This is a genomic window from uncultured Brevundimonas sp., assembly GCF_963974615.1.
Classification (GTDB): Bacteria; Pseudomonadota; Alphaproteobacteria; order Caulobacterales; family Caulobacteraceae; genus Brevundimonas.
On the sequence record NZ_CAXBDH010000001.1, the window covers coordinates 1 to 112,739 of the forward strand.

Annotated in this window: 110 protein-coding genes and 1 riboswitch (1 of these 111 running past the window's edge); of the genes, 50 read left to right on the plus strand and 60 right to left on the minus strand. The window is 67.4% G+C overall.

Features of this window, described 5'->3' with window-relative positions; all coding sequences use genetic code 11:
- Positions 1-199 precede the first annotated feature (199 nt).
- From lpxK to AAC050_RS00020, 4 genes are read right to left on the minus strand one after another with little or no spacing between them, the layout of a single operon-like run.
- Entirely contained in the window at positions 200-1,234 is a 1,035-nt protein-coding gene (lpxK, locus tag AAC050_RS00005) for a tetraacyldisaccharide 4'-kinase (protein ID WP_339913002.1), read from the minus strand.
- The gene (locus tag AAC050_RS00010) at positions 1,231-2,526 is read right to left on the minus strand and encodes a 3-deoxy-D-manno-octulosonic acid transferase (RefSeq protein ID WP_339913003.1); all 1,296 of its coding nucleotides are present in this window, start codon (positions 2,524-2,526) and stop codon (positions 1,231-1,233) included. Before AAC050_RS00010 ends, lpxK begins: the two co-directional genes overlap by 4 nt.
- A 1-nt stretch (position 2,527) precedes the next feature.
- On the minus strand, positions 2,528-3,214 hold the full coding sequence (locus tag AAC050_RS00015) for a lysophospholipid acyltransferase family protein (RefSeq protein WP_339913004.1): 687 nt from the start codon (positions 3,212-3,214) through the stop codon (positions 2,528-2,530).
- Positions 3,211-5,058 (minus strand): ABC transporter ATP-binding protein, encoded by a 1,848-nt coding sequence (locus tag AAC050_RS00020; protein WP_339913005.1) that lies wholly within the window; start codon positions 5,056-5,058, stop codon positions 3,211-3,213. Before AAC050_RS00020 ends, AAC050_RS00015 begins: the two co-directional genes overlap by 4 nt.
- A 78-nt stretch (positions 5,059-5,136) precedes the next feature.
- On the opposite strand from AAC050_RS00020, the gene AAC050_RS00025 reads away from it, so the two are divergent.
- On the plus strand, positions 5,137-5,805 hold the full coding sequence (locus tag AAC050_RS00025) for a sulfur transferase domain-containing protein (protein ID WP_339913235.1): 669 nt from the start codon (positions 5,137-5,139) through the stop codon (positions 5,803-5,805).
- Positions 5,806-5,808: 3 nt separating this feature from the next.
- Here the strand turns inward: AAC050_RS00025 and AAC050_RS00030 are convergent, their stop codons facing one another.
- The 12 genes from AAC050_RS00030 to folE form a co-directional block, all read right to left on the minus strand.
- Positions 5,809-6,021 (minus strand): hypothetical protein, encoded by a 213-nt coding sequence (locus AAC050_RS00030; protein WP_339913006.1) that lies wholly within the window; start codon positions 6,019-6,021, stop codon positions 5,809-5,811.
- Positions 6,022-6,103: 82 nt separating this feature from the next.
- Positions 6,104-6,358 (minus strand): DUF4170 domain-containing protein, encoded by a 255-nt coding sequence (locus AAC050_RS00035; protein WP_339913007.1) that lies wholly within the window; start codon positions 6,356-6,358, stop codon positions 6,104-6,106.
- A 23-nt stretch (positions 6,359-6,381) separates the two neighbouring features.
- The gene (locus AAC050_RS00040) at positions 6,382-7,185 is read right to left on the minus strand and encodes a 3'(2'),5'-bisphosphate nucleotidase CysQ (protein WP_339913008.1); all 804 of its coding nucleotides are present in this window, start codon (positions 7,183-7,185) and stop codon (positions 6,382-6,384) included.
- Positions 7,185-8,516 (minus strand): TldD/PmbA family protein, encoded by a 1,332-nt coding sequence (locus tag AAC050_RS00045; protein WP_339913236.1) that lies wholly within the window; start codon positions 8,514-8,516, stop codon positions 7,185-7,187. Before AAC050_RS00045 ends, AAC050_RS00040 begins: the two co-directional genes overlap by 1 nt.
- A gap of 154 nt (positions 8,517-8,670) precedes the next feature.
- Complete coding sequence (locus AAC050_RS00050; protein ID WP_339913009.1) at positions 8,671-9,777, minus strand: aspartyl protease family protein; 1,107 nt, start codon at positions 9,775-9,777, stop codon at positions 8,671-8,673.
- A 22-nt stretch (positions 9,778-9,799) separates the two neighbouring features.
- On the minus strand, positions 9,800-10,219 hold the full coding sequence (locus AAC050_RS00055; protein WP_339913010.1) for an MAPEG family protein: 420 nt from the start codon (positions 10,217-10,219) through the stop codon (positions 9,800-9,802).
- A gap of 2 nt (positions 10,220-10,221) precedes the next feature.
- Complete coding sequence (locus tag AAC050_RS00060; RefSeq protein ID WP_339913011.1) at positions 10,222-12,060, minus strand: M14 family metallopeptidase; 1,839 nt, start codon at positions 12,058-12,060, stop codon at positions 10,222-10,224.
- A gap of 52 nt (positions 12,061-12,112) precedes the next feature.
- Positions 12,113-13,642 (minus strand): UbiD family decarboxylase, encoded by a 1,530-nt coding sequence (locus tag AAC050_RS00065; protein ID WP_339913012.1) that lies wholly within the window; start codon positions 13,640-13,642, stop codon positions 12,113-12,115.
- Positions 13,643-13,718: 76 nt separating this feature from the next.
- Entirely contained in the window at positions 13,719-13,967 is a 249-nt protein-coding gene (locus AAC050_RS00070) for an XRE family transcriptional regulator (protein ID WP_339913013.1), read from the minus strand.
- 48 nt (positions 13,968-14,015) lie between these two features.
- Positions 14,016-14,852, minus strand: a complete 837-nt coding sequence (locus AAC050_RS00075) for an aldo/keto reductase (protein WP_339913014.1) — start codon at positions 14,850-14,852, stop codon at positions 14,016-14,018.
- A gap of 136 nt (positions 14,853-14,988) precedes the next feature.
- Complete coding sequence (locus tag AAC050_RS00080) at positions 14,989-15,432, minus strand: biopolymer transporter ExbD (protein WP_339913015.1); 444 nt, start codon at positions 15,430-15,432, stop codon at positions 14,989-14,991.
- A gap of 148 nt (positions 15,433-15,580) precedes the next feature.
- The gene (gene folE / locus AAC050_RS00085) at positions 15,581-16,198 is read right to left on the minus strand and encodes a GTP cyclohydrolase I FolE (protein ID WP_339913016.1); all 618 of its coding nucleotides are present in this window, start codon (positions 16,196-16,198) and stop codon (positions 15,581-15,583) included.
- A 161-nt stretch (positions 16,199-16,359) separates the two neighbouring features.
- Between folE and cysS the strand changes: the two genes are divergently transcribed.
- Positions 16,360-17,814 (plus strand): cysteine--tRNA ligase, encoded by a 1,455-nt coding sequence (cysS, locus tag AAC050_RS00090; RefSeq protein ID WP_339913017.1) that lies wholly within the window; start codon positions 16,360-16,362, stop codon positions 17,812-17,814.
- Between the two features lie 151 nt (positions 17,815-17,965).
- Positions 17,966-18,619, plus strand: coding sequence for a hypothetical protein (locus AAC050_RS00095; protein WP_339913018.1), 654 nt, complete (start codon positions 17,966-17,968; stop codon positions 18,617-18,619).
- A 41-nt stretch (positions 18,620-18,660) separates the two neighbouring features.
- Here the strand turns inward: AAC050_RS00095 and AAC050_RS00100 are convergent, their stop codons facing one another.
- The gene (locus tag AAC050_RS00100) at positions 18,661-19,950 is read right to left on the minus strand and encodes a lytic murein transglycosylase (RefSeq protein WP_339913019.1); all 1,290 of its coding nucleotides are present in this window, start codon (positions 19,948-19,950) and stop codon (positions 18,661-18,663) included.
- A 238-nt stretch (positions 19,951-20,188) separates the two neighbouring features.
- Between AAC050_RS00100 and ykgO the strand changes: the two genes are divergently transcribed.
- The 3 genes from ykgO to AAC050_RS00115 all read left to right on the plus strand — a co-directional run bounded on the left by ykgO (position 20,189) and on the right by AAC050_RS00115 (position 21,117).
- Positions 20,189-20,314 (plus strand): type B 50S ribosomal protein L36, encoded by a 126-nt coding sequence (ykgO, locus tag AAC050_RS00105; RefSeq protein ID WP_006274063.1) that lies wholly within the window; start codon positions 20,189-20,191, stop codon positions 20,312-20,314.
- A gap of 174 nt (positions 20,315-20,488) precedes the next feature.
- The gene (locus AAC050_RS00110) at positions 20,489-20,764 is read left to right on the plus strand and encodes a DUF2312 domain-containing protein (RefSeq protein WP_339913020.1); all 276 of its coding nucleotides are present in this window, start codon (positions 20,489-20,491) and stop codon (positions 20,762-20,764) included.
- Between the two features lie 83 nt (positions 20,765-20,847).
- Entirely contained in the window at positions 20,848-21,117 is a 270-nt protein-coding gene (locus AAC050_RS00115) for a hypothetical protein (protein ID WP_339913021.1), read from the plus strand.
- Positions 21,118-21,131: 14 nt separating this feature from the next.
- Here the strand turns inward: AAC050_RS00115 and AAC050_RS00120 are convergent, their stop codons facing one another.
- The 3 genes from AAC050_RS00120 to AAC050_RS00130 form a co-directional block, all read right to left on the minus strand.
- The gene (locus tag AAC050_RS00120; protein WP_339913022.1) at positions 21,132-21,848 is read right to left on the minus strand and encodes a CPBP family intramembrane glutamic endopeptidase; all 717 of its coding nucleotides are present in this window, start codon (positions 21,846-21,848) and stop codon (positions 21,132-21,134) included.
- 82 nt (positions 21,849-21,930) lie between these two features.
- Positions 21,931-23,046: an AraC family transcriptional regulator gene (locus AAC050_RS00125; RefSeq protein ID WP_339913023.1), complete on the minus strand. Its 1,116-nt coding sequence runs from the start codon at positions 23,044-23,046 to the stop codon at positions 21,931-21,933.
- Positions 23,047-23,224: 178 nt separating this feature from the next.
- Positions 23,225-24,682: a sigma-54 dependent transcriptional regulator gene (locus AAC050_RS00130; protein ID WP_339913024.1), complete on the minus strand. Its 1,458-nt coding sequence runs from the start codon at positions 24,680-24,682 to the stop codon at positions 23,225-23,227.
- A gap of 213 nt (positions 24,683-24,895) precedes the next feature.
- Here AAC050_RS00130 and AAC050_RS00135 point away from each other — a divergent pair, with 213 nt between their 5' ends.
- Entirely contained in the window at positions 24,896-25,135 is a 240-nt protein-coding gene (locus tag AAC050_RS00135) for a type II toxin-antitoxin system VapB family antitoxin (RefSeq protein ID WP_339913025.1), read from the plus strand.
- Positions 25,135-25,527: a type II toxin-antitoxin system VapC family toxin gene (locus AAC050_RS00140; protein WP_339913026.1), complete on the plus strand. Its 393-nt coding sequence runs from the start codon at positions 25,135-25,137 to the stop codon at positions 25,525-25,527. Before AAC050_RS00135 ends, AAC050_RS00140 begins: the two co-directional genes overlap by 1 nt.
- 291 nt (positions 25,528-25,818) lie before the next feature.
- Here the strand turns inward: AAC050_RS00140 and AAC050_RS00145 are convergent, their stop codons facing one another.
- Entirely contained in the window at positions 25,819-27,657 is a 1,839-nt protein-coding gene (locus AAC050_RS00145; protein ID WP_339913027.1) for a DUF4153 domain-containing protein, read from the minus strand.
- Positions 27,658-27,721: 64 nt separating this feature from the next.
- Positions 27,722-28,195, minus strand: coding sequence for a DUF1203 domain-containing protein (locus AAC050_RS00150; protein WP_339913028.1), 474 nt, complete (start codon positions 28,193-28,195; stop codon positions 27,722-27,724).
- 115 nt (positions 28,196-28,310) lie between these two features.
- Between AAC050_RS00150 and AAC050_RS00155 the strand changes: the two genes are divergently transcribed.
- From AAC050_RS00155 to AAC050_RS00200, 10 genes are all read left to right on the plus strand, one after another.
- A complete protein-coding gene (locus AAC050_RS00155) occupies positions 28,311-30,107 on the plus strand; it encodes a M3 family oligoendopeptidase (protein WP_339913029.1) in 1,797 nt (598 codons plus the stop codon).
- A gap of 45 nt (positions 30,108-30,152) precedes the next feature.
- Positions 30,153-31,505 carry a serine hydrolase gene (locus AAC050_RS00160; RefSeq protein ID WP_339913030.1) on the plus strand — a complete coding sequence of 451 codons (1,353 nt, stop codon included), beginning with the start codon at positions 30,153-30,155 and terminating at the stop codon, positions 31,503-31,505.
- Positions 31,506-31,581: 76 nt separating this feature from the next.
- On the plus strand, positions 31,582-31,839 hold the full coding sequence (locus AAC050_RS00165; protein WP_339913031.1) for an aa3-type cytochrome c oxidase subunit IV: 258 nt from the start codon (positions 31,582-31,584) through the stop codon (positions 31,837-31,839).
- A gap of 97 nt (positions 31,840-31,936) precedes the next feature.
- Positions 31,937-33,070, plus strand: a complete 1,134-nt coding sequence (locus AAC050_RS00170; RefSeq protein WP_339913032.1) for a Re/Si-specific NAD(P)(+) transhydrogenase subunit alpha — start codon at positions 31,937-31,939, stop codon at positions 33,068-33,070.
- Positions 33,067-33,315, plus strand: coding sequence for a hypothetical protein (locus AAC050_RS00175; RefSeq protein ID WP_339913033.1), 249 nt, complete (start codon positions 33,067-33,069; stop codon positions 33,313-33,315). Before AAC050_RS00170 ends, AAC050_RS00175 begins: the two co-directional genes overlap by 4 nt.
- An 82-nt stretch (positions 33,316-33,397) precedes the next feature.
- Positions 33,398-33,724, plus strand: a complete 327-nt coding sequence (locus AAC050_RS00180; RefSeq protein WP_339913034.1) for an NAD(P) transhydrogenase subunit alpha — start codon at positions 33,398-33,400, stop codon at positions 33,722-33,724.
- Positions 33,721-34,014: a hypothetical protein gene (locus tag AAC050_RS00185; RefSeq protein ID WP_339913035.1), complete on the plus strand. Its 294-nt coding sequence runs from the start codon at positions 33,721-33,723 to the stop codon at positions 34,012-34,014. Before AAC050_RS00180 ends, AAC050_RS00185 begins: the two co-directional genes overlap by 4 nt.
- A complete protein-coding gene (locus AAC050_RS00190; protein ID WP_339913036.1) occupies positions 34,011-34,415 on the plus strand; it encodes a hypothetical protein in 405 nt (134 codons plus the stop codon). The genes AAC050_RS00185 and AAC050_RS00190 overlap by 4 nt, the downstream gene beginning before the upstream one ends.
- A 26-nt stretch (positions 34,416-34,441) precedes the next feature.
- Positions 34,442-35,860 carry an NAD(P)(+) transhydrogenase (Re/Si-specific) subunit beta gene (locus AAC050_RS00195; RefSeq protein WP_339913037.1) on the plus strand — a complete coding sequence of 473 codons (1,419 nt, stop codon included), beginning with the start codon at positions 34,442-34,444 and terminating at the stop codon, positions 35,858-35,860.
- Positions 35,861-35,889: 29 nt separating this feature from the next.
- Positions 35,890-36,945: an alpha/beta hydrolase gene (locus AAC050_RS00200; protein ID WP_339913038.1), complete on the plus strand. Its 1,056-nt coding sequence runs from the start codon at positions 35,890-35,892 to the stop codon at positions 36,943-36,945.
- A gap of 72 nt (positions 36,946-37,017) precedes the next feature.
- Here AAC050_RS00200 and AAC050_RS00205 read toward each other — a convergent pair whose 3' ends face one another.
- Entirely contained in the window at positions 37,018-37,296 is a 279-nt protein-coding gene (locus AAC050_RS00205) for a DUF2442 domain-containing protein (RefSeq protein ID WP_339913039.1), read from the minus strand.
- Entirely contained in the window at positions 37,296-37,568 is a 273-nt protein-coding gene (locus AAC050_RS00210) for a DUF4160 domain-containing protein (RefSeq protein ID WP_339913040.1), read from the minus strand. The genes AAC050_RS00205 and AAC050_RS00210 overlap by 1 nt, the downstream gene beginning before the upstream one ends.
- Before the next feature lie 27 nt (positions 37,569-37,595).
- Here AAC050_RS00210 and AAC050_RS00215 point away from each other — a divergent pair, with 27 nt between their 5' ends.
- The 3 genes from AAC050_RS00215 (at position 37,596) to AAC050_RS00225 (ending at position 39,630) form a co-directional block, all read left to right on the plus strand.
- The gene (locus AAC050_RS00215) at positions 37,596-38,144 is read left to right on the plus strand and encodes a hypothetical protein (protein ID WP_339913041.1); all 549 of its coding nucleotides are present in this window, start codon (positions 37,596-37,598) and stop codon (positions 38,142-38,144) included.
- 122 nt (positions 38,145-38,266) lie between these two features.
- A complete protein-coding gene (locus tag AAC050_RS00220; protein WP_339913042.1) occupies positions 38,267-38,992 on the plus strand; it encodes an alternative oxidase in 726 nt (241 codons plus the stop codon).
- Between the two features lie 218 nt (positions 38,993-39,210).
- Positions 39,211-39,630 (plus strand): cupin domain-containing protein, encoded by a 420-nt coding sequence (locus AAC050_RS00225; RefSeq protein ID WP_339913043.1) that lies wholly within the window; start codon positions 39,211-39,213, stop codon positions 39,628-39,630.
- Between the two features lie 39 nt (positions 39,631-39,669).
- On the opposite strand, the gene AAC050_RS00230 is transcribed toward AAC050_RS00225, so the two are convergent.
- A complete protein-coding gene (locus AAC050_RS00230; protein ID WP_339913044.1) occupies positions 39,670-41,934 on the minus strand; it encodes a DEAD/DEAH box helicase in 2,265 nt (754 codons plus the stop codon).
- A gap of 196 nt (positions 41,935-42,130) precedes the next feature.
- Between AAC050_RS00230 and AAC050_RS00235 the strand changes: the two genes are divergently transcribed.
- Positions 42,131-44,431: a pre-peptidase C-terminal domain-containing protein gene (locus AAC050_RS00235; RefSeq protein ID WP_339913045.1), complete on the plus strand. Its 2,301-nt coding sequence runs from the start codon at positions 42,131-42,133 to the stop codon at positions 44,429-44,431.
- Positions 44,432-44,473: 42 nt separating this feature from the next.
- Here AAC050_RS00235 and AAC050_RS00240 read toward each other — a convergent pair whose 3' ends face one another.
- On the minus strand, positions 44,474-46,999 hold the full coding sequence (locus tag AAC050_RS00240; protein ID WP_339913046.1) for an ATP-binding protein: 2,526 nt from the start codon (positions 46,997-46,999) through the stop codon (positions 44,474-44,476).
- A gap of 242 nt (positions 47,000-47,241) precedes the next feature.
- Between AAC050_RS00240 and AAC050_RS00245 the strand changes: the two genes are divergently transcribed.
- Positions 47,242-47,808: a DUF1003 domain-containing protein gene (locus tag AAC050_RS00245; RefSeq protein WP_339913047.1), complete on the plus strand. Its 567-nt coding sequence runs from the start codon at positions 47,242-47,244 to the stop codon at positions 47,806-47,808.
- 2 nt (positions 47,809-47,810) lie between these two features.
- Here AAC050_RS00245 and mprF read toward each other — a convergent pair whose 3' ends face one another.
- The gene (gene mprF, locus AAC050_RS00250) at positions 47,811-50,390 is read right to left on the minus strand and encodes a bifunctional lysylphosphatidylglycerol flippase/synthetase MprF (RefSeq protein WP_339913048.1); all 2,580 of its coding nucleotides are present in this window, start codon (positions 50,388-50,390) and stop codon (positions 47,811-47,813) included.
- A 130-nt stretch (positions 50,391-50,520) separates the two neighbouring features.
- Entirely contained in the window at positions 50,521-50,916 is a 396-nt protein-coding gene (locus AAC050_RS00255) for a ribonucleotide reductase subunit alpha (RefSeq protein ID WP_339913049.1), read from the minus strand.
- A gap of 359 nt (positions 50,917-51,275) precedes the next feature.
- Between AAC050_RS00255 and AAC050_RS00260 the strand changes: the two genes are divergently transcribed.
- A complete protein-coding gene (locus AAC050_RS00260) occupies positions 51,276-52,799 on the plus strand; it encodes a site-specific integrase (protein WP_298744113.1) in 1,524 nt (507 codons plus the stop codon).
- Between the two features lie 58 nt (positions 52,800-52,857).
- Here AAC050_RS00260 and AAC050_RS00265 read toward each other — a convergent pair whose 3' ends face one another.
- The 11 genes from AAC050_RS00265 to AAC050_RS00315 all read right to left on the minus strand — a co-directional run bounded on the left by AAC050_RS00265 (position 52,858) and on the right by AAC050_RS00315 (position 64,592).
- A complete protein-coding gene (locus tag AAC050_RS00265) occupies positions 52,858-53,097 on the minus strand; it encodes a hypothetical protein (protein WP_339913050.1) in 240 nt (79 codons plus the stop codon).
- 3 nt (positions 53,098-53,100) lie between these two features.
- Positions 53,101-54,072: an MFS transporter gene (locus tag AAC050_RS00270; protein WP_339913051.1), complete on the minus strand. Its 972-nt coding sequence runs from the start codon at positions 54,070-54,072 to the stop codon at positions 53,101-53,103.
- Between the two features lie 50 nt (positions 54,073-54,122).
- Entirely contained in the window at positions 54,123-54,749 is a 627-nt protein-coding gene (locus AAC050_RS00275) for an isoprenylcysteine carboxylmethyltransferase family protein (RefSeq protein WP_339913052.1), read from the minus strand.
- A 163-nt stretch (positions 54,750-54,912) separates the two neighbouring features.
- The gene (locus AAC050_RS00280) at positions 54,913-57,960 is read right to left on the minus strand and encodes an efflux RND transporter permease subunit (protein WP_339913053.1); all 3,048 of its coding nucleotides are present in this window, start codon (positions 57,958-57,960) and stop codon (positions 54,913-54,915) included.
- Entirely contained in the window at positions 57,957-59,018 is a 1,062-nt protein-coding gene (locus tag AAC050_RS00285; RefSeq protein ID WP_339913054.1) for an efflux RND transporter periplasmic adaptor subunit, read from the minus strand. Before AAC050_RS00285 ends, AAC050_RS00280 begins: the two co-directional genes overlap by 4 nt.
- Positions 59,015-60,421 carry a TolC family protein gene (locus AAC050_RS00290; protein ID WP_339913055.1) on the minus strand — a complete coding sequence of 469 codons (1,407 nt, stop codon included), beginning with the start codon at positions 60,419-60,421 and terminating at the stop codon, positions 59,015-59,017. Before AAC050_RS00290 ends, AAC050_RS00285 begins: the two co-directional genes overlap by 4 nt.
- Before the next feature lie 112 nt (positions 60,422-60,533).
- A complete protein-coding gene (locus tag AAC050_RS00295; RefSeq protein ID WP_339913056.1) occupies positions 60,534-61,934 on the minus strand; it encodes a HAMP domain-containing sensor histidine kinase in 1,401 nt (466 codons plus the stop codon).
- Complete coding sequence (locus tag AAC050_RS00300; protein WP_298745472.1) at positions 61,921-62,598, minus strand: winged helix-turn-helix domain-containing protein; 678 nt, start codon at positions 62,596-62,598, stop codon at positions 61,921-61,923. The genes AAC050_RS00295 and AAC050_RS00300 overlap by 14 nt, the downstream gene beginning before the upstream one ends.
- Positions 62,599-62,661: 63 nt before the next feature.
- Positions 62,662-63,021 (minus strand): PepSY domain-containing protein, encoded by a 360-nt coding sequence (locus tag AAC050_RS00305; protein WP_298745473.1) that lies wholly within the window; start codon positions 63,019-63,021, stop codon positions 62,662-62,664.
- A gap of 133 nt (positions 63,022-63,154) precedes the next feature.
- Complete coding sequence (locus AAC050_RS00310; protein WP_339913057.1) at positions 63,155-63,721, minus strand: cytochrome b/b6 domain-containing protein; 567 nt, start codon at positions 63,719-63,721, stop codon at positions 63,155-63,157.
- A 595-nt stretch (positions 63,722-64,316) separates the two neighbouring features.
- Positions 64,317-64,592: a metal/formaldehyde-sensitive transcriptional repressor gene (locus AAC050_RS00315; RefSeq protein WP_339913058.1), complete on the minus strand. Its 276-nt coding sequence runs from the start codon at positions 64,590-64,592 to the stop codon at positions 64,317-64,319.
- A 105-nt stretch (positions 64,593-64,697) separates the two neighbouring features.
- Here AAC050_RS00315 and AAC050_RS00320 point away from each other — a divergent pair, with 105 nt between their 5' ends.
- A complete protein-coding gene (locus AAC050_RS00320; protein WP_339913059.1) occupies positions 64,698-66,026 on the plus strand; it encodes an MFS transporter in 1,329 nt (442 codons plus the stop codon).
- Between the two features lie 12 nt (positions 66,027-66,038).
- Here AAC050_RS00320 and AAC050_RS00325 read toward each other — a convergent pair whose 3' ends face one another.
- From AAC050_RS00325 to lspA, 11 genes are all read right to left on the minus strand, one after another.
- Complete coding sequence (locus tag AAC050_RS00325; protein WP_339913060.1) at positions 66,039-66,656, minus strand: transmembrane anchor protein; 618 nt, start codon at positions 66,654-66,656, stop codon at positions 66,039-66,041.
- Positions 66,657-66,669: 13 nt separating this feature from the next.
- Positions 66,670-67,401: a HupE/UreJ family protein gene (locus AAC050_RS00330; protein ID WP_304929947.1), complete on the minus strand. Its 732-nt coding sequence runs from the start codon at positions 67,399-67,401 to the stop codon at positions 66,670-66,672.
- A 44-nt stretch (positions 67,402-67,445) separates the two neighbouring features.
- Positions 67,446-70,634: a CusA/CzcA family heavy metal efflux RND transporter gene (locus AAC050_RS00335; RefSeq protein ID WP_339913061.1), complete on the minus strand. Its 3,189-nt coding sequence runs from the start codon at positions 70,632-70,634 to the stop codon at positions 67,446-67,448.
- A 14-nt stretch (positions 70,635-70,648) separates the two neighbouring features.
- Complete coding sequence (locus AAC050_RS00340; protein WP_339913062.1) at positions 70,649-71,905, minus strand: HlyD family efflux transporter periplasmic adaptor subunit; 1,257 nt, start codon at positions 71,903-71,905, stop codon at positions 70,649-70,651.
- A complete protein-coding gene (locus AAC050_RS00345) occupies positions 71,902-73,083 on the minus strand; it encodes a TolC family protein (protein WP_339913063.1) in 1,182 nt (393 codons plus the stop codon). Before AAC050_RS00345 ends, AAC050_RS00340 begins: the two co-directional genes overlap by 4 nt.
- A gap of 182 nt (positions 73,084-73,265) precedes the next feature.
- The gene (locus AAC050_RS00350; protein WP_339913064.1) at positions 73,266-73,694 is read right to left on the minus strand and encodes a hypothetical protein; all 429 of its coding nucleotides are present in this window, start codon (positions 73,692-73,694) and stop codon (positions 73,266-73,268) included.
- A 152-nt stretch (positions 73,695-73,846) separates the two neighbouring features.
- The gene (locus AAC050_RS00355) at positions 73,847-75,148 is read right to left on the minus strand and encodes a HipA domain-containing protein (protein WP_339913065.1); all 1,302 of its coding nucleotides are present in this window, start codon (positions 75,146-75,148) and stop codon (positions 73,847-73,849) included.
- Positions 75,145-75,498, minus strand: a complete 354-nt coding sequence (locus AAC050_RS00360) for a helix-turn-helix transcriptional regulator (protein WP_300443846.1) — start codon at positions 75,496-75,498, stop codon at positions 75,145-75,147. The genes AAC050_RS00355 and AAC050_RS00360 overlap by 4 nt, the downstream gene beginning before the upstream one ends.
- Before the next feature lie 217 nt (positions 75,499-75,715).
- The gene (locus AAC050_RS00365; RefSeq protein WP_339913066.1) at positions 75,716-77,647 is read right to left on the minus strand and encodes an FTR1 family protein; all 1,932 of its coding nucleotides are present in this window, start codon (positions 77,645-77,647) and stop codon (positions 75,716-75,718) included.
- A 56-nt stretch (positions 77,648-77,703) separates the two neighbouring features.
- On the minus strand, positions 77,704-78,138 hold the full coding sequence (locus AAC050_RS00370) for a helix-turn-helix domain-containing protein (RefSeq protein WP_339913067.1): 435 nt from the start codon (positions 78,136-78,138) through the stop codon (positions 77,704-77,706).
- Positions 78,135-78,659 (minus strand): signal peptidase II, encoded by a 525-nt coding sequence (gene lspA, locus AAC050_RS00375; RefSeq protein ID WP_339913068.1) that lies wholly within the window; start codon positions 78,657-78,659, stop codon positions 78,135-78,137. Before lspA ends, AAC050_RS00370 begins: the two co-directional genes overlap by 4 nt.
- Before the next feature lie 157 nt (positions 78,660-78,816).
- On the opposite strand from lspA, the gene AAC050_RS00380 reads away from it, so the two are divergent.
- The 10 genes from AAC050_RS00380 (at position 78,817) to AAC050_RS00425 (ending at position 89,454) form a co-directional block, all read left to right on the plus strand.
- On the plus strand, positions 78,817-79,467 hold the full coding sequence (locus AAC050_RS00380; protein WP_339913069.1) for a cation transporter: 651 nt from the start codon (positions 78,817-78,819) through the stop codon (positions 79,465-79,467).
- Complete coding sequence (locus tag AAC050_RS00385; protein ID WP_339913070.1) at positions 79,464-79,964, plus strand: hypothetical protein; 501 nt, start codon at positions 79,464-79,466, stop codon at positions 79,962-79,964. Before AAC050_RS00380 ends, AAC050_RS00385 begins: the two co-directional genes overlap by 4 nt.
- An 86-nt stretch (positions 79,965-80,050) precedes the next feature.
- Positions 80,051-80,374 carry a hypothetical protein gene (locus tag AAC050_RS00390; protein ID WP_339913071.1) on the plus strand — a complete coding sequence of 108 codons (324 nt, stop codon included), beginning with the start codon at positions 80,051-80,053 and terminating at the stop codon, positions 80,372-80,374.
- Between the two features lie 54 nt (positions 80,375-80,428).
- Entirely contained in the window at positions 80,429-81,688 is a 1,260-nt protein-coding gene (locus tag AAC050_RS00395; protein WP_339913072.1) for a TolC family protein, read from the plus strand.
- Positions 81,685-82,845: an efflux RND transporter periplasmic adaptor subunit gene (locus AAC050_RS00400; RefSeq protein ID WP_339913073.1), complete on the plus strand. Its 1,161-nt coding sequence runs from the start codon at positions 81,685-81,687 to the stop codon at positions 82,843-82,845. The genes AAC050_RS00395 and AAC050_RS00400 overlap by 4 nt, the downstream gene beginning before the upstream one ends.
- A 3-nt stretch (positions 82,846-82,848) precedes the next feature.
- Positions 82,849-86,094 (plus strand): CusA/CzcA family heavy metal efflux RND transporter, encoded by a 3,246-nt coding sequence (locus AAC050_RS00405; RefSeq protein WP_339913074.1) that lies wholly within the window; start codon positions 82,849-82,851, stop codon positions 86,092-86,094.
- 55 nt (positions 86,095-86,149) lie between these two features.
- On the plus strand, positions 86,150-86,503 hold the full coding sequence (locus tag AAC050_RS00410) for a DUF190 domain-containing protein (RefSeq protein WP_339913075.1): 354 nt from the start codon (positions 86,150-86,152) through the stop codon (positions 86,501-86,503).
- Positions 86,500-88,587 (plus strand): heavy metal translocating P-type ATPase, encoded by a 2,088-nt coding sequence (locus AAC050_RS00415; RefSeq protein ID WP_339913076.1) that lies wholly within the window; start codon positions 86,500-86,502, stop codon positions 88,585-88,587. Before AAC050_RS00410 ends, AAC050_RS00415 begins: the two co-directional genes overlap by 4 nt.
- Complete coding sequence (locus tag AAC050_RS00420) at positions 88,584-89,027, plus strand: DUF305 domain-containing protein (protein WP_339913077.1); 444 nt, start codon at positions 88,584-88,586, stop codon at positions 89,025-89,027. The genes AAC050_RS00415 and AAC050_RS00420 overlap by 4 nt, the downstream gene beginning before the upstream one ends.
- Before the next feature lie 115 nt (positions 89,028-89,142).
- Complete coding sequence (locus AAC050_RS00425) at positions 89,143-89,454, plus strand: hypothetical protein (RefSeq protein ID WP_339913078.1); 312 nt, start codon at positions 89,143-89,145, stop codon at positions 89,452-89,454.
- Between the two features lie 170 nt (positions 89,455-89,624).
- Here AAC050_RS00425 and dmeF read toward each other — a convergent pair whose 3' ends face one another.
- Positions 89,625-90,593: a CDF family Co(II)/Ni(II) efflux transporter DmeF gene (gene dmeF, locus AAC050_RS00430; protein WP_339913079.1), complete on the minus strand. Its 969-nt coding sequence runs from the start codon at positions 90,591-90,593 to the stop codon at positions 89,625-89,627.
- Positions 90,594-90,603: 10 nt separating this feature from the next.
- Entirely contained in the window at positions 90,604-90,879 is a 276-nt protein-coding gene (locus AAC050_RS00435) for a metal/formaldehyde-sensitive transcriptional repressor (protein ID WP_339913080.1), read from the minus strand.
- A gap of 52 nt (positions 90,880-90,931) precedes the next feature.
- A riboswitch (yybP-ykoY riboswitch) is annotated at positions 90,932-91,094 on the plus strand.
- 7 nt (positions 91,095-91,101) lie between these two features.
- Here AAC050_RS00435 and AAC050_RS00440 point away from each other — a divergent pair.
- Positions 91,102-91,674, plus strand: coding sequence for a manganese efflux pump MntP family protein (locus AAC050_RS00440; protein WP_339913081.1), 573 nt, complete (start codon positions 91,102-91,104; stop codon positions 91,672-91,674).
- A 669-nt stretch (positions 91,675-92,343) separates the two neighbouring features.
- On the opposite strand, the gene AAC050_RS00445 is transcribed toward AAC050_RS00440, so the two are convergent.
- Together AAC050_RS00445 and AAC050_RS00450 are read right to left on the minus strand one after the other, a co-directional pair.
- A complete protein-coding gene (locus AAC050_RS00445; RefSeq protein WP_298747043.1) occupies positions 92,344-92,844 on the minus strand; it encodes a DUF305 domain-containing protein in 501 nt (166 codons plus the stop codon).
- A 207-nt stretch (positions 92,845-93,051) separates the two neighbouring features.
- Positions 93,052-94,176 (minus strand): acyltransferase, encoded by a 1,125-nt coding sequence (locus AAC050_RS00450; RefSeq protein ID WP_339913082.1) that lies wholly within the window; start codon positions 94,174-94,176, stop codon positions 93,052-93,054.
- 283 nt (positions 94,177-94,459) lie between these two features.
- Between AAC050_RS00450 and AAC050_RS00455 the strand changes: the two genes are divergently transcribed.
- Both AAC050_RS00455 and AAC050_RS00460 read left to right on the plus strand, forming a co-directional pair.
- Positions 94,460-95,167 carry a helix-turn-helix transcriptional regulator gene (locus tag AAC050_RS00455; RefSeq protein ID WP_339913083.1) on the plus strand — a complete coding sequence of 236 codons (708 nt, stop codon included), beginning with the start codon at positions 94,460-94,462 and terminating at the stop codon, positions 95,165-95,167.
- Between the two features lie 46 nt (positions 95,168-95,213).
- On the plus strand, positions 95,214-96,065 hold the full coding sequence (locus AAC050_RS00460; protein ID WP_339913084.1) for a sterol desaturase family protein: 852 nt from the start codon (positions 95,214-95,216) through the stop codon (positions 96,063-96,065).
- A 17-nt stretch (positions 96,066-96,082) separates the two neighbouring features.
- Here AAC050_RS00460 and AAC050_RS00465 read toward each other — a convergent pair whose 3' ends face one another.
- Positions 96,083-96,358, minus strand: coding sequence for a metal-sensitive transcriptional regulator (locus AAC050_RS00465; RefSeq protein ID WP_339913085.1), 276 nt, complete (start codon positions 96,356-96,358; stop codon positions 96,083-96,085).
- A gap of 100 nt (positions 96,359-96,458) precedes the next feature.
- Between AAC050_RS00465 and AAC050_RS00470 the strand changes: the two genes are divergently transcribed.
- From AAC050_RS00470 to AAC050_RS00485, 4 genes are all read left to right on the plus strand, one after another.
- Positions 96,459-98,813: a heavy metal translocating P-type ATPase gene (locus AAC050_RS00470; protein ID WP_339913086.1), complete on the plus strand. Its 2,355-nt coding sequence runs from the start codon at positions 96,459-96,461 to the stop codon at positions 98,811-98,813.
- A gap of 206 nt (positions 98,814-99,019) precedes the next feature.
- Positions 99,020-100,807 (plus strand): copper resistance system multicopper oxidase, encoded by a 1,788-nt coding sequence (locus AAC050_RS00475; protein WP_298747061.1) that lies wholly within the window; start codon positions 99,020-99,022, stop codon positions 100,805-100,807.
- 254 nt (positions 100,808-101,061) lie between these two features.
- On the plus strand, positions 101,062-102,165 hold the full coding sequence (locus AAC050_RS00480) for a copper resistance protein B (protein WP_339913087.1): 1,104 nt from the start codon (positions 101,062-101,064) through the stop codon (positions 102,163-102,165).
- 44 nt (positions 102,166-102,209) lie between these two features.
- Positions 102,210-102,983, plus strand: a complete 774-nt coding sequence (locus AAC050_RS00485) for an HAD family hydrolase (protein WP_298747067.1) — start codon at positions 102,210-102,212, stop codon at positions 102,981-102,983.
- Between the two features lie 167 nt (positions 102,984-103,150).
- Here the strand turns inward: AAC050_RS00485 and AAC050_RS00490 are convergent, their stop codons facing one another.
- The 5 genes from AAC050_RS00490 to AAC050_RS00510 all read right to left on the minus strand — a co-directional run bounded on the left by AAC050_RS00490 (position 103,151) and on the right by AAC050_RS00510 (position 105,440).
- Positions 103,151-103,558, minus strand: a complete 408-nt coding sequence (locus AAC050_RS00490) for a copper resistance CopC family protein (protein WP_298747070.1) — start codon at positions 103,556-103,558, stop codon at positions 103,151-103,153.
- Between the two features lie 23 nt (positions 103,559-103,581).
- Positions 103,582-103,908 (minus strand): hypothetical protein, encoded by a 327-nt coding sequence (locus AAC050_RS00495; RefSeq protein ID WP_339913088.1) that lies wholly within the window; start codon positions 103,906-103,908, stop codon positions 103,582-103,584.
- A gap of 217 nt (positions 103,909-104,125) precedes the next feature.
- The gene (locus AAC050_RS00500) at positions 104,126-104,713 is read right to left on the minus strand and encodes an RNA polymerase sigma factor (protein ID WP_339913089.1); all 588 of its coding nucleotides are present in this window, start codon (positions 104,711-104,713) and stop codon (positions 104,126-104,128) included.
- 8 nt (positions 104,714-104,721) lie between these two features.
- Positions 104,722-105,162 carry a periplasmic heavy metal sensor gene (locus AAC050_RS00505; protein ID WP_339913090.1) on the minus strand — a complete coding sequence of 147 codons (441 nt, stop codon included), beginning with the start codon at positions 105,160-105,162 and terminating at the stop codon, positions 104,722-104,724.
- A complete protein-coding gene (locus tag AAC050_RS00510; RefSeq protein ID WP_339913091.1) occupies positions 105,159-105,440 on the minus strand; it encodes a hypothetical protein in 282 nt (93 codons plus the stop codon). The genes AAC050_RS00505 and AAC050_RS00510 overlap by 4 nt, the downstream gene beginning before the upstream one ends.
- 117 nt (positions 105,441-105,557) lie before the next feature.
- On the opposite strand from AAC050_RS00510, the gene AAC050_RS00515 reads away from it, so the two are divergent.
- The 8 genes from AAC050_RS00515 to AAC050_RS00550 all read left to right on the plus strand — a co-directional run.
- On the plus strand, positions 105,558-106,232 hold the full coding sequence (locus AAC050_RS00515; protein ID WP_339913092.1) for a DUF2231 domain-containing protein: 675 nt from the start codon (positions 105,558-105,560) through the stop codon (positions 106,230-106,232).
- A gap of 135 nt (positions 106,233-106,367) precedes the next feature.
- On the plus strand, positions 106,368-106,838 hold the full coding sequence (locus tag AAC050_RS00520) for a nuclear transport factor 2 family protein (RefSeq protein WP_339913093.1): 471 nt from the start codon (positions 106,368-106,370) through the stop codon (positions 106,836-106,838).
- A gap of 50 nt (positions 106,839-106,888) precedes the next feature.
- A complete protein-coding gene (locus AAC050_RS00525) occupies positions 106,889-107,362 on the plus strand; it encodes a DUF411 domain-containing protein (protein ID WP_339913094.1) in 474 nt (157 codons plus the stop codon).
- A gap of 12 nt (positions 107,363-107,374) precedes the next feature.
- On the plus strand, positions 107,375-108,103 hold the full coding sequence (locus AAC050_RS00530; RefSeq protein WP_339913095.1) for a PepSY domain-containing protein: 729 nt from the start codon (positions 107,375-107,377) through the stop codon (positions 108,101-108,103).
- Between the two features lie 282 nt (positions 108,104-108,385).
- On the plus strand, positions 108,386-108,745 hold the full coding sequence (locus tag AAC050_RS00535; RefSeq protein ID WP_339913096.1) for a hypothetical protein: 360 nt from the start codon (positions 108,386-108,388) through the stop codon (positions 108,743-108,745).
- A gap of 98 nt (positions 108,746-108,843) precedes the next feature.
- Positions 108,844-110,115, plus strand: a complete 1,272-nt coding sequence (locus AAC050_RS00540) for a TolC family protein (protein WP_339913097.1) — start codon at positions 108,844-108,846, stop codon at positions 110,113-110,115.
- Positions 110,112-111,605: an efflux RND transporter periplasmic adaptor subunit gene (locus tag AAC050_RS00545; RefSeq protein WP_339913098.1), complete on the plus strand. Its 1,494-nt coding sequence runs from the start codon at positions 110,112-110,114 to the stop codon at positions 111,603-111,605. Before AAC050_RS00540 ends, AAC050_RS00545 begins: the two co-directional genes overlap by 4 nt.
- A protein-coding gene (locus tag AAC050_RS00550) for an efflux RND transporter permease subunit (protein WP_339913099.1) crosses the window boundary here: on the plus strand, positions 111,602-112,739 show its start. Its footprint extends 2,012 nt past the window's final position; the window shows 1,138 of its 3,150 coding nt (coding positions 1-1,138); it begins with the start codon at positions 111,602-111,604; its stop codon lies beyond the right edge, outside the window. Before AAC050_RS00545 ends, AAC050_RS00550 begins: the two co-directional genes overlap by 4 nt.

Genomic DNA, 112,739 nt, shown 5'->3' on the forward strand with positions numbered 1-112,739 from the left:
GGCCCCTATCCGTCAGGCTTCGCCTGCCACCTTCCCCCGAAATGGGGGAAGGGATATCTGCGCCGTGTGCCGACGGACGTGACCGGGCTGGCTGTGATGAAGGGCAACGCGTCCTTCCTCCCTCGCGGGGGAAGGTGGGCCGTGGAACGGCTCGGATGGGGGCGCTTTCCTTTAATGACCGGCGGCAGGCCCCCATCCGTCAGGCTTCGCCTGCCACCTTCCCCCGAAATGGGGGAAGGGACTGCAGCATCTCCCCGAACCCCGCCTCGTCCTCGAATACCGCCTTCACCGGCCATGAGATGACGCGGTCGCGCCACGACGGCGGCAGGCGGGACCAGTCCTTTTCGGTGGTGATCAGCCGGGCGTCGAAGACCCCGGCCCGGTCAGCCAGAAAGCGCAGGTCGGACTCGCGGAAGGCGGCGTGATCGGGGAAGGCGACGAATTCGGCCAGATCGGCCCCGGCGGCCTTCAGCGCGCGCTCGACCTTCCACGGCTTGGCGATACCGGCGAAGCCCAGCAGCGGCCCGGGCGGCGGCGGCGCGGCGGGCAACAGCCGGGCGATGAAGACCGGCAGGGGGGCGAAGGTCGCGACCAGGTCGGGATCGGCAGCCTCGAGATCGGCGGGCAGCAGGATGACAACGGCGTCGGCGCGGGCCAGTCCGGCCTTCAGCGGTTCGCGCATCGGCCCGGATGGAAACACCGAGCCATCCCCGAACGGCCATTCGTCGCCCCGGGTCTCGCCGTCGACGACGATCAGGCTGAGAGTCTTGTGCAGGGCCGGGTTCTGATGGGCGTCGTCCAGGACCAGCGTTCCGGCTCCGGCGTCGACGGCGGCCCGGGCCCCGGCGACGCGGTCGCGAGCGATCCAGACCGGACTGTCCAGCGCCAGCATCAGCGGCTCGTCACCGACCTCGGCGGCCGTGTGGCTCGCGGGATCGACGCGGATCGGTCCCTCGAGCCGGCCGCCATAGCCACGCGACAGGGCCTGGGCCTCGACCCCGGCCTGACGCAACAGGCGCAGCACCTCGCGCGCCACCGGAGTCTTGCCCGAGCCGCCGACGGTCAGATTGCCGATCGAGATCACCGGCACCCCGACGTTGACTGGATGGGAACGGGCGATGCGCCGGGCGGTGACCGCAGCCCACAGCCAGGACAGGGGTAGCAGGGCCATGCGCGTCACCGGCGCATGGCGGCGGTCGCGGCTGTACCACCAGCGCGGTGTCGACAGCTTCATCCCGGCCTCCGGGACCGGATCGGCGGGAGCAAGGGCTGCAGCGTATCCCACAGGCGGTCGAGGCCGGAGCCGGCGTCGGCGGCGGCGCGACGGGCGCGCTCACCCATGGCCCGGGCGGCTTCGGCATCGGCCAGCAGCGGGGCGATGACGGCGGGCAGGTCGGCGGGGGCCTCGACCATGACCAGCCCCCCGGACTCGACCAGGGTGCGGGTGATCCCGGCCCAGTTCGACACGTCGGGACCGGTGACGGCGGGCTTGCCCAGCCGGGCCGGTTCCAGCGGATTGTGACCGCCGACGGGCGGGGTCCCCAGCGCCGCCGAGAACGAGCCGCCCATCACCACCACATCGGCCAGCCGCAGGAACAGTCCCATCTCGCCGAGGGTGTCGGCCAGATAGATGTCGGTGGAGGCGTCGAGGGCGTGGCCGGCGGCGCGACCGGCGACCGAATGGCCGTCGCGGGTCAGGGCCGTGGCGATGGCCGGGCTGCGCTCGGGATGGCGCGGCACCAGGATCAGGCACAGCCGGTCGGTCAGGCGGCTGAGGGTCCGCGCCAGAGCCAATTCCTCGCCGTCATGGGTGCTGGCGGCGACGACCACGGGCCGGTCGCCGATGGCGGCGCTGAGGGCGGTGAAGGCAGCCGTGTCGTGGGGCAGGGCGTCCCCCGACAGCTTCAGGTTCACATGGCCGTCGATGCGGGCCCCCAGCGTCCGCAGCCGCGTGGCGGATTGTTCGTCCTGGGGCAGGATGCGGTCGAAGGTCGACAGCAGCTGCCGCGCCGCCCCCGGAAACCGCGTCCAGCCGGCGGTGGTCTTTTCGGTGATCCGGGCGCTGACCAGGGCCAGGCTCACGCCCCGGTCGCGCGCCGCCAGCAGCAGGTTGGGCCACAACTCGCTCTCGACGAAGACGCCCAGCGACGGTCGCCAGTGATCGAGGAAGGCCGCGACCGCGCCCGGGGTGTCGACGGGGGCGAACTGGTGGATCACCCCGTCGGGCAGGCGTCGGGCCAGCAGGGTGGCCGAGGTCAGGGTGCCGGAGGTGACCAGAACGGTCAGGTCCGGTCGCTCATGCCGGAAGCGTTCGACCACAGGCAGCAGGGACAGGGTCTCGCCGACGCTGACACCATGCAGCCAGACCAGATCGCCGTCGGGACGCGGTCGCCCGGCCTGACCCAGCCGTTCATCGACCCGGGCGGGGTCCTCCTTACCCCGTTTGACCCGGGCATCGAGCAGGCGCGGGACCAGGGGTTCCAGCACCCGGGTCAGCAGACGATAGGCGGCGAGGGCGAGGCTCACGTCAGATCCGCTCCAGTCCGACGAGGGCGTCCGCCTCGGCTTCCACGGCGGTCAGACGCGCGGCCCACAGCCGGGCGACCTCGGCGGGGTCGGTTCCCTCGGGATAGTCGGCCAGGTCCCAGACGATCGCGCCGCGTCCGAACGGCAGGGGCACCAGGGCGCGATCCCAGCTGTTCAGGCGAATGGCCGGCTTGCAGGACAGGCCGATGAACAGCACCGGAGCCCCGGACAATCTGGCCAGCAGCGGCAGGCCTTCGCCCATGGTCCGGGCTGGTCCGCGCGGACCGTCCGGCGTGAGAGCCAGGGCCCCGACCCTGAGCTGGCGCAGGCCGTCGCGCAGGGCCTGTGAGCCCCCCTTGGCCGCGCCGCCCTTGTCCTTGTTGGCTGAGGACCCGCGAACGGCAGGAAAGCCGAGCAGGGCCATGGCCCGGGCAATGAACTGGCCGTCGGGGCTGAGCGAGATCAGTCCCTTGACGGGCTGGGCGCGCGCCAGCGGCCAGCTGGCCGGAGACAGGGCGATGCGTGAATGCCAGAAGGCGCAGACGACGCCGCCGCCCTTGCTCCAGACCGACTCCGGCAAGTCCGTATTGACGTGGGTCCAGCGGATGGTGGCGATGCAGAAGCGCATCCACCCGGCCAGCAGTCGGGCCAGAACGGCCTGGATCACCGGATTGCGCAGCGGCCTCACGAGACTGCCGCCACGCTGACGGGCTCGCCGTCCATGGACTGCTGTTTGGCCAGCCGGGCATAGAGGTCACCGGCCTTGACCAGGGTGTCATGGGTGCCGGTCTCGACCACCCGGCCACCGGCGATGACATGGATGCGGTCGGCGTTGCGCACCGTCGACAGGCGGTGGGCGATCATCAGGGTGGCGCGCCCCTGCATCAGCCGCACCAGTGCCGCCTGGACCAGGGCCTCGCTCTCGGTGTCCAGCGCCGAGGTGGCCTCGTCCAGCAGCAGGATCGGCGCGTCCTTGATGAAGGCGCGGGCGATGGCGATGCGCTGACGCTGGCCGCCGGACAGACGCAGGCCGGCCTCGCCGGCACGGGTGGCATAGCCCTGGGGCAGGGCCATGATGAACTCATGCGCGGCGGCGGACCGGGCCGCTTCGACGATATCCTCGGCCGTGGCCCCGGGGCGGCCGTAGGCGATGTTGGCGGCGATGGTGTCGTCGAACAGGAAGGGCTCCTGGGTGACCAGGGCGATTTTGGCGCGCAGATCGTGGATCTTCAGTTCGCGGATGTCCTCGCCATTGATGGTCACGGCCCCGGCGGTCACGTCATAGAAGCGCGGCAGCAGCGACAGCAGGGTGCTCTTGCCGCCACCGGAGGGACCGACCAGGGCCACGGTCTCGCCCGGGGCGACGCTCAGCGACACGTCGGCCAGGGTCGGGGCTCCGCCGTCGGCGGCGGGCGCATAGGCGAAGGAGACGTGGTCGAAGGCGACGGTGGCGGTGCCGTCCGTCAGGCCCCGGGCGTCCGCAGCCTCGCGGATCTCGGGCTGGATATCGAGGGCGCGGAACAGGCGTCGGGCCGCGGTCAGACCCTCGGCCATCACCGTCTGCAGATTGGTCACCTGACGCAGCGACTGGCCCGCCGCCATCAGCAGGGCGATGAAGGCGGCGAAGGCCCCGACGGTGATGCCGCCGTCCCGGGCGCGCCAGCCGGCATAGGCCATCACCGCCGCGACCACGATCATCGACACCAGATTGCTGGCCGGACCGGCGAAGGCGCGGGCGTCGGCGCTCTTGATCACGTGACGCTGACGTCGGCCGACGACTTCGGCCACGCGAGCTTCCTCGGCGGTCTCGCGATTCTCGATCTTGATCAGCCGGACCCCGTCCAGATTCTCCATCAGCGCGGTCGACAGGTTTTCGGTCTCGGTCATGGCCCCGCGCGTGGCCTTGCGCGTGCGTTTGGAAAAGCGCCGCATGACCAGACTGACCAGCGGCACGGCCAGCAGGACGATCAGCGTCAGGTTCCAGTCGATGAAGGCCATGGAGACAATCACCGCCACCAGCATCAGGGCGTTCTGGGTGTAGGCGACGACGCCGTTGGTGAAGGCCTCGCGCACCAGATTGGCGTCGAACAGCACCGAGGAGACGAAACTGCCGGAATGCTGGCTGCGCAGCCGGGCCAGGTCGGCGCGGATCATGGCCGCGAACAGCCGCACCTGGATGTCGCCGACGATGCCGTGACCCAGCCGGTTGACGAGGGCGGCCTGACACAGGGCGGCGACGGTCCAGACCAGGGCGACGGCGATGATGGTCACCGGAATGGCGATCACCGCCTGATGCGGCGGGATGGTGATGAAACCCCACAGCAGGATCGGCGCGTCCTGCTGGACGAACAGGCCGTTGATGGCCGGCTCGAGCAGTTTCAGCGTCAGGGCCGACAGGCCACCGGCGAGACCGGCGCACAGCATCGAGGTGAACAGCGCCGCCTTGTGATGGGCGAGGTAGTCGCGCCAGATCCGCGCCAGCAGCGGGCGCAGGCGGTCGTCCTCTGGCGTGGCGGCGGCTGGGGTGGTCATGGCTCTCGGTCGGACGTGATGGGCGGCAAGTCAAGCCGGATGGATGACGGACGCAGTCTGAGCCGCTATGGCCGTGACATGGCACGTTACGACCTGAGCACCCGGATAGGCCGTTTCAAGGCGGGCTGGGACTATATCTGGCACGATCATGCCTTCCTGCGGGTGTGGTTCATGAACGCCCACTGGCTGGGCCCGGACCTGGTGCGCACCAACCAGCCGTCGCCACGCCAGCTGGCCCACTGGAAGCGGCAGGGAATCAGGACGGTCATCAATCTGCGCGGCAGCGACCGCGACGAGGCCTGGTTCGCGCTGGAAAAGGCCGCCTGCGCGCGGCTGGGTTTGACCCTGATCAGCGCGCCGCTCGATTCGCGCGACCCGCCGCAGCGCGAGCGCATCCATCGGGCCCGCGAGCTGTTCCGGACGATCGAGTATCCGGCCCTGATCCATTGCAAGTCGGGGGCCGACCGGGCCGGGATGATGGCGGTCTTCTATCGCCATTTCCATCTGGGCGAGCCGATGTCCGAGGCGATCGGCCAGCTGTCGAAGACATACCTGCATCACCGCGAGGGTCTGACCGGGGTGCTGGACCATACGCTGGAGAAATATCTGAACGAGGTCGAACCGACGGGGGTCAGCTTCATCGACTGGATCGACAGTGACGCCTACGACCCGAAGGCGATCCGGGCCGAGTTCAAGGCCGGCTGGTGGGGCACACTGCTGACCGAGAAATTGCTGCGGCGCGAATAGAACTCAGCCCCAGGGACCACGCGGCCGGTCGGAAGTGGTCGTATCGCCGTCGTCCCCGCCCGGTCGACGGGCGCGACGTTCCGCTTCCCACTGCCGGAACCAGCGGACGTAATTCCTCTGACGCTGGAAGACGAACAGCCAGAACACCAGCACCGTCAACAGTGAGATGAGGGCGAACAATTCCTGTCCGCCGAGGGTGGTTCCGAACAGGGTCATGCCGTCTCTCCTGTAACAGGCCGTCGCCGGTCACGGGGAACAAGCGCACCGGGGCGCGAACCGTTCCCGCCCGGTGACGGGGTCAACCGTGGGCGGCGTCGCCGCGCGGGTCGATCATCCGGTGCGCATGCAGGATGAAGAACCGCATATGGGCATTGTCGACCGTGGCCTGGGCCCGGGCCTTCCACGCCTTGCGGGCTTCCTCATAGCTGGGATAGGCCCCGACGAATTCGACCCTGGACAGGTCGCGGAACACCGGGGCGTCGAGGTGACGCAATTCGCCCCCGATCACCAGATGCAGCAGTTGGGGAGTCTCGACTTCGGTGGGCGCGGTCATGGTCGGGTATCCGGCAAGGGAAGTTATTCTGCGAGCGGGATAGGCGCACAGCGCCGCACGATCAACGGGTGAAGCGCCGGGGCGGCGCAGATCAGACTGCTTTGTCGCGGATCGGGGCGATTAAATTGCCACGGCCGCCCGTGATGGTCGCTGACCACGGCCCCGGCCTCTTCGGCGATCAGGGCCCCGGCGGCGATGTCCCAGTCCCATTTCGGCGACAGGGCGATGGCGGCGTCGAAGGCCCCGGCCGCGACCAGGGCCATGCGATAGGCGATGGCGTTGCGCTTCTCGAAACGCATGGCCGGCCACGGTTCGGTCCAGTGCGGCCCTTCCAGCAGCCGGGCGTCGGCGAGGATGGCGGCGTCGTCCAGGGTGGTGACGTCCGAGGCCGAGATCGGCTGATCATTCAGACGCGCGCCGCCGCCGAGGGTGGCCTCGAAGGTCTCGTTCAGGGTCGGGGCGTGGATCACTGCGGCGACCGGACGACCGTCCTCGACCACGGCGATGGGGATGCACCACCACGGGGTGTTCTTCATATAGGCGACGGTGCCGTCGATCGGATCGACGATGAAGATGCGCCGCCGCGACAGCCGCTCGGGGCCATCCGCGGTCTCTTCCGACAGCCAGCCATAGTCGGGGCGGGCCCCCAGCAATGTGTCCTTCAGCAGGGCGTCGACGGCCATGTCGGCGCTGGTCACCGGCGAGCCGCCGAACTTGGACCAGGTCTTCAGGCCCCGCTCGCGTTCGGCCAGCGCCAGCTGTCCCGCCGCCTGCGCCGCCGCGCGGATCAGCTTAAGGTCCTGAGTTAAGTCGTCGTCGTAAGGCATTATTTTCCGGCGATGGAAACGGCGTCAAAGGCCAGGGACGGGACGTTGAACGATCCGCGGAATTCGAGATCCGAGCCGTGCTGCAGGCGGGCGTAGAGATCGATCAGCTTGCCGGCCACGGTGACCTCGCTGACCGGATAGGCCAGTTCGCCGTCCTCGAACCAGAAGCCCGAGACCCCGGCTGACCAGTCGCCGGTATTGCCGTTCAGCGACGGGCCGAACATCGAGGTGACCAGCAGGCCCGAACCGGCGTCGGCCATCAGTCCGGCCAGGTCGCGCCGGCCCGGCTCCATGTGCAGATTGTGGGTCGAGACCCCCGGCGGCCCGGCCAGGCCGCGCGCGGCGTGGCCGGTCGAGGCCAGACCCAGCTGGGCCCCGGCCGAATTGTTCAGCAGCCAGGTCGTCAACACGCCGTCGTCAATGATTGATTGCCGCGTCACCGCCACGCCCTCGTCGTCGAACGGGGTCGAGCCGAGGCCGCGCGGGCGGAACGGATCGTCGATCAGATGGACCCCGGCCGGCAGGACAGCCTGACCCAGCCGGTCCTTGAGGAAGGAGGTGCCGCGCGCGATCGACGGCCCGGCGATGGCCGAGAGCAACGGCGAGACGACCTGTCCGGCGATGCGATTCTCGAACAGGACCGGGGCGGTCATCGAGGCGATCTTGCGCGGGCCGGTGCGGGCCACGGCGCGGCGACCGGCTTCGGCTCCGATCGAGTCGGCCCCGGGCAGATCGGACAGGTGGCGGGTGTGACGACTCTCGCCGCCACGTTCCATGGCGCCGTCCTTTTCGGCGATGACCCCGACGCCGAGGCCGAAGCCCGAGCCGTGATAGGCCCCGTCGAATCCGTGCGAGGTGACCAGCCGCCAGCGACTGGCCGAGGCCGAGGCGTGGCCGCCTTCCGACCGGACGACGCCCGCGACCGCCAGGGCCGCGTCCTCGGCGGCGACGGCGGCGGCTTCCAGCTCGGCGGCCGAACGTTCACTGCCGTCGAACAGGTCCAGATCGGGGAAGGGACCACGGGCCAGCCGGTCCTGCGGGGCCAGGCCGCAGTACGGATCCTCGGGGGCCAGCCGGGCCATGGCCACGGCGCGTTCGACCAGACGGCTGCGGGTGGCGTCGGACAGATCGGAGGCCGAGACGGTGGCCTGGCGTTTGCCGATGAAGACCCGCAGGCCCAGATCGCGCGACTCCTCGCGCTCGACGTCTTCCAGCCTGCCGTTGCGGACCCCGACCGACAGGGCCGCGCGTTCGGCCGAGACGGCCTCGGCGGCGTCGGCCCCGGCCCTCAGGGCGGCGGCGACCAGATCAGGCAGCAGATCAGCGGGGATGGTGGCGGTCGACGGGGAAGCACTGGACATACCCCGATATGGCCGACCCCCTGCTGCACCGCAACCATGGGAGCGGGGACGATCTCCGATCACTGCGGAGACATGGCGGACTCGCTACTCCAGCTCGACCTCGGCGAACCGGTCCCAACCATGGCTAGATGATCGGTGCCGTGGTGATCGACAGGCTGAGAAGGCGGTTGTCGCGTTCGACCGTGATCTGGATCCGCTCTGAACATCCACACGTCGCAATCGCGTCTATGGCCGACTGGTTCTGCGGGAGCGGAGCCACGTCGCCCAGGGTCACGATACGGTCACCGAGTTGCACGCCGGCGGCCACGGCGGGACCGTGGTCGGCAAGGCCCACGACCCGACCCGGGTCCGTGCCATCGGTTCTGAAGTCTATGCCCATGCCGATCCAGGTGGGGGCTCCTCCGGACCAGGAGGTCAGGGAAACCCGTGCTCCTTTTGGCGAGAAGACCCAGTCATAATGCTGGATCAGGTCCAGACCGATCAAACCGGACACCAATCGCCCGCTCACCCGCAGGGTGGATGAGCCTGGCCGCACGCGCAGCAGGGCATTGTGGATCACGGCGTCTCCGGATGTGAGCCGGGGAATGCGGAGCGCTCTGAGCGCTGACCCGCCTGTGGTGGTGAAACGGGCGGTTCCGACCCCGGCGATCGAGGCCAGCCGGGTTGCTTCGCTGTCGAAAATCGAAGACGCGGTCGCTCCCGTGTCGATGACCATCACGAAGCGTTGGCCTTCCAGCTCAAACTCGGCCAGCGGGACTCGGGCACGATGAATCCGCAAGGCCGTGCCGTCCGGGATCGTCCCGTTCACCATCAGGCTGGAGCGGGAAAAGCGTAGCGCAAATCGGTCAAGCGACGTCGTGCCCAGAACACAATCTATGTCTGGCTGCAGGGAATCCGGCATTATGGCCCAGCGTCGGGGGCTGAAAGCCAGCCCCGGAATATGAAGACCGACGTCGCGGATCGTCGGTGCGCGCCGCGGGCCCCCTATCGTGTTGATCCGCAGGCTGCCATCGCCGGTGAGGCCGAGTCTCCCGGCGAGCCCTTCCGAGATCGTTGAAATTCCCGCTGCCGTATCCAGAACCGCCCGTACGGCGGAGCCTGCGATCATGGCTCCGGGCAGAACAAGACGATTGCGCTGAACGACGATGGTGGTCGCGCCTTCGTCAGCCCGGGCTGCAGACATGGGTGCCGCAAGCGCCAGGCCGGAAACCACGAATGCCCGTCTGTCCATAGGGCCCAAACCTTGACCTCTCTCAGATCACCGCGAAGGCGATCAGGGTCACGGCCCCGACCAGCAGGGCGATCCAGGTCAGCAACATGCCCAGCACCCGGCCCAGCGACGTGCCCCTCTGCAAGGTCAGGCCGAGGGCGTGGATGATCCGGCCCAGGGCCAGGGTCGCGCCGACGCCGTGGATCAGCAGGACCGGCGCGCCGATCAGGGCCATCAGGATCAGGGCGACCAGTCCGGCGGGCACATATTCGCTGGCATTGCCGAAGGCGCGGGCGGCGACGGTCATCTCGGGATTGCCGGCGTCACCCAGCGAGATCTGATGACGAAACCGCCGTCGCACGACCAGGCCGGACAGGCCGATCAGCAGCAGGATCAATATGCCGGACCACAGGGCCGCGGCCTGGACGGCGGTCAGCATCTCGACGGGGTGGGCGCTGGACATGGTCAGGTCTCCCGACCGACCGGATAGAGCCGGTAGTGGTCGTCGTGGAAGGGGGTGCGTTCGTAGAACCATTCCAGGCGGGCATTGCCGTCGGCGGCGAAGGCCGGATCGGCGGCCAGTTTCGCCTCGAACGCGGCCTTCAGGGCCGGGTCGGCGGCCATCATGGCCTCGGCCAGCGGGGCGATGGCATAGGGTTCGATATATTCAACCCGGCTCAGCACTTCGGTGATCATGCCCCAGGCGAAGAAGCTCTCGCTGGACTGGGGCTCCAGCAGCAGGACGACGATATCGCCCAGCGGCTGGTCGGTCGGCACCCGCACCGAACCGGCGGGCCAGGTCCGCTCGCGGCGTTCGGCGGTGACGTCGGTGACGCTGGCCTGGACGTGACCCTCATTGGCCCGGGTCGCCAGCCTGGGATCCTTGAGACGCAGCATGTCCAGCGACACGGTGCGCGGTGCGGTCAGGGTCTCCATCTCGACGCCCTGCAGCCGCAGCCGCTCGATCAGGTCGGCGCGGTAGGCCGGGATCCAGTAGGCCACCGGCCGCTTCAGGATCAGCGACGGCTTCGAGCCATAGAAGGGCAGGGACCACAGCTCGGGGTCCGGCTGACCCAGCCAGCGCACGACCGGCTGGCCCAGCGCCGGGCTGTCGTACATCTCATAGGTGATGCCCTTGAAGGCGCGGGTCGCCGAGGGCTGGTCCTCGGGCACGAAATTGGCCGGGATCCCGGCCGGGCGCAGGGCGCGGTCGGTGGCGATGGCGGCGCGCAGGGCGGGGCCGTTATCGGCCAGCAGCTTCATCGATTCCTCGAGGAAGACATAGGTGCCCAGTACGCGCTGCTCATAGGGTTTCAGGCTGTGGTTCTCGATCAGGACGGCGGGGACGTGGGCGGCCGAGCCCCAGCCGTTGGAGAAGCGCTCGCCCAGACCGCCGTCGGACAGGCCGGCGCGGGGATTGGCCTCATCGATGCCGAATACCAGCTCGCCGGGGATATGGCCCTCGGCCTCCAGCGCCGCATTGATGCCGGGCTTGAAGGTGGCGTCCAGCCAGCCGGCGATGGCCGGGCTGCGCGACCAGACCCCGTTCTCGCCGTTGAAGCCGTAGGTGATGTCGTACTGGTAATCCATGCCGTCGGTGACGTGGATGTCGACATAGAGGTCGGGCCGGTATTTCAGCACCAGACCGCGCACGGCCTGCATCTCGACCTGATCCAGCTTGACGTAGTCGCGGTTCAGATTCTGGTTGGTGGCGGTGTTGCGCCAGCCCTGGATACGCGGCCCGCGCTGGTTGGGGCGGCTGTAGGCCCCGGCCCGCTCATGGCCGTCGACCGACAGGATCGGGATCAGGATCAGATTGACCTTGTCCAGCAGGCCGCCCTTGTCGCCGAACGCCATGTCGCGCAGCAGCATCATGCCCGCGTCCTTGCCGTCGATCTCGCCCGGATGGATGCCGGCCTGGGCCAGCAACACCGGTTTGGCCGGGTCGAATTCAGCCCCGTCCTTCGAGGCGATCACCGCATAGATGGGCCGCCCCTCGGGCGAGACGCCGAACTGTTCGATGCGGATCAGGTCCGAGGCGGCGTCCAGCCGGTCGAACCAGGCGCGGGTGGCGGCATAGTCGGGGCTGAAATCATGGGCCGGATCAAGCTCGAAATCGGTGACCCAGGGGTTGGACGCATCGACCATCAACGCCCGGCTGGCCCCGTCCCAGGCCGGAGCCGGCGGCAGGAAGGCCCGATCCCACGGCGCGGTGTTGGACACGGACGACGCGGGCGGACTCTGGGACATGGCGGGACTCACAAACAGGACTGAAAAAACGGCCAGCAGGGCGAGACGACGCATGAAGACTCCTCGGGCTGGCCGGAACGACCCCGGACCATAGGCCGCTTCGCCGTTATTTCCAGATTTGTGTGCCGTCACCGGGCAATCCCAGCCGGTCCCACATGTCGGAGACCTTTTCGATCACCGCGTCGTCCATGCGGATTTCCTCGCCCCATTCGCGCTTCGTCTCGGGCGGCCATTTGTCGGTGGCGTCGAGGCCGATCTTGGAGCCGAGGCCGCTCTCGGGGCTGGCGAAGTCCAGATAGTCGATCGGGGTGTTCTCGATCAGGGTGATGTCGCGGGCCGGGTCCATCTTGGTGGCCATGGCCCACATGACCTGTTTCCAGTCGCGGGCGTCGATGTCGTCATCCACGACGATGACCCATTTTGTGTACATGAACTGGCGCAGATAGCTCCACACGCCCAGCATCACCCGCTTGGCGTGGCCGGGATAGGCCTTCTTCATGCTGACCACGGCGATGCGGTAGCTGCAGCCCTCGGGCGGGAGCCAGAAGTCGGTGATCTCGGGGAACTGGGCCCGCAGCAGGGGGATGAAGACCTCGTTCAGGGCCTCGCCCAACACGCTGGGCTCGTCCGGCGGCCGGCCGGTGAAGGTGGTCAGATAGATCGGGTCCTTGCGCCTGGTGATGGCGCTGATCTGGAAGACCGGGAATTTCTCGACCGAATTATAGTAGCCGGTGTGGTCGCCATAGGGGCCCTCGTCCTCATGCTCGTCCAGCAGGACGTGGCCCTCCAGCACGATCTCGGCCTGGGCCGGCACCATCAGCGGCACGGTCTTGCAGGCGACCAGCTCGGCCCTGGCCCCGCGTAGCAGGCCGGCGAACTGGTATTCGCTCAGGGTGTCCGGCACCGGAGTCACGGCCGCGAGGATGGTGCCCGGATCGGCCCCCAGCACCACGGCGCAGGGCAGGGGATCGCGCTTGCCGGCCTTACGGTGCCGGGCATAGTGCTGGGCCCCGCCGCGGTGGGCCAGCCAGCGCATGATGCAGCGGTCCTTGCCCAGCACCTGCATGCGGTAGATGCCGAGGTTGAAGTCGTCTTCGGCGCTGTCCGACGGTCCCTTGGTCACCACCAGCCCCCAGGTGATCAGCGGCGCGGGCTCGCCGGGCCAGCAGGTCTGGATCGGCAGGGCCCCGAGGTCGATCTGGTCGCCCTTCAGCACCACCGACTGCACCGGGGCGGTTTTCACCACCTTGGGCCGCATCGACATCACCGTCTGCGCCAGCGGCAGCATCTCCATCGCGTCGCCCAGACCGCGCGGCGGCGTCGGGTTCTTGAGGAAGGCCAGCAGCTCGCCGACCTCGCGCAGTTCAGCGGCGGTGGTGCGGGCCTTCTTGTCGAGAGTCACGCCCATGGCCACGCGCTTCACCGTGCCGAACAGATTGGCCAGGGCCGGGATCGGGCTGATCGTGCCGTCGGCCATCACCGGCTTTTCGAACAGCACCGCCGGACCGCCGTTGCGCAGCAGCCGGGTCTGGATCTCGGTCATCTCCAGCACGGTCGAGACCGGCTCGGCGACCCGCACCAGCTCGCCCTCGGCCTCAAGCATGGCAATGAAGTCGCGCAGGGATTTATAGGCCATTCGTCGCTCCGTCCGGAGCGCATGGATTAGGCGGCGCGGCCGTCCGTGTCACGGGGGGCGTTAGGGGATCTGCCGACTAATAGGTCGGGGTGTCCGACATCAGGGCCCAGACCGGCAGGTGCAGGCAGGCGGTAGCGGCGGCGATCTGCAGGCTGTTCAGATGGGCCCGCCCGGCCTCGGCCAGCCGAATCTGTTCGGGCGACAGGGACAGGGCCTTGGCGAGGGCGTCGGTGCCGACCCCGCGCTCACGTCGCCACTGTTTCAGCCGTGTGCCGACGGCCACATCGTCCGGATCGAGTCCGGGAAACCGGTGGATCGAGCCCATGGGCCTGCCGCCTTCGCGTTTCTCCGGCGGATGGGGGCCGCCTGGCCGTCAATCCTGATCCCATTTGAAGGCCGGATCAATCCAGTCGCCGATGCGGCCGTCGGGACGGGCCAGGGCGTGGATACGCAACATCTCCTCGTCGGACAGGACGAAGTCGAAGATGTCGAAATTCTCGGCCGCGCGGCTTTCCTTCGACGTGCGCGGGATGGCGATGACGTCCTGCTGGATCAGCCAGCGCAGGGTGACCTGGCCGGGGGTCTTGCCGTGGGCGCGGCCGATGTCGGCGATAACGGGATCGTCGGCGATCCTGCCCTGGGCCAGCGGTGACCAGGCCGTGATCGACGAACCGAGGTCGGCGGCCGTGGCCAGCAGCGGCCGCAGTGACAGATAGGGGTGATACTCGACCTGGTTGGTGAGCAGCCAGGCGTCCGACACCGACTGGGCCTCGCGGAACTGGGCCGAGGGGAAGTTGGACAGGCCGATCGACCGGGTCAGGCCGCGGGCCCTGGCGTCGTTCAGCGCCCCCAGGGTCTCGACGAAGCTCGGGGTTGGCCGCGGCCAGTGCAGCAGCAGCAGGTCGGGGGTCAGGCCCAGCCGCTCGACCGAACCGGCGGCGGCGCGCTGCAGGTCACCGTCGGCGAAATCCTCGACCCAGATCTTGGTGGTCAGGAAGATGTCGGCGCGATCGACGCCCGAATCGCGGATGCCCTGACCGACCCCTTCCTCATTGTTGTAGATGCGCGCCGTGTCGATGTGGCGATAGCCGATGCGCAGGGCCTCGGCGACCATGCGCCGGGCGTCGGCCGGTTCCAGCTGCCAGGTGCCGAAGCCGAGCAGGGGAATGGAGACGTCATCGACGGTGACGGCGGGCTGGGACTGCGACATGGCGGACTCCGGGACACGGGGGCCCCCACATCTGGGGGGCGGGCGGCTGCGATCAACCGTCGGCCCGCCGTCGCCCACGAAAAAGGCCGCCTCCCGGAGGAGACGGCCCTGTTTCGGTCGCCCGGGCGCGGTGGCCTCAGGTGATGTCTTCGTTCAGCAGGCCGACCTTGAGGAAGCCCTTTTCCTGCAGCTTGTTCATGACTTCCATGAAGGAATTGTATTTCACTTCCGGTTCGGCACGAACGAAGACGCGTTCCTCGCGGCAGGCGGGGTATCCACCGCCGAGGGCGGCGCAGACGTCGGCGTCGAGGGTCTCGATCGTGGTCTGATTGTCGGCGATGAAGACCGAGCCGGATTCCTGGATGCTGATATAGACCGGCTCTTTCACCTCTTCGCTGGGGTCCGGCGGGGTCGCCGGCGGCAGGTCGAGTTTGATCGACACGGTGGCCATGGGGGCGGCGACCATGAAGATGATCAGCAGCACCAGCATGATATCCACGAACGGCGTGACATTGATGTCCGCGTTCTGCGTGATCGTTTTGCCGCCCTGTCCGGCGGGGCCTGCAAGTTTGGAGCCCATGCGCTGAAAATCTCCTTCAGGCCCGACGCGACTGCGGCGGGTTGCGCTTACGATTTATCGTCTCTTGGCGGGATGTGCCCGCCTTGTAAAGCGAACTCGAACCCAAGTCGGTTCCTTCGGCGCAGAATACACCTGCGACGCGAGTAAATCAGCCCCTGGACAGCTTGAGGAAGCGATCCATCAGGGCCGGGTCCGTTTTGAACACCCCGGTGAACCGGGTCGTCAGGGTCGAGACGTGACGGTGATGAACCCCACGGGTGGTCATGCACTGGTGTTCGGCGTCGATCAGCACCGCCACGCCTGCGGGTGACAGGTGCGAATCAAGGGCGGCGGCGATCTCCTGGGTCAGGGTTTCCTGGGTCTGGAGACGTTTGGAGAAGATTTCGACGACCCGGGCGATCTTGGAGATGCCGACGACCTTGTCGGTCGGGATATAGGCGACATAGGCCTTGCCCAGGAACGGAGCCATATGGTGCTCGCAGTGGCTTTCGACCTCGATGTCGCGCAGCAGCACCATGTCGTCATAGCCCTGGACCTCCTCGAAGGTGCGCGACAGTTCGCGGGCCACATCGGCGTCATAGCCCTGGAACCAGTCGCCATAGGCGTCGACCACGCGGCGCGGCGTGTCGATCAGACCCTCACGGTCGGGATTGTCGCCGGTCCAGGCGATCAGCGTGCGCACAGCCTCCAGCGCCTGCTCACGCGTCGGCTTGCCGGGAAGGGTGTCGTCACTGACCAGGACGGGTTTGACGGGGGTCACGCTCATGTTCAATCTCGAAGCGACGAAGTAGCGCCGGGACGATGGTCCCGGATGGACGCGCGTCGCTCTCCCTTAAATACACCGGCCCGCTGTTCGCGAGTGCGGTAGACCGGCTATATGGGAGACACACTCCGTCCTGCAAGAAAACTGAAGGCCAACGCCGCAATATGACGCTGACGCTCCACGACACCCTGCACCGTGAAAAGCGCGTGTTTGTGCCCCGCGATCCGGAACGGGTGACCCTCTATGTCTGCGGCCCCACGGTCTGGGACTTCGCCCATATCGGCAATGCGCGCCCGCCGGTGGTGTTTGATGTGCTGGTGCGGCTGCTGCGGCGGGAATACGGGGCCGACAGCGTCGTCTATGCCCGCAACGTCACCGACGTCGACGACAAGATCAATGCGAAGGCGGCGAAGGAAGGCACGCCGATCGGCGAGGTCACGGCCCGCTTTGAGGCCGCCTATCTGGCCGACATGGCGCGCCTCAACGTGTCGCCGCCCGATATCGCCCCGCACGTCACCGACCATATGGACGCCATCGTCGCCCAGATCGCCGCGATCCTGGAACAGGGCTGCGCCTACGCCGCCGAGGGTCATGTGCTGTTCGACGTCTCGTCCTATGAGAACTACGGCCGGCTGTCGGGGCGCAATCTGGACGACATGATCGCCGGGGCCCGGGTCGAGGTCGCGCCCTACAAGAAGAATCCGCATGATTTCGTGCTGTGGAAGCCGTCGAAAGAGGGCGAGCCCGGCTGGCCGTCCCCCTGGGGCGTGGGGCGGCCGGGCTGGCATATCGAATGCTCGGCCATGATCGAGGAGACCCTGGGTCTGCCGATCGACATCCACGGCGGCGGCATCGATCTGGTGTTTCCGCACCATGAGAACGAGATCGCCCAGGGCGTCTGCGCCCATGGCCACGCCCACGAGGCCGATGCCCACGCCGAATACAGCCGCTACTGGATGCACAACGGCTTCCTGACGATGGACGCCGAGAAGATGTCCAAGTCGGTCGGCAATGTCCTGCTGCTGCACGATCTGGTGCAGGCGATCCCCGGCGAGGTGGTGCGCTGGGCCCTGCTGAGCGCCCATTACCGTCAGCCGCTGGACTGGAATCAGGCCCTGCTGGACCAGTCGCGCAAAAATCTGGACCGACTGTACGGGGCGTTGGCCGACGTCGACCGATTAGCCGTTCAAGCCGGGACGACCCTTCCCTCACCGAGGTCGCATATCGTTGATGGTCATCTGAAGACGAGTGGGTTCCTCGGAGCAATTGAGGATGACCTCAATACTCCGGGCGCAATTGCGGCGCTGTTCGCCCTTTCGAACGGTATTCGGGCGGCCCTGATGGGTGAGGTGGACTGGCAAATCGTTTCTGATACCCGTGCCGCGCTTCAAGCGTCTGCCAACCTGCTGGGCGTCCTTCAGGTTGATCACGCGATGTGGTTCGACGCCGGTGTCGACGACTCCTTTAAGGCTGAGGTCGAGGCGCTGCTGGCCGAACGAGTCACCGCCCGGACGGCGAAGGACTGGCCTGAAGCCGACCGCATCCGCGACCGGCTCAATGCCCTGAATGTCGTGGTGATGGACAGTCCGGCCGGCGCGACCTGGCGACTGAAGGGCTGAGGCCCGGGCTGACCCGGACTGCGGCATGCGGCCGCAGTCCCGGGTAAGCCGGGGGGAGGATGGTCGTCCGCGCGTAGATACTGCAGGAGCTGACCGGTCGAGGCTGTGCCTGACGGCATGGCCATCCGGCAGTGTTCACTGGAGACCACCCATGACCAGAACCCATATGACGTCGCTCGCCATCGCCGGCCTGCTGGCCGCGCTCGCCTCCGGCCCCGCGGCGGCCCAGACCGCGCCGCAGCCGGCCGGTGCCCATGCCGGCCACGCCGCCCACGCCGCAGCGGCCCAGGCGGCTCCTGAAGCTCCGGCGGCGGAAACCCCGGCCTGCCCCGGCATGTCCGGCATGTCCGGCATGGACCATTCAGCCATGTCGCCCGAGCAACGTGCGGCGATGATGGAGCGGCATCAGACCATGATGGCCGCCCATGGCACCGCCACGGCGGATGCAGCCGGTCACGCCGGCATGGCGGGCATGGATCATTCAGCCATGACGCCCGAGCAACGTGCGGCGATGATGGAGCGGCATCAGACCATGATGGCCGCCCATGGCACCGCCACGGCGGATGCAGCCGGTCACGCCGGCATGGCGGGCATGGATCATTCAGCCATGACGCCCGAGCAACGTGCGGCGATGATGGAGCGGCATCAGACCATGATGGCCGGGATGGACCATTCGACCATGTCGAGTGAGGAGCATGCCGAGATGAAGGCGAAACACGAGGCCATGATGGCCTCCTGTTCCGGCATGTCGGGCATGGAACACCCTGCCCCCGACGCCGCGGCTGAATCCGCCCACCAGCACTGAGACCAGCGCCTGCCGTCGGTCAGAGGGCCGGCGGCAGGCGGCTAGCGGGCGCTCATCAGTTCGTTGGCGATTTCGGCGGTCAGATAGCCGTCGGCGATCCGGCCGTTGGCCAGCTGCCAGCGGCGCAGGGCAGCGCGGGTGTTTGAGCCGATAACGCCGTCGATGCCCTGGGTGTCATAGCCGCGCCGGGTCAGGGCGGCCTGGGTGCCGATGCGCTGCTCGCGCGACAGGGGGGCGTCGTCGGGCCAGGTCGCGACCAGTCCCGGCTTGCCCGAGATGCCGTCCGCCGTCAGGCCGATGGCCAGCGCATAGCTGACCGAGTTGTTGTAGCGACGAATCACATAGTGGTTGGGCAGAGCCAGGAAGGCCGGGCCACGGGCCCCCTGCGGCAGCAGGATGGTCGCATTTTCCAGCGCTTCGGCCTCGGTCGGGGTGCCGCCGCGGGCCACGGTCACGCCGCGCGCGGCCCAGAAACGCCACGGATGCTGCGGTCCCTCGGCTTCGGCATAGTCAAAACCGGACGGCAGGGTGACCTCATAGCCCCACGCCTGGCCACGCTTCCAGCCGGCCTGGGCCAGCAGGTTGGCGGCCGAGGCCAGGGCGTCGGCTTCCGAGCCCCAGATGTCGACCTTGCCGTCGCCGTTCTGGTCGACACCGAGGCGCAGATAATTGTCGGGCATGAACTGGGTCTGGCCCATGGCCCCGGCCCAGCTGCCTTTGAGTCCCGCCCGGTCGCGGCGGCCGTCGATGACGATATCCAGCGCGTCCTTCAGCTGGGCCTCGGCCCAGTCGCGACGGCGGCCGTCATAGGCCAGGGTGGCCAGCGAGCGGATCACGTCCATGTCGCCCTGGACCTGACCGAAGCTGCTCTCATTGCCCCAGATCGAGATCAGGATCTCGGCCGGGACGCCGAATCGCTGGGTCACCTCCCACGGCACCCGGTCATACCGCTGGCGCGCCTGGGCGATTCGCGCCGGGCTGGCGGCGTTCTGGATATAGGCCCCGGCGGGGCGGCTGAACTCGGGCTGGTTGCGGTCGAGACGCAGGACACTGGCGTCCGGCGTCAGTCCGGCCAGTTCGCGCTCATAGGCGGCGCGGCGACTGCCGCCGTGGCGGCTGAGGAAGCCCTGTTTCCAGCCTTCGAACCCGGCCTGATCGGCGGCATCGGCGGGGGGCGGCGCGGGGGTCGGCACCGGGGCCGGGGTCGGAGCCTCACCAACCGGCGTGGCCGGGGCATGCAGGCTCGGCAGGGTCTCCGGGATCATCGGCGCGCAGGCCGTGACGCAACCGATCAGGAGAAGACGAGAGCTGAACCGCATGACCTTGGACATAAGTTTCCTGTGACGACCTGCTACGCTAGCGCGTGAGTGATGAATTTGTTGCCCTTCAAGGGCGCGGCAAAAGATGAAATAGCCGCTAACCACGCCAGTTTGGCGGGGCGACGGAGACACAGTCGCCGTCTGACTATGGCGAGGCGTTGACGGAACCGCCGCGTCTCTCTATACGCACCGCTCCGCCGCAGGGTTCGCCTTGCGGCTTTCCCGTTTGTTTCGCCTACAGGACAAGACCATGAAGGTCCGCAGCTCGCTCAAGTCGCTCAAGGGTCGCCATCGCGACTGCAAGATCGTGCGGCGCAAAGGCGTCGTTTACGTGATCAACAAGACCGACCCGCGCTTCAAGGCGAAGCAGGGCTAGGGACTGCGCTCAAGCAGCCCGTCGCCGTGCGACGGGCGTTAGCGCACCGAGGTCTGAACTACCCACAGGGTCGCGGGCGTTGTCCGCGGCCTTTTTCGTGCCTGCCGTTGAGCGTTTCGCCCCGGCATGGTTAGCGTCCGCGCTTGAGTTTTTTACTGACCCGAGGAGATCCCCATGGCCGACGACGGCACCTTTGACGCCAGCCCGGACATCCTCAACGCCACGGCCCAGGGCCGTCTGCGCACCATCATCGAGCGCCTTGAGCGGCTCGAAGAGGACAAGGCCGCCATCATGGCGGACATGAAGGAGGTCTTCCTCGAGGCCAAGGGCGAGGGCTACGACGTCAAGATCCTGCGCAAGGTCATCCGCATCCGCAAACAGGACAAGGCCAAGCGCCAGGAAGAGGACGCGATCCTCGACCTCTATATGTCGGCGCTCGGGGAGATCTGACCCTGAAGCGAACCGGTTTCGGTGGCGGCAAGGGCGGTTCGAAGAAACCGCCCGCCAGTCCGTTCGAGGCCGAACGCAAGGCGGTGCAGCGCGCCGCCCTCAATGCCCTGAAACGCGCCCGCCGCTCGGCCGAGAAGGCGGGCGTTTCGCTGTCTGAATGGGAGGGCGAGTTCCTCGAGTCGGTCGGCGACCGCATCAAGACCTACGGCCGCGCCTTCGGTGACCCCGAAAAGGGCGCGCCCGGCCAGGCCCTGTCGTCGATGCAGGGCCGCAAGCTCAAGGAAATCACGAAGAAGGCCAAGGGCGAGGCGCCGAAGCGGCGCTGGGGGCGGAAGAAGTCGGCGGAGGAGTAGGTAGCCTTCGCCCCCTAGATCAGCAGCATGATGGCGTTGCCGAAATTGTGCATCAGCACCGGCAACAGCAGGCTGCGGGTACGCAGGACCATCCATACCGCCAGGAAGGACGGCAGGGCCGTCAGCGCCATCGTCAGCGGATCGAATGAGAAATGCCCGTCGCTGTAGCCGAACGCATGACCCAGCCCGAACAGGGCGCAGGACAGAACCGCCCCCCAGCCCCACTCGACGCCCAGCAGGCGCACGCGCCCGAGGAAGGCGTGACTGAGGGCGACCAGCAGGATGCCGCGATAGAAGGGCTCTTCCTCGAAACCGGGCATGGTCAGCTGAAAGGCGATCGTCTCGCCCGACGCCGGCTCGTTCGGAAACACCCAGGCCAGGAGGGCGAAGAAGCCCATATAGACAAGGGCGACCGGCAGGGCTGTTTTCAGGCTGCCGGCGGCCTGCACCAGCGTCAGGCCCGACCGTCGCCAGCCGAACCCCGGCAGGGCGGCGATGGCCAGCGTCGCCAGCAGGGCTAGCCCCTTGCCCTGCCAGTTCCAGTCGCTCACCGGCAGAAGATCGGGCAGATGGCCGTAGCCGCGCGTCAGCAACACGTCATTGAGCAACACGAGCGCGGCGGCGACCAGCAACCAGCGAACGGACAGCTGCCCGGGCCGGACAAGGCCGATCACGACCCCCGCAAGCAGCAGGAGCCCGATTACGCCCGATATTCCGATCAGACCGTCCATACGATTGTCTCCGCTGGTTTGACGCGACGAGACCTAGCGGTGCCGCTTCCGGCGGTCTGCTCAAAAGCCGGCGGAACGTATCTCAAAAGTCGACCTGCACAGGGCGGCTGGCGTCCGGAAAGGTCGCCGCCGACGGTGGGGTCGCTGCGGGCGGGGGCAGGGCGGCCAGACGAAAGGCCCCGGGCGTACAGTCTTCAAATTCCCGGAAAACCCGATTGAAGGACGGCAGGGAGGCGAAGCCGCTGTCCAGCGCGATCGCGATCAGCTTGTCCTGCCTGCGCCCGGGATCGGACAGCAGGCGGCGCGCTTCCACCATGCGGTTGGCGTTCAGAAAGGTACGGAAATGATCATGGCCCAGCTCGCGATTGATCAGATGGCGGACGGTGCGCTCGGACGCGCCCATCATGGCGACGAAGCGATCAAGGCTGAGGTCGCCGTCCAGATGGACGCGCTCGACCTCGATCAGCCGGTGCAGTCTCGCGACCAGGCCGGACGCGGCCGGGGCCGGTGACGCGACGGGATCGGCGGGGGCGGGTTGGCGACCGGCGTCAGGTGCAGCGTCGGCGTGGAGGCGCGCATCCAGCTGCAGCAGCCAGCCGGTGAACACGAGCAGGGCGGTGTTCTGTACGATGGTGAAGCCCCGCGGGCCCCAGTCCAGGCCGAGCACCACATCGACGACCAGGTCCGCGAGCAGCTGGGCGGCCAGCAGGACCACGACAATCACGCGCGATCGACGGCGGATGTCGATCAGATCACCCCGGAAGTCCCGGGCCAGCCGCCAGCCCAGATGGCCGATCATGGCAAATCCGATGGCGACCAGCCCCCACGACAGGCCCCGGTCGGCGAGGGCGGGCCCGAACAGGCCGCGATCGGCGCTGGCGATCAGGATCCACGCGACCCCGGTGGCCAGCACCAGACCCCGGGGCCGGAAGCTGTGATCGAAGACCGTCAGGCAGTACCACCAGAGGAAGACGGCGGCGTAACCGCTCAGCAGTCCGGCGACCTGTCCGGCCGGTCCCGACAGGCGCAACGCAGCATCCGGCGTATTGCCGGCCAGGAATCCGCACAAACAGACGGCGAGGGCGATGAAGACATAGGCACCGCGGCGGTCGCTGCGGCGTGCAGCCATGATGGCTGCAAGGATCAGAAGGGTCGCGCCGGCGACACGGACGATGACGTCGACTTCCTGGGGGGTCATGGGCGGAGCGTGGCGCTGTCAGGGCGGTGTGGCAAGCGCGCACGGCAGCGCAAGCCGTCGTTCTGGCGCGGCCGGGTGAGGGACGATCGGTGAGAGGGAGCCCCTCACCCTTTCGCCTTGCCGGTCGCCTTGCTCCCGGAGGCTCAAGCCCTCTCCCGCCGGGAGAGGGAGGCGGAGGTTAGCCCGCCTCTTTCAGCACGCCTTCCAGCCCCTGTTCGCGGACCTTGCGGTACAGGGTGGAGCGGCCGATGCCGAGGCGGCGGGCGATTTCGGACATGTGGCCGGCATAGACCTCGATGGCGTGCTGGATCAGGTCGCGTTCGATGTCTTCCAGCGTGCGCAGATGACCGCGGTCGTCGAGGATGCGGATCGGGGTGTCCGGCAGCGGCGGCAGGCCTGTGGATCGTTCTGTGGATGAAGCGTCGTTGGCGCTGGTCGCGGCCGGTTCGTCGGGAACCTGGGCGATGCCGGAGATGGCCGGGAAGTCGTGCGGCTGCAGGAAGGGGGCGTCGGCCAGGACGATGGCGCGATAGACGCTGTTCTCCAGCTGGCGAACGTTGCCGGGCCAGTCGAAGGCGCTGAGCAGGGCCACGGTCTCGGGGGCGCAGCCGGCGATACGGCGGCCTTCCTCGACGTTGAAGCGGGCGACGAAATGATCGATCAGGGCCGGGATGTCCTCGCGCCGTTCGCGCAGGGACGGGGCCTCGATCGGAAAGACGTTGAGGCGATAGAACAGGTCCTCGCGGAAGGCGCCTTCCTTGACCTGCTGGGCCGGGTCGCGATTGGTGGCCGAGACGATGCGGACGTCGACCTTGACGGCACGCTTGGCCCCGACCGGGTCGACCTCGCCCTCCTGCAGCACGCGCAGCAGCTTGACCTGCATGTCCAGCGGCAGTTCGCCGATCTCGTCGAGGAACAGGGTGCCGCCGTTGGCCTCCATGAATTTGCCGAGGTGTTTGTCGCTGGCCCCGGTGAAACTGCCCTTCTCATGGCCGAACAGGATCGACTCGACCAGATTGGCCGGCAGGGCCCCGCAGTTGACGGCGACGAACGGCTTGCCGGCGCGGTCGCTGACGCCGTGCAGGGCGCGGGCGATGACTTCCTTGCCGACGCCGCTTTCGCCGGTGATCAGCACCGGGATGGTCGATTTGGCGGCGCGGGTGCCCAGCGACTTGACCATACGCATGGCCGGGCTGGTGCCGACCAGATCGTCGAAGGTGGTGCGACCGGCGACGTGCTTCTTCAGCCGACCGACCTCGGCCGTCAGCTGGGTCATCTGCAGGGCGTTGCGCACGCCGATCAGCAGGCGCTCGGCCGAAACCGGCTTGACGAAGAAGTCCTGGGCCCCGGCCTGCATGGCCTTGACCACGGTCTCGATACCGCCGCTGGCGGTCAGGACGATGACCGGGGTGGTGACCCCGGCGGTGCGGATCTCGGCCAGGCATTCGAGGCCGGACATGTGCGGCATGACCATGTCCAGCAGCACGACATCGGCCCCGCCGCCCCTGGTCAGGCGGTCGATGGCCTCGCCGCCGTTTTCGGCATGGACCACGGCATAGCCCTCGCGATCCAGCACCGCCTGAACGAGGCGACGCTGGGTCGGGTCGTCGTCGACCACGAGAACGGTCTTGGCCATGGCAGAAACACCCTTTTCATCACCGGTTACGGCCGATCCTCGTTCAAGCGGGACTGGCTCGTTTCGGGACGGTTTTACCCCCGACAAGGTGAAGATCGGGTTGGAAGGGGTGGTGAGTCGGGGGTTAACGGGCGGGGTCGGTCTACGCCCGTGGTCTTCAGATTGCCCGATCGGCTAGCCGATGATAATCTACGGCTAGCCGAGGAGAAGCCCATGGCCTTTCATGTTCGCGATGCCGAAACCGACGCCCTCGTGCGCGCGCTGGCGCGGCAGCGGGGCGTGGGTCTGACCGAGGCCGTCCGTCTGGCGGTTCAGGCCGAGCTGGAACAGGGCGAGGCCGGTCTGCAGGACAAGCTGCGGCGGATGCAGGGCGTGTCCGAGACCGTCGCCCGCTGGGAGCCGACGGGACTGACGGCCGACAAGGCCTTTTTCGACGCCGAGTCGGGCGACTGATGTTCGTCGACGCCTCGGCCCTGTGCGCCATATTGCTGGGCGAGCCCGAACAGGCGGACCTGCGGCTGAGGATCGCCACGGCGGCAGCGGTTGAGACCTCGCCCGTCGCGGTATGGGAGACGGTGCGGGCCCTGGTGCGCGAGCGGGTGGTCGATGTGCCGATCGCCTATGCTGCGGTTCAGGCCTTTCTGGATGTGGCCGATATCACGGTGACGCCGATCGGCCCCGAGGAGCAGGGACTGGCGATCGAGGCCTTCGACCGGTTCGGCAAGGGCCGCCACCCGGCGGCACTGAACATGGGCGACTGTTTCGCCTATGCCTGCGCCCGCAGCCGGGGCGTGCCGCTGCTGTACAAGGGCGACGACTTCAGCCGGACGGATATCGACGGCTAGGGTCCGACCCCACTTGGCGCTCAGAACAACCGAGACCGAAGGGGCTGTCCTTATATGCCGTCATCCTCGGGCTTGGCCCGGGGAGCCATCGATCAGCAGTTTCGATCTTTCGATCAGGGGAACTTCCTTGATGACCACGCGAGGTTCCGAGCGCTCGCACGGCGGATAAATGGGGCCTCGGGACAAGCCCGAGGATGACGGGGGCGGGAATCTATTGACGACGGATCTTAGCGGACGGTGTCCGGCGAGACCGGGTGAGCGTGTGCCTCGTCACTGATCTCGTGCGGCTTTCTACCGTGGATCGGGTGCCGCCGGGCATTCCGGCGTACCCTCCTGGTGGCGGAGGCGGATGCCATTGACGATCAGGTCGGGGAAGACCGGCGCGGCGGTCTCGAAACGGCCGGTGGCAAAGGCCTCCCGAATATCTACGGATTCGTTGTCACATACCGGCGGCATGTATTCGGCCCATACGAACCAGCGGCCGTCCGGTTCCAGCTTGAAGACGGACACTGTGGTGCGGTGAGCCAGGAGCACGTCCTCGCTGCCGTCACGGTCGAGGTCGAGCATCCGTGCCTCGCAGACCGACGCTTCCCGACAGTCTCTGAGGATCTCCCTCAGCCGGGGGTATTGAGCGATGAAAGACGCGGGCAGGGCTGCCCCCTCGGGAATGGCGCGGATGCGGATGTCTTCGGCCCGCACGTCGGAGCCGCGAGCTGATTGGATGACATAGCGATCCGCCGCCTGCGCCGCCTTGGCCCGCGTAGCGATGTCGGCATTGGTCGAGGCGGCCAGACGGGTCAGGGCCGCCTCGCCGGCGCGGCCGCTTTCGAAGCGCAGGAAGCGATAGTCGAACTTGTCCGGCGTCACGGCCCCGCGCGCCAGCCGGGCGGTCTGATCCGCCACCGACAGCCGGGCCGGGTCGGCCAGCGGGCTGAACAGGGCGAGGATGACGGCGACACTGAGGATGGCAGTGGCGATATTGGTCGGCTCCAGCGGGCGCATCCAGTCGCCGCGCCGCCAGAACGGTTGCAGGGCGGCGAAGCCATAGCCGACAGCATAGGCGAAGCCGACCACGGTACAGGCGGCGGCGATGATCCGGTCCGGCGTCAGGCCGTGCTGGCCGATGCGCAGGGTCAGGCCCCAGACGGCGATGATCATCAGCGGGCTCAGCAGCACGGCGGCGACCCGCACGGCCACGCGCAGCACTGCCGGCGGCAGGTTGTCGGCCAGACCGTCCTGATAGGCGGTGTTGATCAGGATGATCAGGGCCGCCGCCGCCGCGAGTACAAGGGCGGTGGCGCTGCCGGTGTCCCACAGGCCGTCGAGGCCGGTGAAGGGCAGGGCGGCGAGGAAGCCCGCCACCAGCACGGTGATCACCAGCAGCAGCCACGACAGCAGCATCAACGCGACCGAGCGCACGCCGCGGATCAGGGCATCGCGCACATCGGTCAGCTGAACGGCGATGGAAAAGGCCACGGTGGTGACCGGGATGGCGAACCATTCCTGCCGGAGCAGGTTCTCGAGAAATTTCAGCCCGATGATGTTGAACAGGGCGGCCCCGAGGATCAGCAGCAGCCAGAAGGCCCCGGTGAAGCCGATCGACAGGGCCAGCTGGACGCCGGCCTTCCAGGCGGTGTCGAAATAGGCGGGGAAGGGGGCGAAACGCCGCCGGACCTGATCCGCCGGCACCACCAGATGGTGGGCGATGAACAGGGCCGCGGCGGTGAAGGCCAGCATCGGAAAGCTGAGGAAGGGCGGGTGGTTGAGGGTGCTCAGCGACTGACGCGCCACGTCATGCCAGGCCAGCAGGGCCAGGGACACGCCGGCCACGATGGTCCAGATCGCCAGGGTGCGCAGGCGCAGCCGCCCGACCCCGGCCAGCAGCACCACGGGCAGGAAGGCGCTGACCAGCAGCAGGGGCGCGAACAGGGTCGGGACAGTGGCCGGCCAGGCCCGGATGGCGTCGTCGCCGTAGCCGGTGCCGACCGAGCGCCACAGCAGATACAGGACCAGACCCTGGGCCAGACCGATGCTGATGCGGATCAGGGCCAGGCCGCGCCGGTCGCCGCTGGTCAGGCTGGAGCGGCCAGTCCCGCCGTCGGTGGTTTCAGTGTCGCCGAAGATGGTCATGCGCGCGCCCCCCGTAACCCGGGCATGTGACCTGAAAACGCGACCGGAGGCCAGCGCTGTCGGGTCAGGTCCGGCGGACGGCCCGGGCCAGATAGCAGCCGCGCGGGGCGAAATGCAGATGCACCTGTTCGGTCGCGCCAATTTCGAACCAGTGGGCCAGACGGGCGTCGAGGTCGCGACCGTCGATGACCTCGCCCTCCAGCATCATGTTGCGTCGGTCATAGACGCGCAGCGACAGCGGCCGTTTGCGCAGCATCTCCGGGGCCGGACCGGTCACCGGTTCGACCTCAACCGCGGCCTCGCGCACGAAGATCGGACCGGCGGCGCGATAGGGCGAGCCGGGGTCGGTGAGATGGGTGTGGTTGACGAGGACCAGGCGCTCGCCGGCGTCGGCGTCCCTCAGGCTGACGCGGCAGGGGGCGCGGCCGGGCAGATCGGCGGTCCAGCGACGGGCCCCGACGGCGGCCAGCTCGCGGTCGGACATGGCGAAATAGGGAACGAAAGGGGCCAGCGGCAGGGCTTCGATCTGATAGGGCATGGGGATCTCCTTTGACGAGATCCATCCTGCAGGGCGTGGGTCAGCGCGTCTGGCGGCTTCCGGACCTGGCGTTGGGCCGTTGCGTCGGAGCCCGGCCCTGCCCACTATGAAGAGCATGAACGCCCCCTTCAAAGCCCCGACCGCCGACGCCCCGCTGTGGGACCTGTCCGACCTCTATGACTCGCGCACCGACGCCCGGATCGAGGCCGATCTGAAGCGGGGGCGGGGGCTGGTCGCCGAATTGGGTACCCTGCAGGGACAGCTGCTGGCCCGGCGCGCTGATGCGGTGGAACTGGGCAAGACGCTGGATCAGGTCATCAGCCTGTACGAACGGGCGACCGAGGCCCTGGGTGGACTGGGGGCCTATGCCTTTCTGGCCGCCTCGACCGATCGCAATGACGCGGCGGCCCAGGGCTTTGAGGCCAATATCCGCGAGAAGCTGACGGCCATCTCGACCCCGACGGTCTGGGTCACGCTGGAGATCAACCAGCTGGAGGAGGCCGAAATCGCCGCCGCTCTGGCGGATGTGCCGACGGCGGCGCGCTGGACGCCGTGGCTGCGGCGGGTGCGGGCGATGAAGCCGCATGAATTGTCGGCCGAGCTGGAGACCTTCATCGCCGAACGGGCCCCGATCTCGGCCCAGTGGCCGCGTCTGTTCGACGAGACGCTGGCGGCCATGAAGGTCAAGGCCGGCAAGGATGAGCTGACCCTCGCCGAGTCACTGAACCGGCTCAGCGACCCCAAGGCGACGCAGCGCAAGGCGGCGGCCGAGGGACTGAACGCCGCCCTGGCGGCGCGCGCCTCGACCCTGGCGCTGGTGCTGAACACCGTGGCCGCCGATCAGGCGATGGAGGGCAAATGGCGTGGGTTCAAACGCCCCGCTGACGGCCGCCATCTGGGCAATGAGGTCGACGGCGAGTCGGTCGATGCCATGGCCGAAGCGGTGGCTGCCGCCTATCCGAAACTGTCGCATCGCTATTACGCGCTGAAGGCCAGGGCTCTTGGCCGGGACCGGCTGGACCAGTGGGATCGCAACGCGCCGATCGAGACCAGCGCCCCGCGCGGCTTTGACTGGGCCCAGGGCAAGGCGCTGGTGCTGGAAAGCTTCGGTGATCTGGGGCCGGAGTTCGCCGAGCGGGCCCAGGGCTTCTTCGACAAGCCGTGGATCGACGGGCGAGCGCGGGCCGGGAAACAGTCGGGGGCCTATTGCCATCCGGTCAGCGCCAACCGCCACCCCTATGTTTTCCTGAACTGGATGGGCGAGCGTCGCGACGTCCTGACCCTGGCGCATGAGCTGGGTCATGCCGTGCACAATACGCTGGCGGCGGATCGCGGCACCCTGCTGGCCGACACCCCCCTGACCCTGGCCGAGACGGCCTCGATCTTCGCCGAGGGCCTGACCTTCGACCGGCTGCTGGCCACGGCTCCGAAGGCCGAACAGCGCGGCCTGCTGGCCGGGCGGATCGAGGACGGGCTGAACACCGTGGTGCGGCAGATTTCATTCCACCGCTTCGAGACCCGTTTTCACGACGAGCGCGCCGCGGGCGAGGTCTCGGCCGACCGCATCGGCGAAATCTGGATGGAGGAGATGGGCGCGGCGCTGGGCCCGGCGGTGACGCTGAATCCCGGCTATGAGCACTGGTGGAGCTATGTCAGCCATTTCGTCCACGCGCCCTTCTATGTCTATGCCTATGCCTTCGGCGACCTGCTGGTGGCGGCGCTGATGGAAACCCGGGCGAAGGACCCCGAGGCCTTCACCCCCCTGTATCGCGAGCTGCTGGCCGGGGGCGGGACCCGCACCTATGTCGAGGCCCTGGCCCCGTTCGGTCTGAACCCGCGCGACCCGGCCTTCTGGACCATCGGCTGCCGCCGGCTGGAACGGTTGATCGACCAGTTCGAGACGCTGGTCTGAAATCCGGCCATTGACGCAACCGGACTGGCGCGCGAGCGTCGCTCCATGCGCACCCTGATCCTCGCCGCCGTTCTGGCCGTCGCCCCGCCGACCGCGTCCGCTGTGGCCCAGACCCCGCCGCCCGCCAGCGCTGAGGCCCGGGCCTCGGCGGCGGGCTACAAGGCCCTGACCCTGTGCAGCGCCGTCCATAATGCCGAGGCGGCGGGCGGCAGCCGCAGTCCGGACAGCGTCGAGGCCAATGAGTTCGTCGGCATCTATCCGACGCTGGATCCGCTGATCGCCGACCTGCCGGTGACCACGACCGGTTCGACGGTCAGCGTCGCCTGGGATGAAACGGTCGCCCCGCGCGTGGCCGTCTATCGCCCGGGGGCCGGTTGTTCGATCATGCCGGTCGGCTGGACCGGCCCGGCCCCCGCCAGCGCGGGCCCACAGCATCGTCACCCCGTCGCCGACCTCCCCATCGCCGCCCCGAGCGGCGACATGCAGGGCTTTGCCGCCACCATCGTCCGGGCCATGCGCGGCGGCTATGGCGACGGCACCAACACCACCGGGGTCGTCGTGGTGCAGGACGGCCACCTGATCGGCGAAAACTACGCCCCGGGCTTCGGACCGGATGTGCCGCAGCGCACATGGTCGGTGGCCAAGAGTCTGGCCGGGACCGTGATCGGGGCGGCCGTTCAACGTGGCGAGGCTGACGTCAGCGCCCCGGCCGCCATCGCCAACTGGCAGGTCGAGGGCGACCCCCGGCGTGCGATCACCCTCGACAACCTGATGCGCATGGCCTCGGGCCTGACCAGCGATACGGCGGGCAATCGTACCGACGCCCTGTATTTCGGCGGCACGGCCGTCGAGGAACAGGTGCCGGGCTGGCCGTTGATCGCCAATCCGGGGACGCGCTTTCGCTATGCCAACAACGACATCCTGCTGGCGGTGCTGAGCCTCGCCCCGAGCTTCGCGGATCACCCGCCCGCGGTCCTGTTCGATCAGCTGGGCATGCAGGACACGGTGGCCGAGACCGACTGGCGCGGGAACTACATGCTGTCGAGCCAGGTCTGGTCGACCGCCCGCGATCTGGCCCGCTTCGGCCTGCTGTATGTGAACGACGGTGTTCAGGACGGACAGCGCATCCTGCCCGAGGGCTGGCGCGCCTATGTCTCGCGTCCGTCCGGGCCCCAGCCCGAGGGTGAGTTCGGCTATGGCGCGACCTTCTGGTTGATGAACCGGTCCGAGGGCGTGCCTGCCGACACCATCGCCGCCTTCGGCAACCGCGGTCAGTATGTCGTCATCGTGCCGGGGCGCGACATCGTCATCGTCCGGCGCGGCGAGGACCCGACCGGCCATCGCTTCGACATCGCCGCCTTCACCCGCGACATTCTGGCGGCGCTGGATCGGCGCTGAAACCCCGGTGGCCCTTGAGCCGGGCGCGGGCATCGCTATAAGACGGCCCATCGACTCGCCACTCCGGACGCAATTCATGGCCGTTTCCCGCAAGCCCGCCGCCGCTTCCAAGACCGCTGCCTATGTGCACGGCTCGCAGGAGATCAGTGAGCAGGCGTCGACCTTCTCCAGCTTTATCACCCTGTCGAAATGGGGCTCGCTGGCCATCGCCGCCGTGTTGCTGGCCCTGACCATCGCCTTCCAGCCGGGCGGCAGCATCATCGGCGGTCTGTTCGCCGGTATTGTCCTGACCGCAGTCGGCGTATTGGCCCTGAAGTCCAAGAAATCACACTGACGGTCAGGTCGGCGGGGATGTTTCCCTGTCGGCTTTGACGCACCCTTACGGATCAGCCTAACGTCGACCAGTTCAGTTCCTGAACGGGGAGATTCGCTTGGCCTTCGCCATAGCCGTGACCCGCGAACGCCGACAGGGCGAGACGCGCTGTGCCCTCACTCCGGAGACAGCAAAAAAGCTGATCGCCCTGGGCGCGACCGTGACGGTCGAGGCCGGGACGGGGGCGGGATCGTCGATCCCTGACGATGACTATGTCCAGGCCGGGGCCCGGGTGGCCAAGGACACCCAGGCGGTGCTGGCCCATGCCGACATCCTGCTGAAGGTGCGCGGGCCGACGGCCCAGGAAACCAGCGCCCTCAAGCCCGGGGCCATCGTCGTGGCCCTGCTGGACGCCCATCGCGAAAAGGACACGGTCTCGGCCATGGCCGGGGCCAATATCACCGCCTTCGCCATGGAATTCGTGCCGCGTATCACCCGGGCCCAGGTGATGGACGCCCTGTCCAGCCAGGCCAATCTGGCCGGCTATCGCGCGGTGATCGAGGCGGCCTATGCCTACGGCAAGGGCTTCCCGATGATGATGACGGCGGCGGGCACGGTGGCCCCGGCCAAGATCTTCGTCATGGGGGTCGGCGTCGCCGGACTGCAGGCCATCGCCACGGCGCGGCGCATGGGGGCGGTGGTCACCGCCACCGACGTGCGCCCCGCGACCAAGGAGCAGGTCGAAAGCCTCGGGGCCAAATTCCTCGCCGTCGAGGATGAGGAGTTCAAAAACGCCCAGACCGCCGGCGGCTATGCCAAGCCGATGTCGGCCGAATACCAGGCCAAACAGGCGATCCTGACCGGCGAACACATCAGGAAGCAGGACATCGTCATCACCACGGCCCTGATCCCGGGTCGCGCGGCCCCGGTGCTGGTCACCGCCGAACAGGTGGCGACGATGAAGCCGGGCAGCGTGCTGATCGATCTGGCGGTCGAGGCCGGCGGCAATGTCGAGGGGGCCAAGCCCGGCGAGGTGGTCACCACCCGCAACGGGGTCCAGATCGTCGGCTACACCAACCTGCCCGGCCGCATCGCCGCCGACGCCAGCGCCCTGTACGCCAAGAACCTGCTGGCCTTCACCGGCCTGTTGATCAAGGACGGGGCCCTGAACCTCGACCTCGAGGACGAGATCCTCAAGGCCGCCGTGGTCACCCACGGCGGGGCCGTGGTGCATGAGGGGGTGAAGGGATGATCTCGTCGAAATTCAGAGATGGCCTCGCGGCATTTGCGTTGCTGGTCATGATCGGGGGATCGGTCCTTGCCGTCATTGCGTTTATCGGCGCGGTAGCGCTTGCGATCGGCAATGGGGTGAACGTCGCCAGCGCCCTCGGTCACGCCCTGGGGTCTTCAGTCAGGTTCGTCGGTGTCTGTATTCTGGCCGGCGGTGTCCTGCGACTGCTGGTCAGCATCGACGCGCGTCTGGAGGCGAAATCCTGATGGAACACGTCGATCCCCCCGTCGTTCGCTTCGCCCGCCCTGCTCCCTTCCCCCTCGAGGGGAAGGGCTTCGGAGTCTGACCATGGAACACGTCGATCCCACCGTCTTTCGTCTGGCCATCTTCGTGCTGGCCATCTTCGTCGGCTATTATGTCGTCTGGTCGGTCACCCCGGCCCTGCACACGCCGCTGATGGCGGTGACCAATGCCATCTCCAGCGTCATCATCGTCGGCGGCCTGATCGCCGCGGCCTCGGTCTCGGGTGAGGTGAGCGGTCCCAACGCCATGATCGCCAAGGGCGCGGGCGTCGCGGCCGTGACCCTGGCCAGCGTCAACATCTTCGGCGGCTTCATGGTGACCCGGCGCATGCTGGCCATGTATCGCAAGAAGGACAAGCCGGCCGCCCGATGACCTTTGATCTGGGCCAGTTCGCGCTGATCGTCTCGTGGGGGGCCACGGGTCTCGGGCTGGGCCTGTGGCTGTGGAGTTTCGTCCGCGAGACCGACGCCATCCGCAAGCTGCGACTCCAGGATTTCGGCGTGGTGCTGGTGTTCTCATCGGTGCTGGTGCGGGTCGTGGCCCAGGAACGGGCGATGACGGTGTTCGACTGGGCCTGGATGGTGCTGGCCCCGCTGTTCATCGCCGCGGCCCTGTGGCGGCTGTCGCGCACCGGTGACCTGCCGGGGGCGGGGAAGCCATGATGCGGCCGTTCCTGCCGATCCTTTTGCCCATCGTCGCCGCCACCCTGCTGGTCGCTGCCGGGTCCACTGTCGCGCGGGCCCAGACCCATGTGGGCGCACAGCATGACCAGGGCGTGCACTGGGCCGTCGCCGCGCCGCAGGGGGCCAGCTGGTCGCTGGCCTGCCGCTTCCCGCCGGTGACGATGGAAATGAGCAACTATGATCGCGCGCACTGGGCCAATGGCCTGACCCGTACCGGCCGCGGGCCGATGGCCGGGCGGCTGCCGGTCGATAACGGCTATTGCACCCTGACCAAGACCGGCGGCCCCGGGGCCGTCGCCATCGCCATGGTCCGGAACGGTGAGATACAGGCCCGGGGCACGATCGATCCGGCGCGTCCGGCGTCGGTCGGGTTTCTGTAGGTCGGAATGACAAGGGGAGGGACGCCATGAATGCATCCATCGCGGCTCTGGCCTATCTGGCGGCCGGCGTACTGTTCATCCTGTCCCTGCGCGGGCTGTCCAGTCCCGAGACCAGCCGGCGGGGCAATACCTTCGGCATGGTCGGCATGGCCCTGGCCATCGGCGTGACCCTGCTGACCCTGGGCGGCACCGGGGCGCTGGACCCCCGGACCCTGGCCCTGCTGGCCGGCGGCGTGGCGGTCGGTGGCGGTCTGGGCGTGCTGATCGCGCGCAAGGTGGCCATGACCCAGATGCCGCAGCTGGTCGCGGCCTTTCACAGCCTGGTCGGTATGGCCGCCTGTCTGGTCGCGGTGGGCGCGGTCTATGCGCCGGTGGCCTTCGGCATCGACAATGGTCTGGGCGGTATCAAGATCCAGTCGATCATCGAGCTGTCGCTGGGCGTGGCCATCGGGGCCATCACCTTCACCGGGTCGGTCATCGCCTTCGCCAAGCTGAACGGCAATATGAGCGGCGCGCCGATCATCCTGCCGGCGCGGCACCTGATCAACATCGGCCTGGCCCTGACGCTGGTCTTCCTGATCGGCATATTGATCGGCACCGGCGGGTCGGCGGTCTGGGCCTTCTGGGGCGTGTTCGCCATCGCCCTGATCCTCGGCGCGACCCTGATCATCCCCATCGGCGGGGCCGACATGCCGGTCGTGGTGTCGATGCTGAACTCCTATTCCGGCTGGGCCGCGGCGGCGCTGGGCTTCACGCTCGAGAACATCGCCCTGATCATCACCGGGGCACTGGTCGGCAGCTCGGGCGCGATCCTCAGCTACATCATGTGCAAGGCCATGAACCGCAGTTTCATCAGCGTCATTCTCGGCGGGTTCGGTGGCGACGCGGGCCCGGCGGGTGCCGACGGCGCGGTCGAGACGCGGCCGGTCAAACAGGGCAGTGCCGAGGACGCCGCCTTCATCATGAAGAACGCCTCCAAGGTCATCATCGTGCCCGGCTACGGCATGGCCGTGGCTCAGGCCCAGCACGCCCTGCGCGAGATGGCCGACAAGCTGAAGGAGGAGGGGGTCGAGGTGAAATACGCCATCCACCCCGTCGCCGGCCGCATGCCCGGCCACATGAACGTGCTGCTGGCCGAGGCCAATGTCCCCTATGACGAGGTGTTCGAGCTCGAGGACATCAACAGCGAGTTCTCCTCCGCCGACGTGGCCTTCGTCATCGGGGCCAATGACGTCACCAACCCCGCCGCCAAGACCGACACCGCCAGCCCGATCTACGGCATGCCGGTGCTGGACGTCGACAAGGCCGGCACCGTCCTGTTCATCAAGCGCGGCATGAGCAGCGGCTATGCCGGGGTCGAGAACGAACTGTTCTTCCGCGACAACACGATGATGCTGTTCAGCGACGCCAAGAAGATGGTCGAGGGGATCGTGAAGGCGCTGTGATCCCTGTCGCGCGCCGGGGGAGAGACGAGATGACCGTGCTGCGATGGCGCATCGCGCCCCTGCTCCTGGGGATCTGCCTGGCGGGGGCCGCCTGTCGTCAGGCCGATCCTGTCAGCGAGCCCGACCGGGACGAGCGGGCCGGTCAGGCCAGCCCGGCCGCCGGCTCGTCCGCCCGGGTCGAGGTGCCCAAGGTGGAACGCGAAGGCGTATGGCAGCCGACCGCCGGCGGGACCCAGATTCCGCTCTGGCCCGAAACCGTTCCTCTCGCCAAACCCGACACCGGCGATCACCCCGAGGCGACCGGCAACGGCTCGCCGCTCGTCGGCGGCCGGATGTGGCACTGGGCCAGCTACATCACCCGGCCGACCATGACGATCTATCGGCCAAAGGGGCGCAACACGGGTGCCGCGATGCTGGTCCTGCCCGGTGGCGGCTTCTACGCGGTGGCGACGGACCTTGAAGGCACCGAAATCTGCGACTGGGTCGTCCGGCAGGCCATGACCTGCGTCATGCTGAAATACCGGACGCCGCAGGTGTGGCCGAGAGAGAACGGCGTGCAGCGGCGGCCGGACGTCTTGCTGGGTCTGGAAGACGCCCAGCGCGCGATGGGGTTGCTGCGCGAGCAGGCCGACGCCTATGGCGTCGATCCGCACAAGATCGGGGTCATCGGTTTTTCCGCCGGGGCCTATCTCGTGACGAACATGAGCAATACCGAAGAGCGCACCTATCCGCTAACCGACGCGGCGGATCGACAGTCTCCGCGGCCCGACTTCGCGATCGTCGCCTATACGGCCCGTGTTCTGGACACCAGCAAGGGGCGCAACGAACTCGAACTGGCACCCTGGGTGAAAATCAGCCCGAACGCGCCGCCGACGCTGATCATCCACGCCATGAATGACTCCGTCGACGATGTTCGCCAGCCCATGGCCTATGCGCTGGCGCTGAACGACGCCGGCGTGCCCGTCGACATGCGCCTCTACGCGAAGGGCGGCCACGCCTTCGGTATGCGCCCGACTGCCGATCCGATTACGCGCGAATGGCCGGGACAGGTCGAGCAATGGCTGCGCTCGCTCGGGATCCTGTGACGCCGGCCCAATTCGCCCACCGTCTCGAGACGACTACGATGTTTGGCGCGGCCCGGAGCCAAAGCTGGGTCACTAAGCCGCTGCCGTCTCGAACTTCAGCACTCCCGCCGCGGCCATGTCGGCGTGCAGCGCCTCGGGGCTCCAGTCGAAGCCGTTGGGCCAGGTGAGCGCGCCGAAATCGAGGAAGACCTGCTCGAAGAAGGCTTGATCGTGAAGCGGTTCGGCTACCGGGCGGATATCCTTCAGCAGGCCGGAAAAGTCCCACTCTCCGGCGAGGCCGTCGGTGAATTGCAGCCATAGCCGGTAGGGGCCGACGATCTTGTAACGGCGGACGTGGACGACTTCTCGCATCACTTCTTATCCAGACCGGGTATGCGCCCCAGCGAGCCGCTCTCGCCGCGTTCCGCGCGTGCCCAGGTCTCCATCAATTCGGCAGTATACATCCGTCGCCATCGCTCGACAAAACGGGCGATCCGCGGCGGCAGGCGGCCGACCATGATTTCACCGGTCCGGATGTCGACCAGGGCGACGCTGGACTCATAGTAGGCGTGGAAATGCGGCGGCGGATGATCGTTGAGATACATCCGGATCGAAATTCCGAAGAACCACGATATCGTCGGCATTCGCTTCCCTAGCACGACGGCCGGGCAATGAGAACAAAAGAACAACATGCGGCCGCCCTCGGCTTTCTCAAGCCGGAGAAATACGCTGCCGTGGAGCGGGAACGGCGCTGGCTGTGCACCGCTCTGCCGGACCTACCCTTGCTCCGGGCCGAGGCGATCGAGGATCTCTATATCGACGACTCCCGCCTGCGGCTGCGGCGGGTGACACCGGTCGGCGGCGGTGAGCCGATCCTGCGCCTGTCGAAGAAGGCCGACCTCGCGCCCGACAAACGCTTGATCACCACCCTGTATCTGACTGCCCGCGAGTTCGCCCTGTTCGAGGGACTGCCCGGCAAGGTCCTGCGCAAGACCCGGCACTACTACGCCGCGGACGACGTCACCCTGTCGGTCGACCGGTTCGAGGGGCCGCTGGCGGGCCTGTTTCTGGCCGAGGTGGAATTCGCTGACGACGCGGCCATGGCGGCCTGGCCGGATCCGGTCTTCGCCGGGCCCGAGGTCACGGACGATCTGCGCTATACCGGCGGCGAACTGGTCCGGGCGGGGCGGCCCGGGCCGGGACCGGCTGTTTCCGGATGACCCCCGCTGCGTCAGTCTGTCCGCCCCTTGCGACACTGCGTCTGGGCCCGCCGCGGCCTCTCGCGCGTTAGGCTGTTTGAGCACCGGCCCATTGCGGCCAAGGCGCTGGAAAGTCTGCCCCCATGGTCAACAAGATTCTCGCCCCCGACGACCGCGCCCTCGATGAGGAGAAGGACGCCCAACCCGTCGTCCACCACGCGCCGAAAGGGTTTTCGGACCGGTTCGCGCTCGGCTTCACCCGACTGCTGCGGTTCTGCGCCGACACCTTCTTCGCCAAACGCTACGGCCACCGCGCCATCGTGCTGGAGACCGTGGCGGCGGTGCCCGGCATGGTCGGGGCGACGCTGCAGCACCTGCGTTGCCTGCGGGAAATGAAGGATGACGAGGGCTGGATCCGCACCCTGATGGAGGAGGCGGAGAACGAGCGGATGCACCTGATGACCTTCATCCAGATCGCCCAGCCCACCTGGTTCGAACGACTGGTGGTTCAGCTGGCCCAGGCCGTCTTCTACATCGGCTTCTTCCTGCTGTACCTGATCTCGTCGCGCACGGCGCACCGGGTGGTCGGTTATTTCGAGGAAGAGGCGGTGATCAGCTACACCCTCTATCTGAAAGAGATCGATGAGGGCCGCTCGCCCAACGTCCCCGCGCCCGATATCGCCATCCACTACTGGAAGCTGCCGGCCGATGCGACGCTGCGCGATGTGGTCCTGCTGGTGCGGGCTGACGAGGCGCATCACCGCGACGTCAACCACGGCTTCGCCAGCACCCTGGCCGGAAACCCGACCGACGAGACCGCATCCGCCCCCTATCCGCCCCACGCTACGGAGCTGCGGGGCGCAGCGTGAGGGGGAGACGGCCCGGGAAGCCGCATCCCGGGCGACAGGGAGCGGCTGTCTCCGGCTGACGCGCGCGCCAGACCATTTTTGTTTCAGGTCGACTCGACCTGAATCCAGAAAATGGTCCAGATTCAAACTGGAGCGAAATCTGAGCCGAGCTGGACTGCGTCCAACTCAACCGATTTCGCTTTAGGGTACCGCAACGCCGCCCGGAACCGATTCGCCCCATGATGACCGCTGCCGAAATCATCGCCCTGCTGGACCTGCAGCCGCTGGAGGGCGGTGGCCACCATCGCGAGATCTTCCGCGACCCGCGCGAGGTCGACGGGCAGTCGATGGGGGTGACGGCCTATCTGCTGCTGGCGGCGGGCGAGGTCTCGGCCTGGCACCGGGTCGAGGCGGGCGAGCTGTGGCAGTATCACGACGGCGCGCCGCTGGAGATCCAGATCGCCGGGGCCGTGACCGTCACGGCCACCATGGGACCCGGCCTGAACGCGGACCAGACACCGCAGCTGGCGGTGCCGACCGGGGCGTGGCGCACGGCGCGCAGTCTGGGACCGTGGACCCTGATCGGCACCACGGTGGCCCCGGGGCTTAACCTGGGCGGCGGTTTCGAGATCGCGCCGGACGACTGGTCGCCGGCCTGACGGGGCCGACCCCGGATCACCGGGGCCGGGCCGTTGGCATCAGCTGCGCGGGGTCTTGGGTTTGTAGGGTTTTGCCGGGGGCTTGCCGCGGGCGTCCTTGGGGGCCCAGGGACGGTCGCCACCCTTGGGCTTGCCCTTCCACGGCTTGTCACCGGCGGCGACGGGCTCGGCGTCGGACTTCGGGGCCCAGGGCGTCCTGGCCGCAGCGGGCTTGCCGCCGTCGGTCTTCTTCACCCACGGCTTTTTCGCGGGTTCGCCCATCTCGACACGCCCGGCCCAGGGTTGTTTCTCGCCCGCGGCCGGAGCCTCGCGCTTGACCCAGGGCTTCTTGTCACCGGCGGGGGCAGCGGTTTCGCGCTTCGCCCACGGCTTCTTCTCGCCATCGGCCGGAGCCTCGCGCTTGACCCATGGCTTCTTCTCACCGGCCGGGGCCGCGTTGTCGCGTTTGACCCAGGGCTTCTTCTCGCCGTCAGCCGGAGCCTCACGCTTGACCCACGGCTTCTTGTCACCGGCCGGGGCCGCGTTGTCGCGTTTGACCCACGGCTTCTTGTCACCGTCGGCCGGGGCGTCGCGCTTGACCCAGGGCTTCTTCTCGCCGCCGTCGGACCTGCCTTCATAGGGCTTGCCGCCGGGACGCGGACGACGCTCGGCCGGCTCGCGCGGGCCGGGGGCCACGGCGGAGTCGATCTTGACCCCGTCCTCGAGTCCGGTGGCGATGGCGGCGAGGAATTTGGCCTCGGCCTCCTTGGTGATCTCGAACTTGGTCTCGCGGTCGAAGATGCGGATCGAGCCGATGTCGCGCTTGGTCACATGACCCAGGCGGCAGATGGTCGGCATCAGCCATTTCGGGTCGGCGTTCTTGTCGCGACCGACATTGATGCGGAACCACGACATGTCGCCGCCCCGGGCGAAGTCGGTATAGGGCATGTCGGGCTGGCCCTTGTCGTTGACCCCGGCCTGCTGCTGGCGCTTCATCCGGTCGTCGTCATAGACGTCCTCGGGCGACGGCAGCTTCTTCTGGTACAGGCGGATCAGGGCGGCGGCGATCTGCTCGGGCGAGCTCGTCTCGAGCAGCTGCCGGCCCAGGGCCAGCATGGTCTCGTCCTCAACCGGGGCGATCAGGGCCGGATCGGCCAGCATGCGCTCGCGGTCCTTGGCGACGATCATCTCGGCGCTGGGCGGACCCGACCATTCGGCGGTGATCGAGGCCGAGTTCAGCATGATCTCGACCTTGCGACGGCGGGTATAGCTGACCAGCAGGACCGAGACGCCCTTCTTGCCGGCACGCCCGGTCCGGCCCGAACGGTGCAGCAGCCCGGCCTTGTTGACCGGGATCTCGGCGTGGATCACCAGACCCAGATCGGGCAGGTCGAGGCCGCGGGCGGCGACGTCGGTGGCGACGCAGACGCGGGCATGGCCGTCACGCAGGGCCTGCAGGGCCTCGGAACGCTGGCTCTGGGTCAGTTCGCCGGACAGGCCGACGACCGAGAAGCCGCGCTCGCGCAGGGACGAGGTCAGGTGTTTGACGCGCTCACGGGTGTTGGCGAACACCAGCGCCCCGGGGGCCTCGAAATAGCGCAGCACATTGACGACCGCGAGTTCGACCTCATTGGGGGCGACGCGGATGGCCTTGTATTCGATGTCGGCGTGCGAGGTGTTGCCCGCGACGGTGTCGATGCGCAGGGCGTCCTTCTGGTAGGTCTTGGCCAGCTGCACGATGTCGCGTGCCAGCGTCGCCGAGAACAGCAGGGTGCGGCGCTCGGCCGGGGCCGCGTCGAGAATGAAGGTCAGGTCTTCCTGGAAGCCCATGTCCAGCATCTCGTCGGCCTCGTCGAGGACGACGGCCTTCAGGGTCGACAGATCCAGCGAGCCGCGCTCGACATGGTCGCGCAGACGGCCGGGGGTGCCGACGACGATGTGGCAGCCGCGGTTCAGCGCCTGGCGTTCGACCTTGGGGTCCATGCCGCCGACGCAGGAGACGATGCGCGCCCCGGTCGGGGCGTACAGCCACTGCAGCTCGTTGGAGACCTGCAGGGCCAGTTCGCGGGTCGGGGCGATGACCAGGGCGACCGGTGCGCCGTATTCGGAGAATCGTTCGGCACCGCCCAGCAGGGTGTGGGCCAGGGCCAGGCCGAAGGCGACGGTCTTGCCCGAGCCGGTCTGGGCCGAAACCAGCAGGTCGCGACCGCTGCCGTCTTCATTGGGCGCGGCTTCGAGAACGGCGGATTGAACAGGCGTGGGCTCGGCATAGCCGCGCTCGGCGAGGGCGCGGTCAAGCGCAGGGTGGCTGGCAGGGAAGGGCATACATATTCCGTAGGGCGCCGGGATGACAGGGGCCAGCCACAGGGCGGGCGAACGGAGGCGCGGGGGCGGCCATGTGCGGCATGAACAAGGCCGAATGGTGGTGCTCCGGCCCTTGTTTGTCGATTCACGATATCTGAAGGTACAAATGATTGTCACGGCGCTCCGGGGGAAGGGGCCGTGAAAGGGGAGATCGATCATGCTCAGAACCATACTTTACGTCACCACAGCCTTGACGCTGATGGCGTCGCCGGTCCTGGCCCAGGAGCCGTTGCGGCTGGGGGGCGAGGTCACGGGCGAGCTGCGATCCGGCGACGAGCAGCTGAGCAGCGGGGAGTTCGTCGACACCTACGAATATACCGGTCGCGCCGGCCAGCAGATCGGTTTGCGCCTGACGTCAGACGATTTCGACCCCTATCTGATCGTGCGGGGGCCGGGTGACTTCTCCGAGGACAATGACGACGCCAGTGATGACGATCGCGGAGCCCTGCTGAATCTGAGACTGCCGGCGGACGGCACCTACCGGGTCAGCGCCACCAGTTTCCAGAGCGGTGAGCGCGGTACCTATCGGCTGCGGCTGGTCGGGGGTTCGATCGCCATGCCGCAGACGTCTGGAAGCGGCGGCAATGACGGTGCCGCGCAGGTCCAGCTCAATCCCGGCGTCACCCGCGGCGAGCTGGACCGGGGCGACCAGACCCTGTCGAGCGGGGAATATGTCGATCGCTTCGCCCTGCCGGTCCGCCGCGGCCAGACCTATGACCTGTCACTCAGCGCCGACGGGTTCGACCCCTATCTGATGGTGCGCGGGCCCGGCGATTTCAGCGAGGACAATGACGACGATCCGGCCCGGCGCGGCACGCGCGACAGCCGTATCCGCTTCACCGCCCCGGCCGACGGCGAGGCCACCGTGGCGGCCACCAGCTATGCCGGCGGCGAGACCGGGTCGTATGTCCTGAGTCTCGACGGTCGCGGGACGCGCCCCGGAGTGGCCCGGGCCGCTTCAGAGACCACTTCGCTGCGGCTGGGCGAGACCCGGGAGGGATGGCTGTCTCCCTCGGACAGCCGGCTGGAGAGCGGCGAATATATCAATACCTTCGTCTTCGACGGGCGGCGCGGCCAGAGGCTGGACCTGCGCCTGACCTCGGGAGATTTCGACCCCTATCTGGCCATCAGCGGGCCCAACGATTTTTCGGACTTCAACGACGATGCCGACGGCACCACAGACAGTCGGTTGCGGGTAACCCTGCCGGCTGACGGTCCGTACCGGATCGTGGCCACCAGCTATGCGGCCGGAGAGATGGGCCCCTATCAACTGTCCGTCCTGGCTGACACAGGGCCGACCCGGGCCGAGCCGGCGTCTCGCCCGGACGAGCGGGCGAGCGCGGGCGGCCGGATCACGGTCGGCCAGACCGTCGCCGGAACCCTGGGCAGCGGTGACGAGACCCTCGACAGCGGCGAATATGTCGACACCTACAGGTTCACCGGCCAGCGCGGACAGCGGGTGGCGGTCGAGCTGACCTCGTCAGCCTTCGACGCCTACACCATCCTGCGCACGCCCTCGGGCGAGCAGCGCGAGAATGACGATGGCGAGGACGGCACGGACAGCCGGCTGGAGACCGTCCTGACCGAGGATGGCGACTATGAGGTGATGGTCACCTCCTATGCGGCCGGGGAGACCGGCTCCTATCGCTTCAGCGTCAATCCCAGCCGCGGCTCGGCCCGGCAGGCGTCGGTGCAGTCGGGCGCGCGGGTGTTTGCGGTCATGGTCGGGGTGTCCGACTACGGCGGCGCGCAGAACGACCTGCCCTATACTGACGAGGATGCGCGCAAGCTGGGTGAGGTGCTGGAGCGGGAAGGGGTGTTGAACCCCGCCAGTGTGGTGCTGACCAATGCCCAGGCGACGGTCGGCGGTGTGCGTTCGGCCTTTGCCCGGGTCGCGGCCGAGGCCGGGCCGGACGACATGTTCCTGTTCTTCTTCTCGGGTCACGGCGATCAGGCCGACACCGCGGTCAGCGGCGTCGAGCCGGACGGCCGCAGCGAGTCGATCGTGCTCAGGGACGGACAGATCAGTGACGTCGAGATGTCCGGACTGTTCGCGTCGCTGCACACCCGTCTGTCGCTACTGGTGCTGGATTCCTGCTTCTCGGGCGGCTTCGCCCGCAATGTCGTGGACCGGCCCGGTGTCATGGGCCTGTTCAGCTCGGAAGAGGACCTGACCAGCGCCGTGGCCGAGAAATTCCGCGCCGGCGGCTATCTGTCCCACTTCCTGCGTACCGGCATGGCCGGCGAGGCCGACGGCGACGGCGACCATCTGGTCACAGCCGGGGAACTGGCCACCTATCTGCGGCGTCAGTTCGTGCGCGAGGTCGATGACGTCGAGTCCGAGACCGCCGACGGTCAGCGCAACTACCAGAATCTGGTCATCGATCGCGGCGGGGTCCAGGTCGACGATGTGATCCTGCGACTGGCGGCGGCGGAGACCGTGAGCCGGGGGAACTGAGAACGGGGCTCCGGCCGGTTGTGATCTGGCCGTGCTCGACGGTCAGGCTGAGCGACGCCGGTCGCTGACGGTGTCGCGCCGGGCCGCCTCGGCGATCGTCTGGAACAGCTTGCCGGCCTCGATGGGCTTGGCGACGTAATAGTCGAAGCCATTGGCCAGGAACTGCTCGCGTTCGCTGATCATGGCGTCGGCGGTCAGGGCGATGATGGGAATCGTGTGGTCACCCGCCTCGCCCCGGCGTATGGCGCGCACGGCGGCGATACCGTCCATAATCGGCATGTGGACGTCCATCAGCACGAGATCAAATTGACTGGACCGGTGCGCTTCGAGCGCATCGAAACCATTGTCCACGACGGTTACATGGCAGCCCAATGATCCCAGCAGGGCACGGATGACCGCCTGATTGGTCGTATTGTCCTCGGCCACCAGGATCGTCAGATCAGCCGGCAGGGTGTTTTCATCCTGCGGAGCTATCGCTTCCGGCGGAGACGTCGGCTTAAGCGGCAGGGTCACCGTCATGACCGTGCCCTGACCCGGCCGGCTGCTTACGGTCACTTCCCCGTTCATCATTTCGCAGAGCTTGCGGGTGATGGCGAGCCCGAGACCGGTTCCGCCGTGGCTGCGGGCGGTGCCCGCATCAAGCTGTTCGAAGGGCTGGAACAGGCGTTTCTGTGCAGATGCCGATATGCCGCATCCGCTATCCTCGACGGTCAGCACCACGCCGGCGTCCGCGCGAGCCAGTCGCAGACTGACCTGGCCCTCGCTGGTGAATTTGATGGCGTTCGAGACGAGGTTCAGAATGATCTGGCGCACCCTCAACCCATCGGCGGCGAACCACTCGGGGACATCGGCCTCCAGGTCGATCTCGAATTTCAGCCCCTTGTCCTCGGCGACCTGAAACCAGAGTTCGCAGGAGTTCTGGACGAGGGTCCTGATGTTGAGGGTCTTCACATCCAGGTCCATCCGGCCGGACTCAATTTTCGACAGATCGAGGATGTCGTTGAGGATGGCGGTCAGCGCCTGGCCGGAGCGGACGATGGTGTCGACCTGGGTTTCCTGTTCGGGGGGGAGCCCGGCACCCTGCAGTGCCTGGCTCATGCCCAGTACGCCATTCAGAGGCGTGCGCAATTCGTGGCTCATCATCGCCAGGAATTCGGATTTTGCCCGGCTTGCGGTCTCGGCCCGCTTTTTCGCGGCTTTCAGCGCCCGGGTGTTTGTTGCCAGCTTCCGGTCGGCGAGAACCTTGGCGGTCACGTCGGGCAGGGTGGCAACCAGCACGGTCTTGCCGTCGATCCCCCTGAGCGAGCTGGCAAAGGGGCGGATGAACAGTTCGCCACCGCTGCGCGACCGGAACTTCCAGGGGCGGGTGGGCCTGTAGTGCTTTTCCTCAGCCGAACTCAGCTCGTGACGGAAGAGGTCATGCTCGCATTCCGAGAGCACATCCAGGACGCTCATCGTGGCGAATTCCTCCCGGCTCCAACCGAACAGGGACAAGGCTTCCTCATTCACCTGCAGGAAGTCCAGTGTGACGGGATCGACGATCCACATCGGGGCGGCATTGTTATCGAAAATGGCGCGATTGAAAGTTTCTTTGGTTTTCAGCTCACTCACATCGACGATGACCGAAGCAGTGCCCCCGTCCGGCATCCGTCGATCATCAAACTGGTACCAGCGCCCATCCTGACGCGCCTGTTCGATCGATGCGCCGGAAGCGCGCGCTGTCAGCCGGTCTTCCGTCCATTGACGACGGCCGTGCTTGTCCCTTGCGGCGACGTACGTCGGCCGGATCTGGACCAGAATGTCCTGGAACAGCATGCCCTTGGCCAGGTCGACGCCGTTGGAGCAGGCGATTTCGGCGTACAGGTCGTTCCAGGTGCACAGGCGATCGTCAGGTCCGAAGAAGGCCAGGCCGGCGGGAGCCATATCGAGAGACAGCTGCAACCGTTCCAGGGCGTCGGCCCGGCGCTGTTCGGCCTGAACGGCGGCATCCCTCGCGTGCGTGATCTGGTCGATCAGACTGGCGTGGTTGCGGGCGTTCTGCTGACGATCGAACAGGACCGTTCTGGCATGGACTGCGGCAAAGAGCAGGGCCGCGATCATGCCCAGACCTGCCGTCAGCAGGGGGCTCCGCGTCGCACCATCGATGGTCGATATGACCCAGGTGGCGGTGAGGGCACAGGGAATGGCCACCAGCAAACCCAGGCGTGGAACCGCTGCATAGGCCGCAATGAGGAATTGCACGCCGGCGGCCAGCATGACCAGGCCGACGATCGGGCCGAGCGGTGAGGCGCTGATCGAAGCGATGACCGGGCCGATACACAGGATCGATGTGCCGAGCAGTCCGCTGATATAGGGGACGCAACAGTCGCGCCCGATCTTCCTGATCAGGCCGAACAGGAGCGGGCGCAGTGTCAGATAGGCCGTGCTTATCGCGACCCAGAGGGCTGCACCGGCCCAGTTGTCGATCGCGACCAGACAGAGAACGCCTGCAGGAACGAACACAATCCGGGCAGCCAGCAGCCAGCGGTAGTCTATTTTGTCGCCAACATCTGAAGTCTGGTCAGTCAAAGTCCTGGTCCGGCATTCTTCACAGTCAGAATACAAACCAGCGGTATACAAACGAACAATGAAATTAGCGGAAAAGTTGTGCTCCACGACCCTTTTTTGATGCCTGGGGGGTAAATTGCGTGACATGCACCGTCCGCCGCGTCAGGACGCGCACGCCACCGGTAAAAGGACGTGTCGGCTTGCCCTCCGGGCGGTATTCATGCGGCACCACCCGGTTCGTCCGGCCCTCTGAGAGCTCCGCCATGTCCGATCATCAGACCTACGACCTCGCCGCCGCCGCCCGCCGCTGGTTCGGCAAGATGCCTGACGCCCTGACCGAGCGGGAACGGCGGGTGTTGAAACGGGCGGCCGCGCGCCAGACGGTGTCGCGCAACACCAACCTCAGCTTCGACGAGGACCTGACCTTCGGCCAGAGGCTGGCGGACCATGTCGCTTCGTTCGGCGGGTCGTGGACCTTCATTGTGGGTTTCGGCGTCTTTCTGGGCATCTGGGTGGGGTTGAATCTGCTGCTGCTGCGCAGCGCCTTCGACCCCTATCCCTTCATCTTCCTGAATCTGATCCTGTCGATGCTGGCGGCCATCCAGGCCCCGGTCATCATGATGAGTCAGAACCGCCAGGGGGTGAAGGACCGGCTGGCCGCGGCGCATGACTATGAGGTCAATCTGAAGGCCGAGATCGAGATCATGGCCCTGCATGACAAGCTGGACCAGCTGCGCACCCGCGACATCGAGGCGATGCTGCAGAAGCAGGAGGAGCAGATCGCCCTGCTGACCCGGCTGGTGCAACAGGCCCCGCCGTCAGCGGACTGAGATCAGCGCAGGGCCCCCAGCAGGCCACCGCTGGACAACAGGGCGGCGTCGGCCAGGGCCGGACCCAGCATCCAGCCGGCCGGAGCCGCGATATAGACGGGATCCCAGCGCGGCAGGAATTTCTGCTTGAAGGCGCGCAGCCCCTCGAAACCGTACAGACCGCCGCCCTCGGCATAGACGAAACTACCCAGTCGGGTGACCGGGGATGACAGCCGGTGCGGGTCCAGACCCGACAGCGGGGCCATGCTCATATCGCACTCGGCAAATCCGTTCGTCTTGCCCCACTGCATCAGCCGGATGAACAGCAGATCCATGGCGTTCTTCGGTGCCCCGGGTCCGTAGCGCATCAGGTCGATCGACAGCACCCGGCCGTCCGGCGTGCGCCACAGATTGGCGAAGGCGACGATGTGGCCGTCCACGCGCAGCACGGCGGTGGGGAAGCGACGCAGATAGGCGCGATCGAACCGGCCCAGGCTGAAGCCCTTCTCGACTCCCTGATGGCCGGCCAGCCAGGCGTCGGACACCGTCTGCAGATCGTCGGCGACGGCATCGAAGCCTTCCGGGGGAATGATGTCGAACGTGGCCCCGTCGCGCTCGCCGCGATTGATCGTATGGCGCAGCGGAGCCCGGTCGGGGCCCTCCAGACCGAAGTCGGCCAGGTCCACCATGGCCGTTTCCCCGATCTTGGAGGCGACCAGACCGCAGTCGATGAAGTCCGGCAGGTTGCGCCGCCGCACGCCATAGAAGACCGGTCGGGCCCCGTGCCGGTCGCACAGTTCGCGAAAGGCCCAGATGGCGACGCTGCGATCCTCGCGTGGGCCGACGGGTTCGCCCATGGCCACCCAGGCGCGGCCGCGCACCCCGTACTGGATGAAGCTGCGGCCCGAGGGGGAAAACAGCAGGGACTTGTCGCCCAGAAAGGCCAGGTTGGCATCGGGAGCCGGGTCGTCGGCCACCGCCAGAATGGCTTCGGCCCGCGCCAGGTCGGCCGCGTCGGGCTGTCCCGGCGAGACCTGCCCCGGCCGGCTCAGCCGCCAGGCGAACAGCAGGACCGCCAACGCCGCCGCCCCGACGGCCGCGCGCAGGAAGCGCGGTGCGTTCTGCTCGGTCAGGAAGGTCCACCACAGGTCGTCGCGATAGGCCACGTCCTGATAGGCGAACAGGCCCAGCCAGCCGGCCGCCCCCAGCACGACGACGATGGCGGCCACGGCGCCGGGGCCGATTGCGGCGGAGCCCAGGCCCGCCTCACGGTGGAAGGCCGGACGGCTGACCAGCAACAGCAGGGCGACGGCGCTCAGCATCAGGGCCTCGCCATAGCCCAGCCCCTTCAGCACACAGGCGGCGGCAGCGGCCAGCAGGGTGATGACGGTGGCCCGCCAGGCGCGGCGTAACCGGCCCAGCAGGCCGAAGGCCAGAAACAGCAGTACGACTCCGGCCAGGCTGGCGACGAAATGCGACAGATCGATCAGACCGGCCGGGGCCAGACTGGCCAGCAGGGCCAGATGCGGCACGCTGTCCGGCGTGGCCGCTGACAGCAGGGTCAGGGTTCCGGCACCGAAGGTCAGCAGGGCGAACAGGGGCGGGGCCACCTCGCGCCAGACGGCCTCGCTGGCCTGCAGGGCACGCTCGCCCAGTCCTGCGGGGCGACGGGTGCGGTAGGCGCTCGCGGCGGTCAACAGGCCGGCGATAAGCAAAGGCCCCAGCCCGTAGATCAACCGGTACAGGATCAAGGCCCCGGCGACCTCGGCGGTGCCGGTCGCCGGGCCGATCACGGCGATCATCACGGCGTCGAAAACCCCGATCCCGCCCGGCAGGCCGCTGATCGCCCCGATCAGTCCGGCGATCCCGAACACGGGCAGGAAATGCAGCAATTCCCCGCGTCCGGCGGCGGGCAACAGGACATAGAGGATGGCGGCGGCCGCGATCCAGTGCACCGTGCTGGCCAGAACGATGGCCAGCCGGACCCGGCGTTCGGGCAGAAACTGTCCGAGCCACCCGACGCGGGGGGCCAGCACATAGACGGCCAGGGCCTTCAGGCCGAGGACGCCCAGCAACAGGCCGGTCCAGAGCGGCAGATGGGCCCGGGCGGCGACGTCGGCCACGACCCCGGCGGTGCCGATCCCGATCACGGCCAGGCCGCCGATCAGACTGATGCCGGTGCCGGCAGTACCGACCAGGGCGACGTCGCCGCCCGACAGGCCGTCGTCCTGATAGGCCCGGTAGCGAAGGCCGCCCGCCAGGGCCAGTCCGGGCGGTCCGGCATTGGTCAGGGCGAAGGCGGTGATCGAGGTGACCGCGGTCCGACGCCAGCTCACGGTCCGGTCGAGACAGGCCAGGGCGAACCGATCAAAGGTCGAGGCGACGCCGAGACTGACGGCGAGGGCGATCAGGGCCAGCCCCAGGGCCGACACCGGGGTCGCGTCCGCCGCGGCATTGACCTGATGCCAGTGGATCCCCTTCAGCTCGCCGCTGATGGCCAGACCCGCCGCCAGAAAGATCACCGCCCCGACCAATGGCCCGACCCAGCGCAACCAGCGACCGGGTCTCCGGGCGTCGGGGTCAGAATCGATCGTCGCTGTCATGGGAGACCGGGCGGAAAGACGACGCGAATGGATCGTCGGGACCGGCAACCTTTGTCGGGTTCGGTGCCCGGGTCAATTCCGGAGCGGTTGCGACGGCTGGAGGGGCGCGGCAGGCGCTGCGCGTTCCGTCTCAAGCGAGTTCCAGGAACTCGCCCTCGGGTCCGTAGGCGGCGAAGCCGTTGATCCGGCCGGTACGCACGGCCTCGACCATGGTCTGCAGGGCCGTCTCGATCTGCGCCTTGTCAGGAGCCCGCCCGACGCGTCCCCCCAGGCTTGCGGCGAACACCACGCTCCACGGCGGACCGGCGCGGTGCGACTCCGAGACCAGGGCCGCGAAATCGGCGAGCTCCGCCGGAGCCTTGTCGACGCACATCAGCGGCGCGAGCGCGCCTCCCTTGCCGGCGTGAAAGAGTCGGCTCTGTTCGGGCGTGGCATGGTCCGGCAGTTCGGCACCGGCAAAGACAAATAACAGCCGTTGCGGCTCGGACTGGGCGGCGGCGGCAGCCAGAAGCTGCGCGAAATGCATGTTACGGTTCATACCGTGCGGCATACGGGAAAGCGCACGTCCTGTCCTGCGACACCGTGAAGCTGTGGGGGGCATATTCGACGGGCAGACCCTGCCCGGTTCGCCAACGCTCTGAAAGAAATGGTGGATGCGACAGGGATTGAACCTGTGACCCCCTCGGTGTGAAGCGCCTCAAAGGCAATTTCAGGACACTTCACGGCTGTGCATAACTCGATAAGTCTCAGAAAAATGATGATTTAATTTTTCAGCGTTTTTCTTGCTTTTTCGCGAAATTCTGCATCGTCTGCCCCACTGGTGCCCCAGAAAATGCTAGTCTGGGTGGCGTTTGATTTGCAGCGCAGGCGCGAGGAGAGCGCGTGGTGGCCCGCCTTCAACTTAGCACGGACCGCCAGATCGCGGCCCTGAAACCCGCTGACAAGGTCTATGAGATGTCCGTCGGCGACAGTCGCGGGCTCGGCGTTCGTGTCTTCCCAACCGGGCTGAAGCAGTTCGAATTCCGCTATGTCGCCACCAACGGCGCGCGCCGCCGTCTCTGCCTCGGGGCCTATCCGGATCTGTCGCTCGCCAAGGCCCGATCGAAGGCCGCCGCATTGCGGATATCGGTCGTCGACGGAGGCGATCCCGTCGCGGAGATGACCGCGGCTCGCGAACGGGCGCGAACAGGCGAAACCCTTGATGAGCTGGCCGAGGCCTATTGGCAGGCGGCGACGGTGGGGCTTCACGGGGGGCGTCGCCGGCCCAAGCGAGACGTCACCCTCAACAACGAACGCCAGACCTGGCGCAACCACATCCAGCCACGTCTGGGCGCTCGACCGTTCACGGAGATCCGGCGCGCGGACGTCAAGATATTCATGCGGACACTGGTGACCGAGACCGGCATGGCGGCCGCCAGCGTGGCGTCCATCGGCTCCCTTCTTCACGCGGTTCTGGGCTTCGCGGTGCTCGAAGAGCGGATCGAGGCCAATCCCGCGCTCGGTCTGGCCCGGCCGCTCGCGCTGACTCCTCGTGAGCGCATGTTTGACGACGCGGCCTTGAGAACGCTCTGGGACGCGGCGTCGGAGGCATCGGTGCCACGCGCCCCGGGTGAAAAGACGGCCGGAGTCCATGCTCGCCTGGAACCGGTCATGGGACTGGCGATCCAGCTGTTGATGCTGACGCTGACCCGCCGCACCGAGGTCGCCGGGGCCCTCAAGACCGAGTTCGACCGCGCCGCGAAAATCTGGACGATCCCGTCCGAGCGGGCCAAGGCCAGACACCAGCATGTCGTACCCCTCGGGGCCGATGCACTCGAGATCCTGGAGGTGGCCTGGGCGCTTGATCCGGGCAGTCCCTACCTCTTCCCGTCCGAGAGATCTCCCGGCCAACACCTGGATCCGCACGCGATAACCCGCGCTTTCGCGCGGACCTGTACACGCAGAAAACTGGCGGTGGGCTCACCCCATGACATCAGGCGGTCCGGCGCGACGACGCTCACGGGGCGCTACGGCGTCAGCCGCTTCGTGGTCGGGCTGGTGCTCGGACATACGCCCAACGAAGGGGCGGCAGTCACCAGCGTCTATGACCGCCACACCTATGTGCCGGAAAAGCGCGCAGCCCTGGAGTTGTGGGCAAGCCACCTCGTCAGGCCCGGGAAAGCCGTCGTGCCAACGCGCGAGGCTTTGTCGGTCGGGGCCAATACGCATGTCGACGAAGCCAAGGCGAGGGCATTGGCCCTGTGTCAGAAGGGAGAACTGCATGAGGCGGTGCTGTCAATCTGCATGGAGCTGTCGAGCCATCCGGACACCGCCAGTCCGCATCTGGCCATCCTCGGCAAGGTCGGACTTGAACTCGCGGCGGCGGGTTCACACGATCAGGTGGCGGGCTGGATCGGCGGGTTCCGTTAAGGGTTCGGAGAGGTCCGGATCAAGCCAGGTGACATGCGACCGCCGTCGATGAAACCTTTCATGGGGTCGCGTTCCGCCTGCCTGGATGGCGCAGGGTCATGGACACAAGCCAGATGGTCGCCAGCAGGGCGAACACGGCACCGCCGATGAATGTCGCCTCTGGGCCCATCCGGGACCAGAGCAGGCCGGCGACGACGCTGGCGGCCAGCAAGGTCGCGCCGCTGGCGAGGTTGAACAGGCCAAAGACAGTACCCCTCAGGTGCGACGGAGCCGTATCGGCGACCAGGGCCGCCAGCAATCCCTAGGTCAGCCCCATATGCAGCCCCCACAGGGCGACCCCGAGCAACACGCCGGGAACCGTCGCCACAAGGGCGAGGACGACGTCGGCGGCGATCAGCACCGCCAGGCCCAGGACAAGAAGCCAGCGCCGATCCATTCGGTCAGAGAGGCTGCCCGCGGGGGCGGCAACGGCGGAATAGACCAGGTTCATCACCACCATCACCACGGGTACGAGAGCGATGGCGAGGCCCACGTCCTGCGCTCGCAATACCAGAAACGCCTCGCTGAACCGCGCCATGGTGAACACCGCGCCCAGCGCTATCACGGCCCAGAAGCCGCCGCCCATCGCAAGCACGTCGCCCCACCGGATCGGCAAGCGAAGACGGCGAACCCCTTCGACGGGGCGTGGCTCCCTGACCGCGAAAACCAACACCAGCACCGCCAACACCGCAGGAACCACGGCCCAGGCGAACACGGCCCGGATATTCCCCGCGAGCACCATCATCAACGCCATCGCGACAAGCGGTCCGGCGAAGGCGCCGATGGTGTCCAGCGACTGGCGCAGACCGAAGGCGGCGCCGCGGATCGGGGGTGGTGCGATGTCAGCAACCAGGACATCGCGGGGGGCGCCTCGAAGGCCCTTGCCGATCCGGTCCGCGAACCGGGCCCCGAACACCTCCCACGGGGTCACCGCGATCGGAAACACCGGCTTGGTCAGCGCGCCCAGGCCATAGCCGGCCACCGCCAGCCATTTGCGGTGGCCAAGCCGGTCGCTGAGCCAGCCGGAGAAGACCTTGGTGATCGAGGCCGTGGCCTCGGCGACGCCTTCGAGCAAACCTACCAGCGCGACGCTCGCGCCGAGCCCCGTTACCAGAAAGACCGGCAGCAGGGCGTGAATCATCTCCGAGGAGATATCCATGAACATGGACACGAAGCCGATGGCCCAGACGCTCCGGGGCACCGCTTTCAGGCCGGTCCTGAGAGGCGCGCTCATAGTGGGAGTCTAGCCCTGACCGACAGCGCGACGGCTCCGCCGGCGCGCGGTCATGGCAGGGACAGGACGACCCGAAGCCATCCGATGTCCTGGAAGTATTCGAGCGACTCGAACAGCGGATAGGCGAAGGCCATCACGGCGCCGTCCCGCAGGGTGCGCAGGAAGAACACCGGGCGGATCTCCAGGGTCTCGGAATCTCGCCATCTGGAGGGATCGGGCCAGAAGCGCGGCGTGCGCGCCATGTAGGCGGCATAGGCGGCACCGAACGCCTCGCTCAGCCACGCTTCCTCGCGCTTCACTGTTGCGCGGAAGACGAGCGCCGCGATCAGCAGGAACAGCAGCGCAATCGTCAGGCTGCCGGTCAGGGCGCCCATGCCGAACGCGCCCATGAAGCTGAAGACATAAAGCGGATTGCGAGAGATGGAATAGGGACCGCGATCCACGATCTCGGCGGTCTTGCGCCCGCCGATATAGAGCGAGCACCAGGCCCGCCCGATTATGCAGACCGCGATCAGCGCAAGCCCGCCCATTTCGAGCAGTTCGGAAAACAGGCCTTCGCCCCCGAACGACCGGGAAACCGCCGCCAGCGCCAGGACGGCGAGGATGCCGACGAGCAAGGCTACCTTGCGCAGCTGCTGGATCTTCTGAAGTCCGGCTGTCGAAATTTGTCCGGTCATGTCGAAACGCTCATTGGGTCAGAGGAAGGAAAACGGTCGCCGGTTCGGCATTTCGCCGTCGACGGGAGACTGCGACGTACACGCCGCCCATCCGGACGAGGGCGTTTTGCGCCTCCACCGGGAGGCTGCCGCGATGGTCGGGTGTCGGTCCAGGAGGGAGGATTCACGGATGACGTTCCCGAACAGGCGTGGACAGGCGCGCCAGCAGCGTGGGGGTGAAGATCAGGATCAGGGGCACGCCCGCCAGCAGGCCGGTGATGATCGCGATAGCCAGGGGCTTCTGCATCGCCGAGCCCTCCCCGAGGCCCAGCGCGAGAGGTGCCAGGGCCAGTATGGCGATCAGGGCCGACATCAGGATCGGCCGCAGGCGGGCCCGGCCCGCGGCGATGAGCGTGTCAGGATGCGGCCGTCCGCCGGTCGGCAGTTCCGCCAGGTAGAAGACGCCCAGCTCGGCGACGATGCCGATCACCATGGTCAGTCCCATCATCGCCGAAATGTTCAGCTCCGTGCCCGTGACCCAAAGGCCGAGAAAGACGCTGGAGGCGGCAAGGACCAGGGTGGCGATGATGCTTCCGACGGCGGCCCAGCTTCGAAACAGATAGAGGAACAGCAGGCCGACAAGCAGCAGAGCCGAGACGAAGACGACGGCGAGATCCCGGAATGATTTCTGCTGTTCGGCATACAGGCCGCCATACTCGACGCGGACGCCGGACGGCAGGCTGAGCCCCCCCACGGTCCGGGACACCTCGCGCATGGCCGAGCCCAGGTCGCGGCCTTCGAGACGCGCGGTGACGGCGACGAGAGGCTGGAGATTCTCGCGGGTGATCTGCGGTTGGCCCGGGGCGATCGACAGGGTCGCGATACGCTTCAGCGGCAGGGCGTGGCCGTCCGGTGCCCGCAGCGGGAGGTCTTCAAGGGTGCGCACGCGGTCGCGTAGCGAGCCTTCGGTCCACACACGAACGCCGACCAGCTTGTCGCCCTCCTGGATGTGGCCGATGACCGACCCGCCGGTCAGCATGTCCAGCTGACGGGTGATCGCTTCCGGGTCTAGCCCTTCGAGGGCGGCAGCCGGTCGGTTGACGGTGATGACGATGGCGTCGCCGGCGACCCGCAGCCCGCCATCGACCTCGATCACCCCGCGAATTTTTCCGATGGCATCGACGACCAGGGGGGAGGCGGCCTTCAAGGCGGCCTCGTCCGACCCCAGCAGTTTGACCTCGATGGGTTGCGGCACCGCGGTCAGGTCGCCGATCAGGTCCTCCATCAACTGGGCGGTGGAGATGGTCAGACCGGGGACGGTCGCTTCGATGCGCCGACGGACGTCCGCGGTGACCGCTTCGATCGGCCGTCGTCCCTTGGCCTTCAGGCGCACAAAAAAGTCGCCCTCATTCGCTTCGGACAGGCCGCCGCCGAGTTGCAGGCCTGTCCGGCGCGAATAGCTTTCGACATCGGCGGTGTTCTGCAAAATGAGCTCGACCTGCCTCAGCAGTCTGTCGGTCTCGGCCAGGGAGGTGCCCGGCGCGGCGTAGTAGTCGAGGATGAACCCGCCCTCATCCATCTTCGGCATGAAGCCGGATCCGACGCGGGTATAGGCGAAGCCGCCGACGACCAGCATGACCATGCCGACGATCAGGGCGATCCGCCCCGGGGCCTTGAGAACGCGGCGCATCAGCGTCTCGTAGCGCCCGCCGAAGCGATCGAGGATCGCTCCACTCTTTTCCGCCTGCTGCACATCGCGGTCCCGGACCCAGCGGTCGGCCAGAAGCGGGGCGACGAACAGGGCGAACAGGAGCGAGACCGCCAGTGCGGCGGACATGGTGATCGCCAGGGCCTTGAAGAAGCCGCCCGTGACGCCGCCGAGGAAGGCGAGGGGAGCGAAAACAAGGACCGTCGCCAGGCTCGATCCGATCAGGGGGCGGATCATCTCCGAGGCCGTCTCGAGGACGCTGCCGCCGGCGTCGGAGCCGCGATGGCGCTCCTGCAGCCGTCGCATCAGATGCTCGAGCATGACGACCGCATCATCAACGACGAGGCCGACGGCCGCTGCCATCCCGCCCAGGGTCATCATGTTGAAACTCATGCCCATCAGGCCGAGCACGACGGTCGTGGCGGCCAGCGTCGCGGGCAACAGCAGGGCCACGATCAACATGAATCGCAGACTGCGCAGGAAGATGAAGAGCACGATTCCGGCCAGCAGCGCGCCCAGGAGAATAGCGTCCCGCACGCTTCCGGCGGCGGCGGTCACCAACTGCGACTGATCGTAGTAGGTGACGATCTGGACGTCCGGCGGGGTCTGTGACGCGAACTCTGCGATGCGCCTGCGCACCTCCTTGACCAGGGCGACGCTGTTGGCGTCCGGCGTCTGGCGGATATTGAGCAGGACGGCATCCTGGCCCTGCGAGGTCACCCGGGTCCATTGCGGCGTCTGACGGGTCACGACCTGGGCAATGTCGTCCAGTTCGACGACCCCGCGGGTTCCGGTTTGGACGACGGTGCGCCGAATGTCGTCGATGCCTGTCAGACGATTGTCAGCCAGAACCAGATAGAGCCGATAGCGGTCTTCCAACCGACCGGTGGCCACCACCACATTGTTGGACGACAGGGTGCGGGCAAGATCCTCGATCGACAGGCCGAGCGCCTGGAGCCGGGCCGGATCGGCGAGCACCTGATACTCCTTCTCCTGACCCCCGAGGACAGTGACGCTGGCCACGCCGGGCACGGAGGACAGCAGGGGTGCCAGCTGGAGGTGCCCGAAGTCGCGCAGTGCGATCGGATCGCGACTCGGCGACACTAGGGCCAGACCCAGCACCGGAAACACGGTGGGGTCCATGCGTCGGACCTCAAAGCGCGTGCCGGCCGGGAGGTCCGGGACCACGGCGTTCACGGCGGATTCCGCCTGCAGGGTAGCGGCGACCATGTCGGCGCCCCAGGCGAAATTGACCGACAGCTCCGCCGACCCGCGACTGCTGGTGGAGCGGACGCCGACGACGCCCGGCACGGTGCGCAGGGCCTGCTCGATCGGACGGGTCACCTGATTGACCATCTGGTCGACGGGACGGTCACCGGCGTCGAGGGCGACGACGACGCGCGGGAAGTCGATGTGCGGGAACAGGCTGACGGGCAGTCGCAAGGCCGAGGCGGACCCCGACAGCGCCAGAAGCACAAAGGCGAGAAGGATGAAGCGGACCTGGCCGCTCAGCCAGCGGCTCATCGCGTCGCCGCCGGAGCCGTGGACGGGACGGGACCTTCCCGTGTCTTCATCCCGTCCGACAGGGCCGGACCGCCCTCTATGACGACGCGATCACCCGCCCGCACACCGCGGGTGAGTTGCACCACATCGGCCTCTTCCAGACCGATCGTGACGGGCCGACGCGCTGCGATGTTGCGGTTGACGACGAACACATACGGCTGGTCCCCGTCATAGAGAACCGCCGCCCGCGGGGCGACGATGGCGTCGGGCAAGGTGCTGACGACGATCTCTCCCTTGAGTGATTCACCCGGGAGAACCGGGCTGCCCGGCGGCAGGGAGACGATGACGGCGGCCAGGCGTGTGGCCGGCTCGACCCGACGGTCCACGGAGGCGACGCGAGCCTGGACCGCCGCCCCGTCGTCATGCAGGCCGGTTAGGCGGATAGCCGTGCCGGAACGAATTCTCTGGGCGTCCTCGACCTCGACCCCGAGACGGGCGTTCAGGAGATGGGTTGAGCCGAGACTGGCCACCGCCCCGCCGGCACCGACGAGCGCGCCGGGGCTGGTGGGCAGGCTGTTGATGACGCCGCTGACTGGCGCGCGGAGCGTGATCCGCCCCCCGCCAGTCAGGCGGCGCAGGTTGGCGCTGGCTTCCCGGGCGGTGGCCGCGGCGGCGGCGGCCACTGTGACTTCGGCGTCCGCGGCGAGCCCGTCGGCGCGAAGCCGCTGAAGCCGCGCGTGTTCGGCGCTCGTCACGCTGGCTTCGCGGGCGAGCCGATCGAGATCGAGACGGGTCGCCGGGCTGGCGGTCAGGGTCACGATCGGCTGACCGGCCTGCACGGCCTCACCGACAGTGACGTGGATCTGGGCCACCTGGGCCTCGAAGGTCGCCGTCAGGGTCCGGATGGCCGCGGGATCGAACTCCACCTGGCCGTAGGCCGTGACGGTCTCGTCCAGCATCCGGGTGACGACGGCCGCGGTGCGCACGGCCGCGACGGGCGTCGCGGCCGTGTCCGCCGGTTTTGAACATCCGGCCAGCGCCAGTGTCAGTGCCGCCACTCCCACCGTGATCCGCATCATTTCGCTTCCCCGATCAAGGCACCCGACGCCAGTTCCAGCGCCACCCATTGTTCCGACAAGGCCTGATCCAGGACGGCGAGGGCGATCTCCTTGTCGGTGAGAGCCTGACGCGCGGTCTCGGCCGTGACGCGGGCGATGTCGCCGCGCGCGCTGGCCCGTTCGAAGGCTTCGACGGTTTGCCTCAACGGCGCGACCTGGGCCTCCAACGCGTCCCGCTGGCGCAGGCCGATCCGGTAGGCGGCGATCAGGGTGGTGATCTCCGAGCGCGTCGAGAACAGGCGCGCCTCGTATTCCGCGCGAAGCTGTTCGCGCGTGGCGTCCTGCACCGCGATCGCGCCACGGTTCCGGTTCCACAGCGGCAGGTCGAAACCGATCGCGACGCCGTTCGTCCTCACGGCGCCTGTGTCCCGCGTCGCGTTCAGCGCCAGATTCAGGCGAGGATATTGCTGAAGCAAGGCAAGCCGCAGATTGGCGTCCTGGGCGTTATAGCCGGCGCTCAGGGCGGCCAGGTCGAGCCGTTGGCGATACGCCCGTTCGACCAGATTCACCGGGTCCGGTGGCGGGAGATGAGACAGCGGCGGATCGCTCAGGGCGACGACGGCGTCGGGAGACAGACCGAGCGCGGCGTTCAGCGCGAACCGGGCCGCCTGCAGATCCCGCTCGGCGCTCCGGGCTCGGTCGCCGGCGTCGGCCGCCGCGATGCGCCGAGCTTCCAGATCGTTCGCCGACAGATCGCCGCGCGCCACCGCCCGAAGGGTTCGACCCAGGGCGTCGTCGGCGGCGCGAGAGGCTTCGAACGCCAGCCCCCGCACGGTTTCCAGTCCGCCGATGCGGGCGGCCACAAGCCGCGCCTGGCCCGCCGCCTGCCATTCCAGCCAGGCGACGTCGAGCCGCACCTGATCGCGGACGGCCCGTGCGGACCGCTGTCTCAGGGGGCGCATGTAGAAGCTGGAGGTGTCGATCCCCAGGCCGCCGGCGATGGCGTCCACGAGGCCGGGGGCGGAGACGGGACGATCCAGACTGAAGGAGAATTGCGGATCCGGAAGCAGCCCGGCCTCGAACACCTGGGCATCGGCGACGCCGAGCCGGGCGCGATGGGCCCTCAGTTCGGGGTTGGCGATGACGGCGATGAGCCCCAGCTGGTCGGGAGACAACGGCCGGGACAGGTCTATGTCCACCGGGCCGGGCGTGGAACGCTCAAGACCAGCGGCCGCGAGGTTGAGGTCCTCGGAGCTCGGATCCGGCCGGGGACGATCCGGCAGGTCGGCCTGACGATAGGTGACACAGCCCCCCAAGGCGATCACGGCCAGACCCACGGGCACCAAGCGGGTCAGTCGCCGGTGCCCGGCGCTGTGAAGCGGACCGGGCCGGGGACCGCCGGAGCGAGGGCTCAGTTCACGCACTCGGGGCCTCCGACATCCGGTTCCCGGCCGCGTGGCGGGCGCGCCGTGCCCGGCGGAGGGATCACGACCGGGCGAGTGGGTCCGGCGCCGACGGGTCCGGCTCGGCAATCCATCATGGTTCCGATCCGCTACCGGCACTGTCGACTTCTCCGGCTGCGAGGAAGTTCAGCCTGACGCTCAGCCCCGGGCGATTCGAGCCCAGCACGAGATCCGCGTTGTGGAGCGAGGCGATCGCGGCCACCAGGGCGAGCCCCAGGCCTGCACCCGGGGAGTGGCGGCTGTGGTCGAGGCGGTAGAAACGACGCGTTACCCTGGACACCGCCTCGTCCGGAATCCCGGCCCCCGTATCCCGGACACAGAGAACGGTCCTAGACCCGTCGTCATGCACCTCCAGGATGATGTGAACGGGCTCGTCGGCATGGACGATGGCGTTTTCCACCAGATTGGACAGCATCTGGATAAGCAAATCCTCATCGCCGAGGATCAGCCTTTTGCTGTCGGCCAGAAGCGCCATGGTGTGACCGGCCTCGTCGGCGACAGGCTGATAGGCGTCAAAAACCCGCCGGATCAGGGCTGACGCATCCACGGGCACGAAGGCCTCACGTCCCGCGCCCGCCTCGATCTGGGCGATGCGAAGCAGGGCTGCGAAAATGTCCAGCGCGCCGTCGAGGTCGGTCAGGGCGTGGTCGATCGCCTCATGCAGACCTTGGACCGTCCCGGACCGGGCGCGGGACTGTTCCAGTCTCTGGCGCATCCGGTTGAGGGGCGTTCTGAGATCATGAGCGATGTCGGAGGATACATGCCGCATCGCCTCCATGGATGCCTCCAGCCGCTCCAGCATGCGATTGAGATTGTCCCGCAATGCCGCGAACTCAGAGCCCAGGCCGATCGGAGGCAGCCGTTCGCTCAGATGGCCCTGCATGATCCTCGCCGTGGCGGTGTTCACTCGCTCAAGACGCCGGGCCAGGATGAGGCCCGCCGTCAGGCCGCCCAGGGCGGCGAGAACCGCCATGCCCGCGGATCCCCAGAGCGCGATCTGCGCCATCCATTCCTGCAGTTCGTGCACCGCATAGGTCGTCTTGCCGACCACCAGACTTCCGTCAGGCAGGGGCGTCGCGAGGGTGCGGACCAGAATCGGTTCGTCGGCGCCCGCGCCGCCGTCAGTCGGCGCTGGCATGGCCACCTGGCCCAGACCGGGGCCTTGCGGGGCCTCGAGCGGAAGCTCGCCGGCCAGACGGCGACCGTTCCGGTCAAATAGGGCGTAGGAAAAAGGGCTGCCGAGCCGCGTGCGCGAGGAGACCCGGCGCTCCAGGCCGGGAAGATCCGAAGCCGCCTGGTCGGCGAGCAGAACCCGGCTCTCGACGCGCAGATCCTCTTCAATCGAGGCGTTGGCGTAACCGGTGACCGCCCACTGGAACGCGCCGAACATCAGGGCGCCGCCCAGGGCGAAGATCACGGCGAAGGCGGTCGCGAGACGAAGCGCGGAGGAGGCGAGGAACCTAGGCGCGGTCATCGATCATATACCCCGCGCCTCGAACCGTGTGGATGAGGTCGTGACCGAACGGTCGATCGACCTTGGCTCTCAGGCGACTCATATGGGCGTCGACAAGATTGGTCCTGGGATCGAAATGAAACCCCCAGACCTTGTCCAGGAGCATGGCGCGGGTGACGACCTGACCACTGTGCCGGGCGAGAAACTCCAGCAGTTTGAATTCCTGGGGTGTGAGATCGAGCCGGGTCGTACCCCGTCGGGCAGTCCGTGCGCCGAGGTCGAGCTGGAGGTCACCCACGTCGATACATGTTCTCAGATCCAGGACCGGCGACCGTCGGCCGAGCGCCTGGACCCGGGCCAGAAGTTCACTGAAGGCATAGGGTTTGACCAGATAGTCATCTCCCCCGGACTCAAAGCCCTCGACCCTGTCCCTGACACCGCCGACGGCAGTGAGAAAGATAACCGGCGTGGACTTGCCCGCCTCGCGGACCGCACGGACGACGGACAGGCCGTCACCGCCCGGCACCATCCGGTCGATGATCAGCACGTCGTGCGCGCCTTCGAGCGCCAGATGCAGTCCGTCGTCGGCGGTTACCGCGATGTCGACCGTGTGACCGGCCTCGGCGAGCCCGCGGGTCACGAACTCGGCGGTCTCGGCATCGTCTTCAAGAAGCAGGAGTTTCATTCTGGCGTCCCGGCAAGGGAGACGCCGCCCCCGTGTCGGGGGCGGCGTGGCGATCAGGTGTAGTCAGTCGTTGTCCTCGGGGCCTTCATTGGCTTCGTCGGCCTCTTCGGCGACCGCGCTGACGCCGCCGCTGGTCATGTCGACGGCATAGGTCGCCACCCGGTCGCCGCTGGCGACCTCGACTTCCCACTTTCCGCCGCTCTCATCGTCGAACGAGGCCTCCATGGCCTTGCCCGAACCCTGGCGTTCCGCGATCGCGACCGCCTGGGCCAGCGAAACGCGCGCGCCGTTGACGGCGGCGATCTCGGTCCGTTCATCCGGCCCGGTCGCGCCGGGATTGGCGGCGATCGCCGCGCCGCCGACGGCCGCGGCCGAGATGAGGGCCGCCGCAGAGAGGCCGAGAACAAGGGATTTGCGGGTCATACTGGTCTCCATCCACCCCAAGCGGGTGCGAAAGTGACTCTAGCCACCTCAACCTTCGCCAACGCTCTCGGCCACATTACAAAGGCGCAAGCCGTCCGCGCCGTCGGTCGCCGGGAAGGAGCTTCCGCAAGGATCACGACGCCGACCAGAACATTTTGCGGACCAGGCGGTGCCCGGCCAGTTCGTGGAGCACGGCGAGGCCGGCGTGGCCGACGAGATAGGCCCAGACCAGTTTGGAGAACAGCTCATGGATGCCGAGACCCGTCGCTCGCACGGGTTCGGGGAGCACGGTCAGGAGGGTCAGCGCTCCGGTGACCGCCATGACGCTGATGACGATCAAGCCCAGTCCGTGAATCGCATGCGCGAATGGATGAGTGCCCTCAGCGGGCAACCGGCCATGACGCCATTCCGAGACATGGAGCCGGAAGTCGCGCCAGACGGTTAGGGTCGCCTCCGGAGAGAACCACGGCACCAGCAGGTGGAACGGCACTTCGCCCCGGCGCACCAGGGTCCACAGCCAGTAGGCCGCGAGCAGGCCGAAACTGGTCAGGCCGACCCACTCGTGGAGCTCGAATGCGAAATTCTCCGGTCGACCCGGCTTGGGCGCGATCATGAAGTTGATGATCACCAACTGGTGGATCACCGCCACGGCCAGGAGTCCGTGCAGGATTTTCGTCAGCAGGCTTCGATTGGCGGACATTGAGCGGATCTTCCGGAGATAAGGTCAACAGTCTTCGGAGCGCCGGCATGGCCCCCTGATCTGTATTACGCGGCGTATTCGGCGATCCCTCGGGACCGCTCTACTTCAAAAATGAGAAGCATTATCGATTCGGCGTGTACTGGCCGTTCGACAACAGCGCTTCCGCCGGGCCAGAGGCATCGGCACCGGCACCGTTCCGATCCCGAACCGTTCAGCCGTCGCCATCAGTGAAACCCGGTCCGGCATGGTCATTGATCCTTGAGCCGCCGCAGGCGTCGGGTCAGCTCCCTGAGGAGGAGCTGACGGGTACGCGGCGGCATCTTTCGCCAGGATCGGACTTCGGGGACCGAACGACCGCAGCCCACGCACCAGCCGGTGCGACCATCGAAGCGGCAGACGTCGGTGCAGGGAGAATCGGAACTCACGGCCTCGTCTCCGGGCGCCGGTCGCTGATCCCGGCCGAGCCGGGCTCACGCGGCCCGGCTTCCGCGAGTGGGGGCCGGTTCGTATCCAGGGTCGAACCGATACCGGATCCTGCATCCCGGTTTGCCCGCCAGCCGGTATCCTCGGAGCGTGTCCTGCTCATGCGCCTGGCCTAGCTGGAATAGCGGCGGATAATGGCGATCAGCTCGTCGGTGCCGATCAGGCGGTCATCCTCGCTCAGATCGGGATGGGCGACGTGGTGTCTCAGGTGGTCCTCGATCAATTCATTGAGCAGCCCGCCCATGGCCCCGCGCGCCGCCGCGACCTGCTGGAGAACCTGCGAACAATCCGTTTCGGTCTCGATTGCCCTCTCGATCGCAGCCAACTGACCGGCGATGCGTCGGATGCGCGCCACGAGTTTTTTCTTGCCGGTGACCGTATGTCCCATGGTTACTCCCCTATAGTATATCGCGACGGCATGCGAGACTGGGCAAAGGGGTGCCGTCCTCCGGGATCGTCCAGGAACTCAGTGGCGTCCCAAGGTGACCCTTCGATGTTTTCTCCGCTTCGTCACGCCCCCTACCGGCACCTCTTCATGGCCCAGGTCTCGGCCCTGCTGGGAACGGGGATGGCGACCGTCGCGCTCGGGCTGCTGGCCCACGATCTGGCGGGGGCGAGTGCCGGGGAAATCTTGGGCGCGGCCCTGTCGATCAAGATGGTCGCCTACATCGGGGTGGCACCATTCGCGAGCGCCCTGGCGGCGAGACTGCCCAGAAAAATCCTGCTGGTGTCGCTCGACATCGTTCGAGCCGGCGTCGCGGTCAGCCTGCCGTTCGTCGGCGAAGCCTGGCAGATATATGCCTTGATGACTGTGCTCTATGTCGCCTCGGCCGCCTTCACCCCGGCCTTCCAGGCCATGATCCCCGACCTGCTCCCGGACGAGGCTGAATACACCAAGGCGCTGTCGCTCTCGCGGCTGGCAGCCGATCTGGAGAGCGTCGCCAGCCCCGTGCTGGCGGCCCTGCTGCTGGCGGTGATGAGCTACAACAATCTGTTCGCGGGGACGGCGGTCGGTTTCGTCGTTTCCGCACTGTTCGTCGTCAGCGCGGTCTTGCCGGCGCTGAGCACGGCCCAGCCCCGGCCCTTCCTGCAACGTCTGACCGGCGGCATCCGCTTGTTCGCTCTGACGCCGCGCCTTCGAGGTCTGCTGGCGATCAGTCTGGCCACGGCGGCGGGCGGGGCGATGGTGTTCGTCAACACCGTGGTCCTGGTCCAGTCGCGCTTCGCCTTGTCGGAACAGGCGACGGCCTGGGCGCTGGCGGCGTTCGGCGGTGGATCGATGACGGCGGCGGTGATCCTGCCGCGTCTGCTGGATCGGCTTTCGGACCGGTCCGCTATGGTGCTGGGGGCCGCCCTGATGACGCTGGTGCTGCTGGCGGGTCCGTGGATCGCGGTCAGCTATCCGGCCTTGCTGGCGCTGTGGGTGGCCATGGGCTTCGGCTATTCGCTGACGATCACGCCGGCCGGTCGGGCGCTGCGGCGATCATCCAACGCCGCTGATCGGCCCTCGCTGTTCGCGGCCCAGTTCGCCCTGTCGCACGGCTGCTGGCTGATCGCCTATCCGGTAGCGGGTCTGGTCAGTGCGGCGGTTGATCCCGGTGCAGCTTTTCTGGTCCTGGCGGGCCTGTGCGCCTCCGGCACGATCCTAAGTCTGCTGATCTGGCCGGCGCACGATCCGGATTCATTGCCGCACAGTCATGACGACCTCGATCCGGATGATCCGCACCTGCTGGAGGGCCACGCGCTGGACGGCGAAGCGGGCCACGCCCACCCCTACGTCATCGACGAACGGCATAGCCGCTGGCCGACGACGAGGGGATAGGAGCCGCGGAGATCAGACCACGCGCTTGACCTCTGTATAGGCGCCTGTGGTCTGCAGGGTGATCGTCACCGCCTCACCGGTGCGGTTGCGCCAGAACCAGCCGTGACTGCCGGTGAAGGCGGCGGTGAGGTCGCCTTCCTCACGCCGGGACGATCCCTTGCTGTAGCCATGATAGGAGGTCCCGGGTCGGTCGGCGTGGACGTCGAAATTGATCCGCCCGCCGCTGCTTGACCAGACGTAGCGGACGCGAGCGCCTTCCTCCATCACCAGCTTGATCTCGGCACCCTGGTCGGGGGCGAGGGTGAGAACGGTCTCGTCGGTTCGGACCCCGGGCGCAGTCGCCGCGGGCGTGACTGCGGCGGTCGGCGCCGCAGCGACGGCGGGCGGCGTGGCGGCCGGCTGGAGGCCCGCCTCTTCGGCCCTGGCTTCAGCAGCAAGCTGCACCTTGATGCGGCCCATTTCCGTCAGGCCGAGCAGCGATCCGACCCGGGTAGGGTCGGTGCCGTATTCGGCGGGCAGTACGATCGTGACGAGCAGACCGGCGGCGACCACGACGGCCACCGCCGTGGACTTCAACAACTTGCTGGTCGAGGGCAGGTCGGCGGGGTCGGGCTTGTTGGCGTTTTGCATGAGAGGTCTCCGATCAGGTGACGAAGAAGCCGACGAGCTGATAGCCCGCCAGGATGAAACCGAGGGTCATGAGGACGACATTGGCGGCATAGGCATGACGCCAGAAGCCGGTCGTCTTCCGCCAGAAACCCATGACGATGAGGATGGCGCCCAGGGCCAGAAGCTGGCCGGCCTCGACCCCGATGTTGAAGGCGATCAGGTTGCCGATCAGTCCGTCGGATGACAGCTGGAAATCCTGCAGCTTGGTCGCCAGGCCGAAGCCGTGGAACAGGCCGAAGATCAGCGTTGCGGCCCTGGTCGAGGGCTGGAAGCCGAACCAGCGTTGATAAGCACCGAGGTTGTCGAGCGCCTTGTAGACGACGGACAGACCGATGATCGCGTCCACCAGGTAGCTGGACACGCTGATGTCGGTCAGCACGCCCAGCAGCAGGGTGGATGAGTGGCCGATGGCGAACAGCGTCACATAGATGCTGATGTCCTTCATCCGGTAGAGGAAGAAGATCACGCCGAACAGGAACAGCAGGTGGTCGTAGCCGGTGACCATGTGCTTGGCCCCGAGATAGACGAACGGCCAGAACAGGAAGCCGGATGTCTCCTGGATATAGCCCTTGTCGCCTTCGGCCACGCCATGGGCCAGGGCCTGGCCCAGGGCTCCGTCGATGAGAAAGAAGAGCAGAATGGCGGCCAGGGCCATTGCGGGTGATTTGAGCCAGGACCAGGGGTCCCGGCGATAGGCAACGGTCATGAGAACCTTTCCGGAGTTCGGGGAGGGTGTGGAGCGGCGGGCGGTCAGAACCGCCTCCGCTTGACGCGGAACGGCAGGTGGTCGAGCCAGGCGGGACGGGGCCGATCCTCGGTCCGGTCGCGACCGTGGACGAGGCTATAGAGCGCCGGGAGCACGAGCAGGGTCAGCAGGGTCGACGAGATGATCCCGCCGATGACCACCGTGGCCAGCGGACGCTGGACCTCGGCCCCGGTGCCGACGTTGAGCGCCATGGGCACGAAGCCCAGGCTGGCGACCAGGGCGGTCATCAGCACAGGCCGCAGACGGGTCAATGCGCCTTCGCGGATAGCCGTGGGGATCGGCTTGCCCTCCTCGATCAGGCCCCGGATGAAGCTGACCATGACCACGCCGTTGAGCACAGCGACCCCGGACAGGGCGATGAAGCCGACGCCCGCCGAGATCGATAGCGGCAGATCACGCATCATCAGGGCGGCCACCCCGCCGGTGAGCGCCAGGGGCACGCCGGAGAAGACGATGGCCGAGTCCTTCCAGGAGCGGAACAGGGCGAACAGCAGGCCGAAGATCAGCAGCAGCACAGCCGGCACCACGACCTGAAGCCGTTTCGCCGCCGAGATGAGCTGTTCGAACGTACCGCCATAGGTGACCCAGTAGCCGGCGGGGATCGTCACCTCGGTCTCGACCCGCTCCTGCACTTCCCCGATGAAGGAGCCCAGGTCTCGATCGCGCACGTTGGAGGTGACCACGATCCGTCGCTTGCCGTTCTCGCGACTGATCTGGTTGGGACCGACCGTAAGCTCTATCGTCGCCACCTCGGCCAGGGGCACGAACTGACGCGCCTGTCCCTCGCTCGCCGGCAGGGGTATCTGCAGGCGACCGATCGCATCGGTGTTGGATCGCAGCGCTTCGGGCAGGCGGACGACGACGTCGAAACGCCGGTCACCCTCGAAAATCTGCCCCGCCGTGGTGCCGCCCATCGAGGTGGAGATGACCGACTGGACGTCGTTGACGCTCAAACCCAGTCGCGCCATGGCAGCCCGGTTGGGTGTGATCTGGAGCACCGGCAGACCCGTGACCTGTTCGGTCTGGGGATCGGCCGCGCCATCCACGCCGGCGACGATGCCTTCGATCTCGGCGCCGAGCCTGAGCAGTTCGTTCAGATCGTCGCCGAACACCTTGATGGCGACGTCGGCGCGCACGCCCGAGAGCAGTTCGTTGAACCGCATCTGGATCGGCTGGGTGAACTCGTATTTGCTGCCGGGGATTTCGTTCACGGCGGCTTCCATCTCCTCGACAAGCTGACCGCGCGGCTTTCTCGGATCGGGCCAGTCGGAGCGGTCCTTCAGCATGATGAAGGTGTCGGCGACCGAAGGCGGCACCGGGTCGGTGGCGACTTCGGCAGTGCCGATCTTGGCCACGACCCGCTCGACCTCCGGGAAGGCGGCGATGCGGGCCTCCAGCGCGGTCTGCATCTGGATGGCCTGGCTCAGGCTGGTGCCGGGGATGCGCAGCGCGTGCATGGCGATGTCGCCTTCGTCGAGATTGGGCACGAACTCCGAACCCATTCGCGACGCCCCGAAGCCCGCAAGCAACACAAGCGCCACGGCGATGCCGATCATCAGACCCCGTGTCTTCAGCGCGAAGTCCAGCGCCGGCTGATAGCCGACCCGGGCCCAGCGCATCACGAAGCTGTCCTTTTCCTCCACCTTGCCGGTGACGAACATCGCGACCGCGGCCGGCACAAAGGACAGCGACAGGACGAGGGCGGCGGTCAGGGCGATGACGACGGTGATCGCCATCGGGTGGAACATCTTTCCTTCAACCCCCGTCAGGCCGAAAATCGGCACATAGACGAGGGTGATGATCAGGATCCCGAACAGCGACGGCCGGATCACCTCGCTGGAGGCCGAGGCCGCCAGATCAAAACGTTCTTCCCGGGTCAGGATGCGGCCCAGGCGGTGCTGGGCCTCGCCGAAGCGGCGCAGGCAGTTCTCCACGATGATGACGGCGCCGTCGACGATCAGGCCGAAGTCGAGCGCGCCGAGGCTCATCAGATTGCCCGAGGTGCCGGTCCGCACCATGCCGGTGATGGTCATCAGCATGGTGATCGGGATGACCGCCGCCGTGATCAGGGCGGCGCGGATGTTTCCGAGGAGCAGGAACAGCACGACGACGACCAGCAGGGCCCCTTCCAGCAGATTCTTCTCGACTGTGTGGATGGCGCGATCGACCAGGTCCGTCCGGTCATAGACCGGCGATGCGGTCACCCCGTCGGGTAGCGCGCGCGCCGCCTCCTTGAGGCTGACGGCGGCGGCCCGGGCCACCACGCGGCTGTTCTCGCCTGCCAGCATCAAGACCGTGGCGAGCACGGTCTCCTTGCCGTCTTCGGTCGCGGCGCCGGTGCGCAATTCTTCGCCCATGCCCACGTCCGCGACATCGGCGATCCGGATCGGAACCCCGCCCCGCGTGGCGATGACGACACTGCCGAGATCCTCGGTCGTCGAAGCCTGGCCCGGCACGCGGATCAGATACTGCTCACCGTAGCGCTCGACATAGCCGGCCCCGACGTTGGCGTTGTTGTTGTTCAGCGCATCAACGACTTCGGCCATGGTCACGCCATAGGCCGACAGCCGCTCGGGCTGCGGCGTCACATGATACTGGCGCTCGTAACCGCCGATCGTATTGACCTCGGTGACGCCCCTGGTGTTTCGCAACTGGGGCCGGATCACCCAGTCCTGCAGGGTTCTCAAATCCTCGGTCGTATAGGGCTGGCCGTCCGGGCGACGGGCGTCCGGCGCGGCGTCGATCGTATACATGAAGATCTCGCCGAGGCCCGTGGCGATCGGGCCGAGTTCGGGCGTAATGCCGGGGGGGAGCTGGCTGAGCGCGTTCTGCAGCCGCTCGTTGACCAGTTGGCGCGCGAAATAGATGTCGGTGCCGTCGTCGAAGATGACGGTGACCTGGCTCAGCCCGTAGCGTGAGACCGAGCGGGTGTATTGCAGGCCCGGCACGCCCGCCACCGCCGTCTCGACGGGGAAGGTGATGCGTTGTTCGGCCTCCAGCGGCGAATAGCCGGGCGCTTCGGTGTTGATCTGGATCTGGACGTTGGTGATGTCCGGCGTCGCGTCGATAGGCAGGCGCTGGAAGCTCCAGACGCCGACCGCGCAGGCCAGAAGGACGAGCGCCATGACGACCCAGCGGAACCGGATCGACAGCGCGATGATGCGTTCAAGCATGATGGTCGCGCCCCCTAGTGGTCATGGCTCGCGCCGGACTTGTCGATGTCCGCGCGAATGAGGAAGGCACCGTCGACGACGTATTCGGTTCCGGGCTCAAGCCCGCCGAGGACCTCGGTCCATTCGTCGGTTCGACGCCCCAGTTCGAGCATCCGCACCTCATAGGTGTTGCCGACCCTGGCGTAGACGACCTGGAAATCCCGGAACGGCTGGATGGCCTTGGTCTGGACCGCCAGCGGCACCTCGCCCTGACCGACCTGGACCGTCCCGCTGACCCCCAGACCCGGCCGCCAGACGCCGCCCTGGTAGGGCAGGGCGACGTGGGCGACCAGTGTCTGGCTCATGGGGTCGCTGGACGGTAGCACGGCCTCGATCACGCCGAGCGCGCGGTGATCCCCGGCCAGGCTGGTGACCTCGACGCGCTGACCGACCCGGACGCGCTCGGCGTCGCGGGGATAGAGGAAGAACTCGGCGTGCAGACGGGTCGGATCGCCGATGGTCAGCATCGGCTCGCCATTGCCGGTAATGGCGCCGGGGTTGGCATTCTTGGCGGTGATCATCCCCGAAATCGGGGCCGTGACGGAATAGGTCTGCAGGCTTTCGCTGGATTCGACCCGGGCGAGGACCTGTCCACGCCGGACGCGATCGCCGAGCTGGACCGACATGGTCATGACGCGACCGGGATAGCGGGCATGGACCTCGCTCTGGCCCTCCGGCGTGATCTCGACCCGGCCGCTCAAGGGCAGGCTTTCGCCCAGGACTGCTCCGCCGGCTCTCTGGGTGGTTACGCCGCCCGCCCGGGCGGCATCGGCGGTGATGGTCGTGCGCCCTTCATAGGACTCATAACTCCAGCGGTGCTGGCGTCCGGCATGGGCGGCGGCGACTGTCACATCGAAGGAGTGGGGCTCGAAGACCACGCCCGGGGCCGCGAGGTAGTCGTTCTCGGCGGCGAAGACGAACCGGTTGGTCTTGGGACCCAGTCGACCCAGGGTGATGCTGGCCTGGACCTGGCGCGGGTCCAGGGGCTTGTTCTTGAAAAAGGGATAGAGCCGGAACAGTGGCTCCGGGCCATCTTCGTAGATGGTGACTTCCAGCGCGAAATCGCCGTCGCGCAGCATGCGGCCATTGTGTGGGCCACGCTCATAGTCGCCGGCGGCGACTTCGCCTCCGGCCTTTTCCGGGGATCCGCCCTGACCGCAGGCCGAGACCGCGACTGCAAGGGCGAACAGGGTGGCGGCGATAGCGCGCCGCGATGGGCTGTAACGGATCATGTGCGGGTCTCCAGGCCGAGCAGGTCGGCATGCGCGCCGGTCAGCCGATCAAGGCGGGCGCGATCAATGTGAAACTGTTTGAGAACGGCGACGCGCCGAGCCCGGGTCGCAAGCAGCGCGGTCTGGGCGGAGATCACGTCGTTGTAGGTGAAGCCGCCGCGCGCGAAGCCCTGACGAACGAGTGTGACCGCGCGTTCGGCCTGGGGCAGGGTTTCCTCGGCAATGCGACGCGCTTCGAGCGCCCGCGACGCCAGGAGCACCTGAAGCCGCGCGATCTCGCGCTCCCTTTCCTGCCGGAGCGCCGCCATATCGGCCTCTGCGGCAACACCTTCGAACCTGGCCCGCGCGATGGCCCCCTCGTTGCGGTCAAAACGGCCGAGAGGAATGGACCCGCCGACCACGAGTCCAAGGTCCTGGCCTTCCCAGAAATGGCGGATGCCGACACTGACTGTGGCGTCCGGGGTGGCGCGCGCCTGTTCGACCCGGACTCTGGCCCGGGAAACGTCGCGCTGTGCGGACAGAACCGCGAGATCGATTTCAGAGACCGGACCGGCGACTTCACGCGCGGCACTGGTGTCCTCGAAACCGGCAGGATCGAGCGAGAAGTCGGGGGCTCCGATCCAGAAGCGACCCAGTGTTGCGCGAGCGAGGCGCGCCTGAATCCCGGCCTGGTCAAAATCGATCTGGGCCTGCGCCAGTTCGGCCTCGGCGCGGGCCCCTGCGAACAGGGGATCGCGCGCCATGTTCACTCGCCGCTGCACCTCCGTCTGAAAGCGTTCGGCCAGATCCAGACGTTCGCGGGCGATTTCGAGTTCGGCCTGGGCCGCAAGGGCGTCGGTCCATGCACGCTGCACCTGCTCGAGCCGGTCCAGTCTCCGAATGGCGTCCTCGGCCTGAACCACGGCCGCTTCACCCCGGGCAAGGGTGACGCGCGCCGGCCGGTCGCCGCCCCGTTCGAACCGCTGCTCGTAGGACAGGGTCGTCTCGGTCCGGTCGATGATGTTGCCCCCGCCGAGCGTCGGCAGGTTTTCAACCATCAGCCCCAGTGTGGGATTGGGGCGGACATCGGCCTGACGCACAGCGGCGTCGCCAGCGCGGGCGCGAGCTTCTCCGCCGGGTAGGGCGGGATCCACCTCGGCAGCACGGGCCAGCGCCCGTTCCAGGGACAGAGTGGGCAAGACCGGTGTGACGCTTGCGGACTGCTGCGCCATGGCTGGATAAGACGGTAGAACCGCCAGTGAGAGCGCCAGCGCCGAAACGGTCGCAATACGCGCCCACGATCCGGCAGAGCCGGCATTCGGGGTTTTCAAGGGTATCTCCGGGAAACAGATTGCGCGCGCAGCCGAAAGGCTGCGCAGGTTCAGATGACCGTGCGCTTCCGTTTCGGAGGATATTCGGGGCCGTCGCCGTCGTGGTTCGGCCGCGACGGGTCGCCGGCGGACCAACGCTGACCCGTGGCCGATCGAAGGATCGCCTTCACACCGTGACCGGCTTCCGGGACGGCGTTCGGGCTGTCGCCGGTCGCGGCGTGGTGATGACCCGTGGGTCGGGTCTCGCCGGTTTCCGGATCTTCGGCCGCGCCCGTGTCGGTCCCGGTCGCGGGTTCGGGCGCGACATGGACATGAAGCGGGTCGTGGTCCGCATCGAACCCGCTGCCGGGGGAGGCGATCGGCGGCCAGTCGAACGTATGGGCGACTCGATGGCCGGTCTGCGACGCGCCATAGAGGCTCGTCACCGCCATCAAGGCGGCGCAAAAGCTCACGCAGAGGGTGCGAAACAATCGGGACAATCGGGGCTCCTGCTTCGGGCCATAAAGTGCGTCGCCGGGCGTGGCAACGGCCAAGATGACGCGGCCTGGCCCGGTGCCCGGGGCGCAGGGCGGTCGGGGTCCGATCCCCCGATCTCTCGTCCGTCGCCACCGCCGCGCAGGGCGCCGCGGGTCTAGAGGACCGTCCGGAGTGAGGGATCGATGGATTTGCGCCAGTCCTCGCCAACCCGGGCGGCGTCGGCGAATTCGGGCCAGCGAGCCACGGCGTCGCGAACTTTCTGTACGATCGCGCGCGCCCGGCGGGCGTTGATCGACGCGACGCGGGCGCTGGCGTCGAAGTCGTCCAGGGTGAAGCCGTCGCGTTTGCCGTTCATCGACATCTGGTGGCGCGCCGTCCAATCGCCCGCCGGATTGTAGCTCCAGGTGATGTCGAAGGCCGGCGACAGGCTCCAGGTGCCGGCCCTGTCCATCAGGAAGGCGATATTCTTGACGTGATCGTCCTGGTTTCGGGCGACGATGTTGAAGGCCATGCGCCGAAATTGCTCTTCGAGCGCCTCCATCGACAGCCCGAGACGACGCATGACGAACAGCGCCTGTTCGTACGAATAGGCGTTCTGGTCGTTGAAATCGAAATGGGCGAGGGCGGCCAGGGACTGCATATGCAGCTTGCCGCCGCCGGGAAGGCGGTCGAACCGCCTGGTCATGAAATGCCGCCGGCCGCCTTCTTCGAGCAGACGGCATTCGGCCACCTGGACCCCGGCTGCGGCGGCCATCCGGGAATAGGCGTATTCGACCGCCCCATAGCCTTGCGGATCGGTCAGCTCCTTGTCCTTGTTGCCCCTCACGCCATCGAATTTCAGCAGCCAGTAGTCGAAGCCGTCGCCGGCCTCGACCTGGCCTGAGCGGACTTCATTGGTTTCGGCGTTCCAGGCAATGACCGCCTTGGCGCGGGCGCCGCCGGCTGAGGTGCCGACCCGCAGGATGTCGCGCAGAGCCTCGGCCTTGGTCTCATCGGCGAATGAGGAGCGCAGGTCGTTGCGATGGGTCAGGACTTCCGATGCCAGCTCGACCAGGGCGTCGAGCTTGATCCGGGTCGCAGCCTTGCGGCGCGGGCCCTTGGCCGGGGCGAACTCCAGGGCGCCCATGCCGCGCTCGCCGGTGTAGCAAAGCCGTTCGACCGCGTTAAAGCTCTCGGGCGTCCGGCCCTGGGTCGCGAGCCAGGCGTCGATCAGCGTGTTGCCGTACTTGTCGGGCAGGGCGTCGGCCAGCATCCCCGGCAGGCCGTGGAAGCTGCGTGGGTTGAGGTCCGGGAAGCTATGGATGTCGGGGCCCAGGGGCATCATCAGCGGCGCCGGCTGGATGCCACTGGTGATGAAGGCGGGCGCATAGGCGAAGGCGGCGACGTCGGCGCCGTCTTCCAGGGACACGGCGCCGATGCGTCTTCCCCACAGACGGACCTCGGCGATGGTCGTCATTGTTCGTCGCCCCAGGTCCAGGGCCTCCCGGCTCCAGCGCCTTCGTCGGGGTCCGGCCGGGCGCGCTGTCGGGTCTTGCCGTGGCGTTCCAGCAGATCGATCGGATTGGGCGGGCTCTGAGGCAGGAGCCGGTCGAGACCGTCCAGCTTGTCCAGGGCCCGAAGGCAGCGCACCAGATTGGCGGACTGGGTCGAGGCCCCGCCCTCGAGGCGCTCGACCGTTCGTTTGGACACTCCTGCGGCTTGAGCGAACTGGGCCTGGGTCATCTGTCGCGCGAGTCGCGCTTCAGCGATCCTGCGGCCAAGCTCCGCGAGGGCTGCGTCATCAGTGGTCAGGCTCGATATCTTCATAATTCGCCACTTTCGGCGAGTAAGGTATCGATACGAAGTTAATTCGTCAATAATGGCGATTTGTGAAAATCCAAATCGCACGACCTAATTCGCCTATTATGACGACTTATATGATGCTTTCTGCTCTAATCGCCAAAAATGACGACTTGCAGGACCGTGGCGCGCAACGGTCTGGCGCTCAGGCCTTAGCCTGAGGACCGTAAACAAGGGGCCGCCTTCAGTGGGGCGGTCGAGCCGTCCTGGGTGACGACGTCCGGGCGAAGCCGATCACAAGGACGGCGATGGTCAGAAGCTGAACGGCCAAGCCCTCGACCGTCGGATAGAGGCCGAGGATCTCGATCCGCGGGATCCAGGCGAGCGGGTGGATATCGAGCCAGCCCGCCTCCTGCAGCGCCGCCACTCCCTTGCCGATGAGAACGACCGACAGGACGGCCATGAGGATCGAGCTCCACGAGAAGAACCGGCCGATCGGCAGGCGTTTGCTGTAGGCCAGCAGCGCCCAGGCGATCACCGCCAGGATCGCCACGGCGGTCAGGGCGCCGGCGAGCATGCCGACATGGCCGCCCTGGCTCCAGATCGCCGCATAGAACAGGATGGTCTCGAACACCTCCCGGTAGACCACGACGAAGGCGAGCAGGAACAGGAACCAGGCCGACCGCCTCGAGAGGGCCCTGGACAGCTTGTCGCGGATATAGGTCTGCCAGGCGTCGGCATGCGACTTGCCGTGCATCCAGATACCGACCGAGACAAGCACAACAGCGGCCAGAAGTGAGCCGAACCCTTCGGTGAGCTCCCGGCTGGCGCCGCTGACGGAGATGAAGAAGGTCGCGGCCGCCCAGGTCGCGCCGCCGGCGACCAGCGCGGCCACCCAGCCGCCGTGGACGTAGGGCAGCACCTCGGGCCGATCGGCCTTCCTGAGGAAGGCGATCATCGCCACCACGATGAGCAGAGCTTCCAGTCCCTCACGCAGCAGAATGGTCAAGGCACCGAGGAAGCTGGCGAGATTGTTCGCCTCCTGAGGCGCGAGCGCCCGCTCGGCCGTGTCAAACAGGGCGTTCAGACGGGCGACCCTCTCCGCGACTTCTTCGGCGGGCGCGCCCTTGCTGATCGAGGCGCGCAACGCGGTCATGGCCGTCTCGATCCGGCGCAGCAGCGCCCCGTCACGGGCGCCGAGCGCGGGCTCCACCGGTTCGAAGCCGTCGAGATAGGCCGACAGCGCCAGGTCCGTGGCGGCCTTGCGGTCGCCGCGATGATAGGCCGCCTCGCTTTCCGCGAGGCGCGTTCGCGCCAGGGTCAGGGTCGCCCCTTCGGGACGCGCCGTCGCCTCGGGGTGACGGCGAAGATAGGCCGTCACCGCACGTGCCTTGGTCTCGCCGATCCGGCTCGCCAGATCCGCCGGCGTGGCCGTGGCGACGGCGGCCAGATCGGGGTAGGCGACGCGGAGCGCCGGGTCGGCCTTCCAGAGGCGCTCGCCTTCGGCGGCTTCGGCGTCAGTGAAGGCGAAGCGGCTGACATAGAAGGCCAGGGCCCAACGATCCTCTGCCGGCAAATGGGCGAAGCTGGCCATCGCCGTCCCGTCTAGCCCCTGGTCGATCACCTGGTAGAGACCGAACACGCTGCGTTGGCGGGCGCGCTCCACGTCGGCGAAAGCGATCGGAGGCGGATCGAGTCCTTCCGCGCCCGCGCCGTCGGCGCGGCCGGTCGCGCCATGACAGACTGCGCACTGTTCGGCATAGAGCGTCGCGCCCTTCGTCAGATCGGGCGGAAATGAGGGTGCCAGCGGGCTCGGATAGGCCGTCAAGACGGCACCGGCCAGGGTTCTGGCCTGATCTCCCACGACCTGCGGGTCGGCCTTGTCGCGGATCGCCGCCTGCAGGGCGACCGCGTCGCGCACCAGGCCGGCCTTGGCCGGATGGGGCGGCAAAGCGTCAAGACGCGTCCGGATCTGGCTGCCAAACTCGACCATCTCGCCGTATTCGGCCGGATTGGTCACCTGGCCGTTCGCCACCGCGCCGGCGTAGTCGACCGAGACGTAGTCGAGCAGCCGCCAGGCGACCTGGGCCTCCGAGGCGGTGGGGAGCTGAGCGAGAGCGGGTGTGGTCAGCCCCAGCGCGAATAGCAGGGCGAGCAGACGGAACAGGGGTTGCATGGGCATGGCCAGTTAGGAATGGCTCGCATTAGCAGTTGGCGGAGGGGCTGTCGCGCTCAAAGCGACGTCGTGTGGTCGTGAAGGGCTTCGATCACCTTGCAGGCGGAGACCTGGCCGCCGGCGCATTCCGCCGTCATCCGGGAGAGCTCGCGCTGCAGTGCCTTGAGCTGCGCGATCTTCTGTTTCACCTCCGCGAGATGACGCTCGGCGATGGCGTTCGCCTGGGCGCACGGGCGATCCGGATGATCGGACAGATCGAGCAAGGAACGGATCGCGTTCAGATCGAATCCCAACTGACGTGCATGCCTGATGAATGACAGGCGGCGTTCCGCCCCATCATCATACATCCTCCGATCGCTTGCGGTCCGGGGCGGCGCGGGGAGCAGTCCGATCTCCTCATAGAAGCGAATAGTCGGGACCTTGACGCCTGTGGCGGCGGCGAGCTTGCCGATCGGACGCAGTCCGGACGCAGCGGGAGAGGGCAGGGTCATCGCGCGGCGCGCCCCATGGTCGAGGGGGCGGTCTGGACGGTCGCCCCTCTGACCGGCAGCAGAAGCAGTCCCACGCCGCAGACAATGGCTGCATCTGCCAGATTGAACGTCGGCCAGTGGGCGGCACCCCAATGCAGGTCGATAAAGTCAGTCACCGCGCCGAAGCGCAGACGGTCAAGCAGGTTTCCCGCCGCCCCGCCGACCAGAAGGCTCCCGGCGACCGCCGTCATGGCGGTTCGCGTCCGCCAGATCCAGACCAGCAGCGCGCCGATGATCAGTGCCGTCACGCCGCTGAGCGTCCAGCGTCCCGCCGCGCCTGAGTCCGCGAACAGGCCGAACGTGACGCCTGGATTGAACCCCAGACGCAGCGATAGGAAGGGTGTGAGTTCCATCGCGGTATCGAGCCGGACGCGGGCCAGCGCCTTGGCCGCCTGGTCGAGGGTCGTGATCAGCGCCGCCAGTCCGAAGGCCATCGCCTGCAGGCCACCGGGGCCGCGCCGTGTCGAGGGTACTGTGATCATGAGGTCTCCTGTAAGTCCCGGCCTCTTGTGCATCCTCTAGCTACTAGAGGATCAAGCCCGTTTTCGTCACGGCGGCCGTCCAGGGGGCCACGATGCATTTTTGTCTTGATCCTCCAGCGACTGGAGCATGCATCCTTGGGGTAACAGGTGGTGCTCCATGAATGAACGACCCTCATCTTCTGAACTGGCAGCCTCGGGCTGTGACTGCGGCGAGACCGTCAAGTTCGACGGCTCCACCCCGGTCTACCGCCGCATCCTGATGGCGGTGATCGCCATCAACGGGACCGCCTTCGTCGCCATAGCCGGTGGTGCGGCCTTGCAGGGCTCAGCGTCCCTGGGCGCCAACGCCCTCGACTTCCTGGCCGACGCCGCCACCTACGGCATCAGCCTGGCCGTGATCGGTCGCTCGGTCGCTGTGCGGTCCGGCGCCGCCCTGATCAAAGGTGCCAGCCTCGCAGCCCTCGCGCTGTTCATCCTCGGCTACGCGATCTGGCGCGCCACCTCCGGAGCGCCGCCCGAAGGGTTTGTCATCACCGGCCTTGGCGTCCTGGGCTTCTTCGCCAACGCGCTGGCCGCACTCCTGCTGGTCCGCCACCGCGAGGGCGACGCCAACGTCCGCTCGGTCTGGCTTTGCACGCGCAACGATCTGACCCAGAGCCTGGTGGTGGCCGCGACGGGTCTGGCCGTCTGGCTCACCGCCTCCCGTTGGCCCGATCTCATCGCCGGCGCGATCCTGGCGGTGGTTTTTCTGCAGTCGGCCTGGTCGATCCTGAAACAGTCCCGCGCAGAGCTGAGGGCCGCGGCGTGACGGTGCCCTTCACCCCCGCCCTCGGCCATGCCGCCATGAGCGGTCTCTGCGTTCGCGCCTTCGTCCTGCTGACACGGATGCAGTTCTGGTGGTCGCGGCTTGGCGATCAAGTCGCCCCGGGGGCGGGCGGGACGGTCATCGATCCCGGATGCGGCACCGGATCCTTCGTCGTGACCATGGCGCAGCGCGCGCCCGGCGCGCGCCGCGTCAGTCTCGCCCCCGACCGTGCCATCCTGTGGCGGGCGAAAGCCGGGGCCGACGCCGGCGAGGGTATCGGTCTTGTCGAGCGCTATGCACACGATGTGGCCGCGCTCCTGGGCGACGGGATCGCCGACACGGTCGTGTCCGGGCGGCTCCTTCATGGATTTGCCATCGGAAAGAAGAGGCAGGACTCGGCGGCGGGCCGGCAGATGCTCAAACCCGGCGAGCCGCTCCACACCTTGACCGGTTCGTTCTCCACCTGTCGCGCGGATCGTCCGCAGGCGGTCGCGGCATGAGCGGCGGTGCGACGATTGGAAGATTGATGTCGCGGCGCACCGTGTTATGGAGCGCCATGGGATTGTCCTCGGCCAGGCACGGTTGGATGACGGCGCTGCTTGCGTCGTTCCTGGCCCTGTTTGTCCTGATCTCTGCCGCAGAGGCCGCCACCTGCGCACCCGAGGCGGCGACCGCCCATGCCTCGGAGAGGCTCGCCGATTCCTCGGTCGATCCTGATTCGGACGACAATGACCGGCCCGATCAGCACGCGATCTGCGCGCATGGCCACTGCCATCACAGTTCCGCAGCGACGGGCCAGACACCTGAAGCCCTGACTCCGACGACGAACGGTCAAGATCCCGCGTTGCCGTCGACCGATCGGCTTGCGTCTCGCAAACCCACCGGACCGGACCGCCCTCCCAGGGGCTGACGGGTTCGCGCGCTCACGCGCGCCTTCCACGTCAATCATCCGGGAAACAGGACCATGCTATCCACAAATTGCCGTCTGCCGCGCACCGCGGCCGGCGGAGCCGCGATCACATTCGCGGCGACCCTGGCCATACTGGCTCCAGGGTCAGCCCTTGCCGAACCCGTCACCCTGGCCGATGCGCTGGCGCGCACCGCGGCCTCTTCGCCCACTCTGGCGGCCGCTGAAGCCGACGTTGCCGTCGCCCTCGGTCGAGCCCGGCAGGCCGGTTTCAGGCCGAACCCGGAGCTAGATCTATCGGTCGAGAATTTTTCCGGCACCGGCGCGCTTTCCGGATTGAACGAAGCCGAGAGCACGCTGAGCGTCGGACAGAGATTTGAACTCGGCGGAAAGCGGCCCGCGCGCGAGCGCGCCGCCCGGGCCGAGGTGGACGTCGCGCGCCTGCGTCTCGGGGTCGCTCGCGCCGATCTGCAGCAACAGGTGCGTGACGCCTATGCTGAAGCCTGGGCCGACAGTCGACGGGTCGAACTCGCCCGTGACCAGTTCGTGCGGGCCGACAATCTGCAGACCATCGCCACTGAACTGGTCGACGCGGGCCGCGAGCCGCCCCTTCGTGCCCTGCGGGCGCGCACGGCGGCTCTTGAAGCCGTGGGCCGGGTCCGGGCCGCCGAGGCCGAATACGCGCAAGCCCGGCGGGCGCTCGCCGCGCTCTGGGGCGGCAGCGAGAACCTGCCCGAGCCGATCGCCCCGGATACGCCATCGGTGTCCGCCGCCATCATTGATCCGGCTCGCGCGCTCGACGTGCGGCTCGCCGAGGCGGAGGTCGCCACCTCGATCGCCGTCGTGGATCGCGAACGCACCCTGTCGCGGCCGGATGTGACGGTGAGCGTCGGCGCCCGCCAGTTCCGCGGAACGGACGATACCGCCCTGGTATTCGGCGCGTCGATGCCGCTGGGTCTGTTCGACCGCAACCAGGGCAATATCGCCGCGGCCAACGCCGAGCGGACCGGGGCCGAAGCCCGCCGCAACGCCGCCCTCGCCGCCGCTATCCGGCGGACGCGTGACGCCCAGGCCGCGCTTCGCACGGCTGAGGCGCAACTCGCCTTCCTTGAAAACCAGGCCGAACCCGAGGCGATCGAAGCCGTACGCATCGCTCGCGAAGGCTTCTCGGCCGGCCGCTTCACCCTGCTGGACGTGCTGGACGCCGAAGAGGCGCTCAACACCGTTCAGGCCGCCATGATCACCGCCGAGCTGGAGCGGGCGCAAGCCGTCGCCGCCCTGACCCGCGCCTCCGAAACCGAAGGATCCGCCCGATGAAGAGATTGACCAACAAACAACGCCTCCTGGCGGGAGCGGCCGCGACGGTCCTGGTTCTGGGCGGCGGTTACGCGGTCTGGAGCATGACCCGCGGTGCGGATGCCGCACCGGAAACCGCCGCCGGGGCGGAAGAAAGCCATGGTGCCGGCGAGGCTCTGGAAATGGACGCCGCCCGCATTCAGGCGGCCGGCATCGTTCTGGCACCCGTCGGCAGCGGTTCGCTCAGCGCCGAGATCGTGGCCCAGGGCACCGTCGTGGGGACGCCCAGGGGCGAGGCCGTTCTGGCGGCCCGCGCCGACGGGGTGATCACCGGCGTCTCGCTTCGCCTCGGCGACAGCGTCCGCGCGGGCCAGACCGTCGCGCTTATCGAGAGCCGCGAAGCCTCCGCGATCGCCGCCGAACGGGCGACGGCCCAGGCCCGGCTGACCGCGGCCCGGCAGGCTCTGGCCCGTGAGCAGCGCCTGTTCGACGCCCAGATTACCGCCCGGCAGGATCTGGAAGCGGCCCAGACCGTCCTGGCGGAAGCCGAGGCGGAGGCGCGGCGCACCTCATCCGCCGCCGCCGCCGCGCGGGTCTCCGGCGACGGCCGCAGTACGGGCGTCGTCAGCCCGATCAGTGGCCGGGTGACCGTCTCCAACGCGACCTTGGGCGCCTTCGTGAGCGCCGGCACCGAACTGTTCCGCGTGGCCAACTCCAGCGAGATCCAGATCCAGGCAGCGGTCTCGGCCGATGACGCGAACCGGATTGCGCCGGGTGACCGGGCGTCCATCAGCCTGCCCGAAGGGGAGGTGCAGGCCACGGTGCGATCGATCACGCCGGGCGTGGATGCGCAAAGCCGCGCCGCCACCGTACTGCTCAACGTGTCAGGGGTCGGCGGCCTGCGTCCTGGCCAGGCGATCGCCGTGCGAATCTACACGCGCGACGCCCGGACGACCGACGGCGTCTCGGTGCCCGAGGAAGCCATCCAGACCGTCGAGGGCCAGGAGGTGGTGTTCGTGCGGTCCGCCTCCGGCTTTACGGCCGTGCCGGTCATTGTCGGCCAGCGCAGCGCCGGACGGGCCCAGATCACATCCGGGCTCCGGGCCGGTCAGACGGTGGCGACCCGTAACGCCTTCCTGCTGAAGGCTGCGCTGGGCGCCGGCGAAGTGGAGCACTAGATCATGATCGCCAACCTCATGGCCCTGTCGGTACGGGCGCGATGGATCATCATCGCCCTCGTGCTGGTCGTCTCCACCTACGGCGCCTGGCAGTTGACCCAACTGCCGATCGACGCAGTGCCCGACATCACCAACAACCAGGTCCAGATCAATACCTCCGACGCCTCGCTCTCGCCCGTCGAGATCGAGAAACGCGTCACCTTCCCGGTCGAGACCGCCATGGCCGGCATCCCCGGCCTGCAATCGACCAGATCCCTGTCGCGCAACGGCTTCTCCCAGGTCACCGTGATCTTCGACGAGAATGTCGATCTGTATTTCGCGCGCCAGCAGGTCAGTGAGCGCCTCGTCCAGGCCCAGGAAAACCTGCCCGACGGCGTTCAGCCGCAGATCGGACCCGTGACCACGGGTCTGGGCGAAGTCTTCATGTACGCCATTGACTACGAGAACCCAGGCGGTCGCGGCGCGACTGTGCGCAATGGTCAGCCGGGTTGGCAATCCGATGGGTCGTTCCTGACGCCCGAGGGCGACCGGCTGACTGACGACGTCTCCCGCGCGGCCTATCTGAGGACCGTCCAGGACTGGATCATCGCGCCGCAACTGCGGACGGTGAACGGCGTCGCCGGGGTGGATTCCATCGGCGGGTTCGAAAAACAGTATGTCGTCGAGCCCGACGCGACCCGTTTGGCCCAGTACGGGGTCTCCTACAGCGAGCTGGCGGAAGGGCTGGAAGCCGCGAACCTTTCGGTCGGCGCCAATTTCGTCGAACGCGGGGGAGAGGCCTATCTGGTGCGCGCCGACGCGCGCATCCGCAGCCTCAGCCAGATCGAGGAGGCCATCGTCGCCACGCGCGGCGGCGTTCCCGTCGCTGTGCGCGATATCGCCACGGTGCGTCTCGGCGGCGATCTGCGGACCGGCGGAGCGACCATGAACGGCCACGAGGTCGTCATCGGCACCACCCTGATGTTGATCGGGGAGAACAGCCGTACCGTCGCGCGCTCGGTCGGCGAACAGCTGGAAGCGACCGTTCGATCCCTGCCGCCGGGGATCAAGGTCACCCCGGTTCTGGACCGCTCCAAGCTCGTCAACGCCACGATCGCTACCGTTCAGCGCAACCTGATCGAGGGCGCCATCCTGGTCGCCATCGCCCTGTTCCTGCTGCTCGGCAACGTCCGCGCCGCTTTGATCGCGGTGGCGATCATCCCGATCTCGTTCTTCATGACCGCCATCGGCATGAACTATCTCGGCGTATCGGGAAACCTGATGAGTCTCGGCGCGCTCGATTTCGGCCTCATCGTCGACGGCTCGGTGATCATCATCGAGAACTGCCTGAGACGACTATCCGAACGCCAGCATCACGAAGGCCGTTTGCTCAGCCTGCGTGAACGGCTCGAGGAGACCACCATCGCCACCCAGGAGATGATCAAGCCCACGGTCTACGGCCAGGCCATCATCCTGCTGGTCTTCGCGCCGCTGCTGACGTTCCAGGGCGTCGAGGGCAAGACCTTCTCCCCAATGGCCATCACCCTGATGCTCGCCCTGGTCGCCGCCTTCATCCTGTCCATCACCTTCATTCCGGCCATGGTCGCCCTGGTGATGCGCAACAAGGTTTCCGAGAAGGACGTGTTCGTCATTCGCTGGATCAAGGCGAAATACGAACCCGTGTTGCACCGGGCCGTGGCCCGCCCCTGGCCGTTTGTCGGCGGCGGTCTGGCCCTGTTCGCCGTGGCGGGGGTGATCTTCACCATGCTCGGCCAGGAGTTCATCCCGACGCTTGATGAACGCAATCTGGCGATGGCTTCCCAGCGCGTGCCTTCGACGGCGGTTGAGCAGTCCATCCGGATGCAGCTCGGTGTCGAGAGGGCGGTAACCGCCTTGCCCGAGGTCGAGGTCATGTTCTCCAAGACCGGCACCGCCGAGGTCGCCACCGATCCGATGCCGCCCAACATCTCTGACGGCTTCATCATCCTGAAGCCCCAGGATCAATGGCCGGAGGGCGTCGACAACAAGGAAGACGTGATCGAACGGGTGGAGGCTGCGGCCAACGCCCAGGTGGGGCAAGGCTATGAGCTCAGCCAGCCGATCGAACTTCGGTTCAACGAACTGATCGCCGGCGTGCGTGGCGACGTGGCCATCAAGATCTATGGCGACGATCTCGACAAGCTGACCGCCACCGCCAACCAGATCGCGGCGCAGTTGAACGCCACGCCGGGCGCGGCCGACGTCAAGGTCGAACAGACCGACGGCGCGCCGTCGCTGGATGTGACCTTCGACCGACCCGCTATCGCGCGGTTCGGCCTGACCGTGGAGGAGGTGGCCGACACGGTCGCCGCCGCCATGGGCGGACGCGAGGCCGGGCAGCTGTTCGAAGGCGATCGCCGCTTCGATGTGGTGGTCAGGGTTCCCGGCGCCAGTCGCAATGATCTCGACGCCATCGGCGCGATCCCGGTCATGCTGCCTGAACAGGAAGGTCGAACCCGCAGCTCCGTACCCTTGCGTCAGGTGGCGTCGTTCAACTTCACGGAGGGCCTGAACCAGATCAGCCGCGAGAACGGCAAGCGCCGTGTCGTGGTCCAGGCCAATGTGCGCGGCCGGGACGTGGGATCGTTCGTCAGGGAAGCCATGCCCAGGGTCGAGGCCGTCGCCCTGCCGGCCGGCTCCTGGATCGAATGGGGCGGCCAGTTCCAGAACCTCAAGGCGGCCTCCGACCGTCTGTCGCTGGTGGTGCCGATCTGCTTCCTGGCCATCTTCGCGGTGCTGTTCCTCGCGGTCGGCACATTCGGGCGCGCGGTGGCGGTCTTCCTGACCGTGCCTCTGGGTCTCGCCGGCGGCGTCTTCGCCCTGGCCCTGACCGGCATTTCCTTCTCGGTATCGGCGGCGGTGGGCTTCATCTGCCTGGCCGGGGTGGCGGTGTTGAACGGCCTGGTGGTCATGTCCTCGATCCGGCAACGGCTCGATGACGGGATGGAGCTTTCCCGCTCCATCATCGAGGGCTGTATGGAACGGGTGCGGCCGGTGATCATGACCGGCCTGGTGCCCGCCATCGGCTTTGTGCCCATGGCCCTGGCCCACGGCACCGGAGCCGAGGTGCAGAAGCCCCTGGCCATGGTGGTCATCGGCGGACTGGTCACCGCGACACTGCTGACCTTGCTGGTCCTGCCGGCCATGAGCCGGCTGGTCCTCGGCCTCACCGAGGGGCGACGTCCCAAACCCACCGACATGCCGGCCATCGAGCCGGTCCCGGCGGAATAGTCCCGGTCCCCGCCGTCGTATCGGCGGCGGGGATCCCCCATCCAAGGAGGCGATCATGCCCGACCCGATCAAACTGATGCGACTCTATACCGATGAGGCCGCCTATTTCGGCGACCGCAAGGTCTTCGAAATCGTGACCGAACGCGCCCAGGCGGCCGGCCTGGCGGGCGCGACGGTCCTGCGAGCCCTCGTGGGTTTCGGCCACACGCCCCACCTTCATCGCCGCCATCTGCTCGACGACGACCAGTCCCTGATCGTCGAACTGCTCGACCGCGAATCCAGGCTCAGGGCGTTTCTGGAAACCCTTTCCGATCTCGAACACCTCGGCCCCGTCACTCTTGAGGCCGTGGAGGTCCTGCGCTGGCCGGAGCCCATGCCGGCAGACGCCGGTCAGGAGAACGTCGAATGACTTTTGGGGATATCGCGCGGCCGAAGGGCGAAGCCCATGCCGAAGGGGCGGGTGGCGGCCACGAACATGGCCACGGGGGCGTTCTCGGTCCCAACACCGAGGTGATTTTCGCCGTGGCTTCCGGCGGCGCCCTGGGCCTGGGCTTCGCCCTCGAAAAACTGGCGGCGGGCGTCCCGGACTGGGGCCCGCTCGCACTCTACCTCATCGCCTACGGCTTCGGCGGTCTCTTCACCGTCCGTGAAGCGTTCGAGAACCTCCGGCAGAAGCGGTTCGAGATCGACACCCTCATGCTCGTCGCCGCGGCGGGCGCGGCGGCGCTCGGCGCCTGGGCGGAGGGAGCCCTTCTGTTGTTCCTGTTCAGCATCGGCCATGCCCTTGAAAACTACGCCATGGGGCGGGCCAGACGTGCGATCGAGGCCCTGGCGGAACTGGCGCCCCGAACCGCCCATGTGCGGCGTGACGGGCAGGTCGTCGAACTTCCGGTCGAGGATCTGCGGGTCGGCGACACCGTGGTGGTTCGTCCGAACGAACGGCTTCCGGCCGACGGCTTCGTCGTGGAAGGAACGACGAGCATCAATCAGGCGCCGGTCACCGGCGAGAGCATGCCGGTCGACAAGCAGCCGGTCGCGGACGCGGCCGCCGCCCGCGCCCGGCCGGCCCAGGTTGGACCGGCGTCCCTGGTCTTCGCGGGCACCATCAACGGCGCCGGCGCCATCGAGATCGAGACGACCCGCAAATCGAGCGACACCACCCTGGCCAAGGTGGTGCGGATGGTGAGTGAGGCGGAGACGCAGAAGTCGCCGACGCAGCGCTTCACGGACCGGTTCGAGCGCATCTTCGTGCCGCTGGTGCTGGCGCTGGCCTTCGTGCTGCTGTTCGCCTGGGTGGTGGTCGACGAGCCGTTCCGCGACAGCTTCTACCGGGCCATGGCGGTGCTCGTCGCGGCCAGCCCGTGCGCGCTTGCCATCGCCACCCCCAGCGCCGTCCTGTCCGGTGTGGCGCGCGCCGCGCGCGCCGGTGTTCTGATCAAGGGCGGCGCACCGCTGGAGAATCTCGGCTCGCTCAATGCGATCGCGTTCGACAAGACCGGCACCCTGACCGAGGGCCGGCCTCGCATCACCGAGGTCGTGCCGGTGCGCGGGACCCGGGAAGCCGACCTTCTGGCCACCGCCGTCGCCGTCGAGCGGCTCAGCGACCACCCGCTGGCGGAGGCGATTGTGCGCGACGGCGCCGAACGACTGGGCGACACGGGTCTTGCGGCCGCGACCGACCTCAAGAGCCTCACGGGAAAGGGCGTGACCGCTGAACTGGGCGGAGAGACGATCTGGATCGGAAAGCCGGAGATGTTCGGGGCCGACGGCGTGGCCGCCCTCGGCGATGAGGCGACGGCCGTCGTCGCCCAGTTGCGCCTGCAGGGGCGGACCCTGATGGTGGTGCGGCGAGGCGCGCGCGACCTCGGGGTGATCGGCCTGCTCGATACGCCACGCGCCGCGGCGCGGACGACGCTCACCGCGCTCCGGGCCCTGGGCGTTCAGCGCATGATCATGATCTCGGGCGATCACCAGAAGGCGGCCCAGGCCATCGCCGGTCAGGTCGGGCTGACCGAGGCATGGGGCGATCTGATGCCCGAGGACAAGGTCGACGCCATCAAACGCCTGCGCGCGGACGGCAAGATCGCCATGGTCGGCGACGGGGTGAACGATGCGCCGGCCATGGCCACGGCCACGGTCGGTATCGCCATGGGCGCGGCCGGTTCGGATGTCGCGCTCGAGACCGCGGACGTCGCCCTGATGTCGGACGACCTGTCCCAACTGCCCTTCACCATCGGCCTGAGCCGACGGACCCGCGGCATTATTCGCCAGAACCTCTACGTCAGCCTCGGCGTCGTCGCCTTCCTCGTGCCGGCGACCATCCTCGGACTGGGCATTGGTCCGGCCGTGGCGCTTCACGAGGGATCGACCCTGCTGGTGGTGATCAACGCCCTGAGGCTGCTCGGCTACCGTGACCCGGCAGGGGACCGGACCCCCAATGAAATACCGGTGGCTCGCCAGGGGGCACCGGCAGATTCGAGGATACCGTCATGAAACGGATCGGATGGGCTTCGGCCATCGCCCTCTTTCTCGCGCTCTCCGCCTTCGCCTTCGGCCTGCTCTCCCGGCAGCCTTCCGGTGTGATCGACGAGCGTCCTCCCATGGACGCACGCCCGATCGACACCGAGGCCAGCCATGGCGGGATCCCCGCTGACAGCCCGTCGACCCGCGCCTTTCGCGAGGCGAACGCGCAAATGAATCGCGACATGAGCGTCGACTACACGGGCGACGCCGATATCGATTTCCTGCGCGCCATGATCGCCAATCAGGAGGGGGGCCTCGCCATGGCGCGGATCGCCGTTGAGCATGGCGAAGCGCCGGAGGTCCGCAGTCTCGCCGAAGAGATCATTGCGGGCCGGGATGTCGAGATCGTGCGCATGAAGGTCATGCTCGCGCGCCACGAGGATGCTCCGGTCACGGCCGGAAAGCGCTGACGCCGTGGCAGGCAAGCGTTCCGCTATCCGAAGCCGCGAGCTCCGTTGGCGTGAAGGTCGCTATGGCAAGCGGCGGCGCGTTCGTCCTCAGAGGCGGCCCGCGGAGCCGCAGCCCGTGCGTGACGCCGTGGTGGCCGTCGCCGCCGGTCTGGTGGCCGCCGGCGTTGCCGTGTCTATCGCGTTCGGCCTGTTGGGGGCGTACCGGATGCCGCTCCATTACGGCTACGGTCTGGTCCTTGGAATCATCATCGTCGGCGGTGCGTTGGCGGGGCCTCGCGATCGCACCGGCTGGATGATCACGGGGGCGATCGCGCTCGCCCGGCTGCTGGGGACCGGTTACCTCTATTCCGTGCGCGACCAGATCCACCTCCGCCCCGAAGGGCATCATGGAAGGACCACCGTCGTCTTCGAACCGGGACCGGGCTGAGCGCCGGGCGAGGTCAACATCGGCGGGCATTCCGGGGCCTGGCCGGTTTCAGCGCAGGCGGCCGGCGCGAGCCGTCTGGCGCGGCCCGACGCAAGGGCGGATCGTTTCACACGAGCATCCGGGTGTGCTGACGGTCACTCGCGAGGGCTTCGTCGGGCGGCCGAACCGGGTCAGCGGCACTCCACGGTGAGATGTCCGAGTTCGTGAACCGGCCGCAGCCGGGTCCGTATGGTTTCGGTGTCGATCCCGCCGGTGACACTGACGATGGCGGCGTGGGCCTCTGGTCCGACCCGCCAGACGTGCAGGTCGGTGATCCGGGCATCGCCCGGTCCCTCCACGCATTCGCGTACCTCGGCCTCGAGGGCGCTGTCCGTCGTGTCGAGCAGGACCGCGGCGGTGTCGCGCATCAGCGACCATGACCATCGTGCGATGACGATGGCGCCGACGACGCCCATCAATGGATCCAGCCAGACCCAGCCGAGATAGCGGCCCGCCACCAGGGCGACGATGGCCAGCACCGACGTCAGGGCGTCGGCCAGGACGTGGACATAGGCTGAGCGCAGGTTGTTGTCGCGATGGGCGCCGTGCCCAGGGTGATGATCATCATGTCGATCGACATCCCGGTCATGGTCATGACCATGGTGGCCGTGGTCGTGATGGCCATGATGATGATGATGATGACCGCCCCCGGCCAGCAGCAGGGCGCTGACCAGGTTGACGCCCAGACCGAGAACGGCGACGAGCGTGGCCTGACCGAAGGCGACCGAGCGCGGATCGAACAGGCGCGCGATGGACTCTCCGGCGATCCCGAGCGCGACGATGCCCAGCACCAAGGCCGAGGCGAAGCCAGCGAGGTCGCCCACCTTGCCGGTCCCGAAGCTGAAGCGCCGGTTGGCCGAATGGCGCTTGGCATAGGCATAGGCCCCGGCCGCCACGGCCAGGGCGCCGGCATGGGTGGCCATGTGGAAACCGTCGGCCAGCAGGGCCATCGAGCCATAGACCATGCCGGCGATGATCTCCCCGACCATCATGACGGCGGTCAGGCCGACGACCCACAACGTCCGCCGCGCACTCTCATCGTGCGACCGGCTGAGGAAATGGTGGTCGTGGGTCAGATAGTCAGACTCGGTGGCGGTCATGGCGCTGGCTTCATCTGGAATAGCGGCGGATGAGGAGGCTCAGTTCGTCAGCGCCGCTTTGGCGATCCGCCTCGCTCAGACCGGGATCGGCGACGTGGTGACGAAGGTGATCTTCGATCAGCTCTTCCAGCAATCCGCTCATGGCGCCGCGGGCGGCGGCGGCCTGCTGCAGGATTTGCGAACAGCCGGCCTCCGCCTCGATCGCGCGCTCGATCGCGCCGAGCTGGCCGGCGATGCGGCGGACGCGGGCGACGAGCTTCTTCTTGTTGGTGGAGGTGTGGGCCATGGGTACTCCCCTATAGTATCTTGCCGGAACGCGCGAGGGTGGTTAGAAGGCGCTTCCTGTTGGGGAGTAGCTTCCGGCATCTGATCGCCGGGGTCGGATCAACACACTCGCGTTTCGACGCGTGGTCCGACCAGCGGAACCACCGCCTGGCGAGACCAGCGCGTCCCACCGCCGCACCGGCCGAGGAGGGAAGCGCTGTTCGTCGCCCGGTGGATGTCCGTCATGACTCCCCTTGCCATCGCTGTCCTGTCACTCAGCATGTCCACCGATGCTTTCGCAGCGGCGGTCGGTCGCGGCGCGTCGCACCGTCCGACCCTGCCCGGCGCGGTCAAGGCGGGTCTGGTCTTCGGTGTCATCGAAGCCATCACGCCCTTGATAGGCTGGGGGCTCGGCATAGTCGCTGCGGGTCTGGTCGAGAAGATCGATCACTGGATCGCCTTCGGCCTGCTGGCCGCCGTGGGCGGCAGGATGATCTGGGAAGCGACCCGTTTCCGACCGGGGGATGCGTGCGACGAGCCGCGCCGTTCCGGACCCTGGGGGCTGATCGCGACGGCGGTCGGGACCAGTATCGACGCCGCTGCCGTCGGGGTCGGCCTGGCCTTCATCGGGGCCAACATCTGGATCATCGCCGCCTCGATCGGGCTCACGACCTTCCTGCTCGCGACCATCGGCATGGTGATCGGTCGTATGGTCGGCCGGCGCTTTGGCAAGGCGGTTGAGCTGTTAGGGGGTCTCGCCCTCGTCGCGCTCGGCCTGGCCATCCTGCTCGAGCACCTGGGCGTCCTCGGCGCCTAGACGGCCTCCGGGCCCGGCTTCAGGCCCGGGCGGAGCCGGAGTTCGCGAAGGCATGGGTCTGGCGCGGATGTCGTGGGGCAACAGCGCGTCCATCACATAGAAGCCGTACCGCGCCAGTTCCCTGGCGACGCGGGCGATCTCGTCCTGTCGACGCCCTGAGAGGTCGGTCTCAATGTCCGTCGGCTTGATCACGAAAGCCCTCCTGCCCGAGCATCGGAGAGACGCCGTCGGGGAGCTTGCCGCAACTCAACAAGCTGTCATCGTCGCCCCGTGGTGGAGCGCCGCAGACCTGTCAGGCCGAAGCACGGGCGCTCGGTCGACAGCCACACCCTTCGGGTCCACCGGGCCTTTCAATGAGCAGATCCGGGAGGGATGGCTCAGTGGGGAAGACAGGCCGCCGGTCCGGCGGGCGAGCGCGCGGTCGGCACCGGCAGCCTGGGCCGCGCGTTTTGAGGCGGGGATGACCTGTGCGGCACGAAGGACCGGTCCCAGGCAAGACAAGGACGCGCGAGAGCGACAGGAAGTGGCGTTCCCCGACGGCCGTGCCATCAGCCGCGCGATTGAGGAAAGAACCCAGGGCGGCCGGGCCTTTCGACGGGTCATTCGACGACGCGGGCGACGACGCGGGCGACGACGCGGGCTTGGGTAGCTCCCGATCGAAGATCCTGATCAGCGCCGGGTGTAGGCGGGTAGATCGGGTGCCGTGGAGGGTGTGGGATTGCGTTCGAGGTCGGCGATGAGCGCGTCCATCTCGGCGATCTCGCGCTTTTGCGCCTCGATGATGCCGTCGGCGAGTTCGCGCACCCGCGGGTCGCGGATATGGGCGCGCTCGCTGGTCAGGATGGCGATCGAGTGATGCGGGATCATCGCGCGCATATAGTCGACGTCATTGACCGTCTCCTGACTGCGGACGAGCCAGAGCGATCCGGCGAACACCAGGACGGCTCCGCCGATGATGGCCAGGTTCAGACGCTTGTCCGTGTACATCTTGAGCATGAACAGCAGCATGATGACGGCCATGACCGCGCCCATCACCAGCGCCATCCAGGCCCGGGTCTCGCTGAACCGGGCGTGGTCCAGCTGGTAGGTGTTCAGATACATCAATCCGAACATGACGAGTGTGGATGTCGCGATCATCGCGCCGAAGCGCAGATAGGTCTTGGCGTTCATGATAAACCTCCGTTCCTTCTAGTCCGGCCGAAACGTGTCGTAAACTTCAGGGTTGCCGGGGTGAAAAAAGATCGGCCGGACGGACGAATTCAACGACCCTCGGTGAGGGAATTCGGCTCCGGCGACGTATTGCACCTGTCGTTCCGGGTCGCGCTGACTCGCCAGGTAAGAGACTAGGGTGCACGAGGCGCACCCGGCGAAAGGGCGTCAGCCAGTCCCGCACGGGGGAGGTGTCCGGCCTTCGAAGCGTCGCCGGATCCAGCGGCGTCCAGGTTTTTCCACACCCAGATGCAGCGCGGCGGCAGCGGCGACGGTGACCACGAACAGGCCCGCCAGTTCCAGGGGAGACATGTAGAAGCCGCTGTCGATCCCACGAAGTTCCGATGCGATGCCCTTGTAGGCCACCAGCAGCGGCATATGGACCAGGTAGAGCGCGAAGGAGGCCTCGCCCGAGAAGACGGCCAGGGGTGCGGACAGGGGACCTTGTTCAGCAGCCTTGGCGAGCATGGACCAGGTCAGGATGACCGGCGCGGCCAGGGCAACGACCAGCCGGTCGTCGAGACTGAACTGCATGGCCAGCAGAAGGCCCAGGGAGGCGATCACGCAAGCGGCGATGGCGATGGGGCGGGGCCAGTGCCATTGATGGCCCAGCCCATAGAGCGCCATTCCGATCAGGAACTCCGGAAGGATGCGCAGGATGCCCATGTTGTCCTCGGCACGCGGCAGCACCTTGCCGACCATCTGGCCATAGACGGCGTCGATCATGACGAAGCCGAGCGCGCCCAGAAAGAGCAGGGCCCAGGGTCGGGTCTTCAACTTCATCGCGATCAGCGCATAGGCAGGGAAGAGCAGATAGGCGAACCATTCGGCAGACAGGGACCAGGACGGGCCGCTCCAGTTGTAGCCGACAAGGCTCGGAAACCAGGCCTGGACGAGCAGCAAGGTTTTGATGAACCCTTCGAATGTGTAGGTGGCCGGGTCGTACTGGACCCCGGCAGCTCTGGCGACGATCACCATGGCCAGTACGCCGGCCAGCACCGCGAGGTGCAGGGGGTAGAGCCGGGCGATGCGGGCGACGATGAAGCGCCGGTAGCTGAAGGTTCCGGCGGCGACGGCCGGGCCATAGACGTGGGCCAGGATGAACCCCGACAGCATGAAGAAGGCGTCCACCGCCAGCCGGGACCGCTCGATGATCGGGCTGAAACCCAGGGCGGGGTCCCACTGAAGCTGGTAGTGGAACAGAACCACGCCCACCGCCAGGAAGGCCCGTAGGCTGGTCAGGGCTCTCAGGTCGGCGGGATAACCGTCGCGGGTGGGCGATACGGACGTCATGCGTGATGGCCCCCCGGGGTCGGACGGGACAGGAACGTCCGCCTAATTGGGTTACGCGTCGGTGGTGCACATCCCTCATGCCGGCAAGGTTCAGGGGCGGTTCAGACGCCCGGGCGGCTGCGGGGCAACAATGACGCTGGTCTCTCGCTTTGGGTCGGCCGAAATCAGGTTCCTTGCGAGTTTCACCTGGAGCGGCGATGAAGCCGGAAGTCAGTTCCGGTGATCGGACCGACGGGGACGCCGGGAGATTATGGCAACGCCTTTATCGAGCACGGGTTTCGCCATGGGCGACGGCTGGGCCGCATACGAGGGGCCGCACGCGGACCACGTTGCCCATGCCCATATCGCAATCCAGTTGGCCGTGGCGCGCTCGGGCTCGGTTCGCGTGATTCTGGACGGCAATCGCACCTTAACTGGTCAGGCGCTCATCATCGGGCCTCGTGTGCGGCATCAAATGGCGGACGTGGGTGGATCAGTCCTGTTACTATATCTGGAGACGCACACTCCGCTGGCCTCGCGACTTCTTGCATCCATCGCTCCGGCCAACGCGGCGGTCGCTCCGCCGGCTGTTGCGCCCTTCTTGAGCCTCACGGTCTCGGCAGAGAGCATTGTCGAGGACCTCAAGGCCGGGCTCGGGGCAGGGGAAGCAAGGTTGGATCCGCGACTTGAAGAGGCGCTCCTGAAGGCATCCGAAGATCCTGCGCCCGGGGCCATCTCCCGGGCTGCGGCGATGGTCGGCCTTTCGCCCGTGCGTCTCAGGGTTCTGGCGCAGGCGCAAATGCAGGTCCCGCTGTCGCAATGGCTGCTGTGGCGAAAGCTGCAGAGAGCCGGGCGGGAAATGGCGCGCGGTGCCGGACTGGCCGAAGCGGCGGTGGCCGGCGGTTTCGCCGATCAGGCACACCTCAACCGCATCACCAGGCGCATGTTCGGCGTGACGCCCTTGCAGATTTCGGGCGCGGTGCGCTCCGCGGGCAATCGGTTCGTTCAATAGAACCCTGTCAAACCGGAACAGGTTGAGGCGTCAATGGAGCCGCCCGATGTCTCTGCTCAGGTTCGTCGTCCGTGTCGCTTATGCGCCCGTGTTTTTCGTTGGCTTTCTGTGGTCCGCCCTGACTCTCGCTGAAAAGGGCGCTCCGCTGTGGGGTTTGCCAATCCTGCTGGGCATGGCGCCGGCCCTCTCCTTTATGGCCGAGAACGTGGCTCCCTACGAGCGGGCCTGGAACCATTCGCATGGAGACGATGGACGCGACCTGATTCATGCGGTCGTCAATGAAACATCAATTTTTCTGTCGGTGCTGGCCGTCCCCCTCGTTGCCGGCTGGATTCCGAATTTCAGCGTCTGGCCGGCCGACTGGCCGCTGTGGGGGCAGCTGGCGTTCGCCATCCTGGTGGCCGATCTGGGTATTACTCTTGCCCACTACGCCAGCCACCGCTTCGCGACACTGTGGCGACTTCACGCCGTGCATCACGCTGTCAAACGCATGTACGGGTTCAATGGCTTGCTGAAACATCCCCTTCATCAAGCGATCGAACTGACGGCGGGTGTTGCACCTCTGGTACTGATGGGGATGCCACAGACCATCGCCTGGCTACTGGCCTTCGCCGTGGCGATCCAACTCATCCTGCAGCATTCCAACGTCGACATGAAGATCGGACCGTTGATCTACATCTGGGCCGTGGCACCCGCTCACCGCCACCACCATCTGGCGTCACAGACTGACGGTGACGTCAATTTCGGACTGTTCACCAGCCTGTGGGATCATCTGCTGGGCACATTCCGATCCGGCGCGAACACGCCCCGAGCCGGCGAAATTGGCGTGTTCGGTCGACCGGACTATCCGAAGGGATATCTCCTCCAGCTCATGGAGCCGTTCCGGCGACGTGCCTGACCCGACTTCTCTCGGCGCTAACGGCTGGCGCGGCCGAGCAGGTCGATCAACTCCGCGGCCTTGGCCTTGCGGTCGACCGGATCCTCGCCGGTCATTGCCCCCATGACGCAGTGGTCGAGATGGTCTTTGAGGACCTCGCTCTCGACCCGCAGCAGCGCCGCCCGCACAGCCTGGATCTGGGTCAGGACATCGACGCAGTAGCGGTCGTCCTCGACCATCCGGCCGATGCCGCGCACCTGGCCCTCGATCCGGTTCAGGCGGTTGATCACCTTAGGTTTCGTCACGGTTTGCATCCAATTCCCCTCTCCGGTCGTTGCGCAATAGCCTGTGACTGCATCTTGCGGTATACCCTAATGGGGTATATGTGTCGCCCGAGATTCAAGGAACTCGATCATGTCAATGACGCCCCATTCCCATACGGCTGCCCACGGCAGCTGTTCGGAAGAATCCAACGGTGACAGCGTCAAGGCGGTTGATCCGGTCTGCGGCATGACGGTGGATGCGTCGACCACGGCGCACCGCGCCAGCCATGAGGACGAGAACTACTTCTTCTGTTCAGCTGGCTGTCAGAGCAAATTCGTGGCGGAACCGGACCGTTATCTCGGCGAAAGGCCTGCGCCCGAGCCCGTTATCCCCGGGGTGATCTACACCTGTCCCATGCATCCCCAGATCCGTCAGGAAGGACCGGGGTCGTGCCCGATCTGCGGCATGGCGCTTGAACCTGAAACCGTAACCGCCGAAGCGCCCGTCAATCACGAGCTCATCGACTTCACCCGACGGTTCTGGGTCGGCCTGGTCCTGACCCTGCCGGTGTTCGCCCTCGAGATGGGCGGGCATCTGACTGGTCTGATGATGCGGATCCCGGGGCAGACCTCGAACTGGATCCAGTTCGCCCTGGCGACGCCCGTGGTGCTGTGGGCCGGCTGGCCCTTTTTCGAGCGCGGCTGGGCGTCGCTGCGCAACCGCAGCCTCAACATGTTCACCCTGATTGCCATCGGCGTGGGCGCGGCCTGGATCTACAGTGTGGTCGCCGTCCTGGCACCGGGACTGTTTCCCGAGGCGGTGCGGCGCATGGACGGCAGCGCACCGGTCTATTTCGAGGCGGCGGCGGTCATCACCGTCCTGGTGCTGATCGGCCAGATCCTCGAACTGCGGGCGCGTGAACAGACCTCCGGCGCGATCCGGGCCTTGCTGGACCTGACCCCCAAGACCGCGCGGCGCGTCCGCGACGACGGGACGGATGAGGACGTCACCCTGGATCTCGTCGCCGTCGGCGACCGCCTGCGGGTGCGACCGGGCGAACAGGTGCCCGTCGACGGCGAGATTCTCGACGGCCGGGTTTCGATCGATGAATCCATGGTCACCGGGGAATCCATGCCCGTGACCAAGGAGCCGGGGGCCAGCGTCGTCGGCGGGTCGCTGAACAGGACCGGCTCATTCGTGATGCGGGCCGACAAGGTCGGGGCCGACACCCTGTTGTCGCGGATCGTCCAGATGGTGGCCCAGGCCCAGCGCAGTCGTGCGCCGATCCAGAGGCTGGCCGATACCGTCTCGGGCTGGTTCGTGCCGATGGTGATCGCCACAGCCGTCCTGGCGGGTATCGTCTGGGGTGTATTCGGGCCCGAACCGCGCCTGACCTATGCCCTGATCGCGGGCGTGTCGGTGCTGATCATCGCCTGTCCCTGTGCCCTGGGCCTGGCCACGCCGATCTCCATCATGGTCGGGGTCGGGCGCGGGGCCCACGCCGGGGTGCTGATCAAGAACGCCGAGGCGCTGGAGCGTTTTGAGAAGGTCGACACCCTGGTGCTCGACAAGACCGGCACCCTGACCGAAGGGCGGCCGTCGGTTACGGCGATCCGGCCCGCCGCCGGCTTTGACGAGGCCGAACTGCTGCGGCTGTCCGCCAGTCTGGAGCGGGGCAGCGAACACCCCCTGGCCGACGCTGTCGTCCGCGCGGCGACCGATCGCGACCTCGTCCTCTCGGAGGCGTCGGAGTTCGACAGCCCGGTCGGGCGTGGCGTCACCGGTGTCGTCGACGGCCGCCGTGTGGCGTTGGGCAACGGCCGCTATCTCAAAGAGATCGGCGTCGATGTCGGGCCCATGGAGGCGGAGGCCGAGAGTCTGCGCCAGGACGGTGCCACCGCCATCTTCGTCACCGTGGATGGCCGGGCGGCGGGCGTGCTGGGCATCGCCGATCCGGTCAAGGCCACGACCGCCGACGCCATCCGTGATCTGAAGGCGGCGGGGCTGCGGCTGGTGATGATGACCGGCGACAACCGGACCACGGCCGAGGCCGTGGCGGCGCGGCTAGGCATTGACGATGTCCAGGCCGAGGTCCTCCCCCAGGACAAGGCGGCCGTGGTTGAGCGACTACGCGCCGAGGGCCGGGTCGTGGCCATGGCCGGCGACGGGGTAAACGATGCGCCGGCGCTGGCGGCGGCCGACGTCGGCGTGGCCATGGGCGCGGGCTCCGATGTGGCTATCGAGAGCGCCGGCGTCACCCTGTTGGGCGGCGACCTTCAGGGCATCGTGCGGGCCCGACGCCTGTCGAAGGCGGTGATGGCCAACATCCGCCAGAACCTGGTGTTCGCCTTTGGCTACAACGCGCTCGGTATCCCCGTCGCGGCGGGTCTTCTGTATCCGACCTTCGGCCTGCTTCTGACCCCTGCGCTGGCCGCCCTGGCCATGTCCCTGTCGTCGGTCAGCGTGATCGCTAATGCGCTGCGGCTGCGGACGGTTGGATTGTGAGACCGGGAACCGCGAGAGGGCGCAACCGAATGGCGGCTCCTGCGGAATACTTCCGAGGCCCTCTTTGACGCGGGTGCTCCCGTGAAAGGATTTCTTTTTTATTGCGTCAGCTTGCCGCGAGGGATCGGGGCGTGGGCTGCGTAGAACCTTAGAGGTCGCCGCCGCCGCTTGCGGCGAGGCGATTGGACGCATTTCAGGAGTAGCCAATGAAGCTCGATCGTCGAGGACTGCTGCGTGGCGCGGTCGCGGGAGGCGGACTTCTGGGTCTTCAGGGGCTTATGCCCGCCTGGGCCCAGACAGGTTCGGCCGGACTGCGCGCCGACTTGCCGACCCTGACCGGTCCCAACATCGATCTGACGATAGGCCAGTCTCCGTTCACGGTCGGCGGCCGGACCGCGACCGCGACGACCATCAACGGTGTGTTACCCGCGCCGTTGCTGCGTCTGCGCGAGGGCCAGAACGTCCGACTGGCGGTGCAAAATCAGTTGGACGAGGATACCTCGATCCATTGGCATGGGCTGCTGCTGCCGTTCCAGATGGATGGCGTGCCGGGCATCAGCTTTCCCGGCATCAAGCCGCGCGAGACCTTCGTCTATGAGTTCCCGGTCCGGCAGTCGGGCACCTTCTGGTACCACAGCCATTCGGGCCTGCAGGAGGCGCTGGGGCACTACGGTCCGATCGTCATCGACCCGGCGGGCGCCGATCCGGTCGGCTATGACCGCGAACATGTGCTGGTCCTGTCGGACTGGAGCTTCATGCATCCGCACGAAATCCTCGAGAAGCTGAAGAAGAGCCCGGGCTATTTCAACCGCCAGAGAACCACTCTTGCCGGGCTGCTGGACGGCAGCGACCGGATGAGTCTGGAGGAGCGCAGGGCGTGGGGCAGGATGCGGATGGACCCGCGTGACATCCTCGATGTGAGCGGCACCACCTACACCTATCTGATCAACGGCCACGGCCCGCAGGAGAACTGGACCGGCCTGTTCCGGCCCGGCGAGCGGGTGCGGCTGCGCGTCATCAACGCCTCTGCCATGTCGATCTTCAACGTCCGCATTCCCGGCCTGGCCATGACCGTGGTGCAGGCCGACGGCGAGAACGTCCGCCCGGTCGAGACCGACGAGTTCCAGATCTCGGTCGCCGAGACCTATGACGTCATCGTCCGCCCGACCGAGGATCGCGCCTACACCATCGTCTCCGAAGCCATCGACCGTTCCGGCATGGGTCGCGCCACCCTCGCGCCCCGGATGGGCATGACGGCCGAGGTGCCGCCGCTGCGTGAGGTGCCCAATCTGACCATGAAGGACATGGGCATGGGCGGGATGGGCGGCATGGATCATGGAGCCATGCCGGGAATGGCACCCACCGCCCCCATGGCAGGAATGGCCCCTGATGCTGCTGCGGGCGGCGCGGCGACGGGAGGCATGTCCGGCATGAATATGCGGGATCCCGAGAACGCCCCTCCTGACATGCGGGTCGGGGTCGGGGTCGATGCCATTGCAATGACGCCGGTCAACCGACTGGGCGAGCGCCCGATCGGCCTGACCGAGGTCGACCACCGAGTACTGGTCTATACCGACCTCGTGGCGCTGCAGCCGAACAAGGATCGGCGGCCGCCCAGTCGCAGCATGGAAATCCACCTGACCGGTAATATGGAACGGTTCATGTGGAGCTTCGATGGCGAGAAATTCAGCGAGGGGGTGGAGCCGTTCCGCTTCGAGTTGAATGAACGCGTGCGGGTCACCCTGGTCAATGATTCGATGATGGCCCACCCGATCCACCTGCACGGCCATTTCTTCGAACTGGTCACGGGCGGTCCGGCCGGGCACCAGCCGCTGAAGCACACGGTCAATGTCGCGCCGGGCGGCAAGGTCACCTTCGACCTGACCGCCGACAACCCCGGCGACTGGGCCTTCCACTGCCATCTGCTGATGCACATGCACGCGGGAATGTTCAACGTCGTCACTGTCCGACCCCTGGAAGGAGCCGCCGCATGATCCGGACCTCCGTCGCCCTTCTGCCCTTGATGCTCGTCGCTGCACCGGCGTTCGCCCAGTCCCATGCCGGACATACTCCCACAGCGCAGGTGCAGCCCGCTCCACTGCCGCCCGGCTGTGTTCGCCGCGCCGCGCCGAATGCCGACCCCTCTCGAATCGGATCTGCCGGAGCCCCGGTGTGTCCGGCGGGCGCGGTTCCTGCCCGACTGCCGACTTCCGCGTCAGATCCGCATGCGGGCCACGATATGTCGACCATGGGCCAGACTCCGGCGGCACCGGCAATGCCCATGGGTCACGATATGTCGACCATGGGCCAGACTCCGGCGGCACCGGCAATGCCGATGGGTCACGACATGTCGACCATGGGCCAGACTCCGGCAGCACCGGCAATGCCCATGGGTCACGATATGTCGACCATGGGCCAGACTCCGGCAGCACCGGCAATGCCGATGGGTCACGATATGTCGACCATGGGCCAGACTCCGGCGGCGCCGGCGATGCCGATGGGGCACGACATGTCGACCATGGGTCAGATGCCGACCGGGCATGACATGCAGGGCATGGCCATGCCGCCGGATGTGCCGACAAGCGCCAACAATCCGGGACGGCCGCCTGAGACACCTCCCCCGGCTCGGGCGTCAAGCGGACCGGCCCACGCCGCTGACCTGTTGTTCGACCCGGCCGAGATGGAAGCGTCCCGCGAGGAACTGCGCATCGAAAACGGCGACATCCTGACAACTGCGGTTATCGTGGAGCGGCTGGAAGGAACCTTTGCCGACGACGGTGAAGGTTATGCCTGGGATGCCCAAGGGTGGAGCGGCGGCGATATCAATCGCTTCTGGTGGAAGTCCGAGGGTGAAGGCGCATTCGGCGGCAAGCTCGAGAAAGCCGAGGTTCAGGCGCTGTACAGCAGGGCCGTCCTGCCGTTCTGGAATCTGCAGGCTGGCCTCCGTCAGACCTACCGACCCGAAGCGGACAGAACCGACTTGGTCGTGGCGATGCAGGGCCTCGCGCCCTACTGGTTTGAGGTCGATGCCTCCGCCTTCCTTTCCAACAGGGGAGAACTCACGGCACGTGTTCAATCGCTCTACGATCAGCGCATCACCCAGCGATGGATTCTGCAACCGCGAGCAGAAGTTCTCCTGTCCGCAGAGGACATTCCCGAGCTCTCGATCGGCTCCGGCCTGAGTTCCCTGCAACTCAGCGCGCGTCTCCGCTATGAAGTGCGCAAGGAGTTCGCCCCCTACGTTGGTGTCGAATGGACGAGGAGCTTCGGCAATACGGCTGACTTTCTGGAAGCAGACGGTCGGAGCGCGGAAGACACCCGGTTCGTCGTCGGCGTTCGGGCCTGGTTCTAGCGACGGTCGGACGGATCGCGACGGGTCGCGGAGCAGGGTTCGGGATGGAGGTATTCAGAGACATCCGGGCTGTCGTGATGGATCTCGACGACACCCTGATCTCGGCCTACCGCCGTCCGGACCTGCTATGGGAAACCGTCTGTCGGTGCTTTCAAGCTCAACTGGGCGCGCTTGATCAGGAGGAGGCGGTGCGTGCGCTGACGCGGGCCGGACAGGCGTTCTGGGGCGATCCGAAACGGCATGCCCTTGGTCGGCTGAATCCCTCCGAGGCTCGGCGCATCATTGTCGCCGACGCGTTCGAGGCGTTACAGGGAAGCGGCTGGCAACCACCGTCTCGGGAGGTCGCCGAGCGGATGGCTGACGCCTTCAGCCTTCAACGCGACCGTGACATGCGGCTCGAGCCGGGTGCGGACGCCCTGTTGGCTCATCTGGGCAGGGCAGGATACCGGCTGGCGCTTCTTACCAACGGAACCGGTCCGCTGCAGCGCGCCAAGATCGAGCGGTTCGGCCTGACATCGCGTTTCCACCATATCCAGATCGAGGGGGAGGTCGGCGTCGGCAAGCCGGATCCCGCTGCGTTCAGACAGGCGTTCGAGGCCCTGGCCGTCGACCCGGCGACCGTCTGTGTGATCGGCGACAGTCTGGAATGGGATATTCGCCCGGCCAGGGCCTTGGGCTGTCGCACGGTCTTGTTCGATCCGGACAGGTCACCTGGAGACGCAAGTCATCGTTGTGAAACGGATATCCATGTGCGGACATTCGAAAGCCTCGCCGTCTGCCTCCCCGGTCCCCGGGGTTGGTCCCTGGAGGAGGTCTGAGCCGCGCAGCGGCGAGTCCGGCAAGGCCATCCATGTCGTCGACGTTTGGCGGGGCGCGGCCAGATCGGCGAGATGACTCCGGACGGAACGAAAAGCGCCGCGCAGTAGACTGCGCGACGCTCTTTCAAATCAGGTTCCGACCTTTCAGGAGGTGGGTGGCCGGCCCTTCAGTGAACCATGAAGCGGACGACGCCATTCATATGGTGGCCGTCGGCCCCCATCGCGGCCCAGGCGGCGGAATAGGATCCGGGCGCCAAGGCGGGCAGGGACGCATTGACCGTGGGCGCGGGCGACGCGTCCGCGGGGACCGCCACATCCGTGGCCTGCCCGGCGGGGCCTGTCAGCCTGAGCGATGTCAGGGTCATCGCGTGCGGAAACGTCACCGAAAACGCGGTCGGCGCGGCGGCCAGCATGGCATTGTCCGCAGGCGCGGTCGTGACGTCGCTGGCCGGGGCCTGCATGGCGGCGTGATCCTGCATCGACATGCCCGCGTGGGAATGGGTCTGGGCCTGGGCGAGCGAGACGGGGGCGAGCGCCGCGAGACTGGCCAGGCCGGCGAGAACTGAATGTTTCATGGGAGAACTCCTGCCTATGCGGCTTATTGGCTGGGCGGCATGGTCATGCCGTCCATCTTGGACATGTCATGGCCGGCCATCGGATCAACGGGCGGTGACGTGGGCGCGGGCGCGGGTGCCGGGGCCGGGCGAGCCGGCCGGGTCGCTGAGGTCTTCGGCACCGCCGTCGGCCCGGACACCGCGGTCGGGGGTGCCGGGATCGGCTCCGGCATGGCCGACGGGGCGGCGTCCACGGGGGCTACCGTTGAAGCGGCCGGTGCCGCCTGGGCGTCGACCGGTTGTGGCTCGGCGGCCGGCTGGCAGGCGGACAGGCCGACTGCCGCGATGGCGGAAAGGACCAGGATTCTCATGTGAATAGCTCCTAGAATGGGGGCGAAGATCAGGCTCTGTTCCTGGCGACGCCGACGACGAACGGGTTTGGCTTTCCGGCGTCGCCCGCGGGAGCGAGCGGCACCTTCATATCAGGAATACGCGCATGCCCGCCGCAGCCCTCGCCTGGTGAAGGCGATCGTCCTCACTTCCGGGTTCCGTCGCGACGATGGGTACCGGCGACGGGCCCCGTGCACGTCAGAGCGATCCCTTGGGAACGTGCGGGCCGGCCGTCGTGTCGCGCAGGGCGTCGGACAGCTTGCGTCGCGCGCGGGCCACGCGGGTCTCCACGGTCTTGACGGAAATCCCGAGAATCCCCGCCGTTTCCGCCTGACTGCGCCCCTCAATCGCGGTGAGCAGAAGCGGAGCCTTGAGGTGCGGCGGCAGGCGGCTCATCTCTTCGTTCAGTCGGGCCAGCCGGCCGCTGACCTCCATCCGGTCATCCGCTGATTCGGCTCCGTCCGGCACCGCCAGGGCTTCGGGCGACGACAGGTCGAGACCACCGCGGATCAATCGCCGGACAAGTCGGCGGCGGCTCCAGTCGCGGCATTTGTTCAGCGCGATCGTTCGAAGCCAGGCCTCGAAAGGGCGCGCGGGATCGTAGCGGCGAATGCTGATCCAGGCCGCGGCGTAGGTCTCCTGCAGGAGATCCCACGCCTCCTGTTCGTCGCCGACATAGCGACGGATGACCCGAAACAAGGCAGCCTTGGTCTGCCGCATCAATTCGCTGAAGGCTGCACGATCGCCGCGGGCGGCGCGGGCGGAAACTTCCCCTGGACTCTCCACCCGGGCGGCTAGTTTTCGTCGGGCGTGAGCGCCGCGACGAGGCGGTCGTCGAAGACCTTGGCCTGTGCGGGCGTCAACACGGATCGCATCTCGAAGACGTGCGTGATCGTCTCCTTCTGGAGCGCGCCCATGGCGACGTGAAAATGATCCACCGCGGCCTGGACTTGGGGACTGTCGCCGTCGCTCTGTTCGATGGCTCTGGCCAGCTCCAGGTTCGCCGCGCGAACATCGGCTTCCATTGCGGGCCGCCGGGCCGCGAACCGGACTTCGATCTCCTCGATGCGGGTCAACTGGCCGGCCGACAGCTTGAGATCATGGTGCACGATGTCGTGCAACGACGGCGGCTCCCGGCGAGCCAGCACCCAGCTGGCGCTGATCCAGGTGCCCGCCCCGCCGGCGAGCGCCGCCAGCACCGCCGTCAGGGCGATGGCGCGCCAACCGCGAATCACCGGCGGGTGTCCAGTTTCACCAGCGGCGACAGGCCGGCATCGAGGGTGAAGATGGCCATGTCACCGGGCGGTCGGGGCGCGGCGACAGCGCCGACGCCGCCGGCGGTCAGGCCGGTCGCCAGGGCCATGGCCACCGCCCCGAAACGCAGTTGTGAGGCGAGCTTTTCACTGCGGCGTATCTCGACCCGGCTCCAGACGAGCGGCTCGAGCCCGTCGAGTGACCCCTCGACGGGCGTGGCCGCCGATCGCCTCAGAAGATCATCCAGATTGCGCGTCATCCAACACTCTCCTTGTCGCCCCTAATCCCTATTACGCGGAAACCCTGTCAACCCCTCAGGCGAGGGGGCCGACGTTCCGGTGCGTAGTTAGCAGAAGGAACACGATCGGAGCAGGCTATGGGATTACGCAAATTTCTACCGGGGTTCGCCATTCTGCTGGCGTTGATGGTCAGCACGCCCGCCTTCGCGCATGAGGATCACGACAAGCCGGTCGCACAAGCCCAGGTCGCTGCCGCAGCGCCCACCTCCGGCGCAGACATGGTGGTCATGCCGGGCATGGTACGGGACATGGACCATGCGGGCATGGCGCAGGACATGGATCACGCGGGCATGGCGGCGGCCGCCGCGCCCAAGACCTTTCCGCAACGCCTGTTCCGCTGGCTGGGTGCCATGCATCCGGCGGCCGTGCATTTTCCCATCGCTCTGTTCCTGGTCGCTGCCCTCCTCGAGATCGCGGCCCTGACGCTGCGTCGGCCGGTTCTGACCCAGGGCACGCGCGTCATCATCGCCCTGGCCGCCATCTCGGCCCTCGTCGCTGTGGCGCTGGGGTGGCTCGCCATGGGCATGCCCGGCAATGACGACGTGACCCATACCTACCATCGATGGCTTGGGACCGGGATCGCGGTGCTTGGCCTGTTGAGCTGGTGGGCCAAGGAATACTGGGTCCGCAAGCCGGGGCGCCGGCGGGAACTGGTCTATATCGGGATGTTGACCGTCACCGCCTCCGCCATTCTGGTGAACGCCCTGTTGGGCGGCATGCTGACCCACGGTATGAAACATCTCATGTTCTGACGCCGACTATCGGCGCGACCTTCGGATCATCATCTTGGTCCACCCAGCGCCGACTTCGCCGCCCGGCCGCGGTGCCCGCGTCCATTCGCTCAACCGGTTCGCTCCAGCGACTCCGGCAAACCAGGAGACTGTTCCATGACGTTTCGCTCAGCCCTCGCCGGACTGGCGCTCGCCGCCGTCCTTGCCACTTCCGCCCAGGCTCACGCCACGGACGAGCAACAGGTCCGCACCGTCGTGACGGCCTACAAGGACGCCATCACGCGGATGGATGTGTCACAGACTCCGGCCCTGTTCTGGCCGGACTCGGAGATCTTCGAGAACGGCGGGGTCGAGGGGACCTTCGCCTACTATCTGGAGCACCATCTCGGGCCGGAGTTCGCCGATCTGGCGGGCTTCGAGTTTCGCAATCATCAGATGACGGTGGAGGTTGACGGCGACACCGCCTTCGTAAGCGAGACCTATACCTATCATATCACCTTCAAGGACGCCGCGCGGGCCCCGATCGAGCGCCGCGGCGTCGCCACGAGCGTGTTGCGCAAACGCGATGACCAATGGCGTTTCGACGTCTATCATTCGTCGGCCCGACCCATTCGTCCGGCGGCCTGAGCTCACGCAACCAGACTCACCTTGCTCTTGACCAATGAAGGAATGAGACGATGACGGAGCCGTTTTCCCGCCGGGCCCTTCTGATCGCCGGAGTCAGCGTCGCGGCCACCGCGGCCACCGGAGCCTGTGCACAGACCGCGCGTCCCTCATCGGACCTCTCCGTCTACAAATCGCCCACCTGCGGCTGTTGCGGTGCATGGGTCGCGCACATGACGGGCGCGGGGTTCCAGGCGCGGACAATTGAGGTGGCCGACCCCGGGGCGGTTCGCCGCGACAGGGGCGTCCCGGACTCGCTGGCGGCCTGTCATACAGCCGTGATCGAAGGATATGTCCTGGAGGGACATGTGCCCGCCGAGGACGTGCGCAGGCTGCTCGCGGAGCGTCCCGACGCTCTCGGCCTCGCGGTGCCGGCCATGCCCTTGGGCTCGCCGGGGATGGAGGTGCCCGACGGTCGGCGCGAGGCCTATGAGACCTTGCTGATCCTGAAAGGCGGCGGCACGCGCGTCTTCGCGCGCCACGTCTAGACGGAAGACCTCATGAAAGTCCTCAAGCTCTCTACCCAACTGCACAAATGGATCGCGCTGGTCGTCGGTCTCCAGGTCCTGTTCTGGGTCGGCGGCGGCCTGGTGATGGTGGCCATTCCGATCGAGACGGTCCGCAGCGAGCACCGCGTGGCCGAACAGGCCGCCGTCCCGCTGGTGCTGGCCGGCCTGCCGTCGCTCAACGAGATTGCTCGACAAGCCGGAGTGGCACCGACGCAGGCGGATCTGCACACCACGCCCCGCGGGCCGGCCTGGACCATGAAGCCGACTGAGGGCGAACCCGTGATCGTGTCCGCCTTGACGGGGCGACCATTCGGACCGTTGTCGGCCGCAGAAGTCTCGGCGTACGCCAAGACCGCCTATCGGGGTGAAGCCGCGGTATCGGGTGCCGTCCTTCTGGGTACGGCACCTGAGGAGACGGGCCGGACGGGACCTCTCTGGCGGGTGGACTTCGCCGATCGCGAGAAAACCAGCTTCTACCTGTCGCCGGCGACAGGCGAGGTGGTGACCCGCCGCTCCGGCGTCTGGCGGATATTCGATTTCTTCTGGCGGCTCCATGTCATGGACTGGAACGACGGCGAGGACTTCAATCACCCCCTGATCATCGCCACCACTGCGTTGACGCTGAGCATCGTCGTCTCGGGATTCATCCTGTTGTGGATACGCATCGCTCGGGACATCAAATCCTGGCGTGCCGTGAAACGGTCAACAAGAGGCGACTGATCGCGGCGGCCAGCGCCAGCATGAGGTCGAACTGGAGCGGCTCGATCAGAAGCTGATGTCCGCGTCGGCCATCATTCCGCGGCATCGACGCTGGAGTGCGGGATGGAGCTTGGGCCGCAATGCACCTGCGCCGGTCCAAAAGCGGGTAGTCGCTCATAGGCCGGTTCCCGATCCGCAACCCGTTGCGCCGGGAGTTCTCCTTTCTGGTCCGGAGACTTGATGATGGTCAATTTGCGCAGAAACCGGATTGTGCGGCCGCCGGCAAGGTGGGATTGTTTTGCCATGTGGAGCCTGCTGCGCATTGTGATCATCTCCCTGGCGTTCGCCGGCTTTCTCGGCCAGGCGGAGGCGCGGGCGACTCCGGTGTCCGTCGAGTCCCTGGCACAGGATATGGCGCACTGCGCCGAGATGGCGATGGGACCGACGGACGCCGCGTCGACCGAGAAGCAGCCGCCGTGCAGGGACATGACGGCGGATTGTATCGCCAAGATGGGCTGCACAATGGTCTCGCCGGTGTTTTCGAGCGAGCCGTCGCTGGATCGACCCGTTTCGGGTCCCTCGCCATCCTACGGCGGCGTGGCGGTCCGTCTGACCGAATTCGTCACAGCGCCACCCCGGACCCCTCCAAAAACCGAAGCCTGACCCTGTATTCGCGGGTCTGTGTGGCGTCCCGGCGTCAGCGGACCGTTTCGAACAGCTGACCTTCGCTCCAATGGGGCGGATGTGTCCGGAGCTTCATCGTGTTGAAATCCATAACCGGTCGGGCGCGTCCTGTCGCGCCGACCTGGGCCCGTGTGGCCCTGGTCAGCTGTGCGCTGGCCGCCGCGAGCGCCGCGCGTGCTGAACCCCTGACCTATACGCAGGCGCTCGCCCTGGCGCGTTCAGACGCTCCGGCCGTCCACGCCAGTGCTTTGGGGGTGGAGGCGGCAGAGGCCTCGGCCGAGGCGGCCGGACGGCTGCCGGACCCGCGGCTCAGCTTTGGCCTCGACGGCTTTCCGGTTTCGGGCCCCGCAGCCGGGCGGTTTGGCGAGATCGAGATGACCAAACTCCAGATCGGTGTGCAACAGGCCGTGCCCAGCCGCGCGCGGCGTCGCGCTGAACGCCGCATTGCCGAGGCCGATATCGGCGTGGCTCGCGCACGGGAGGGCATCACCCTACGGGATGTCGAGGTCGCGACCGGCCAAGCCTGGATCGATCTGTTTTATGCCGCACAGCGACTGGTGGAGATGGACGATGTGCTCGCCGCCCTCGACCCGTTGTGGGAGGCAGCCCCGTCGGGCGTCGCCTCGGGCGCGAACCGACCGGCGCAGAGCCTGGGGCCAGTCGAACTGCGCGCCGCCCTGGATGACCGGCGTGACGGCTTGCGGGTCGACCTCGTTCGGGCGCGGGCGAACCTGTCCCGGTGGACGGGCGATCCGCTGCCAAGCGCCAGTGGATCGCCCCCGTCTATCGACCTTGAGCCCGACGTGTTCGACGTTGATCTCGCCCGGCTGCCGGCGCTGCGGGCCTATGGCGCTGTACAGGACCGGGCCGAGGCCGACCTCGATCTGGCGCGGGCAGCCCGCCGGCCTGACTGGGCGTTCGAGGCCGGCTATGCCCGCCGCGATCCGATGTTCGGCGATCTGATCTCCGTCGGTGCCAGTGTCAGCCTGCCCCTGTTCCAGGGCAGTCGTCAGGCACCGGTGATCGCGGCCCGCGCCGCCGACGCCCGACGGGTCTCCGCTGAGCGAGAGGCGGCGGAACGTGAGTGGACGGCGATTCTGCAGGCAGACCTGGCTGAATATGACGTCGCGCGGACCCGTTGGGTTCGGGCCCGCGACGTGGTCCTGCCCAATCTGCGGACGCGTGCCGATCTCGAAACCGCCAGCTACGGCGCGGGTCGCGCGGGGATCATGGAGGTGCTGGACGCCTTCACCGCCCTGGCCAATGGCCGGCTGGACGCCCTCGACAAGGAAGCCGATGTGGCGCGCCGCGCCGTCCGATTCACCCTGATTTATGGACAAGACCAATGATCCGGTTTGAACGCAAGAATCTGAAGCTCGCGGCCGCGGCCGCCGGCCTGATCGTAATCGGCGGCGCGGCCGGTCTGGCGCTGGCGCGCTTCGGCCCGGGCAACGCCGATCCCGTCGCCGCCTCCGCGGGTGAGCGTGAGGTCCTGTACTGGTATGATCCGATGACCCCGGGTCAGAGGTTCGACAAACCGGGCAAGTCACCGTTCATGGACATGGAACTGTTGCCCCGATACGCCGACGAGGAGTCGGGCGCGGCGGCCGGCGTTCGCATTGACCCGGCGCTGGTCCAGAACCTGGGTGTCCGCTTCGCCACGGTTCGGTCCGGAACGCTCGACGGGGATCTGACCGCCAGCGCGGTGGTCGACTACAACGAGCGGGATGTCGCGATCGTGCAGGCGCGGGCCAGCGGCTTTGTCCAGCGGGTCTATGCGCGCGCGCCCGGTGACGTGATCGCTGCCGGCGTTCCGCTGGCCGATCTGCTGGTTCCGGACTGGGGCGGTGCCCAGATCGAATATCTCGCGGTCCGTGGCACGGACGATGCCGCACTGATCCTGGCGGCGCGCCAACGGCTGGTTCTGTTGGGTATGCCGGAGTCCCTGATCGTCGCGGTCGAGCGAACCGGTCGCCCGCGCACCACGGTGACCATGACCAGTCCCATCAGTGGTGCCATCCGCACCCTGGGCGTGCGTGCCGGCATGAGTGTACCCGCGGGCCTGACCCTGGCCGAGATCAACGGTCTGTCGACCGTGTGGCTCAACGCGGCGGTGCCAGAAGCTCTGGCCGGTCAACTCCGGGTCGGTCGGTCGGTCGACGTTTCCCTGGCCGCCTTTCCCGGGGAACGGATGACCGGTCGACTGACCGCCCTGCTGCCCGAGGTCACCGGCGACAGCCGGACCCTGACCGCGCGGGTCGAGCTGCGGAACCCGGGCGGTCGCCTGCGCCCCGGCATGTACGGACAGATCACGTTCGGCGGGTCCTCGACACCGGCCCTGCTGGTGCCTTCGGAGGCGGTGATCCGCACCGGCCAGCGCAACCTCGTCATGCTCGCCATGGAGGGTGGGCGTTATCAACCGGCCGAGGTCCGGGTCGGGCGCGAGGCCGGCGGACAGACGGAAATCCTCGCTGGACTGCGTGACGGCGAGCGTGTCGTCGCCTCGGGCCAGTTCCTGTTCGACTCGGAGGCCAGCCTGTCCGGGGTCACCGCGCGTAGCCTGGCGCAGGCCGCGGCGCCGTCGGCGACGACGGCTCCAGCGCCGGCCCAGATCTACCGGACAAGCGGCCGGGTTCAGGCCATCGACGGGCGTTCGATTACCCTGGCGCACGGGCCTGTGCCCGCGCTGCAATGGCCGGCCATGACGATGACCTTTACTGTGGCGGACGCGGTGCCTCTGGCCGGCATCTCCGCGGGAAGTCAGGTCGATTTCGGGTTCGACATGGTCGACGGCAAGGCCACGATCCGCAGTCTGACCCGGCGGGAGGCGGGCCGATGATCGCCGCCATCATCCGCGCCTCGGTCAAGGGGCGATTCCTCGTCCTGCTCGCGGCGCTGGCGCTGGTCGCCGGCGGCCTCTGGGCCGTGCGCCACACACCGGTCGACGCCTTGCCGGATCTGTCGGACGTGCAGGTCATCATCCGTACCTCCTATCCCGGCCAGGCGCCGCAGATCGTCGAGAACCAGGTCACCTATCCGCTGGCGACCACCATGCTGTCGGTGCCCGGAGCCCGCACGGTGCGCGGCTATTCCTTCTTCGGCGACAGCTATGTCTATGTGCTGTTCGAGGACGGCACCGACCTCTACTGGGCGCGTTCCCGGGTGCTGGAATATCTCAGCCAGGTCCAGGACCGCCTGCCCGACACCGCCCGCCCGGCCCTGGGGCCGGACGCCACCGGGGTCGGTTGGGTCTATGAATATGCGCTCGTCGATCGCACGGGTCAGCATGATCTGTCGCAGCTGCGCAGCCTGCAGGACTGGTTCCTGCGCTATGAACTGAAGACGGTCCCGGGCGTGGCCGAGGTCGCCAGTATCGGCGGCATGGTGCGCCAGTATCAGGTGGTGCTCGATCCCGCCAAACTGGCCGGTTACGGCGTGACCCACCAGCAGGTGGTGGCGGCGATCCGGCAGGGCAATGGCGAGGCCGGCGGCTCCGTTCTGGAACTGGCCGAGACTGAATATATCGTCCGTGCCAACGGTTATCTGACCACGTTGGATGACTTCCGCGCGGTGCCGATCCGCACGGCCGCCGGCGGGGTGCCGGTTCAGCTGGGCGATGTGGCCACGATCCAGATCGGCCCGGAAATGCGTCGCGGCATCGCCGAGTTGAACGGCGAGGGGGAAGTGGCCGGCGGGGTGGTGATCCTGCGGTCGGGCGAAAATGCCCAGGCCGTGATCACCGCGGTGCGCGAACGGCTCGAAACGCTCAAGGCGGGGCTTCCGGCCGGGGTCGAGGTGGTGACCGTTTATGATCGCTCGCACCTGATCGATCGCGCGATCGAAAACCTCAGCACAAAATTGCTTGAGGAGTTCTTCGTCGTCGCCCTGGTTTGCGGCCTGTTCCTCTGGCACGCGCGCTCGGCCCTGGTCGCCATCATCACCCTGCCGCTGGGGGTGCTCGCGGCCTTCATCC

Coding starts and splice junctions, on each gene's coding strand:
- AAC050_RS00030 (WP_339913006.1), bottom strand. CDS start 6,021: ATGACCCTGTTCGGAACCACCCTCGGCGGACAGGAATTGTTCGCCCTC.
- AAC050_RS00065 (WP_339913012.1), bottom strand. CDS start 13,642: ATGGCCTATAAATCCCTGCGCGACTTCATTGCCATGCTTGAGGCCGAG.
- AAC050_RS00370 (WP_339913067.1), bottom strand. CDS start 78,138: ATGACCCTGCCCTCTCCCGCTGCGTCCGGACTGCGTCCGATCGGCAAG.
- AAC050_RS00485 (WP_298747067.1), top strand. CDS start 102,210: ATGGAGGTATTCAGAGACATCCGGGCTGTCGTGATGGATCTCGACGAC.
- AAC050_RS00445 (WP_298747043.1), bottom strand. CDS start 92,844: ATGAACGCCAAGACCTATCTGCGCTTCGGCGCGATGATCGCGACATCC.
- AAC050_RS00525 (WP_339913094.1), top strand. CDS start 106,889: ATGACGGAGCCGTTTTCCCGCCGGGCCCTTCTGATCGCCGGAGTCAGC.
- AAC050_RS00195 (WP_339913037.1), top strand. CDS start 34,442: ATGAATGCATCCATCGCGGCTCTGGCCTATCTGGCGGCCGGCGTACTG.
- AAC050_RS00155 (WP_339913029.1), top strand. CDS start 28,311: ATGAACGCCCCCTTCAAAGCCCCGACCGCCGACGCCCCGCTGTGGGAC.
- lpxK (WP_339913002.1), bottom strand. CDS start 1,234: ATGAAGCTGTCGACACCGCGCTGGTGGTACAGCCGCGACCGCCGCCAT.
- AAC050_RS00235 (WP_339913045.1), top strand. CDS start 42,131: ATGCTCAGAACCATACTTTACGTCACCACAGCCTTGACGCTGATGGCG.
- AAC050_RS00465 (WP_339913085.1), bottom strand. CDS start 96,358: ATGCAAACCGTGACGAAACCTAAGGTGATCAACCGCCTGAACCGGATC.
- AAC050_RS00325 (WP_339913060.1), bottom strand. CDS start 66,656: ATGCAAAACGCCAACAAGCCCGACCCCGCCGACCTGCCCTCGACCAGC.
- AAC050_RS00310 (WP_339913057.1), bottom strand. CDS start 63,721: ATGTCCGCCAATCGAAGCCTGCTGACGAAAATCCTGCACGGACTCCTG.
- AAC050_RS00165 (WP_339913031.1), top strand. CDS start 31,582: ATGGCCGTTTCCCGCAAGCCCGCCGCCGCTTCCAAGACCGCTGCCTAT.
- AAC050_RS00535 (WP_339913096.1), top strand. CDS start 108,386: ATGTGGAGCCTGCTGCGCATTGTGATCATCTCCCTGGCGTTCGCCGGC.
- AAC050_RS00080 (WP_339913015.1), bottom strand. CDS start 15,432: ATGGGCTCCAAACTTGCAGGCCCCGCCGGACAGGGCGGCAAAACGATC.
- AAC050_RS00025 (WP_339913235.1), top strand. CDS start 5,137: ATGGCACGTTACGACCTGAGCACCCGGATAGGCCGTTTCAAGGCGGGC.
- folE (WP_339913016.1), bottom strand. CDS start 16,198: ATGAGCGTGACCCCCGTCAAACCCGTCCTGGTCAGTGACGACACCCTT.
- ykgO (WP_006274063.1), top strand. CDS start 20,189: ATGAAGGTCCGCAGCTCGCTCAAGTCGCTCAAGGGTCGCCATCGCGAC.
- AAC050_RS00410 (WP_339913075.1), top strand. CDS start 86,150: ATGCCCGACCCGATCAAACTGATGCGACTCTATACCGATGAGGCCGCC.
- AAC050_RS00200 (WP_339913038.1), top strand. CDS start 35,890: ATGACCGTGCTGCGATGGCGCATCGCGCCCCTGCTCCTGGGGATCTGC.
- AAC050_RS00490 (WP_298747070.1), bottom strand. CDS start 103,558: ATGAAACATTCAGTTCTCGCCGGCCTGGCCAGTCTCGCGGCGCTCGCC.
- AAC050_RS00320 (WP_339913059.1), top strand. CDS start 64,698: ATGTTTTCTCCGCTTCGTCACGCCCCCTACCGGCACCTCTTCATGGCC.
- AAC050_RS00455 (WP_339913083.1), top strand. CDS start 94,460: ATGGGCGACGGCTGGGCCGCATACGAGGGGCCGCACGCGGACCACGTT.
- AAC050_RS00020 (WP_339913005.1), bottom strand. CDS start 5,058: ATGACCACCCCAGCCGCCGCCACGCCAGAGGACGACCGCCTGCGCCCG.
- cysS (WP_339913017.1), top strand. CDS start 16,360: ATGACGCTGACGCTCCACGACACCCTGCACCGTGAAAAGCGCGTGTTT.
- AAC050_RS00225 (WP_339913043.1), top strand. CDS start 39,211: ATGATGACCGCTGCCGAAATCATCGCCCTGCTGGACCTGCAGCCGCTG.
- AAC050_RS00400 (WP_339913073.1), top strand. CDS start 81,685: ATGAAGAGATTGACCAACAAACAACGCCTCCTGGCGGGAGCGGCCGCG.
- AAC050_RS00035 (WP_339913007.1), bottom strand. CDS start 6,358: ATGACCGCGCCCACCGAAGTCGAGACTCCCCAACTGCTGCATCTGGTG.
- AAC050_RS00280 (WP_339913053.1), bottom strand. CDS start 57,960: ATGAGCCGCTGGCTGAGCGGCCAGGTCCGCTTCATCCTTCTCGCCTTT.
- AAC050_RS00210 (WP_339913040.1), bottom strand. CDS start 37,568: ATGCCGACGATATCGTGGTTCTTCGGAATTTCGATCCGGATGTATCTC.
- AAC050_RS00495 (WP_339913088.1), bottom strand. CDS start 103,908: ATGAGAATCCTGGTCCTTTCCGCCATCGCGGCAGTCGGCCTGTCCGCC.
- lspA (WP_339913068.1), bottom strand. CDS start 78,659: ATGATCACAGTACCCTCGACACGGCGCGGCCCCGGTGGCCTGCAGGCG.
- AAC050_RS00415 (WP_339913076.1), top strand. CDS start 86,500: ATGACTTTTGGGGATATCGCGCGGCCGAAGGGCGAAGCCCATGCCGAA.
- AAC050_RS00480 (WP_339913087.1), top strand. CDS start 101,062: ATGGGCCAGACTCCGGCGGCACCGGCAATGCCCATGGGTCACGATATG.
- AAC050_RS00380 (WP_339913069.1), top strand. CDS start 78,817: ATGAATGAACGACCCTCATCTTCTGAACTGGCAGCCTCGGGCTGTGAC.
- AAC050_RS00100 (WP_339913019.1), bottom strand. CDS start 19,950: ATGTCCAAGGTCATGCGGTTCAGCTCTCGTCTTCTCCTGATCGGTTGC.
- AAC050_RS00160 (WP_339913030.1), top strand. CDS start 30,153: ATGCGCACCCTGATCCTCGCCGCCGTTCTGGCCGTCGCCCCGCCGACC.
- AAC050_RS00330 (WP_304929947.1), bottom strand. CDS start 67,401: ATGACCGTTGCCTATCGCCGGGACCCCTGGTCCTGGCTCAAATCACCC.
- dmeF (WP_339913079.1), bottom strand. CDS start 90,593: ATGACCGCCACCGAGTCTGACTATCTGACCCACGACCACCATTTCCTC.
- mprF (WP_339913048.1), bottom strand. CDS start 50,390: ATGACAGCGACGATCGATTCTGACCCCGACGCCCGGAGACCCGGTCGC.
- AAC050_RS00055 (WP_339913010.1), bottom strand. CDS start 10,219: ATGTCCAGCGCCCACCCCGTCGAGATGCTGACCGCCGTCCAGGCCGCG.
- AAC050_RS00230 (WP_339913044.1), bottom strand. CDS start 41,934: ATGCCCTTCCCTGCCAGCCACCCTGCGCTTGACCGCGCCCTCGCCGAG.
- AAC050_RS00285 (WP_339913054.1), bottom strand. CDS start 59,018: ATGATGCGGATCACGGTGGGAGTGGCGGCACTGACACTGGCGCTGGCC.
- AAC050_RS00510 (WP_339913091.1), bottom strand. CDS start 105,440: ATGACGCGCAATCTGGATGATCTTCTGAGGCGATCGGCGGCCACGCCC.
- AAC050_RS00405 (WP_339913074.1), top strand. CDS start 82,849: ATGATCGCCAACCTCATGGCCCTGTCGGTACGGGCGCGATGGATCATC.
- AAC050_RS00340 (WP_339913062.1), bottom strand. CDS start 71,905: ATGATCCGTTACAGCCCATCGCGGCGCGCTATCGCCGCCACCCTGTTC.
- AAC050_RS00270 (WP_339913051.1), bottom strand. CDS start 54,072: ATGAGCGCGCCTCTCAGGACCGGCCTGAAAGCGGTGCCCCGGAGCGTC.
- AAC050_RS00255 (WP_339913049.1), bottom strand. CDS start 50,916: ATGCATTTCGCGCAGCTTCTGGCTGCCGCCGCCGCCCAGTCCGAGCCG.
- AAC050_RS00520 (WP_339913093.1), top strand. CDS start 106,368: ATGACGTTTCGCTCAGCCCTCGCCGGACTGGCGCTCGCCGCCGTCCTT.
- AAC050_RS00070 (WP_339913013.1), bottom strand. CDS start 13,967: ATGGGCTCGATCCACCGGTTTCCCGGACTCGATCCGGACGATGTGGCC.
- AAC050_RS00120 (WP_339913022.1), bottom strand. CDS start 21,848: ATGGACGGTCTGATCGGAATATCGGGCGTAATCGGGCTCCTGCTGCTT.
- AAC050_RS00095 (WP_339913018.1), top strand. CDS start 17,966: ATGACCAGAACCCATATGACGTCGCTCGCCATCGCCGGCCTGCTGGCC.
- AAC050_RS00275 (WP_339913052.1), bottom strand. CDS start 54,749: ATGACCGGACAAATTTCGACAGCCGGACTTCAGAAGATCCAGCAGCTG.
- AAC050_RS00295 (WP_339913056.1), bottom strand. CDS start 61,934: ATGACCGCGCCTAGGTTCCTCGCCTCCTCCGCGCTTCGTCTCGCGACC.
- AAC050_RS00395 (WP_339913072.1), top strand. CDS start 80,429: ATGCTATCCACAAATTGCCGTCTGCCGCGCACCGCGGCCGGCGGAGCC.
- AAC050_RS00130 (WP_339913024.1), bottom strand. CDS start 24,682: ATGGCCAAGACCGTTCTCGTGGTCGACGACGACCCGACCCAGCGTCGC.
- AAC050_RS00075 (WP_339913014.1), bottom strand. CDS start 14,852: ATGTCGCAGTCCCAGCCCGCCGTCACCGTCGATGACGTCTCCATTCCC.
- AAC050_RS00435 (WP_339913080.1), bottom strand. CDS start 90,879: ATGGCCCACACCTCCACCAACAAGAAGAAGCTCGTCGCCCGCGTCCGC.
- AAC050_RS00450 (WP_339913082.1), bottom strand. CDS start 94,176: ATGACGTCCGTATCGCCCACCCGCGACGGTTATCCCGCCGACCTGAGA.
- AAC050_RS00390 (WP_339913071.1), top strand. CDS start 80,051: ATGACGGCGCTGCTTGCGTCGTTCCTGGCCCTGTTTGTCCTGATCTCT.
- AAC050_RS00515 (WP_339913092.1), top strand. CDS start 105,558: ATGGGATTACGCAAATTTCTACCGGGGTTCGCCATTCTGCTGGCGTTG.
- AAC050_RS00175 (WP_339913033.1), top strand. CDS start 33,067: ATGATCTCGTCGAAATTCAGAGATGGCCTCGCGGCATTTGCGTTGCTG.
- AAC050_RS00365 (WP_339913066.1), bottom strand. CDS start 77,647: ATGCAACCCCTGTTCCGTCTGCTCGCCCTGCTATTCGCGCTGGGGCTG.
- AAC050_RS00140 (WP_339913026.1), top strand. CDS start 25,135: ATGTTCGTCGACGCCTCGGCCCTGTGCGCCATATTGCTGGGCGAGCCC.
- AAC050_RS00360 (WP_300443846.1), bottom strand. CDS start 75,498: ATGAAGATATCGAGCCTGACCACTGATGACGCAGCCCTCGCGGAGCTT.
- AAC050_RS00440 (WP_339913081.1), top strand. CDS start 91,102: ATGACTCCCCTTGCCATCGCTGTCCTGTCACTCAGCATGTCCACCGAT.
- AAC050_RS00475 (WP_298747061.1), top strand. CDS start 99,020: ATGAAGCTCGATCGTCGAGGACTGCTGCGTGGCGCGGTCGCGGGAGGC.
- AAC050_RS00300 (WP_298745472.1), bottom strand. CDS start 62,598: ATGAAACTCCTGCTTCTTGAAGACGATGCCGAGACCGCCGAGTTCGTG.
- AAC050_RS00050 (WP_339913009.1), bottom strand. CDS start 9,777: ATGGACAGACGGGCATTCGTGGTTTCCGGCCTGGCGCTTGCGGCACCC.
- AAC050_RS00145 (WP_339913027.1), bottom strand. CDS start 27,657: ATGACCATCTTCGGCGACACTGAAACCACCGACGGCGGGACTGGCCGC.
- AAC050_RS00460 (WP_339913084.1), top strand. CDS start 95,214: ATGTCTCTGCTCAGGTTCGTCGTCCGTGTCGCTTATGCGCCCGTGTTT.
- AAC050_RS00215 (WP_339913041.1), top strand. CDS start 37,596: ATGAGAACAAAAGAACAACATGCGGCCGCCCTCGGCTTTCTCAAGCCG.
- AAC050_RS00185 (WP_339913035.1), top strand. CDS start 33,721: ATGACCTTTGATCTGGGCCAGTTCGCGCTGATCGTCTCGTGGGGGGCC.
- AAC050_RS00205 (WP_339913039.1), bottom strand. CDS start 37,296: ATGCGAGAAGTCGTCCACGTCCGCCGTTACAAGATCGTCGGCCCCTAC.
- AAC050_RS00305 (WP_298745473.1), bottom strand. CDS start 63,021: ATGACCCGCAAATCCCTTGTTCTCGGCCTCTCTGCGGCGGCCCTCATC.
- AAC050_RS00355 (WP_339913065.1), bottom strand. CDS start 75,148: ATGACGACCATCGCCGAGGTCCGTCTGTGGGGAAGACGCATCGGCGCC.
- AAC050_RS00245 (WP_339913047.1), top strand. CDS start 47,242: ATGTCCGATCATCAGACCTACGACCTCGCCGCCGCCGCCCGCCGCTGG.
- AAC050_RS00530 (WP_339913095.1), top strand. CDS start 107,375: ATGAAAGTCCTCAAGCTCTCTACCCAACTGCACAAATGGATCGCGCTG.
- AAC050_RS00040 (WP_339913008.1), bottom strand. CDS start 7,185: ATGCCTTACGACGACGACTTAACTCAGGACCTTAAGCTGATCCGCGCG.
- AAC050_RS00150 (WP_339913028.1), bottom strand. CDS start 28,195: ATGCCCTATCAGATCGAAGCCCTGCCGCTGGCCCCTTTCGTTCCCTAT.
- AAC050_RS00190 (WP_339913036.1), top strand. CDS start 34,011: ATGATGCGGCCGTTCCTGCCGATCCTTTTGCCCATCGTCGCCGCCACC.
- AAC050_RS00060 (WP_339913011.1), bottom strand. CDS start 12,060: ATGCGTCGTCTCGCCCTGCTGGCCGTTTTTTCAGTCCTGTTTGTGAGT.
- AAC050_RS00220 (WP_339913042.1), top strand. CDS start 38,267: ATGGTCAACAAGATTCTCGCCCCCGACGACCGCGCCCTCGATGAGGAG.
- AAC050_RS00335 (WP_339913061.1), bottom strand. CDS start 70,634: ATGCTTGAACGCATCATCGCGCTGTCGATCCGGTTCCGCTGGGTCGTC.
- AAC050_RS00470 (WP_339913086.1), top strand. CDS start 96,459: ATGTCAATGACGCCCCATTCCCATACGGCTGCCCACGGCAGCTGTTCG.
- AAC050_RS00180 (WP_339913034.1), top strand. CDS start 33,398: ATGGAACACGTCGATCCCACCGTCTTTCGTCTGGCCATCTTCGTGCTG.
- AAC050_RS00110 (WP_339913020.1), top strand. CDS start 20,489: ATGGCCGACGACGGCACCTTTGACGCCAGCCCGGACATCCTCAACGCC.
- AAC050_RS00135 (WP_339913025.1), top strand. CDS start 24,896: ATGGCCTTTCATGTTCGCGATGCCGAAACCGACGCCCTCGTGCGCGCG.
- AAC050_RS00545 (WP_339913098.1), top strand. CDS start 110,112: ATGATCCGGTTTGAACGCAAGAATCTGAAGCTCGCGGCCGCGGCCGCC.
- AAC050_RS00315 (WP_339913058.1), bottom strand. CDS start 64,592: ATGGGACATACGGTCACCGGCAAGAAAAAACTCGTGGCGCGCATCCGA.
- AAC050_RS00420 (WP_339913077.1), top strand. CDS start 88,584: ATGAAACGGATCGGATGGGCTTCGGCCATCGCCCTCTTTCTCGCGCTC.
- AAC050_RS00125 (WP_339913023.1), bottom strand. CDS start 23,046: ATGACCCCCCAGGAAGTCGACGTCATCGTCCGTGTCGCCGGCGCGACC.